Consider the following 115343-nt stretch of genomic DNA (forward strand, 5'->3'; position numbering starts at 1 on the left):
AAATCCTCGCTTAATGTAGCCAAAATTTTAGCCGTAGTTGCGTAGTTTTCATTTGAGGCAAATATGCAAAGAGTATCAAATTTAGAGCATAAGTTTTCTATGATAAATGGCAACTCTTTGTCGCTTTTATCGGCGAAATTAAACTCCCCAAGCTCTTTAAAATGAGCCTTATAAAAGCTAAAAATGTATCCCAAAAAAGCGCCATTTATGCTTAAATCTTTCCCGATTATTAAAAGTGCATTTTTCATAAAAACCTCCTTAATTTTTGAAATTATATCACAAAAAAATCCACTAAATTTTTAGCTTAAAGCTCTATTTTCAGTAGCCTTTAATCACTGCTTAGATAAAATTTGTAAATTTAAAACAAGGTAAAAGTATGGATTATAAAGATACGCTCCTGCTTCCAAGCACGGAGTTTCCTATGCGCGGCAACCTGCCGCAAAATGAGCCTGAACGGCTGGAAAAATGGTATGGCGAGCGAGATATCTACTCCAAGATGAAAGCTAAACGCCAAAAGGCTAAAAAGAGTTTCAACCTTCACGACGGACCCCCTTACGCTAACGGAAATTTGCACATCGGACACGCGCTTAATAAAACACTCAAAGACATCATCACTAAGACTCACTATTTCTTTGGCGAAGAGATTCGATATACTCCGGGCTGGGATTGCCACGGCTTGCCGATAGAGCAACAGGTCGAAGTAAAGCTCGGCGAGAAGAAAAAGGAGATGAGCACAACTCAGATCAGAGAGTTTTGTAGAGAGCATGCAAGAGAGTTTATAGGGATCCAAAAAGAGGGATTTAAGCAACTTGGCATAGTCGGCGACTGGGATGATCCTTATCTTACGATGAAATTTAAATTTGAAGCTGAAATTTACAAAACGCTTTGTAAAGTAGCTAAGCGCGGACTTTTGATAGAGCGAAGCAAGCCTGTTTATTGGAGTTGGGCGGCGAAATCGGCCCTTGCAGAGGCTGAGGTAGAGTATGAAGACAAAGAGGACTATAGCATCTACGTAGCCTTTAAACTCGGCGAAGAGGCGCTTAAAAAACTCGGCATAAAAGAAGCGCGAGCGGTTATCTGGACTACGACTCCTTGGACGCTTCCTGCAAACCAAGCCATAAGCTTAAACCCAAATGAAATTTACGTAATCACAAGCGAAAATTTAATATTTGCCAAAGAGATGATCGAAGAACTTGTTAAAGAAGGGCTTACTAAAGGCGAGATCGTTAAGGAATTTAAAGCCGCAGAGCTTGAAAATCTACATGCGATAAATCCCCTAAACGACCGCGAGTCTAAATTTATCCTCGGAGAGCACGTTACTATGGACGGAGGAACGGGTCTTGTGCATACGGCTCCCGGACACGGTGAAGATGACTATCACATAAGCTTAAAATACGGCATCGAGGTTATCATGCCGGTAGATGAGGGCGGACTTTACGACTCTACACTTAGGACTAAGAAGCTTTTTCGCGCAGATGTAGTAGATGAGCTTGTCGGTATGCATATATTTAAGGCTAACGAGAGAATTTTAGAAATTTTAGGCAAAGATCTGCTTAAAGTTAGTAAATTTACCCACTCTTATCCGTTTTGCTGGAGAACTCATAAGCCTGTTATCTACCGCGCCACAAAGCAGTGGTTTATCGCTATGGACGAGCCAAAGATAGACGGAAAAACTCTAAGAGAGGTTGCTTTAAGCGAGATAGAAAAGGTGAAATTTTATCCTGCAAGCGGCGCAAGAAGGATAGGACTCATGGTTGCCAATCGCCCTGACTGGTGTATCTCTCGCCAAAGGGATTGGGGTGTACCGATCGCGTTTTTTAGGCATAAAGAGACGAAAGAGCCGATATTTGATGATGAGGTTTTGGAATTTGTAGCCAAAATTTTTGAAGAAAAGGGAGCTGACGCTTGGTGGGATATGGAAATTAAAGAGCTTCTACCGCCAAATTCCAAATACGACGCTAAAAATTTAGAAAAGGCAACCGACATCCTTGACGTGTGGTTTGATAGCGGCAGCACTTGGTCTGCTGTTTTAAAGAGCGGAGATTACGACGCGGGAAGCTATCAGGCCGATATGTATTTAGAGGGTAGCGATCAGCACAGAGGTTGGTTTCAAAGCTCACTTCTTTTAAGCTGCGCGGCAGAAGGACAAGCGCCTTATAAAAGCGTCTTAACTCACGGCTTTACCGTCGATGAAAACGGTCAAAAGATGAGTAAGAGTAAAGGTAACGTCGTAGCTCCGCAAGATGTGATCAAAACTTACGGCGTTGAAATTTTGCGCCTTTGGGTTGCACTAAGTGACTATTCAAGCGATTTAAAGATAAGCGATAACATCTTAAAGCAAGTTAGCGAGCAATACCGCAAGATAAGAAACACGATAAGATTTTTGCTTGCAAACGTAAGTGATTTGGATGATCTGGATACTTCAAATTTCAACATCCTTGATAAGTGGATACTAAGCCGTGCTAGACGCGCTTTTGGCGAGGTTGAGGCGGCGTTTAGAAATTACGATTTCTCAAAAGGCTTTAGCGTGCTTATGAATTTCTTGAGTGCCGATCTTTCGGGTATCTATCTTGATATTTGTAAAGACAGGTTATATTGTGACGAGATGGACGGCGATCGCAGAAGATCGGCTCAAAGTGCGATGGCTATCATCACAAGAGCGCTCTTACCGCTTATAGCACCGACACTTACGTATACGGTCGATGAGGTTATGGACTATGCGCCTGAGATCATCAAAAACGGAGCCAAAGACGCGTTTGATCTTGAGTATGCCCCGATAGAGTTTGAATTTGAAGTGGATGACGAGCTTTTGGTTCAAAGCAGAGAGAAATTCTTTGAGCTTATAGATGTGCTTAAAAAAGATAAAAAGATAAAATCAACCCTTGAGCTAGTGCTTCAAACCAGCTCGAATTCTATCTTAAGCGAAGATTTAGACGAGATAACTGACTGGTACATGGTAAGCGAGATCGAGAGCCTTGATGATAAGGATAGTTTGGCTGAATTTGAGATAGGACATGACAAATTTAAGCTTGTAATGTCAAGCAAATTTAAGTGCCCAAGATGCTGGAAATTTAGCGCTAAACATGACGGCGAAACCTGCCCGAGATGTGAAAGAGTGCTTAAAAATGCTCTCTGAGCCGATACATTTTAGCGTCATCGTAGCCACTATAGCAACGATAATTTGCGTAGTAGGCATCGGTATAGTTTTAGTAAATAAATTTAAGGAAAACAGATGATAACTTTAAAAGAGGCTTTAAAGCTCTCAAACGAGGAGATAAGATCACTAAGAAGCGAGCTTGAGGCAAAAATCATAGCCGAGAAAAAGCTTGGAGCTTATGTGGAGCAGCTTGAGAATTTACCCATATCAAAGCTTGGCGAAGGCATTCCTATAGCGATCAAGGACAATATCCAAGTAAAAGACTGGAGCATAACATCATGCTCTAAAATTTTGCAAGGCTACGTAGCGCCTTATAACGCAACTGTCATAGAAAAGCTTTTAGAGGCGAATTTAGCACCATTTGGTAGAACAAATATGGACGAATTTGCGATGGGTAACACTACCGAGAGTTCAATTTATGGAAAAACTTTAAATCCTTTAAATAACGCTCACATCCCTGGCGGTAGTAGTGGCGGTTCGGCGGCGGCAGTTGGCGGCGGTATAGCCATAGCCGCACTTGGAAGTGATACAGGCGGTAGTATTCGTCAGCCTGCTGCATTTTGCGGATGTGTGGGCTTTAAGCCGACTTACGGACGCGTAAGTAGATATGGTCTTGGAGCTTACTCAAGCAGTTTGGATCAAATAGGACCTATAGCTCAAAACGTCGAAGACGCCGCGATACTTTATGATATCATCGCAGGACATGATGAAAGAGATAGCACAAGCGTAAATAAGAAATTCGAAACTACTGCAGATAAGCTTAACGCCGATAGAAAACTAACAATATGTGTGATAGAAAACTACATAAACGAGGCTAGCGAAGAGACTAAAAACGCACTTTTAAAAGCGGTTGATGTATTAAAATCAAATGGACATAAGATAGTTTATAAAAATTTAGACACTTCAAAATATGATATAGCAACCTATTATATAATAGGAACTGCTGAAGCGAGTGCAAATTTAAGCCGTTTTGACGGAGTTAGATATGGACGCAGAGCAGAGGCTAAAAATTTAAAAGAGTTATATATCAACTCTCGCTCGGAAGGCTTTGGTGATGAGGTAAAAAGAAGAATTTTACTAGGAACCTTTGTGTTAAGTAGCGGATATTACGATGCTTATTATATAAAAGCGCAAAAAGCAAGAGCGTATACAAAAGCAAAATATGAGCAAATTTTAAGCGAATGCGATCTCATGTTAATGCCTGTAGCACCTACTACGGCTCCTAAATTCGGTGATATTACAGATCCGCTTCAATCATATTTAGCTGATATATATACTATAGGTGTCAATTTGGCCGGACTTCCTGCGATATCTGTTCCTGTGGCTAAGGATAAAAACGGCTTAAATGTCTCGGCTCACCTTGTGGCTAAGGCATGGGATGAGCAGACTCTGCTTGATGGCGCATTTGGCTTGGAAAATTTAATAAAAGGATAAAGATGAAGATAGTTAAAAGAGCTCTCACCTTTGAGGACGTACTTTTAGTTCCGCAGTATTCTGAAATTTTACCCAAAGAAGTTAGTATAAAGAGTGTATTTTCTAAAAACATTACTTTAAATATCCCTATTGTATCGGCTGCTATGGATACGGTTACCGAACACAGGACAGCCATTATGATGGCTCGTTTAGGTGGTATAGGGGTAATACATAAAAATATGGACATAGCCTCTCAAGTTCACGAAGTAAGACGAGTAAAAAAGAGCGAAAGCGGGGTCATAATAGATCCCATATCTATATCTCCAGATGCGACGGTTGGTGATGCACTTGATATGATGGCAGATCTTCATATCTCAGGAGTTCCTGTTGTGGATAGCGAAAATAAACTGATTGGAATTTTAACAAACCGTGATTTGAGGTTTGAAAACGATAGAAGAGTGCTTGTAAAAGATCGTATGACAAAGGCTCCTTTGATAACCGCTCCAAAGGGCTGCACTCTTGATGATGCTGAGAAAATTTTTAGTCAAAATAGAGTAGAAAAGCTCCCTATAGTCGATAAAGATGGACATCTTGAAGGACTTATAACGATAAAAGATCTTAAAAAACGTAAAGAGTATCCAAATGCCAATAAAGATAGATATGGCAGGCTTCGTGTTGCTGCTGCTATTGGCGTAGGACAGTTTGATAGGGCTAAAGCTCTTGTGGAAGCTGGCGTGGATGTTATAGTTATGGACTCTGCGCATGGACACTCAAAAGGTATCATAGATACTCTAAAACAGGTAAAAGCAAATTTTAACGTAGATGTAGTTGTTGGAAATATTGCAAATCCAGCTGCAGTTAAAGACTTGGCAGAGGCAGGAGCAGACGGCATAAAAGTAGGAATCGGTCCCGGATCGATTTGTACTACAAGAATTATAGCGGGAGTAGGAGTGCCGCAAATTTCAGCCATAGATGACTGTGCAAACGAGGCTAAAAAATATGGCATTCCTGTTATAGCAGACGGTGGAATTAAGTATTCAGGAGATATAGCTAAGGCTCTTGCCGCAGGCGCTAGTTGCGTTATGGCCGGAAGCTTGCTTGCAGGATGCGAGGAGAGTCCAGGAGAAGTTATAACTTTCCAAGGAAGACAATATAAAGTATATAGGGGTATGGGCTCTATCGGAGCTATGACCAAAGGAAGTTCTGATAGATATTTTCAGGAAGGCACAGCTCAAGATAAGCTTGTACCGGAAGGCGTAGAGGGTCGTGTGCCATATGTGGGAAGTGTAAAAGATGTTGTGCATCAACTTTTAGGCGGACTTAGAAGCGCAATGGGCTATATGGGCTCAAAAGATATACCAACCCTTCAAGAAAGGGCCGAATTTGTTGAGATTACCAGTGCGGGACTTAAAGAAAGTCACGTTCATGACGTCGTTATAACACAAGAAGCACCGAACTATAAAGTTAATTAGTGTTAAATTTAAAAACCAAAAGAGAGAAATTTGACGAACCACTTTACCTTGAGAGCGGTCGAATTCTCTCAAATTTTGAGCTTGTTTATGAAACTTACGGAAATTTAAATCAGGATAAAAGCAACGTTATTGTCATCTGCCACGCACTTACCGGCTCACACCATGCCGCAGGCAGGTATGAAAACGATACGAAATCAGGCTGGTGGGATAACTTCATAGGTGATGGCAAAGCGGTTGATACGAATAAGTTTTTTGTCATTTGCGTAAATATTTTAGGCTCAAATTTTGGATCCACAAATCCGCTTAGTATAGAAAAAAGCACGGGTAAACAGTATCGCTTAAGGTTTCCAGTCCTTACGATAAGCGATGTGGTAAAAGCTCAGATGAAGCTCTTTAAAAGACTTGGCATAAAGCAGGCTCACGCAGTTATCGGCGGTAGCCTTGGCGGTATGCAGGCACTTTGCTTTGCGATTGAATTTCCTGATTTTGCAAAAAATGTAATTATCATGGCGAGCACTTACCAAACCAAACCTTGGGCGATCGCATTTAATAAAATCGCAATCGAAGGTATCTTGCGCGACAAGGAATTTAAAGACGGCGAATACGATCCAAATGATATCGCAGAAAGCGGACTTGTCGGCATGGCGCTTGGCAGGATGGTAGGACACATTAGCTTTTTAAGTCCTGATTCGATGGACGTGAAATTTGGCAGAAACTATGTCGAAACTGACGGACTTTACGAGCTTACGGGGCGCTTTCAAGTAGATAGATATATGGAGTATAACGGGCATAATTTCCCAAAGCGCTTTGATCCGCTGAGCTATCTTTATATCGTTAAGATGATGAATATCTTTGACTGCACGAGGCATTATGATAGCCTTGGTGACGCACTTTCGCAAATCAAAGCAAGGCTTACTCTCATATCATTTAGCGGCGATATACTCTTTCCGCCAAGTTGTATGAAGGAGATGGCGGACGAGCTTGCTAAGCTTGAAAAAGCCTGCGAGTGCGAATATATCGAGATAAATAGCAGCTACGGACATGATGCGTTTTTAGTTGAGATTGATAAATTTGAAGATCATGTAAAAAAGGTTTTAAAATGAGTGAAGAGATAAGACAGGATCAGTTTGAAGATAAGCTTATAAAGGCAAATGAAATTTTAGAGCGATTAAGCGATGAGAATATTAGTCTAGAGGATAGTGTAAAGCTTCACAAAGAGGGCAAGAAACTTCTTGATGAGGCGGCTAAAATTTTACAAAACGCCAAGCTTGTCATAAACGAAATAGAGGATAAAAAAGATGAGTAAAATTTGTGCATTGCAGCTTGCAACTCAACCTATGAGCGATTCTAGACTTGATTATTATTTTAAGATGTGTGCCGATGAGGATGCTCGTCTTGTAGTGCTTGGAGAGTATGTTCTAAATAGCTTTTTTAAAGAGCTCGAGACCATGCCTAAAAGCATTATAAAAGAGCAGAGCGAGAGAAAAAAAGAGTCGCTTTTAAATCTTGCCAGTAAATATGATTTGACTATAGTTGCGCCTTTTGTTTTAAGCAGGGGAAAAGAATTTATAAAAGTTGTTGCAAAATTTACTAATAGCGGAGTCAGATTTCATGAGCAGCAAATTTTAATGCCGTATTCGCACTGGAATGAGGCGAAATTCTTTAATAACGCTCAAGAGGACAAGATAAATTTTATGACCTTTATGCATGAAAAATTTAAAATCGGTGTGATGTTTGGTTACGAATCTCACTTTGACCCTGTCTGGGCGTATATGATGAATAAAAAAGTAGATATCATAGTAATGCCGACTGCGAGCACTTTTTTTAGTGAAAATCGCTGGGAAGAGCTTTTAAAGACTAGAGCTTTTACGAATAATACATATATTTTACGGGTAAATCGCGTGGGAAATCATAAGATAACCGCCGGTCAGTGGAATTTTTACGGAGATACGATGCTTATTGATCCTTTAGGTGAAGTTGAAGCTAGTCTTGGAAACGGTGAAGAGATGCTGCTGGCAAAGGTTAGTAAGCAAAAGATTGGTAATGCAAGAAATTTGTGGGAATTTAGAAAGATACTTCACAAGAGAGGACTTGTTTAATTGTCTAATTTCTTATTTTAAATAGCTAAAAGTATCTAAGTCTCTTTTGGATATAATCGATATAAATTTTAAATTCAAGGTCAAATTTTGAAAAAAGTCCATTTTATAGGTATAGGCGGCATAGGAATTTCGGCAATCGCTAGGTTTTTAAATGAAAAAGGTTTTGAGATAAGCGGTAGCGATATCAAAGAGAGTCCAACTACCATAGAGCTACAAAACCAAGGCATTAAAGTCATCACTCCTCACTGCAAAGAGGCTATCAAAGATCAAGATTTCGTCATATATTCAGCAGCTATAAAGAGCGATAATATCGAGCTTGTCGAGGCTAAAAATAAAGGCATAAAGTGCCTGTCTCGCAAAGAGGCATTGCCTATGGTTTTGGAGGGCAAGCGTGTATTTGCTGTAGCTGGAGCTCACGGCAAAAGCACTACTTCTGCGATGCTATCCGGTCTTCTTGAAGGCTCTGTAATCATAGGGGCGATCTCCAAGCAGTTTAACTCCAATATGAAATATGAAGCGCATGAAAATGTGATATTTGAAGCCGACGAGAGTGATTCTAGCTTTTTAAACTCAAACCCGTATCTTGCTGTCGTAACCAATGCAGAGCCCGAGCATATGGAACACTACGAGCATGATTTGGAGAAATTTCACGCCGCATATCGCGGATTTTTAGAGCGTGCTAAAGTTAGGGTGATAAATGCCGAAGATGAGTTTTTAAGTACTTTAAAAATAGAGGCGGTTAGGCTAAATCCAAGCGTTGATATTACCGATATGAAGATGGTTGTAAGAGATTTTGTCCCTTATACTACATTTAATCTTAAAAATTTGGGCAAATTTGAGGTGCTTGGAATGGGTGAATATATAGCAATCGATGCTAGTTTGGCCATTTTAGCCGCAATTAACGAGGTATCGTTAAGCTCAATTAGAGAAAATTTGCTAAATTTTAAAGGGATAAAAAAGCGCTTTGATATACTGACTGCAAGTCGTAATTTTGTACTTATAGATGACTATGGACACCATCCTACGGAGATTAAAGCTACTTTAAAATCCGCATTTGAATATGCTAAACTACTTGGAATTTCAAAGGTTACAGCCATATTTCAGCCACATAGATATACTAGACTTAGTGCGAATTTGGATGCTTTCAAAGAGAGTTTTAAAGGTATAGACGAGCTTGTGATTTTACCTGTTTATGCGGCTGGCGAGACACCTATAGATATAGATCTAAAAGAGGAATTTAAAGAGTATAATCCAGTAATGACTAAAAAAGTTGAGCGAGAAGGCGATGCTATCGGATTTATAGATGAATTTGGAGTAAAAAATTTGCTTGATGACGGGCTTGTAATAGGCTTTGGAGCAGGAGATATCACATATCAGTTGAGAGGAAATTTATGAGAATTTTATTTATTTTAGCGGCTCTTTTACTGGTTGTTTTACTATTTAGCATAAAACATGAAAGCCTTAGTCTAAAGGCTAAGGTAATACTGACGATAGTCATATCTATTGTTTGCGCAGCCGCTTGTTTTTATCAATTTGAGTTTGAAAATAGACAGGCTAAATCTCAAGAAATTTTAACACTTTTTAATCAGGGAAAAATTTTAAAATGTGGAGATATTGAAGTAAGTAATTCAAAATTTAATTACGAATTTGGCACCTCCTCTTTTGTCGCAAAACGCGCAATTACAGAGCTTCGTAGCGTAAAAGTAGATATTAAAAATTGCGAGGCGAAGTAAGTGGATAGGCTTATTCAAACCCTTGATTTGACTGAATATATCGCTAAATTTAGCTCATTTTTAGCCCGTAAAAAGCCTCTTTTTATGCCCGGAGACACAAGGCTTCACTATGAAAAGATTATCGAACTCTCGTTAATGGAGTTTAAGGAGCCAGAGGATACCGCAAATTTAGACGATGCACTTATGCGCCTTAGTAAACAAGCAATACTTCATATAAGTGAAATTTACGAATTTGCCAAAATTATCAGATATTTTACCTATTTAAAAACTCTAAAATTTGAGAAAAAACTTGGAGAGTGGCTTGCTAAGATAGAGATCCCAGAAGCTGTTTTGAAGGTTTCAAACTATTTTGATAAAAACGGCGAGTTAAAAGATGAAATAGATGAGAGATTGATCGGTATAAGGGCTGCTTTTAATACAAAAAAAGCGCAAATTGATGCAGATATGAAAAGGCTTATATATTCTAAGTCAATAACCCCTTATCTTGTCGATCCTCAGGTGCATTTTATAAATAAGCAAGAGGCGTTGCTTGTTAGAGGAGGATTTAATCACGCTTTAAAGGGCACCGTTATAGGACGTAGCGCTAGCGGCTATTTTTACGTAATGCCAGCAAATATCGAAAAGCTAAAAAAAGAGCAGAGTGAGCTAATAGATAAAAAAGAGCAGATAGTTTACGAGTATGCAAAGCAAATTAGCGGAGTTTTTCATAAGAATCTACTCTTTTTAAAATTTATAAATACAGCCTTTGACCTTTTTGATGCCTATAGTGCTAGGGTTTTAACAGCTAGAAGCTTGGATTACGAGTTTGTTTTAAGTGATAACTCAGATAAGATAATTCTTAAAAATTTCGCCCATCCTGCGCTTAAAAATCCAAAGAGCGTAAGTGTAGATTTTAGTAAAAAGGTGCTTTTGATAACCGGTGTAAACGCCGGCGGAAAGTCGATGCTACTAAAATCAATAATAGCTGCTGCCTTTATGGCTAAGTATCTTTTGCCTATGAGAATAGATCCTGCCAGCTCTCGCATAGGTGGATTTAAGGAGTTTGATACCATCATCGAAGATCCGCAAAACGTGAAGAACGATATCTCAACTTTTGCTGGCAGGATGATGCATTTTGCTAAACTTTTTACAAAGAAAAATTTGCTAATCGGTATCGATGAGATAGAGCTTGGAACGGATTTTGAAGAGGCTGCAAGCTTATATGGGGTAATGATAGAAAAGCTTATATCTCAAGATATTAAGATGATAATTACAACCCACCACAAACGTTTAGCAATGATACTTGCCAAAAATAGCGAGGTCGAGCTTGTGGCGGCACTTTATGACGAAGCAAATTCTCGTCCGAAATTTGAGTTTTTAAAAGGGACTATTGGTAAATCATATGCCTTTGAAACAGCGGCTAGATACGGAATCTCTCAAAATTTGGTAAGCGAGGCTAAGAGACTTTACGGAGAAGATAAAGAAAATTTAAATGAAATAATCTCAAAGACTCTAAATTTAGAGGTTGAGCTAAAAGAAAGGCTTGAAAATACACTCAAAAAAGAACAAAAATTAGATAGTCTAATAGACAGCCTAAGAGATCAAAAAGAGCGTTTTGAAATTGAGCAGCAAGAGATTGTAAATAGGCTTGAAAGAGAGTATTTTAAGGCTATAAGTGAGGCCAAAAGAGCTATAAATTTAGATGATACCAAAGAGAAACAGCGCGCTTTAAACAGGGCTAATGAAGCTAAAAAAACGATAGTAAAACCAGAAGTTGCTACTGCACTTGAGCTAAATGTGGGAGATTATGTAAAATATGGCAAAATAAAGGGGGTGGTGATAAATTTAAGCAAAAGCGATGCTACTATACAAACCGATGCCGTAAGCTTGAGGGTACCTATAAAGATGCTAAAAAAGAGTGGAAATCCGCCATCTGCACCACAAAAATCAGAAGTAAATTTGAAAATACAAAAGCCAAGAAGTGCAAATGTAGTGCTTGATCTGCACGGAATGCGTGCTGATGAGGCGATAGATAAATTGGATAAATTTATAAGCGATAGCCTTGTGATGGGTTTTGATGAGGTAAGCGTATTTCACGGTATAGGTACTGGCAAACTGGCTTATGCGGTCAAGAATTTTTTAAGAGAGCATCCTAGTGTAAAGGAATTTTTTGATGCACCGCCAAATCAGGGTGGTTTTGGAGCAAAGATTATTCGTCTTTAGTAGTCCAAATCTATCAATTTATACTACTTAATATGAAATTTTAAAGGATTGATTTGACGGCATTTTTGCAAGGGTTGTTTTTTGGTTTTGGTGCGGCGGTCCCAATAGGCCCTATAAATATAATGATAATGACAGCTGCTCTAAAATCGTTTTGGATAGCTTTTGCTATAGGGCTTGGAGCCATGAGTGCTGATATATTTTATCTTGCGCTTTTGGTCTTTGGTCTGCTTGAATATTTAAATGGCGATACTGTCTCAAAAATTTTAGGGGCTTTTGGTATCTGTTATCTTTTTTATATATCATATCTTATACTTAAAAATTCCAATAAACCTATAAGAGTAGATGAGCAGATTGGAGTAATCAAAGGAAATTTTCTTAGAAACTATTTTAAAGGTTTCTTGGTAACTCTTACAAATCCTTATACGGTAGGCTTTTGGCTTAGTGTGACAAGCTATGCTAAAAGCTTTGAGAATGTATATTTAGTTATGGTCGGGGTTGTTGTCGCTATTTTTATATGGATAGTGTCCATGCCTTTTGGAATCTATAAAAGTGCTAAATTTATCTCTCATAATTTAGTAAAATGGATGAATATTGTATGTGCAATTATATTAGTAGGATTTGCGTTAAATATGCTTTATAAGTTGTTTTTATAGATAGATATTTTATTGATGGTTGTTAATAGCTTTTTAAAACAAAAGATGATAAAATACAAGGTAGTTTGTCTTATAAAAAAGAGGCTTAAGAAGTTCTAATGCAAAATTTCGATTTAAAGAAATCAACTAGACTATTTGTAATACTACCTGTAACAATATTATTTATATGTTATATTGCTATCATTTTTTATATTTTCAGTATTAAATATAAAGGATCTATTGAACATCCTGTGGATATATCCATAAATCAGAAAGTAGAGTCTTTTATGAATGTTGTAGAGATGATTTATAAAGATATCGCCAGAGAAAATATAGCAAAATTTCAAGAATACACAAAAGAGACTAAGGCAATTCCTACTTGGATATTAAAGGGTTCTGAAACTAAAAAAGAATTTATTGTTTTAGCCAGTTCAGAATATCCCGACCTTATTAATAAACCTATGCCCCATGAGATTTGTGATATGGACGCAAGAAGATATCAAAATCTAATTAATAGCGACCACTATAAAAATATTAAACTAGTGCCTGATAATAAAATCTTAGTTTGTTATTTTAAAAAATATAAAGATATAATTATCGGCTATCGTATGCTTCATAATGCTAAAATTTCAGGTTTTGGCGACCCTTACTTTAAAGAGTGGGTTATCGTAAATATGAAAACTACAATAGTTGTAACGACTTTAATACTCGTAATAGCTCTATTTCAATATCTTTTATTTTTTAGAAACTTAAAAACAAGCCATTATATAATGACTAAAATTAATTCAGAGCTTACTAAAAAAAATTCTGAAATAGAGTATAGGCTTTATTTTGACATATTGACAGGACTGCCAAATAAAGAGTCTTTACAAAGAGATATAGAGTCTATGAAAAATCCTAAAATAGTTATTATGGATATAGATAATTTTAGAAAAATGAATAACTATTTTGGCTATAACATATGCAATCAGGTTTTAGTGTACCTTGCCGAACTTACAAGAAGAATAGCCGACAAAGAAGGAATGACGGTATATAGGACGGGGGCGGATCAATTTACTTTTGTAGAAGATAAAAATTTCTTCATAGATAGATATGAGGAGCTTGCTGCAAAATTATTGGATACATTAAAGGGTCTTATCATAGATGTTGAGAGAGAGGATGAAGATAAGCAAGATCTAATAGAGGTGCATTGCACTGTAGGATTTTCTCTTGATGAGTTTGATACCTTTAAAAAGGCTATGCTAGCTTTGGAGCATGCAAAAAGTAATGGTAAAGATTATTTTTGTTACCTCAAAAGCATCGATGATACAACGCAATATGTTGAGCAGATTAAGCGTTCAAATTTAATTAGAAATGCAATTATAAATGATAGGATTATCCCTTTCTATCAGCCTATATTTAATGCAAAAAAACAGGTTGTTAAGTATGAGATGTTGGCTCGTATACAAAATAGCAGGGAGATAATATCACCCAATGTTTTTTTAGATGTATCAAAACGCATTAAGAGGTATGTTGATATAGAAAAAATGCTTTTGGAAAAGAGCTTTAAGCTTATAGCTGATAAGCCAGAAGCGGTAATATCGGTAAATTTATCAGGTAGAGATATGACAGATGGCGATATGAGCGTATTTATAATAGATAGAATCAATAGATATAAGATCGCAAATCGTGTAGTTTTTGAAATACTGGAGGATGAGAACCTTGAGAATTTGGAGAGGGTTATTAAATTTATAGAGCGCGTTAAAAATATGGGAGTTAAGATAGCTATAGATGATTTTGGCTCAGGATATAGCAATTTTTCATATTTATTAAGGATAAAACCTGATTATATTAAATTAGACGGCTCTATAATAAAAAATGTAGATATTGATGATGATTCACGCTCTGTAGCCGGAGCTATAATAGCATTCGCCAAAAAGCTTAATATCACTATAGTTGCCGAATTTGTGCATTCAAAGAGTGTTTTTGAAGCTTGCGTAGATCTTGGAGTAGATGAATTCCAAGGATTTTATCTAGGCGAGCCTTCGGATTCACTGCTTTAAAATTTAAAATATTGGAAATAGTATGCAAGTCATAAATTTTCTTACTGAACTTCTTAAGTTTAAGTCTATAACACCCAAAGACGATGGAACTTTAGATTTTATAAGTTCTTTTTGTAATGAATTCAAGCCCATTTTTGTAAATAAAAATGGTGTTAAAAATCTGATTTTGACTAAAAAATTTGGCGATGGGCCACATCTGGCTTTTGCCGGTCATGTTGATGTTGTGCCTCCTGGAAATGGTTGGGATAGTGATCCGTTTGAGCCTATTTTGAAAGATGGCTTTATATATGCTAGGGGCTCTCAGGATATGAAAGGGGGAGTTGCGGCGTTTGTTTGCGCTTGTAAAGAAGCTAAAAATTTTAAAGGAACTCTGTCTATTATATTGACCAGTGATGAAGAGGGAGATGCGATTTACGGTACTAAAGAGGCGCTTAAATTTATGGAAGAAAATCATATGTTGCCCGATTTTGCTGTAGTAGCTGAGCCAACTTGCGATAAAATACTTGGAGATACCATTAAAGTCGGGCGTAGAGGATCTATAAATGGAAAACTTATAATCAAAGGAGTTCAAGGACACGCCGCATATCCTGCTAAGTGCATAAATCCAGTTCATCAACTAGCAAGCGTGTTTTATAAATTTGCAGGGTATGACATGGATAACGGAAGCGAATTTTTTGATCCTAGTAAAATCGTGATAACTGATATAAGAGGAGGTATGGAAGTCTGTAATGTCACGCCTGGTGAAGTAAAAGTAATGTTTAATGTTAGAAATTCTATTCAAACTAATGCAGAAAATTTAAAAGATTATATTAAAGAGCTATTTGGCGAATTTGAATATGAACTTGAAATCAACCAAAATGCAAAACCATTTTTAACCGATAAAGATAGTAAAATAGTAAAATCTATACAAAATTCCGTTATAAAAATTTGTGGAGTAATACCTGAGCTAAATACTAAGGGCGGCACAAGTGATGCTAGGTATTTAGCTGAATTTGGTGTCAAAGTAGTAGAATTTGGAGTAATAAACGATAGAATTCACGCTATTAACGAGAGAGTTAGTGTTAATGAGATCGAAAAGCTATATGAGGTTTTTGCTGATTTGATAGAAAATTTCAACTCTTAATAAGCAATTAATCTTCAATCTCTTTTTTTATCTTGTCGTAAAGCGACAAGATCTCATCTTTTTTTATTATAAAGCTATTTTTATTTGCTATTAGATGGGCCGATGAGTGCATTATTGTTTCGGCTACTTTAAGCCCGTTTTGCTTCATTGTAGTCCCAGTTTCGACCACATCTACTATTGCATTGCTAAGCCCTACAATCGGAGCAAGCTCAATGGAACCATATAGCTTGATGATTTTTAGTGCGGTTGCCTTTGTTGAAAAGTAATTTCTGGATATGTTTGGCATCTTAGTGGCCACTCTAAGCTCCGGCGCACTATAGTCCAGATTATCGCTTTCTTTTATCCCTACGCATACGCGGCATTTTCCTATTTTTAGATCGAGCAGTCTAAGTACGTCCGGCTTATGCTCTTCTAAAACATCAAGCCCAACCACTCCAATATCTGCAGCACCGTTTACTACATATACGGGTATGTCTTGGTTTCTGACCATTAAGAATTTAAAACCACGTTCGCTCATTACGAGTTTTCTATCTTCAAATAAAAAAGGTGTCTTAAAAATTTTCCTAAAAATCATTAGAGTTTCTTCGGCTATTCGACCCTTTGGAAGAGCGATTGTTATCATAAAATTTCCTTTTCTTCTATAAGCTTTTGCATTCCTCTAAAGATGAGTATTCTATCGTATATTCCGTTTTTGAAAAATCTGGATAAGAACTCCCCATCTCCGCCTGTAAAATAAATTTTAGAGTTGTTTGAGATATTTTCTATTAGTAAAACTATAGGCTTTACTATACCGTAGCTTATGGCATCGGCAGTCTTTTGAGGTAGCGCATCAAGCTGTATCTGCGAATTTAGAGCTATTTTTAATCGAGAAGATATGTTTTCATAAGTCTTTAGGCTTTGAGAAATACCCGGCACTATACATCCTCCAAGATGCATTTTGTTTGCCATGACATCAATTGTTATAGCGCTTCCGGCGTCTACTATTACTCCCTCGTCTATACTGTAGCAGTTGGCTACCCTGTCTATTCCAAGAGTTTTATATATAGTATCTATTTCAAAAAATGGCTCTAAATTTACAAAGTTTTTATCATTTTGAAGCTTTTGGTTTATGCTGTCATTTACACTTATATAATATATTTTCTCATTACGCTTGAAATTTTGGAATTTATCTATACTTATTTTTGAGATCTTTCCGTCTTCAAATATAGTTGCATTTGTGTTTCCTATATCACACAAAATCATAATTAAATCCGTTTTCTTTCATTAAATTTTGTGCTTTAGAGCAAATTGGCGAGCTATAAAATATAGTTTTTTTCTTGAAATTTATCTCTAAGTCAGCTTGGATTTTAGAGTAAATTTCAAGAATTTCATCAAATTCTTTTTTTAAAAATCTACTTTTAGCTTCTCTTATAAATACAAGAGTATAAAAACCTTTTAAATCTACGCCACTAGCACAATTAAGAGTTCTTTTGTTTGTAAATTTACTAAGGTCAATCTCTTTTAGGTCTTTTAAAACAATCTTTTTGTCTTCAAAAATTTTATAGATTCGGGTTCTCATCTTATTTTAACTTAAGATATTTATTGTCGTAGTAAAATTCCTTAGAACCTATGAAGCTCTTGTCGTCTATCTCGTCATTTAATCTAAAAATTTGGTGCTTTTTAAGATCTAAATCCGCCTTTATCAGATAGCCCTTTTTCTCGATTATGTATAAATGGTCATCTAGCGTGATCGCATTTGAAAAGATTGCAAATTTAAAATTTATGGAATTTAATTTCTGCAAATTTAGATCCGTTAGTAAAATTTCCCCATCTTTTTTCAAGATGTATAGTCTGTCTTTATGCGAAACTATATTTTTTATCTCACCATTATAGTAAAGTGTTCTTTCCGGATTGATAACCACTATCCTTTTTCCTGTCGCCGCTATCATTGTGTCATTTATAACGTCTAAAAATATTATATTATTAAAGAATTCATCACTGCTTACAACAACATCTCTTAAAATTTTGCCCTGATTTTTATCCACTATCATGATCTTACCATCGAGAGTCGGGAATATCACTAAAGAGCTCATAAAATAAGGCGCTGCAGCTCTTGAGTCCTGGGTGTATATAGCAGATGATTCAAACTCTAATAAATTTATATTTTTTATTGTGTCTATTAGATATATTATGTTTGAAGCAGTTACTAGAGCCAGTTTATCGCCATCTATTGCAGCAGATACTATTGCCTCATTAAAACTTCTTTGAAACAGCACCTCTTTTGTCTTGCCTGTAACTATCAAATTTCCATCTAAAGAAGAGGTAATAATCTTGTCTTCATAGGCGTTTAAAAGTATTGTGTCTTTTGTAAAGCCGATATCATTTGATAATACTCCGTCTTTTGTTACAACCATACCGTTTTTAAGTATAGCCCCATTAACGCTAGTTGTTAAAATATGAGAAGGAAGGGTATAGTCAAAATTCACTCTTAAATCTACATTTTCAGGCTCAAAATATTGTCTTTTGGTTCCGCATCCTCCTAGTAAAAATAGTGCAGACAGTATCGATACAATAGTGTAAATTTTTTTCATTTGCTATTTCCTTGATAGTGTTCAAAATTTTTAACAACAGATTGAAGTTGTGAATTGAGAGGTATCTTTTTTAACTCGTTTTTAGCTTCGCCTATTTTGTTCTCTCTTATTAGGATATATCCTTTTATTAGGGTTTTGTATGAATTTAAAATTTGCCCACTAGGCTCATTCAGTTGAGCTTTTATTATATCTTTTAAGAGTTCGTCTATCGGCTCGTTAAGCAGAGATTTTAAAGTTGCGCTATCATTGTTTTCCATAGAGTTTTTAAATTGATATAGGGCATATAAGGAGATGTCTTTTGATTTTAGATCCGCCTTTGCCTCTGCATCATTAGGATTTGTTATAAGTCTTGCATAGGCCTCGTTTGCAGCTTTGAAATTTTGCTCTTTTATAAATTTGTTAGTATAGTATCCGCCTATACCCAAGACTCCTAAAGCTAAAGCGATAATTATCATTTTTTTATATTTTTTTATGAATCTTTCACTTTTTATTATATTTTCTAAAAACTTTTCTTCAGTATTTAGCTCTTCTTGTATAGATTTTATATCGTCTTTAATAGCCAATTTGTTTCCTTAAATTTAGTAATTAAAAGATTGTAATTGTAGCATAATAAATCTGAAATCTCGCGAAGTTAAAGCTAAAATGTGTTATAATGCATCAAATTTTGAAAATTTAAGAGGTCTTTATGAATATAGATGATAGTTTGCTTACTAAGCTTGAAAAGCTTAGTTCTCTAAAAATTGGAGATGATAAGCGTGAAGAGATCAAGAATCAACTTAGTGAGATTTTGAATTTTGTAGATATTTTAAATGAGCTTGATTTGGATGATTTAAAGGCTGTTGTAAGCTCTATAGAAGGCGGAACTCCTTTTAGGGATGATATTAGCATAAAGTCTGAAGTTGTGGATTTTATTTTGAAGAATGCGCCTGCAAGAAATGATCATTTTTTTGTTGTTCCTAAGATTATAGAGTAGTAAAGATGCAAAAGTATAGCGATAGCAATATAAGCCTTGAAGCTCTGCTTAGGACTGTTGTTCACAATAAAGCAAGCGACCTTCATCTTGTATCAAGAAGTGAACCTCAAATAAGAATAGATGGCACTTTGCGTCCTCTTGAGCTCGGAATTTTAAGCGGTCATGACATACAAGATATATGCTATGCCCTTGTTACCGATGCACAAAAGAGTGAGCTTGAAGAGAATAGAGAGCTTGACTTTGCGATAGAACTTCCGAATATAGGTCGCTTTAGAGGTAACTACTACTATACTATGAATGGTGATTTAGCTGCGGCATTTCGTATAATACCTACCGAAATCCCATCTCTTGATGATCTAAAGACTCCTGGTATTTTTAAGGAGATTGTAAAACGCGAAAAGGGAATGATACTTGTTACAGGACCTACGGGAAGTGGTAAATCAACTACTCTCGCTGCTATGCTAAATGAGATAAATTTAAATGAAAGAAAACATGTTATTACGATTGAAGATCCGGTAGAATTCGTTCATCAGAATAAAAAATCTCTATTTTCCCATAGAAATATAGGCACGGATACCCACTCTTATGCAAGAGCTCTTAAATATTCGTTACGTGAAGACCCAGATATTATACTTGTTGGTGAGATGAGAGATAGAGAGACCATATCTACTGCTATTACTGCAGCAGAAACTGGACACCTTGTCTTTGCTACACTTCATACAAATTCGGCTCTTCAGACTATTAACCGTATTATAGATAGCTTTGAGGGTGGAGAACAGCTGCAGGTTAGAAATATGCTCTCAGTATCTCTTACTGCAGTAATTTCACAAAGCCTGCTTCCAAAAAATGGTGGAGGTCGTTTGGCTGTTCATGAAATTTTAATAAACAATCCTGCTATCGCGAACCTTATAAGAGAGAATAAAGTTCATCAAATTTACTCTCAAATGCAATTAAATCAGCAAATGACCGGTATGACTACACAAACGCAATCTTTAATGAAGGCTATACAAAATAAGCTTGTGACAAAAGAGATGGCCATGAGATACTCAACAGCTCAGCAGGAGCTTGGAAATTTAATAGGAATGTAAAATGGATTTCGTAACAATTTTTGATATTGGCATATTAGCTGCGGTCTTGATTTTAGGCATTAAAGGCATAATAAATGGACTAATAAGAGAGGTCTTTGGACTATTAGGACTAATAGGCGGAATAGTTGTAGCTAGTAGATTTGCTAGCGATGCAGGTAAAATCATAAGTGACAATGTCTATAAAATAGAAGGTGATTCTATACTATTTTTCGCAGGTTTTTTATCAATCCTTATCGTCTTTTGGATTACTTGTGTCGGTATTGGAATGTTTTTAGCAAAACTTGCGGGATTAAGTGGTCTTGGTTTTTTAGATAGAGTAGGCGGATTTTTAATGGGAAGTTTAAAAATTTTCCTTATTTTTTCTGTTTTAGTGGTAACCGTCTCAAACATCCATGCTTTAAATAGTAAAATCGAGCCATACTTTAAAGATAGTAAGCTATATCCTATTCTTTTAACTGCTGGAAAATGGATAATGAATATAGATGTAAATAGTGTAAAAAAAAGTATAGAAGAGAGAATCCAAACGCCTATTGATAAAATGAAAAATAATATGATTCAAATTGAGGATAATACAACCACGCAAGATAATAGTATCAAATTCGAAGATAATAAAACCATGCAAAGTGCTATTATTATCGAAGATCAAAATAATACAAGGAAGGAGTAGTAACAATGATTGAAAATTTAGAATACGATGCTCTTCTTGAGAAATTTAAGAAAGTTTTGAAAGATAATGGGCTTAAATATACACAACAGCGAGAAATTTTGTTAAAGACCCTTTACAATAACGACGAGCATTTTACTCCTGAGAAGCTGTATTTGTTTATAAAAGAGGCTCATCCTGAACTAAACATAGGAATAGCTACAGTTTATAGAACCTTAAATTTACTAGAAGAATCAGAAATGGTAACATCTATAAGTTTTGGTTCTCAGGGTAAAAAATTTGAGCTTGCCACCAAGCCTCATCACGACCATATGATATGTAGACGTTGCGGCATAATCATAGAATTTGAAGATCCTATGATAGAAAAAAGGCAATCCAATATAGCAAAAGAGCATGGGTTTAAATTAACAGGTCATATGATGCAACTTTATGGAATCTGTAAGGAATGTAATAAAAAAGCTTAAATACTAAGGAATAATAAAGTGATATTTGAAAACCAATTGGAAATTCAAAGGCTGCAAACTGCCGACGAACTAAGGCAAATAGGGATAAACCCGTATCCTCATTTTTTAAGACGTGATATGGATATCTCAAAATTTAGATTAAAATTTTCTCATATAAAAGATACTGAAAGCAAGAATGCTGAGGGTCAATTTGTTAGCTTGGCCGGACGCATAAAGCTGATACGAGACGCTGGTAAGGCTGTATTTGCCAATATTGAAGATGAAGATGGAAATTTACAAATTTATTTTAGCAATAAAACTCTTGACGAAGAGTGGTTTAAGGTAGTTAAAAAAAAGATAGAGGTCGGAGATATAATCTTTGTAAGAGGATATGCGTTTATAACTAGAACCGGTGAGTTCTCTATGCATGTAAGTGAGCTAAAGCTAGCATCTAAAGCAATCTGTCCTCTTCCTGAAAAGTATCACGGATTAGTTGATATAGAGACTAGATATCGCCAAAGATACCTTGATATGATTATGAATCCCGATGTTAGAAATGATTTTAAAAAGCGTTCCATAATTATCAGCACCATTAGAAGATTTTTTGAAGATAAAGGGTTTTTGGAGGTCGAAACTCCTATGATGCACCCGATTCCAGGCGGTGCTAATGCAAAGCCTTTCGTGACCTTTCATAACTCTTTAGGTGTAGATAGATATCTTAGAATTGCACCAGAACTTTATTTAAAACGTCTGATAGTAGGTGGTTTTGAAGCTGTATATGAGATGAACAGAAACTTTAGAAACGAAGGCATGGATCTTACGCACAATCCTGAGTTTACAAGTATTGAATTTTACTGGGCATATCATACATATCATGATTTAATAGGACTAACAGAAGAGCTTTTCGGTGTTCTTTTTGATAAGCTTGATATGGAAAAAATTGTAGAGTATGATGGGTTAAAAATTGATTTTTCAAGACCTTTTACGAGAATAAATTACAAAAAGGCTATTATTGAGATAGGTAGGATTTCTCCTGATATTGTAGAAGATAAGTATAAAATTTTGGCTAAATTAAGAGAGGATGGATTTGAGGCTAATGAAAAGCTTAGCTTAGGGCATCTTCAAGCTGAGCTTTTTGACAACTATGTAGAAGCAAGACTGATAAATCCTACTTTTGTTATGGATTTTCCTATAGAAATAAGCCCTCTATCAAGAAGAAGCGATAGTAATCCAAATGTCGCGGAGAGATTTGAGCTATTTATAGCAGGACGTGAGATAGCTAATGGATTTAACGAGTTAAATGATCCTATAGATCAATACAATCGCTTTGCTTCTCAAATTGAAGCAAAAGATGCCGGAGACGACGAGGCTCACGAGATGGATGAGGATTATGTAAAGGCTCTTGGATATGCTATGCCTCCAACAGCCGGACAGGGTATCGGTATAGATAGGCTTGTGATGCTTCTTACTAATAAAAAATCGATTAGAGATGTAGTATTATTCCCTGCTATGAGGCCACTTAAAACAGAAATTAAGGAGAATTAAAATGAGTTTAAAAGATTTTGATAAAGTTATATTTGACCTGACCGAGCTTGAGCTTAAAAGACAGTGCGATCACCTTGAGATGATCGCTAGTGAGAATTTTACTTATCCTGAAGTAATGGAAGTAATGGGATCTATTCTTACAAACAAATATGCAGAAGGATATCCCGGCAAGCGCTACTACGGTGGTTGTGAATTTGTCGATCGGATCGAGCAAATCGCAATAGATAGATGCAAAGAGCTTTTTGGTTGCGAGTTTGCAAACGTTCAGCCTAATTCCGGCTCACAGGCGAATCAGGGGGTATACGGTGCACTTTTAAATCCCGGAGATAAAATTTTAGGCATGGATCTAAGTCATGGAGGACACTTAACTCATGGCTCTAAGGTAAGTAGCTCAGGCAAGATGTATGAGAGCTTTTTTTATGGTGTTGAACTTGATGGGCGTATAAACTATGATAGGGTTTTAGATATTGCTAAAATAGTGAAGCCAAAATTGATAGTATGCGGTGCTAGTGCTTATACAAGAGAGATTGAGTTTAAAAGATTTAGAGATATAGCCGATGAGGTTGGTGCGATACTGTTCGCAGATGTAGCTCATATCGCAGGTCTTGTGGTTGCCGGCGAGCATCAAAATCCATTCCCGCATTGTGATGTCGTAAGTTCTACTACGCACAAGACTCTTCGTGGCCCAAGAGGTGGAATTATTATGACAAATAATGAGGAGTATGCCAAGAAAATAAACTCTTCTATATTCCCAGGAATTCAAGGCGGTCCATTGGTTCATGTGATAGCTGGTAAGGCTGTTGGCTTTAAACATAATCTATCGCCAGAATGGAAAGTTTATGCAAAACAGGTTAAGGTTAATGCCAAAAAACTAGCAGAAGTATTGCTCTCTAGAGGATATGACCTAGTAAGTGGCGGAACTGATAATCACCTTATTTTAATGAGCTTTTTGAATAAGGAATTTAGTGGAAAAGACGCAGATATAGCTCTTGGAAATGCTGGAATTACAGTAAATAAAAATACTGTTCCTGGCGAGACAAGGAGTCCTTTTGTAACAAGCGGTATACGCGTAGGAAGCCCTGCGTTAACAGCGCGCGGTATGAAAGAGGCCGAATTTGAGATAATTGCTAATAAAATCGCGGATGTACTGGATGATATTAATAATGCATCCGTTCAAGCTAAAATAAAAGCCGAGTTAAAAGAATTTGCGAGCAAATTTATAATTTATGATAGAGCGACATTTTAATGCAAAGCATTGACACCGCTCTTATTAAGATGATTACTAATCATTACTATATAAAGCGCGATAGTATAGTAAATAAGATTGAGTATAAAGGCAGAGTGTTTTTCAATAAATTTGAAAGAGTTGATGAGTCTTTAAACTATAAAGTTATAAAAGATCATGCCGAAGGCAAGATAGTGGTCGCTCACTCTTTAATAAGTGCAACTGATAAAGTTGAAAATATTGTATTTGATTATAATGGCAGGATGCCAGATAGGTTTTGGCATAGGGCACAATTATTGCTTAGGGAAGAGGGATATATAAATTTTACAGCTTATGAGACTAAGACGCCAGGGCATCTGCATCTTTATATTCATAAAGGGCATACGACATTAAATGAGGGATACCAGCTGGCCAATAAACTCTCTTTGTTACTCTCTCAGCGTTTGGTTAAGGAGTGGAGAGTGTTTCCTACTCTTGATCTTCCAAGAGAGTTTAATATACTTACTTTGCCTTATAAGGTCTATCAAAAAGAGCGCGGGGCATCGTGGTCAAAGCATATGTAAGGAGTGAAAATGGAATACAATGAATTAAGAGATATCATGCTGGAAAAAGAAGAGGATAAAAAAGGTAGAAGTTTTAAGAAAATTCTTATACTAATTGCCGCATTTACTATTTTGTTTTTAACTGTTTTGATAGTTATGAAAATTTTAAATACTAGTGATAGTGGAAATCAAATTTCTCAACCTGACTCCAGACTTATTCTTCCGCCTGAGCCAGATACAACCAAACAAACTATTCCTCAGACGATCGCCAAAGATGAGGCGCAAAATACCGCCGAGAAAGATATTCAACCAAATACTCAGTCAAATTCCGTCTCGGATAGCCAGAAGAATGATAGCCTATTTCAGCAGGTGCCTATAATACCTGAAAACAAAGGGCAAGAGAGCTTTGAGGATATGGTAAAAACACTCAAGGAAAAAGAGGTAAAAAAACAAGAACAAGCTATGACTCAAAATAAATCAGTTACTCCTACTACTCCAGCAGAAAATGTAGCTACTCCAAAGGATGGAGAGAAGACAAAAGTAGAAACTAAGCAGATAGAGTCAAAGAAGAATGAGCAAAAAGTAATAGTAGTAAAACCAAAAGAAGATAAGAAAACTTCCCAGCCTCCTAAAGAGAGCATAAAAAAGGATACCCAAGTCTCTAATGTAAAATCTCAAGGCCTTGCAAGAGGAAGCTATGTGCAAGTTTTTGCGGTGAAAAAATTCAATGAAAATGTATCTGAAATTAAAAAAATAAGGGCAAATGGATATACGTATAAGCTCTATGAGGCAGATATTAAAGGTGGAAAGGTTGTAAAGGTTCTAATAGGGCCATTTAGTGGCTCACAGCTATCAACAGAGCTTGCTAATATAAGAAAAAATATCGCAAGCGGTGCGTTTATAGTCAATATTAAATAATGCAATTTTTTGCAGTTTTTGGAAATCCGATAAAGCACTCAATCTCTCCAAGGCTTCACAATTTAGCCTTGCAGAGAATGGGTCTTAACGGATTTTATACTAGGGTTTTGCTTGAAGACGGCAATAGTTTGGTTGCTAAATTTAAAAGTCTTAAATTAAGTGGCGCAAACATCACGATTCCGCATAAAGAGATAGTTTTAAATCAATGCGATGCGGTAGAAGAAAATGCTCTAAAAATAGGCTCCATTAATACCATTGTGCTTAAAAACGATCAAATTTATGGCTACAATACCGATGCTTCTGGATTTATGCGCTCTATTGAAAAATTTGGTAGCATTAAAACCGCTCTTGTCTTGGGTGCAGGAGGAACAGCAAGAGCCATAGCTCATGCACTTAAAAATTCTGGAGCCAATGTTACTATCCTAAATAGAAGTAAGTCAAGGCTTGAAAATTTCAGCGAATTTAAAAATTTTACATGGGATACATTTGCGGGCAGTGAATTTCAGCTGGTTGTAAACACAACTCCTGCGGGCTTAAATGATGATAGTTTACCTGCTCCGATTGAAATTTTAGAGCCTTTATTAAAGAGGGCGAAATTTGCTTTTGATGTAATATATAATAAGCCTACCTCATTTTTAAATTTGGCTATTGCAAATGGAATTATTTGCAAAAACGGTTCTGATATGTTGCTTCATCAGGCTGTTTTGGCTCTAAATTTATTTTATTCCAACTCCCTTGATGAAAAAGTTATAGAAAATCACATGAGAGAGGCTTTTAGTCTTTAATTTATCCTCTCTTTGCCAACTTCACATTAGCAAAGAGAAATTTATTTAGCTATTATCGTCGGCTATATTTAGATAGTAGTCTATCTGGTCGCGCTTCAAGATACGTATCATATTTGTGCTACCCTCTATTCCGGCAGGGTATCCGGCAGTCATTATATAGGTTTTATCGTGATCTATATATCCTAGTTTGTGAGCTTTTTTTGTCGTATTTGCGATTATCATGTTTAGCATCTCAAGCTTAACCGTAAAGGCCGGCATTACCCCCCATGCAAGAGTGAGTGAGTGTGCAGTCTCTTCATCGTGAGTAATTGCTATAATATCAATGTTTGGTCTATATCTTGCCATTTTTATAGCCGATTTTCCAGATCCGGTTACGGATAATATCGCATCAACTTTTAATTGCGAAGCAAGGCGAGTGGTGCTTGAAGCCACCATATCTGTCTCGTCGAAGTAGCCAAATTGATCAAATTTGTTAAAAGGATAAATTTGCTGAACCTGCACTATCGTATTTCTCATCGCCTCTACGACCGCGACAGGATTTTTGCCTATAGCGCTCTCTTCACTTAACATTACAGCATCTGTTCCATCTAAGACGGCATTTGCTACGTCGCTTATCTCAGCTCTTGTTGCAGTTTCGTGTTCTGCCATACTTAGCATCATTTGTGTTGCCGTTATGACCGGCTTTGAAGCTTCATTCGCTTTTTTTATAATTAGCTTTTGAATTGTAGGAACTCTGTAATAAGGCACTTCTATGCCCAAGTCCCCTCGAGCTACCATTATACCGTCGCTTACTCTTATAATCTCATCAATGTTTTCAACAGCATCAAATTTCTCTATCTTGGCATAAATTTTAGCTTTTGAGCCGAATGATTTTAAAATTTCTCTCGCCTTTAAAATATCATTGGCGTTTTGCACAAATGAGATTGCTACGAAATTTACTCCGTTTTTGGCTCCAAATTCCATATCTTTTAGGTCTTTTTCTGTGATTACATCAATATTGATCTTTGTATTTGGGAAATTTACTCCCTTGTTTGAGTTTAAAAAACCATCATTTTCAACAACCGCTTCAACCGCATCATTTCCGCTTTTAATAACCTTTGTACGTATCGATCCGTCATATAGATAGATATATTCACCCTCTTTTAGCATAGGCAGAATTTGAGGCTGATTTATGCTAAGTTTGTAGCGATTTGGTGAAATTTGCCCACCTATTATTTCGCCGGAGTGAACCTCTATAATATCTCCTGATTTAAGCTCAAAGGGTTTATCTAGCTTGCCTATTCTTATTTTTGGACCACAGATATCCTGAAAAATGCCTACCCTGTAGTTTAGCTTCTCTTCGACTCTTCTTATTTTTTCTATGTTTGCCTTATGATAATCGTGTGTGCCGTGGCTAAAATTTAGTCTAAAGGCATTTACGCCAGCTTTAACTAGATTTTCGATTATCTCTTCACCTTCGCTTGCAGGACCTATAGTGGCTAAAATTTTTGTCTTTTTTATCATAATATTCCTTATTAAATTTCTCGTATTCTATCAAAAATTGGATACAAATAGGATACATTTCAAACTCAAATGTAGTATTTATATACATCTTATATCTTTGGTGTTTTTTAAATTTGTAATTTTAAAGCCACTTTAAATTTCTAAAAGTATAATGCAAAAAATTTAATTTCAAGGAGAGTGGATGAGAAAAATTTTGGCTATTTTAATGGCTATGTTGGTTTCTACATTTGCGTTTGCTAATGATGGCAAGAAGCACAAACTAAAGCTTGCAAGCACATGGGAGGGCACAACACCTGTTTTAGGTGATGCCGTAAAGAATTTTAAAACATATGTTGAGGATATGTCAGGTGGCAGGATAGAGATTAGAATTGACTATCCGTCTAAACATAAGTCATCTTTTGGTATTCTTGATTTTGTAAAAAGCGGTCAATATGATCTTGGCTATACGGCATCTTATTACTATAAGGGAAAAGATCCTAAGACTATGTTTTTTACGGCTCTACCTTTTGGTATGACTCCTGCAGAACTTCATGCTTGGTATGAATTTGGCGGCGGTAAAGAGCTTGAGGCAAAAGTTTACGATAAGCACAATATTAAAGTATTTAGTGCAGGCGACACTGGTACTCAAATGGGCGGTTGGTTTAAAAAAGAGATAAAAAGCGTAGATGACCTAAAAGGTCTTAAGGTCAGAATTCCCGGCTTTGGCGGTGAGGTAATGGCTAAAATCGGCTCTATTATCAATACTATTCCTACAGGCGAGTTATATATGGCTCTTGAGATGGGGACTATAGATGCTGTAGAGTGGGTAAGTCCTGCGTTTGATATGGGTCTTGGATTTCACAAAGTGGCTAAATATTACTATACAGGCTGGCAAGAGCCAAGTGCGCAAACTCAATTTTTTGTAAATAAAAAAGTTTACGAGAAACTTCCTAACGATCTAAAAGCTATTATCGAAACTGCTTCTAGCAGAGTCGCAAGCGAGCTTTATGCAAAAGCTTATTTTGATAATATCAACTTTTGGAGCAAGATGAAATCAGAATTTCCTGGAATAGAGATTAAATCCTTCCCGGATGATGTTATGGCTGCTCTTAAAAATGCCGCAAATGAAATTTTGGATCAAGAGGCTGCTAAAGATCCGTTATTTAAAGAGATTTTAGACTCTCAAAGATCGTTTTTAGCAAAAGCTAGAGAGTGGACTAAGATATCTGAATTTGCCTATATTCAAAAGGCTTCTAAATAATTAATTTTAGGCGATAAGCTTTAAGGTTATATTTTCGTTCTACTCTCAATAGCTTTCATAAGCGAGAGTAGATCGATATTTTCTAAACTTACTCCGGTAGGGACTCCTTGAGCGATCTTGCTAAATTTTAGGTCTAAATTTTTAAGTTGATCCTCTATGAAAATTATCAACGCATCGCTGTTTATATTTGGAGTTAATGCGAATATAATCTCTTCTGTGCCGTTTTTAATAATGCAGTTTTTTAAATCTTCTATGATTTTTGGAGTAAGCTCTTCAAGCACGAAGTAAAGCCCTGAATAGATTCCATTTTGTTCAAGTATTAAGATGTCTTTTGGATTTTCTACCACTGCTAGTAACGCTCTATCTCTCGTTTCGTCGCTGCAAATATCACAAATTTCATCTTCGCTAAGTCCGCCACAAATTTGACATTTCTTAGTAAATCTAACCGCATCTTCTATGCTTTGAGCCAGTTTAAGTCCTCCTAAACTATCGCCCAAGCAGACATGATATGCAAATCTTTGGGCTGATTTTTTGCCAACTCCTGGAAGCTTTTCAAAGGCTGCTATAAGCTCGTTAAATTTCTCAAGTCCTTTTCTCAAGCGGCTACCTTGGGTTTTGTATTGATGCAAAATATATGATATCCATCTTCATAAGAATAAGATAAGTTAAATTTGTGCATTTGACATATATGATCTATGATATAAAGTCCAAGCCCCATCCCTGCACTCTTGCTATTTTTCTCTCTTATAAAGGCCTGCATATAGTATTCTATAGGTTTTTCAAGAGGCTTGCCTAAATTTTTAATATAAATTTCATTTTTAGTGCAGATTACCTGGGCTTTTTTATCATCAGCATATTTTAGGGCGTTATCTACCAAATTTTTAACCGCCAAAGCAAATAGCTGAAAATCAACTCTCAAAAGCATATCGTCATTAAAGTCACAAATAACTCTCTCTTCAAATTTATCAAGCATAAGCATATCTCTAACTTGTTCCATTATTATGGAAAAGAAGCACTCTTGATAGTTTAAGGCATAGCTTTTTGATAGTAGTTGCTCTATCTTTGCAAATTCGTTTATTAGCATGTCAAGCTTTTCAAAGATAGTTATAAGACGATTTTTTTGAGTTTCGTTTTGCACCATTTCGGCCACTATTCTACCTTTGCCTATAGGAGTTTTTAGTTCGTGCATTATTGTTCGTAAAAATAATTGCCTAGATTTTATAAGCTCTCTTATCTTGGCTGCTGCATTATCAAATTCAATTGCTACACGAGAAATTTCATCATCAGACTGCGCAGTCTTTGCTGATATTTCGACCTCCATATTTCCGCTAGCAAATTTACGTATATCTTTACTTAGCTTTTTAAGCGGAGCAAGAGAGTTTATAACAGAGATATAGAGTGATACAAGCAATGTCACCGTAATAAAAAATCCTATCCAAAGCGGATCGTTTATGTTTTTTGCATCGTTGCTTTCAAGCAAAATTTGAAATGCCGGATTTTTTATCTGTAAAAATAGATTATCTCTGTAGTGAATTGACTGTATAAGCCCTAAAGGAGTTTGTTTAGCAAATACCGGATGTCCGTTATTTACTATCTCTGTGACTAAATTTTTATTATCTATGTAAGATAGTCCAAAATTTTTAAAATAGTGCGATAAATCGCTTGGTGGATTTGATTTTTCATATAGCGTAATAAGGTAATTTATTGCGCTTACTTGCTTGTCTTTGACCTTTTCTAGCATATTATTAAGCTGTATGTTGCCAAATGTAAATAGCAACATACAAACAAGCGAAAACGCGATCGCAAATACTACGGTTATCTTAGTGGTGATAGAGTATCTTATCATCCTATTAGCTTATAGCCTATACCGCGAACCGAGAATATGTGCCTTGGATTTTTTGAGTTATCTCCTATTTTGGTTCTAAGTCTTCCTATTATTACATCTAAGCTCTTTGAATCCTTGTCTTTTAAGCTTTTGCAATTATAGACAAGTTGCTCTCTTGATACCGAGAAGCTATGTTGCTTGATGAGATAGGTTAAAATTTCATATTCGGCAGGAGTTAGTGTTAATGCCTCGTTATTGTAATAAATTTCATGTCTTTTTTCATCTATTCTAAAGGCCGAATCCACAACCTCTTCTACGTTTTCGTGAGATTTTTTATATCTTCTAATTAGACTCATTATTCTGGCGTGCATCTCTTTTGGATCGTAAGGCTTTGGAAGATAGTCGTCAGCCCCTATTTGAAGTCCTACGACCTTATCGCTTATATCGCTTCTGGCCGATGAAATAATAATAGGTATATCGTATTTTTCGCGAATCTCTTTGCATACCTCAAGTCCGTCTATGCCAGGTAGCGTAAGATCTAAAATTAGTAAATCATAATTTTTAATGCCTGCGCTTAGTCCAAGGTAAGGATCTTCGTAGTTGGTGACTTTTATATTAAAATTATCTAAGTATTCTGATAGAATTTGAGCAAATTCTGGATCGTCTTCGATCATCAAAACGTTAATCATTATGAACCTTTCTGTGTTGATTTGGTGCTTATTATAACTAAAAATTGTTAAATTATATGACAAATAGCTTTTAGCGCCTAGTTTTGCTATTTGTAAATTAAAATTTAAATTTTAGCTTCAATAGGATAAAATCTATTTTTAAAATTAAAAAAATTAGGAGAATTTTTGGAGATTAATTATTATGAAATTCTAGAGATCAGTAGAACAAGCGACTCCGAAACAATAAAAAAAGCATTTAGAAAACTTGCGCTTAAATATCACCCGGATAGAAATCAGGGAGATAAAGAGGCCGAAGAGAAATTTAAGCTAGTAAATGAGGCTTATCAGGTATTAGGTGATGAAGAAAAGCGTAGAATTTATGATAGATACGGCAAGGCAGGACTTGAGGGTAGTGCCGGAGGATTTGGCGGAGGCTTTAGTGCTGATTTTGATCTAGGAGATATATTTAGCTCGTTTTTTGGCGGTGATTTTGGAGGTGATCGCAGGAGAAAAAGAAGCCCTGATAAGTATCCTCTTGATTTTGAAATCCCTGTAAATATAGAGTTTAACGAGGCTGTTTTTGGAGTAGAAAGGGAAGTAAAATTTAGTATTAAAAAACCTTGTCAAAGTTGCAAAGGCACAGGCTCAAAAGACGGTGCGTATAAGCCTTGTCCTCATTGTGGAGGAAAAGGGCGAATAAGCCAGCAAAGAGGCTTTATGAGCTTTGTTCAAGAGTGTCCATATTGTAGCGGGACCGGCGAAATCGTAAAGGATATTTGCGGTAAATGTGAAGGCAGAGGGTATGATGAGGAGAAGCAAAGCGTCACCATAAATATCCCAGCAGGCGTAGATAACGGTATGAGAATGAGAGTGGCAGGCAAGGGAAACCTCTCTGTGGATGGAAGTAGGGGTGATCTATATGTGAGCATATCGGTTGAGCCTGATGAACATTTTGTCAGAAACGGAAACGATGTCTATATAGAAATTCCTGTATTTTTCACTCAGGCGATTCTTGGAGAAACTATAAAGATACCGACGCTTAACGGATCAACTGAGCTAAAACTGCCAATAGGCACCAAAGATAAGCAACAATTTGTATTTGAAAATGAGGGTATAAAGAGCGTAAATAGTAGAAAAGTAGGGCGATTGATAGCTCAAATTTCGATAAAGTCGCCTAGTAAGCTAACCGATGAGCAAATAGAGATGCTTAAAAAACTTCAAGAAGGCTTTGGTATAGAAAACGGCAAAAGCAGTGCCGATGAGAGCGTATTTGACAAGGTTATAAATTGGTTTAAAGGCGATAGTCCTCAAGATAAAAACGCTAAAAAATAAATTTCTATAAATTTAGCCTTTGCGGTTTAATTTCCTCAAAGGCTAAAATCCTAATCTTTAATACTATTTTTTATTAACTCTATTTTTTCCGCAACGCTTTTGTTTGTTATTTTAGTTATCTCATCAAAATTTGCGTTTAGTATATTTTCAAAATTTCCATAAAATTTAACGAGCTTGGCTATGCTTCCTTGAGAAACTCCGGCTTGTATCAGCCTTGAGGCCTCCATATCTTCTCTTTTTTTAGTCTTTTGATGAAACGTTATGGCAAATCTGTGTGCCTCATCGCGAAGTCTTTGAAAAAACTGCAATTTTTTATCATTTGTAGCAAGCAAAAATGAGCCTAAATTCGTATAAATTTTATCCTTTGCAGCCCCCTTGGCGCGGTGGGCTTTGGAGTCTATTTTCTCTTTTGAAATTGTTATGACATCTACGTTTGCTCCGCTACTTTTTAAAATTTCATTAGCCAGATTTAGTAAGGCCTGCCCTCCGTCTATTATCCAAAGATCGGGAGCGGAAATTTTATCAAACCTAAGAGCCCTTTCTATGAGCATCTCTCGCATCTGATCGTAGTCGTTTTTGCTTTGTAGATGAACGTGGCGGTATTTGTCTTTGATGAAATTTCCATGCTCAAACCTTGTCATAGCGCCGACACAGGCTTTGCCAAACATATGCGAGTTATCAAAGGTTTCGACAGCATATGGAGTATGAGTAAGCGAAAAATACTCTTTTATCTCTTTTAAAAGCTCGTTATTATGGGTTTTTAGATAGTTTTGTATAGAAATTTCCGCATTTTTTCCTGCCATATCGCAAATTCGTTTTTTTTCGCCTATTTTTGGTGTAGATATGCTAAATTTTTTACTATGCCTAGCGGTTAAAATTTCCTCTACCAAGCCCGAGTCTTCAAATTTATCAAGTGTGTAAATTTTAGAACTAATTACCGGCATATCGATAGGAAAGCTCTCTAGGATTATTTGCTTGTAGGCATCGTTTGTATCGTTATCAAGATTCATTTTTAAATTTGTAATATTTTGATTTACTCCGCTTATTTTGCCGTTTTGAATACTAAATCTAACCGCACAGATCATATTTTGGCAAGAATTTATTGCAAACACTTCAAAATCCTCAAGTTTGGCCAGATCGACTTCTATTTTGGTATCCAGATCTTTTATGGCATTTATCTTGTCTCTGATTTTTGCCGCCTGCTCGTAGTTTTCGTTTTGGGCGTATTTTGTCATTAGATTTGTTAAATTTGCTATTAAGGAATTTGGATTTTGTAGTGCTAATATTGCAGCATTTACGACTTTTGAATATTCATTTGGAGAAATTTTGCTTATAAGCGGAGCCTCTGAATATCCTATCTGATATGGCAAGTATGAGCCTTTTGCCTTAAGCGCGGCCTTGCTTTGAACCAGTTTAAAGCTCATTTGCAAAGCCTCCAAAAGCTCCCTCCCTCCTCTAAAATATGGTCCAAAATATTTGATATTTTTGCCTTTTACGATCTTTCTTGTGATATCAAATCTTGGAAATTCATCGTCTAAATTTACGTAGATATAAGGGTAGGTCTTATCGTCTCTTAACAAGATATTGTATTTTGGCTTAAGCTGCTTTATAAATGAGTTTTCAAGGATTAGGGCGTCAGCTTCGCTTGGAGTTATTATATACTCAAGATGGGCGGTTTCGCTTATCATCTTATGGATTCTAGGACCCGCTTTTAATGAAGGCGCAAGAGTTGGCGTGAAGCTAAAATAGCTTTTGACTCGGTTTTTTAAATTTTTTGCTTTGCCCACATAAAGAAGCTTGCCAAATTTGTCAAAATATTGGTAGATCCCTGGACTATTTGGAAGTGAGCGAATTTCATCTATTAGCATCTAAATTCGCTTTTATTTTCTCTCTTATAGCTTCAAATTTGGCATGAATTTGGGGATTTTTAGCTAAATTTATAAACTCCCCTTTGGACTTTTCAAAATTTACAATTTTAAGTAAAATTTTTGATTCTTGTTTGAAGCGTAAATTTTTAGTTACGAAAAATTTTATATCCGAAATTTGAGCCAATTTACTATCTTTATTAACGCTGCAATAAATTTTTAATAAGCCTTTTATCATACTTATATTATTATCTCGTTTTAGCTCCTGAAGTCCTAGCGGATGAAGTAGGGCAAAAAATAAAATGTTATTTCTAACATAGCAAAAAGCTATTAGTCGTTGATGGTTTAAGCTAAGTAGCTTGGTGAATTCCAGGCACTCGCTACGGCTTTTAAGCTCTTTATACGAAGGATTATTTAAAATATGACCTATAATAAATTTAGCATCTTTCATAAATGGATTTTAGCATCTTTTTTATTAATCTTTTTATTGAGCGGTTGCGGATATAAGGCTAATCCATTTTATGATACTGGCGAAAGCCAAGAAAGCGCAAGAAAGACAGATAGGATTAATCAATTTTAGGTATTTGCGCTTTAGCTATGTTTTGATTTTACGACAAAAGAGTTTATGTCGCCCATTTTTATGGTCGATTAAATAAAATTTTAGGATTTTTTATGACTACATCAGATATTATCGTTTTAGACTTCGGTTCTCAATACACTCAGCTGATAGCTCGCAGATTGCGTGAGCAAGGTGTATATACGGAAATTTTGCCATTTAATGCCAAGCTTGAAGATATCAAGGCAAAAAAGCCAAAAGGTATCATTTTAAGCGGTGGTCCCGCAAGTGTATATGCAAGCGATGCTTACTTTTGCGACGAGGGTGTTTTTAAGCTAAAAGTGCCTATTCTTGGCATCTGCTACGGTATGCAGCTGATTGCTCATGTAAATAAGGCGGAGGTTGCTTTAGCTAGTCAAAAGGAGTATGGCAAGGCAGAGCTTAGCGTGATCAAAGAACACGCTTTATTTACCGGAACTCCTGAAAAACAGATAGTATGGATGAGTCATGCTGATTATGTGAAAAATATTCCAAATGGCTTTGAGGCACTTGCTATTAGCGAAAATTCGCCTTATTGCGTATTTGGAGACGATAAACGCAAAATTTATGCACTTCAATTTCATCCAGAGGTGCAACATAGCGAATTTGGCTCACAAATTTTAAAGAATTTCGCTAAATATATCTGCGGTTGTGAAAGTACTTGGAATATGGGAAGTTTTGCTAAAATACAAATCGCAAAGATAAAAGAGCAGGTAGGAAATAAAAAGGTTCTTTGTGCTGTAAGCGGTGGCGTGGATAGCTCTGTAACCGCAGCACTTTTAGCTAATGCGATACCTGAAAATGTAATACTTGTCTTTGTCGATAACGGACTTTTAAGAACTGGCGAAAGAGAGCAAGTGGAAGCCACTTTTAGGACAAGGCTTGGCGTAGAGCTCGTAAGTATCGATGCTAGCAAGACTTTCCTCGAGCGACTCGCAGGTGTCACCGATCCTGAGAGAAAACGCAAAATAATAGGCGAAACTTTCATAGAAATTTTTGAAAAAGAGGCCAAAAAACACGATAATGTAAAATTCTTAGCCCAAGGCACCCTGTATACTGATATTATTGAAAGTTCTGTCGTTGGTGCCGGTAAAACTATAAAAAGTCATCATAATGTGGGAGGCTTGCCTGATTGGATGAGCTTTGAGCTAATTGAGCCTTTAAAAGAAATTTTTAAAGATGAGGTGCGCCAACTTGGGCTTGAACTTGGTTTATCTCGTGATCTTGTCTTCCGTCATCCATTCCCTGGTCCTGGACTTGCCATACGTATAATGGGAGAGGTAAATACGCCTAGCCTTGAGCTTCTTCGCAAGGCTGACGTAATACTTCGTGACGAGCTTAAATCAACAGGTTGGTATAACAAGACTTGGCAAGCGTTCTGCGTACTTCTAAATGTAAATTCAGTCGGCGTAATGGGTGACAACCGCACCTATGAAAATGCTGTTTGTATCCGCGTGGTAGATGCAAGTGACGGCATGACGGCTAGCTTTTCAAGACTTCCTTATGATCTGCTTGAAAATATCTCTCGCCGCATTATTAACGAAGTTAACGGTATAAACCGCGTAGTTTATGATATCAGCTCTAAACCGCCTGCAACGATTGAATGGGAGTAGAAGAAATAATTTAAAATCAAGTCTTGTTAATGATTTATAGGTTAAAAAATTCTAATAGTATTAAAATATAAAAGTCTGTCAAAAATAATAATTAAAACAATAGCCTCTATCGACTTTCCACGATAAGATATGGAATAAACTATCTGTCCTTTTGCAAAAGTTGTAAAAAGACAGATAGTTTAATTAATATATTAAGTTAGGTTTTTATGTGAGAATTGTTATTTTAATATTGATAGGGAAAATAGCGAATAGCATATAGAGTGTTTGATATTAAAATCAGGAGAGCGCGATCAATGGATAGTAGATTGAAAACAAAATATGTACAACACTTTTCGACAAGAATTCCTTGGAAGGACAATGATTATACTGGAAGAATTGACGATAATCCCAAGTTTAATGTGACTGCCCAAGTAATACCTAATATTGCGGAATCAAGAGATTTAGAGTTTGAAGATGACAATAAAGGTAAAAAATATGAAAAAGTAGGCTCATTGAAAATGCAGAGTTGGATTACGGAAAATGCGGCTTTCATGAGTGATACTAAACTTTGCCTTGAAATGAACCATCCATATAAAGAAGAGAACGAAAGGTTTAAGCATTTTACTAAAACTGATTTTGAGTTAAAACCATATTCTTTTTTGCTGCGTCCATTTTCTTGGGCTTCAAAGGAAAATGCTACAGAAAAGCAAAAATATTATAATTTTTATTTTGATTTAGAAAAGACAGAGCAAATGCTTAATTGGTCGAGTGCATGGGTATCACATGGCGAGTCTCAAAAAGGGATTTTTGAATATTTTTTTTCAGGGATTAGTCCAAATAATTCGCTGATTTTTCCTTACTACAAACAAGTACCATTTATTGAAGACAATAGGCGTGTGATTGCCGGAATAGGGAATATCGTATCGAATATAGAACTTCAGGAATATTCATCGGATGGAAGCAGCGAAGAAAAGAACTATATTTGGGAAACAAATGTGGCTCACTCTATAAGAAATGATGGTAAAGAAGGCTTTTTAATGCCTTATCATGAAATATTAGACTATACTCAAAGTCATCCTGATTTTGATATGGAAAGCATTACATTATTTGAACCGGCAGGTTTTAGAGAAGAGTTTTCATATACAGCAGAATGGGTTAGCTATGATGCGGCAATTGATATTCTAAATCAAGCAAAAACTGTATTAAAAAATATAGCCGAACTTAATCTCAAAAAAGCTAATCATAAATGGGTTAATATGCAACTTAAATATATTGATATTCAATTAGAAAGAATTTGGAATCAGCGTGGAATATTTCCGGGACTTGGCTCTATGCTCTCAGCTTTTGGCTTAAGATACGGATTTGATATTGCAAAATATATCGATACATCTACTAATGATTTGATTTCAGAATTGAAATTGTATTTTATGGGAGATAAGATAACGGAGGATGAAGAATTAGATGAAAGCTTGGCTGAAAATGAAGATGAATTTTACGGCTTGTTAAAAGATGAAGTAAGAGTACAATATTTCGAACTGTTGTCTCGATTAAATCTTTCGGTTGAACAGTCTATTTATGCATGGAACAAGTTAAAGTGTAAATCTGAAGAAATTTTGAACAATCCCTATCTCCTATATGAATTGACAAGAAAAGAAGAAGAGAGTATTCAGATTGCTATTTCTCAAATCGACAATGCAATGTTTGTTAATCCACTGGTAATAAATAAGTATCCGCTTGAGAACCCGATTAAAATGAGAACAGAAGGTGATAAACGCCGATTTAGAGCAATGGTGATATATGTTTTGGAAAAAGCTGCGGCTACTGGACATACTTTACTTAGTTATGATCAAACGGTTGAAGAAATCAATAAACTTCCATTAGATAATAAAACTGATTTTAAAACAGAGAAAATTGAAGGTGTTGTTAACTTTTTAAACAAAGGTGAATTGTATGTTGATGAGGAAAATACATATATTAAATTGAAAGAATATCAAATTTATAAGGAATTAGTGGTTAACGTAGTCAAAAATCGTTTGAAAGACGGTTTGTCAAAGAAACAGAACTGGCGGAAGATTATTGATGACCAATTTGGAGAGCTGGAGAAAAATAATGAAGAAAATGATAAACTAGCTCGTGAGGAGAAGGCGACGGCATTAGGAATTCTTGAAGCATCTAGGATATCTGTCTTATTAGGAAGAGCCGGAACGGGCAAAACATCGGCATTGGGTATTTTTGCTTCTTCTGAAGAGATTAAAACCGGTGGAGTATTAGCGCTGACTCCTACAGGTAAAGCGAGAGTACAGCTTGAGAACTCATTTAAGAAAAATGGAGTGAATGCTGAATTTATGACTGTGGCACAATTTCTTACTCGTTCAAAGGGTTTCAATTGGAATACGATGACGTATAAAATGCCAACAGAACCAAGTTCCAGTATTGCTAAGACGGTAATTATTGATGAAAGTTCAATGTTGACGGAGAATATGTTTGCCGGTATATTAAAATTGGTTGGTACGCATGCAGTCAGAATTATTTTTATAGGGGATCCTAATCAATTGCCTCCCATAGGAGCGGGACGTCCATTTGTAGATTTAATCCATTATTTGGAAGGCTACTATCCTAAAAATGTTGCAAAATTAAAAACGGAGATGAGGCAGGGAGCGGGTGGAGATGACTTGATATTTGCTCAAATATTTTCCAACGCAGATTCTATCGATAAGGATCTAATTTATCGTATTCAAAATAATGAAATAGATAGTCGTTTTCAATTTGTTCAATATACTGATTTAGAAGATCTGAAAAAAGTTTTATTTGAAAAAATACCACAAATTGCAAATATGGATGATGAAGATGATATTGATGGATTTAACATTAGTTTAGGTGCTACAATAGATAAGTATACCAATTATCCGACCGGCAAATATATAGAAAATTGGCAGATTTTATCTGCAACTAAATTTATTGGGGTAGGGAGTTGTTTTTTAAATAGTCTGATTCACGAAAAATATCGCAAACATATTGTTGATGAATGGAATAAATATTGGTATTCAAAATATAGCCCTCAATCGATTCAAAACATAGTATATGGAGACAAAATCATATCAAATGTAAATGGCGAACGCTGCTATTGGGATGGTTCATCTGGAAAGGCATATGTAGCAAACGGTGAAATTGGAATCATGTCAAATTATCCAGGACATTACGGTAAGAATGATAAGAATACGAAGTGGTATAAATTCCGCTTTGCTTCCTTTGAGGGAAAAGAATTTTCCTATTTGAAAGATGATTTTGGTGGAGATAATAGTGATTCCGAGCTAGAACTTGCATATGCTCTAACTGTCCATAAATCACAGGGTTCCGGTTTTGGAAAAACCATAGTAATTATAAACGGAAAAAGTTTATTTATCACAAAGGAACTATTATATACCGCATTTTCCCGTCAAAAGGAAAAATTAGTGATCATAAGTGATCTACCCGTCGAAGAATTAATTCGGTATGCCAATGATTGGTATTCCGATACCAAACAAAGATATACAGATTTATTCGAAACTCCAAATATTACGGAGATAAATATCGGAAAGCAGAAACGATACTTTGCAGAAAATCTGATTCATAAAACAAGTCGAGGTGAAATGGTTAGATCAAAGTCTGAGGTAATAGTTGCTAATATTTTAAATAAAATTAAAGTTGATTATTTATACGAGGAGCCATTAAATGTTAATGGCAAAATTTATGTCCCTGATTTTACTCTAAATTATGAAGGAAAAACTGCTTATCTTGAACATCTTGGAATGTTAAGTGATTTATCATACAGAAAGCGTTGGGAAGAGAAAAAAGTAAATTATGAAAGCGAAGGTATATCAGAAATTAAAGGGAATTTAATAATTACTAAAGATGGATTAGACGGGAGCATAGACGCAGAATTAATAGAGAATAAAATTAGAACATGGATGGCGGACATTTGACTCTTTCTGCGTTACTAAAATTTTATATTGATGCTGTTTTTACAAAATATTCTGAGTAGTAACATAAAGTTATGAAGGCTGTTTATGAGATAGAAGTGCCATCTTAGACATTACTTTGGATGAATTATAAATGATAAAAAATATCAAAAAATGATATGGAGTACAAGCTAAATAGGCAATTTTATTTTTTAGGCTAATCTACACTATTTGAAATTATGAATTCCAAAAAAAATATAAAAAAGAACTTAAACTAGATGGATTTGTCGGTATTCGGTAAGCACAAGACTTTAACTTTAAACTGGTTTATGTATTGAATAGTAGAAGAGTAGGAGTAATTTATATAATTTACTAAATTTTAAAATCCAGCTTCTTTTATAAAATGTAAATAAATATCAATTCATTGATCTAAATCTACAAAAATATTTTTAAATCACACTATAATTGTCCGAAATTACCAAAGGGATAAAAATGCCAAAAATATACAATATTAAAGATGAAATTTATTTCCAAAGCGGCGGCATAGTAAGCCAAAGGCTATTTTCAAGCAAAAATTTAGATATAGATTTGTTTGCTCTTGACAAGGATGAAGAGCTTGATAAGGAGAAGAGGTTTGGTGATTCGCTGGCTTGGGTTTTAGAAGGAGAAATTTCACTTTTTTACAAAGATGAAAAATTTGATCTAAAGCAAAACGGCGGCTTTCTTATAGCCAAAAATTATTGGCGTAAATTTGAGACTAAAGAGAAAACTAAGATGATCTTAATAAATTTAAAGGAGAACGTGATGATAAATCATTTACCAAAGGCTGAAATTTTTAGTTTGGCAGATGCGATAGAGTATCAAGAGGGCAAGGTCGTAAGTAAAACTCTTGTAAAAAACGAAAACGGCACTATGACTCTGATGAGTTTTGACGGTGCGCAAGGACTTTCAACGCATGCTGCACCTGGTGATGCTCTTTTGGTGGCTCTTGATGGCGAGTTGGAGCTTACTATAGCTGATGAAAAATTTGATATAAAATCAGGCGATAGTATCGTAATGCCAGGAAAGATACCGCATGCTTTAAAAATAAAAGATAAATTTAAGATGTTGTTAATAGTTACTAGAGATTAATTCTACGCCGCAATTGATTTTGGTATAATCCATTCAAAAAATTGAAAGCGGCAGATGGGCGGTAGAAATTTAAAAGATAAGATAGTGTCGTATATCGAGGACAAATTTAATATCGCCCCTGAATTTATATTCCAAAGAAGCCCTAAAATAGCCATTTTTAGACATCCGAAAAATAAAAAATGGTTTGCCGCTCTCCTGCCCGTAGATGCCAAAAAACTAAATGAGAAAATTGCTAAGAAATATAGCGCCGAATTGAATATATTAAACTTAAAATGCGATCCGTCTCTTGCCTATATTCTTTGTGATAATGAGCGCATAATGCCCGCTTATCATATGAATAAAAAGCACTGGATAAGTATAAATTTAGATAGCGAAATTTCAGCAGAGCAAATTTTTGATCTCATAGATCAAAGTTTCGAGCTAACAAGATGAATAGTTTGCTCACGCATCCATTTAAGCCGATTTTTGACAAAAACTCTAAAATTCTAATCTTAGGCTCATTTCCTTCGGTTGCTTCAAGAGAGCAGGGATTTTACTATGCCAATCCTCAAAATCGTTTTTGGAGAGTGCTTGCGGCAGTTTTAGATTGTCAGCTTCCAAAAAATACCGATGAGAAAATAGAATTGTTAATAAAGCATAAGATTGCAATTTATGACGCGGCTCTTGTTTGTGAAATAACTGGTTCAAGTGATGCCAAAATGACTAAGATAGGCCCGTCAAATTTAGAGCCTATATTTGAAGTTGCGAGCATTTCTCAAGTGTTTACAAATGGCAATAAGGCTTATGAAATTTCTAAAAAATTTCAAAATGAGCAGATTTTAAAAGCCACTAAAAAAGAGATCATAAAACTTCCTTCAACAAGTCCTGCAAATGCAAAATTTAGCCTTGAGAGGTTACTTATAAGCTGGAGCGAGATAGGTAAAATTTTGATATAATCAAACAAAGTTAAAAGGTCTGCAATGCCTAGAATTTTCTTAGTTTCTAACACAAAGAGTAGCGATAAAGAGATAATAAATCTAAATCTTAGCGAGATTGAATTTTTAGAATTTAATCTGAATTTAGCTGTTTTTGAGGTGCTTGTAGTTACATCTAAAAATTCAATAAGCGCTTTAAAATTTAACGATATAAATATTGAAAAAAATATTGCAGTTTATGCCATCGGAGAGCCTTGCGCGAAAGCCGCCAAAGAGGTTGGATTTGAGAAAATTTATACAGCACAAAACTCTCACGGAAACGAATTTGCTTACGAGATTGCACCTTTAATACAAGGCAAAAAAGCCCTATTTTTAAGAGCTAAAAAGACCGCCTCAAGAGTGGGTGAAATTTTAAGAGAAAATGGATGTGATATAACCCAGGTAATAGCTTATCAAAATGCGTGTAAAAGGGTAGGAGTAGAGCATAAACCAGAATCAAACTCCATCTTGATATTTACCGCTCCTTCAGCTGTGAATAATTTCATATTAAATTTTGGCTGGGACGATAGCTATAAAGCCGTCAGTATAGGCAAAACCACAAGCGGTGAGCTCATGAAATTCACAAAGCCCATAACTAGCGAAATTCAAAGCGTGGATTACTGCATAGAGCTTGCTAAAACATTACTTTAAGCAAAATCACTATATAATTTAATTGCCTGAGTGATTCGGCAGTGTATTTTTTTGGGTCCAACACATTAGTATTGGCGAAGATGTGCGGTATCTGTGTGATGTGGCTTTGCCTGAACGCCCAAAAAGCGCGAGAAGTTGCAACCTAAAGGAGATCGCCTATTTGCAAGGTTGGCTTTAGTTTTAGGGCCACTTACTTACACACCGCTCACTTGGGTATTAAAATTTGGAGCTACTATGAATATCCTTATAATCGGAAACGGCGGACGAGAGTATGCAATCGCACTTAAGCTAAAAAGCGAAAAAAACGTATCAAATTTATATTTTGCACCTGGAAACGGTGCCACTTCAAAACTCGGAAAAAACTTAAAAGTCAAAGATTATCACGAACTGGCGAATTTTGCTAAAGAAAATAATATTACTTTAACTATTGTAGGCCCGGAAGCTCCGCTTAGTGAAGGAGTGGTGGATATTTTTAAAGAGCATGGACTTTTGATATTTGGACCTAGCAAAAGTGCCGCTAGACTTGAAGGCTCAAAGGCCTTTATGAAGGACTTTTTAGCAAGAAACGGTATAAAGACGGCAAGATATCTAAATACTAATGATTTTAATGAGGCAAGCCAGTTTATAGACTCACTAAACGCTCCTATCGTAGTAAAGGCTGATGGGTTATGTGCAGGAAAGGGCGTAATAATCGCAAAAACCAAAGAAGAGGCAAAATCCAGTGCAAAAGAGATGCTTAGTGGAGAGAGTTTTGGAGATGCCGGCAAATGCGTAGTAGTAGAGGAATTTTTAGACGGATTTGAATTAAGTTTCTTTGCGATCTGTGATGGAGAAAATTTTGTAAGCTTGCCTGTGGCTCAAGATCATAAAAGATTGCTTGATAATGATGAGGGGCCGAATACAGGCGGGATGGGCGCATACGCTCCAAGTCCATTAGCGACAACTAAACTCATAAAACAAGTAGAAGAAGAGGTCGTAAAGCCTACTTTAAAAGGCATGAAATCAGAAGGCAATCCTTTTTGTGGAGTGCTTTTTGTAGGGCTTATGGTGGTAAATAATGAGCCTTACGTGCTAGAATTTAACGTGCGCTTTGGAGACCCAGAGTGTGAAGTATTGATGCCATTGATAGATGGAAATTTAAGTGAAATTTTACTAAATGCCGCAAAAGGTGAACTAAAAGAGGTAAAGCTAAAGAATGAATTTGCGGTCGGAGTTGTAATGGCTAGTAAAAACTATCCATATTCAAGCACGCCAAAAGCCAAGATAGAAGTTTTAAAAGTGCCTCAAAACTCTCATATCGCATATGCTGGAGTTAGTGAAGAAAATGGTGAAATTTATGCAGACGGAGGCAGAGTACTAGTGTGTGTAGGTGTTGCTAAAAGCATAAAAGAGGCCAGAGATAGAGCTTATGAGCTTTGCGAAAATGTCAAATTTCAAGGCTCTCAATACCGAAAAGATATAGCTTGGCAGATGCTTGGTAAAGATAAAAAATGAGCCAAAATATCATAGATAAACTACAGCGTGAAAATATAACTTTAGCTCCGTTTAAAAAGCGTGCACTTGCTTACGCCATAGACGAGCTTTTGCTTTCGATGCTATTTTTGATTATATATTGGGATATATTTGAAGGTGTAAAAAACTACGAAGAAACTGTTATGATGACTTCAAATTTATTGGTTCAAATTTTTGCTCTTAAAGTCGTATATCAGGCATTTTTTACTTGGTATTATGGTGCCAGCATAGGTAAAATAGTGATGAAAATTGTATGTGTAGATATAGATTTGCTTGATAAGCCTAATTTTAAAATTTCTATCATCAGGGCGCTCATGAGGGTTGTAAGTGAAAATGTATTTTTCCTAGGATGTATCTGGGCGCTCTCTAATCCGCTTCTTCAAACTTGGCATGACAAATTTGCAAAAACAGTGGTGATTGATGTCTATTAGACTATTTTTTGTCTTAGTTGTTTCGTTTGTGAGTGTTTTTGCAAATATTCAAGACTTTGAACTGCTGGCAGATGACGTAAAACGCGAGGCAAATATAGTAACCGCAAATAAAAACGTGCTGGTTTATTCCAAAGAGTACATAATGAGTGCGGATAAGGCCGTATACAATCAAGATAGTAGAATTTTAGAGCTTTTTGGAAATGTAAATTTGATGCGTAGTAAAGAGGAGGTATCTCGTTGTAATTACGCAAAGATAGACCTAAACAGTAAAGATAGTAGCTACGAGGCCTTATTTCTCATGAATAAAGACATGGAAGTATGGATGCAAAACGACGAAAGCAAGAGCAACTCTAAATACTATGAAACTAGAGGTTCTATCGTATCTAGTTGCAACGTACAAAATCCGGACTGGAAGATAAAATTTAGTAGCGGAAAGTTGAATAAAGAGAGTAAATATCTACATCTTTATAATCCGGTCTTGTATATACACGATACTCCTATGTTTTACCTGCCTTACTTTGGATTTTCCACTGATACTAGGCGAAGAACAGGACTTTTATCTCCGGATTTGGGATACAATAAAAACGGTGGATTTTTTTACAGACAGCCAATATACATAGCCGAATACAACTCTTGGGATCTACAGCTTGATCCTCAGATTAGGACTCTTAGAGGATCCGGGCTTTATACGGTATTTAGATTCGCAGATTCTCATTATTCTGGCGGCTCTATCGGATTTGGATTCTTTGATGATAAAGATAGTTATAGGCAAAAACAGATATCTCAAAACTCTAATAGACTTCCTTTAAAAAACAAAACACATAAGGGCGTAGAAGTCAAATACGAACGTAGTAGGCTAGTAAAGCATCTTATAGACGGTAACTTGCAAGAGGGGTTGTGGCTGGATGCTACCAAGCTTAATGATATAGATTTTATTAATTTAAAAAGCAGAAGCGGTGATAATAATGAGGAGAATTCGCTTATAACCTCTAAATTTAACTATTTTATAAGCAGCGATAAACATTATTTTGGTAGTTATGCAAGATATTATATAGATACCGCAAAAGTTGGTAATATAAATGAGAACAAAGATACTTTGCAAGAGTATCCAAGTTTTCAATATCATAAATATACAGATAGTATGATGCTGCCGAATATTCTTTATTCGGTTGATTTTTACTCTCGTAACTATACAAGAAAAATCGGCGTAGAGGCTACGCAGCATGAATTTAGCTTGCCGGTCTCAGTTCATATTCCGTTTTTACAAGATTATCTAACGTTTTCATATCATAACCATTTGTATGCAACTCAGATAAATTACTCAAATAAGATGTATAGACCTACTGGAGACGAAGACAATAGCGCAAGCTATATAGAAATTTCTCATAAATTTTCACTTCACACAGATATTGCTAAGGCTTATGAAAGCTTTTATCATAGTCTAAATTTAGGAATAGACTATATAACTAGAGGCTACAGTAATGGAGAGCTTCCGGATGACTATGAGACTATAGAGTATGATCAAAATACTTATGTCTATGATATGTATGGTAATAAATATCAAAGCTTTATAAACTTTCCATACACTAAAGATGAAGTGGCTGCTAGGCTAACTCAGTATTTTTTCAATCAAGACGGCAGAAAGCTTTTAAGACACACTATCTCGCAAGGATACTATACTAAAGAGAGTAGATACTCTAATCTAAAAAATATCATAGGCTTTTATCCTATGACAAATTTATCATTTTATAATAAACTTGAGTATTCGCACAAGCATAAATATATTGAAAAGATACAATCAGGAGCCAATCACGATAATAGATATTTTGACCTAGGATTATGGCACACATACGAAAAAAAGAGCGACCAAGAGGTGCAAAATTTTATAAGCGGGACAGGCTCTATAAATTTACCGCACAATTATAAGCTTCTTGGCAGACTTCAATATGATATACAAAGAGCATATACAAAAGATTGGAGGCTAGGTATTGCTCATAAGAGAAAGTGCTGGAATTACTCTATTCTTTATGAAGAAAAGATTGAGCCTACAAGCACAAGTGGCGGTTCAGCCTCTAAAAAATCAAAGGGCGTATATCTTATGGTTAATTTCTATCCTATGGGTGGCATTCATTATGACTTTTCACTTGGTGAAAGTTACGAAGAAGGCAGGTAGGTAGCGTGGTCAATCTAGATGATCTTATGTTTGAAAATCAGCTTGATGCCGCAAAAAAGTTACTTGAAATTTTACCTAAAAAAGAGCTTGTTCAAAATGAATATCTACTCATCTGCTCCTCTATTGATTCGGTAATTTTGGTAGATGTTATCGCAAGGGAGCTAAAGCTAAGCTATGAGATGCTTTTTACCGAGAGGGTTTTTGCTCCAAATAATCCTGAATGTGAAATTGCCATGGTTAGTGAAGCTGATGATATAGTTCTTCATGATGAGCTCATAAAATCATTTAATATAAGCTATGATTTTATATACGGAGAGGCTCAGAGAAAATATGAAGAAAAAATTTTAAAAAATGTTTATAAATACAGAAAGGGAAATTTAATTAAGAATTTAAAAGATAGAAATATTTTGCTTATTGATGAGGGTTGCGAGACAGGTTTTACGGCGCTTACATGTCTTAAAACTCTGATTAAAGAGAGAGTAAAATCAGTTACTTACGCTACTCCTTCTATAGCAGTAGATGTTGCAAATGCACTTGCGCCGCTTGTGGATAATATTTTTGCAGTTCACAAAATAGTAAATTTTATAGATGTGGATTTTTATTATAAAAATAAGATCGAGCCAAAACCAGAGGTAATCCTCTCTATACTTGAGGAGAGCCCGTTTTATATACCATTACAAAAACAAGGAGATATCAAATAGATGCAGTATTCAATAGAAGTAAATAATCAAGTTGAAATTTATGATATAAATAAGGTTGCAAAACAGGCCAGTGGAGCCGTTTTGCTAAGAGTTAAAAACACTGTCGTTTTGGCCACTGTCGCTCGTGAAGATTCACAAGTGGAGGAGGACTTTTTGCCTCTAACGGTTCAGTATATAGAAAAGACCTATGCTGCAGGGAAAATTCCCGGCGGATATGTTAAAAGAGAGACAAAACCTGGTGATTTTGAGACTCTAACGGCACGTATTATAGATCGCTCTTTAAGGCCGCTGTTTCCAAAGGGCTATGCGTATCCTACGCAAATTGTGGTAATGGTATTATCTGCCGATCCGGAGGTGGATTTGCAAGTGGTCTCCTTAAATGCAGCCTCAGTAGCGCTATATCTTAGTGATATTCCTGTAAGTCAACCGGTTTGTGGCGTAAGAGTGGGATATATAGATAATAAATTTGTTATAAATCCTAGTAATAGCGAACTAAAAACAAGTGCGCTTGATCTTTATGTGGCCGGTGTTAAAGATGAGCTTTTGATGATAGAGATGAGAAGTATCGCTCAAGCAAAGAGTGAAGCGGTACCTATGATGGCGATTGATCCTATGATGGATCCAAATATAAATGACGGAATAATATTGCAGCAAGATATGAACGAGTTTAGCGAAGATTTGATGCTAGAGGCAATAGCTGAAGCAGGTAAGGCCATACTTAGAGCATCTAACGCATACGAAGAGGCGTTTTTGGCCCATAAAAAAGAGGACGCACAGCTTGAGCTAAAACCTGAAATCGAGAATGAAAGCATTGCTATTTATCTTGATGAGTTTTATAAAAAAGAGGTAAAATTTGCGATCAATCAAATGGCAAAAAGCGAAAGAGCTAGTGAGCTTGGAAAGATAGCTAAGCAAATTTTTGCCGATGATGTGGCTCAAAAAGAGGGCTGGAGTGAGGATGTGATAATGAATGTCCTTGGCAAATTTAAGAAAAAGATAGTTAGAGAGCAGATTATCAACGAGAAAACAAGGGCTGACGGCAGAGGGCTTAAAGACGTGCGTCCAATCTCTATTGAGACAAATATATTGCCAAATGCTCACGGAAGTTGTCTGTTTACAAGAGGTCAGACCCAAGCTCTTGTGGTGGCGACTCTTGGAACTGATAGTGATGCGCAAATGTATGATATGCTAACTGAAAAATCGGCTGTTGTTGATAAATTTATGTTTAACTATAACTTCCCTGGATTTAGCGTCGGTGAAGCCAGTCCTCTAAAAGCGCCTGGTAGACGCGAACTAGGGCACGGAAATTTAGCTAAACGTGCTTTATCTCCTAGTATAGATATCAATTCCCCTTATACTATTCGCTTAGTTTCTGAGATTTTAGAATCCAATGGCTCAAGTTCTATGGCTAGCGTTTGCGGTGGTTCATTAGCACTTCGCGCCGCAGGTGTAAATAGTGCAAAACTTGTTGCCGGCGTGGCTATGGGACTTATATTTGAAGGTGATAAACATGCCGTTTTGACCGATATAATGGGTCTTGAGGATCATGACGGAGATATGGACTTTAAGGTTGCGGGTAGCAAAGATGGCATAACCGCACTTCAGATGGACATAAAGCTTGGCGGAATTAGTCTGGAAGTGCTAAAAGAAGCTCTTGAGCAAGCTAAAGAAGGCAGGCTTCATATCTTAAATTTGATGGAGAAAGCAGATGAAGAGATTGCTGTAAATGAAGAAATTTTACCTAAGCTTGAGTTATTTAGCGTAGATCCTGGCAAGATAGTTGATATTATCGGTCAGGCTGGAAAAACTATAAAAGAGATTATAGAGAAGTTTGAGGTATCAATAGATCTTGATAGAGAAAAGGGTGAGGTAAAAATCGCAGGAGCTCAAAAGACAAAGGTTGATGCGGCAAAAGATTATATTATCCAAATAGTCTCAAAAGATGGCTCTAAAAATGGCTTTGGTGGTGGAAAGAGAAGAGATAACAGAGATAAAGAGAGGTCAAAACCTACATTTAATATTGGCGATGAATTTGAAGGAGAAGTCAAAAAAGTAGTCGATTTTGGCGCCTTTGTGGGATTAAAGGATGGAGTTGATGGACTGCTTCATATTTCTAAAATCTCTACACCTCTAAAAGAGGGCGATGTGGTGAAGGTAAGGGTAAGTGAGCAAAAAGGGCATAAAATTTCCCTTGTTTTAGCTGAGTAAAATTTAAAAGGAGAGTATCGTGCAGTGCAAGAAGTTATTTTTCCCAATAGGTGCAGGAGATGATGTAAAAGAACGTATGTATGGTGCTTTGCTTATAGCCAAGCATTTTGATACTTATGTAGAAATTTTGGCTTCTCAGCTTGATCCAAGTGTTGTATATAATATGAAAATGGCTCTTAGGGGCGGCGTTTTATATGAGGAGTTTTTAAAAGCTGCTCATAATGAGCTTAAGATGGAACATAATCAAAATGAAGAGATCTTTAAAAAGCTTTGCGTGGAGCTTGATATTGAAATAAGCGATAAGCCAACCGGCAGAGCGAGTGCAAATTTTATTACAAAGAGCGGAAAAAGAAGCGTTTTAGTAGAGCAAGAGTCTAAATTTTGCGATATGGTTATAGCCGCTGTACCGCTTGATGGTAAGATAACCGGTACGTTTGAAGCAGCCGTACTAAAGAGTGGAAAAACAGCGATCACAATACCAAGAAATTTAAAGAAATTTAGCACGGATAATATTTTAGTTAGCTGGAATGGCTCTATCCAAAATTCTCGTGCTCTCTCAAGCTCGATAGAGCTTTTAAAGAAGGCTAAGAGGGTTCATTGTATCACTTGCAGAACAAGTCTTAGCGATGAGTCTGTTGAAGAGAGTCTAAAAAAGCTTGAAAAGTATCTAAGCATCCATGAAATCAAAGCTACCTTTGAGATAGTAACCACTACGGCAGTGCCTGGAGAGGCTCTTTTAAAGAGTGCAAAGGATGGAAATTTCGATCTTATAGTAGCCGGAAGACATGGTGAAAACGGATTTTTGGAGATATTCTTAGGCGGTACATCCAGATACTTTCTTAAAAACACTACAATTCCTGTATTTATGTAAGAGTATAAAGGGGCTCCTTGCTCCTTTTGCCTTATATCTTTCTAAGTTATTTATGAAATTTTTGAGAGTTTTTAATGGTGCGATCAGCGAGATTTGAACTCGCACACCTACCGGCACTACCCCCTCAAGATAGCGTGTCTACCAATTCCACCATGATCGCAACAGAGATAAAATAAAGAAGAGTCAGCCCTTAATCGGGCTGAGTTATTATAACATTGGGTTTGCGTAAAGAAGGATCAAACAAATAACAAGAGCATAGATAACTTGTGCTTCGATCATCGCAAGAGCAACGAACATTGTTGTCATAAGTTTGCTTCCGATGCTAGGGTTTCTAGCTGTTCCTGTAATTGTTGCAGAAGCTGTATTTCCCATAGCTATAGCGCCACCAAAAGCTGCTATACCTAGAACTATAGCCGCAGCAAGAACTGTGTAAGATTTTAGCATTTCGCCACCATCTGCCGCAAATGCGAAAGAAGCAAATGCCGCCATTAGAAAAAGAAACTTTTTCATGAATTCTCCTTAGAAATTTAAAGCCATTTCGGATTTATCCCCTACTTTGAAACTTTTTGAACTCGTATTTTATATAAATTAAGCTTTGAATTACTTAAAAATTTAAAAAATAGGAAATATAATGAAAGTGTTACAAATTTACAAAATATTTTTATATTGTTTCGTTTTTTACTATTCTATTAATCAAATTTAAAAAATTGAAAGTTTTTTTATGATAATGTAAAATCCAAATTTTATGAATCTCAAGGTTAATCCGTGCAAGATAAATTCTCAAAAATAGGCTTTGTATTAGCGATGGCAGGATCTGCCGTAGGTCTTGGAAATGCTTGGAAATTTCCTACAATGGTTGGCAATAACGGCGGTTCAGCCTTTATAGTCCTTTATCTGGTTTTGACTTTTGGTATAGCCTTTGTTGCATTTTTGGCAGAGCTTAGCATAGGAAAGCTTGGCGAAACCGATCCTGTGCACTCTTTTGAAAAGCTTGCCCCTAAATATAAAAAACAGTGGTCTATGGCTGGATTTTTTATGATAGGCGGAGTGCTTATAGCGTCTTTTTATCTGCTTGTCATAGGGTGGATTTTAAAATATATATTTTTGAGCTTTTCAAGTCTTCCATCTACTACCGATGAGGCTGGTGCGGCATTTGGAAATCTTATAACCAATGATTTTGTAAGCTCGGCCCTGTGCTTTAGCGTAGTATTTTTTATCGTATTTTATGTGGTCTCAAAAGGTATAAAAAGCGGCATAGAGAAGCTAAACGTATGGATGATGCCATCGCTTTTTATTTTGCTTTTAATCATGCTTGCCTACTCTCTTACTATGGGCGATGGATTTTTTAAGGCTGCTGAGTTTTTATTTGTGCCGGATTTTAGTAAAATCACTCCAGATATTGTTCTTCAGGCATTAGGACTTGCATTTTTCTCCCTTTCTATGGGTGTTTGTACTGTGCCTACATATGCTGCTAGCTTGCCAGATGGAACAAATTTGGTCAAGTCAACACTATCTATCATTTTTATTAATATCTTAGTCGGTATCATGATGGGCCTTGTAGTATTTACTTTTGTTTTTGCATATAGCGGTGATACTACTCAAGGAGGACCAGGACTAATATTTGTCTCTCTTGCCACGCTTTTTGCTAAACTTGGAGTTGTAGGCAATATTCTTGCTGTCGCATTTTTTACATCGCTTCTTTTTGCAGGTATTACAAGTGCGGTTTCCATGATAGAGCCTTTTACATTTTATCTTATAAATAAGCTTAAAATTTCTCGTAAAAGAGCCTTGGTATATATAGCCATCTTTGTATATAGCTTAGGAATTATTTGCATACTTTCATTTTATGAGCCGACATCATTTAAGCTGCTTGGAAAACCATTTTTTGATATATTAGATTATTTAACTTCAAATATTATAATGCCAGTAGGTGCAATTACATTTAGTATATTTGTGGGTTTTGTGCTCAAAAAAGAGGGTATATACATATTATTTAGCGGTTTTATGAGTAAAACCATGTTTGAGATATGGTATTTCTTGCTACGATTTGTAATACCTGTTGCTGTTTTGGCCATTATGATATATCAAATTCTAAAATAAAATGAGTGATAAATTTTCTAAAATAGGTTTTATCCTATCTATAGTAGGTGCTGCTATAGGGCTTGGTAATGCTTGGAAATTTCCGTATATGGTAGGAAGCAACGGAGGCTCCGCCTTTGTGCTTTTGTATCTTGTTTTTGCCGTTATAGTGGGGCTTAGCATATTTTTTGCAGAGATGGCTATGGGTAAAATTTCAAATTCGGATCCAGCAAATGCATTTAAAAATTTAGCCTCGTCAAATTCCAAATTTTGGGGATTTGCCGGAATAATGATGATAACTGGTGTATTTATAGCTTCGTTTTATACACTCATTATAGGTTGGGTTATGAGATATGCCGTTTTGTCTTTAGGTTCTTTGCCTTCTCAGATAAGTGACTCAGCTCAAAATTTTACTAAATTTATATCAAGCGATATTGTAGGTCAAATTTTATATTTTACTATAGCGCTTTTTGCATATTTTATAATCCTTGCAAAGGGTGTAAAAAGAGGGATAGAGCGTATAAATTTATGGTTGTTACCTGCCTTTTCTATTCTTTTAATATTGATGCTAATTTACTCAATGCAGATGAGCGGATTTGGCGAAGCTGCTAAATTTTTATTAGTGCCTGATTTTTCAAAGATTACTGGTGAAGCCGTATTTATGGCGCTTGGACTTGCATTTTTTACAATGTGCGTGGGAATTGGCGCGATAATTACCTATTCAATCAGCCTTGATGATAAGACAAATTTGTTTACATCATCACTATATGTAGTTATTCTAAACATTGTATTTAGCGTTGTTATAGGACTTATCGTATTTACATTTGTATTTGAGTTTAACGAGCAGCCAAGTCAAGGTGTTGGACTTGCTTTTATCTCGCTTCCTACGCTTTTTGCTAAGCTTGGAGCCATCGGAAATTTACTAAGCTTTGCGTTTTTTACAGCCCTTGTTTTTGCGGGACTTACATCTGCTATCTCTATGGTGGAGCCTTTGATATTTTATATAACAAAAGAGTTTAAAATTTCTCGTTCTAAAGCCATTTTTATAGTGGGGGCGAGCGTATATATTTTAGGAGTTCTTTGCGCTTTATCAAATATAGAAAATTTTAAAGATCATCTAACTTTCTTTGGCAAAGGGTTTTTTGACATATTAGACTATATAAGCTCAAATATTATGCTGCCACTTGGAGGTATAGTTATAGCGATTTTTGTTGGATTTTTTATGAAAAAAGAGAGCTTGAGTGCGCTATTTGTACCATATATGGGAGTTGCTATTTTTGAAATTTGGTATTTTTTACTTAGATTTGTTGCGCCAAGTTGTGTTGTGGCGATTATGATTAAGCAGATTGTGGGGTAGGGTTGTGGAAGAAAAACTTTTAAAAGCGGAGATGTTTTTTAATAAATTAGCTAATATCATCGGGTATATTTGTATGTTTGTTATGCTATTAATGATAGTTGATGTGTTTTTCAATGTCGTTGCAAGATATTTTTTTAAATACGGAAACGTTGGACTTCAAGAGCTTGAGTGGCACTTTTTTGCGATTATTATTATGCTTGGCATGAGCTATGCTCTAAAAGAGGATGTACATGTAAGAGTTGATGTTTTTTATGAGGGATTTAGTCCTAAAACAAAGGCCTTAATCAATATGCTAGGTGTTATATTTTTTATACTTCCTATTGCGCTTTTGGTTTCTTGGCTCTCATTTGATTATGTTGTAGAGGCTTATGAGTCTGGCGAAGGAAGTAGCGATCCCGGTGGGCTTCCTTATAGATGGATTATTAAGGCGTTTATTCCTTTATCATTCTATCTTTTGATATTTTTTAGTATAGGATATTTTATAAAACATCTAAATTTATATATAGCAGCTAAGAAAAGAGGGTAAAATGACCGGTATAGTTATGTTTGTAGCTGCTCTTTTGATGCTTGGTATAGGCTTTTCTGTCGCTTTTACATTTGGAGCTGTTGCGGTTCTTTTTGGTCTTATTGGTGGCATGGTTGAGAGCTTTGGAGATGGTGGCGGCTTTATTGGCGGACTTGAAGTTTTTAAAGAGATGTTTGCTTTTATGCCATATAGAATTTTCTCAATCATGGAGAATAAAATTCTCATCGCCGTTCCACTATTTGTGTTTATGGGTATTGTTTTACAAAAGACAAAGCTTGCTGAGCGTTTGCTTGAATCAATGGCGTTTTTGTTTGGTGAAATTCGCGGTGGTGTGGCTATAAGCACTGTTTTAGTAGGAGCTTTGCTTGCCGCATCAACCGGTGTTGTAGGAGCAAGCGTGGTTGCTATGGGTGTAATGAGCCTTCCTGTAATGCTTAAATATAAATACAATAAATCTTTAGCCTGTGGAATCATATGCGCATCAGGAACTCTTGGGCAAATCATTCCTCCGTCTATAGTGCTTATAATTTTAGGCGATGTGTTTTCCGTGCCTGTGGGCGATCTTTTTAAAGGCGCAGTAGCCCCGGGACTAGCTCTTGTAGGTATTTATGTAGCTTATATTCTTATAGTCTCTTATTTGCATAGAGATTACGCTCCAGCAGTTGTCGCAGAGAGTGAAATTCCTAAAAGTAGGCAAATTTTAAACGCACTTAAAGCCATTTTGCCTCCACTTGTGCTTGTTTTGCTTGTTTTAGGCTCCATATTTAACGGCGTTGCGACACCTACTGAAAGCTCAGCGTTTGGTTGTGTAGGAGCTGTGGTATTGTCTATTTTTTACAAGACATTTTCATTTAAGATGTTAAAAGAAACTCTTGAAGAGACTGTGAAAACTACGGCTATAGTATTTACCATTCTTGTAGGTGCGACCGCTTTTTCAATGGTCTTTAGCTATACAGGAGGAGATGAGATAGTAGAAGAGGTGATGTCAAATTTACCTGGTGAAAAATGGGGCTTTATACTACTAACTATGATTGTAATTTTTGCTCTTGGATTTTTTATAGATTTCGTTGAGATATCATATATAGTTTTGCCTATTTTAGTGCCGATAGTTGCAAATTTGGGTATCAATCCTCTATATTTTGCCATTATTGTGGCTATGAATTTACAGACTTCGTTTTTGACTCCGCCATTTGGATTTAGCCTATTTTATCTAAAGGGAGTGGCGCCATCGTCTATAAAAACTACAGATATTTATAGGGGGGTTATACCGTTTATAATTTTGCAGATTTTGGTTTTGGCGGCATTTGTAGTCATACTTTTATAAATTATACAAAATATTATTGATAAAGAGTTTTTAAATTCAAATATTAATCCTGAAAGAGTATAATTAACTCAAATTCTAAAACAGGGGGTTGGTATGAAAGAAATTGCTCTTACCTCAGCGCTTATGATTTGCGCAATGGCTGATGAAAGCTTGCTTGAAGTATATAAAAATCAAAGCTTCTTACATCAAAATTTTACAAATCAAAAAAGCTCTTTTAGTGTAAATTTACCGGAAAATATCAACGCAAACGATGTTGATATCTCTGCTTCGTGCGAGCTAAGAAGCATTATCTTAAAAGAGCCCAAACTCATTAAAAATAAGATTTACGAGCAGTATGAGGCAGATGTTAAAAAGCTTTCTTTGCTTAATAATAAGCTTGTTGCGCTTGATGAGAAATTTAAATTTATCACTATTACAAATCCTATCAAGGTGTCAAATGTCGAGAATGTAAAATCAGATAGCGATAAATTTTATGATGCGGTTTTGCAAAATTTAAACGAACAAACATCTCTAAAAGAGGAGATTAAAGAGCTAAATAAGAAGATAAATGCTTATAATCTAAAAAAAATTAAAAAGGCCGATCTTGACTTTGAGTGTGACCCTAAGTTTGTTAAAATTTCATATCCTGTAAAGCTTAGCATTAATACACAAAACAAAGTTTTAGCGGATACTACAAAATCAAAAATTTATATAGAGCAAAATTTGGTGGTCAAAAATCCTTTAAGTATCGATATAAACAATCTAACCATCGTTCTTTATCCATTTTATTACTCTTCAAACTTGACTCCGCCTAGATTTAATCCTTGGTATGAGGGCAAGCCTGAACCCGAAAGAAGCTCTGCTAGGATGATGCAAGAATCCGTTGCCATGATGCCTTTGGATTCAAGTAGTAAGCGCGCATACAGTAGTGATATAGAGAGTCAAAATATACAAAACACTCTTGCCAATGTTTGGAAAATTTCAAGAGTAAATTTAAAGGCTGACGAGGAGAGTGTATTTAACTACGATAAGCAAAATCTAGACGCTAAATTTGAGATTATTATAGATGGATATAGCGGCTCAAATGCCTATATAAAAGCAAATTTTATTCCGTTGAAAAATATAGAATATGCTCTTACTGCATTTAAGATAGACGGCGTAAGTGTTGGCAAGGCTTCAAATTTTAAGGCTGAACCAAATAGCGAGAGTCATCTCTACTTTGGCAAGAATGATCTAATAAATGTGAAAAAAGAGAAAAATAAAGATTTTACTAAAGAGTCGTTTTTTGGAGCGAAGAGTAAAATTTTAGAGGTCTATAATTACGAGATTAAAAATAACTCAAATTCTGCATGGAACGTAACTTTGATAGATAGACTTCCTGTGTCTACACATGAAAGTGTAAGCGTATCAACCAAAAACAATCCAAAAGAGAGTGAGATATCAAAAAAAGGTGAGATAAGCTGGAAATTTTACCTAAATCCAAGTGAGAGTAAGAATATAGAATTTTCATATGAACTAACTAAGCCTAGCAAGTAATCAGTCGAAAATTGATAAAGAGGATAGGATTATAATTTTTAATTAAAGCAAATAAAGATAGAATTATCAGCGATATATTTTTATATTACCAGTCTATTTTAAGACCAAATTTATAAAGTGAAAAAGGTAGCCTATGCCAAAGAAGTTTATAGATATTATGGATACCACCTTTAGGGACGGATTTCAGTCCGTATTTGGTGCAAGAGTTCTTATGGATGACTTTTTGCCTGCGGTTAGCGCAGCGAAAGAAGCCGGTATCACACACTTTGAATTTGGCGGTGGAGCGCGCTTTCAGAGCCTTTATTTTTATCTGAACGAAGACGCTTTTACTATGATGGATAAATTTAGAGAAGTCGTAGGACCCGAGGCAAACCTGCAAACTCTAAGCAGAGGCGTTAATACCGTAACTCTTGATACTGGAAGCCGTGAGCTTGTCGATCTTCACGCTAAACTTTTTAAAAAGCACGGCACGACTACGATTAGAAATTTTGACGCACTGAATGATGTAGAAAATTTAAAATACTCAGGCGAGAGGATAGTTCATCACGGGCTTAAGCATGAAGTTGTAGTAACTATGATGGATCTGCCTCCAAGATGCGTGGGCGCTCATGATGTGGCGTTTTACGAGCGAATTTTAAGGGAAATTTTAGATGCAGGCATCCCTTATCATAGCGTTTGCTTTAAAGATGCAAGCGGTACAAGCAGCCCGCAAAAAGTCTATGAAACTATCAAAATGGCTCGCAAGCTACTTCCTGAAAAAACTCACATAAGACTTCACACTCACGAAACCGCAGGCGTTAGCGTGGCGTGCTATCTAGCCGCACTTGAAGCGGGAGCCGACGGCATTGACCTAGCGGCAAGTCCTGTAAGTGGCGGTACAAGTCAGCCTGATATACTTACTATGCTGCACGCTTTAAAAGGCAAGGAATTTGATCTTGGCGGACTTGATGTGGAAAGAGTGCTAAAATACGAAAGAGTGCTAAAAGAGTGCCTAAAAGACTACTTCATCCCACCTGAAGCGACGGAAGTAAGCCCACTGATACCGTTTTCTCCTATGCCGGGCGGCGCACTAACTGCAAATACTCAAATGATGAGAGATAATAATATCTTAGATAAATTTCCTGATGTGATAGACGCTATGCGCGAAGTCGTAGAAAAGGGCGGTTACGGCACATCAGTAACTCCTGTAAGTCAGTTTTATTTCCAACAAGCTTTTAATAACGTACTCTTTGGCAAATGGAAGAAAATCGCCGACGGATACGGCAAAATGGTGCTTGGATACTTCGGCAAAACTCCATCAAAGCCTGATAAAGAGGTTGTAAAACTTGCAAGCGAGCAGCTAGGGCTTAAGCCTACTAAAGAAAATGCCATAGATATAGCTGATCGCGACGAGACAAAGTCGGTAAAATTCACAAAAGAGCTTCTGGAAAAAGAGGGCATTAAAACAAGTGAAGAAAACATATTTATCGTAGCAGCCTGTAAGGAAAAGGGAATTGCATTCTTAAAAGGCGATGGCAAAGTAAATGTGCGCAAAATTTCGCAAACTGCCGGCGAGCAAATTTGTACTGCTAAAGAGAGCAGAGAGCCAATAAATGAAAAATATAACGTCGTAGTAAATGGCAAAAAATTTGAAGTTGAAATTTACGATAGCACAAGCGGAGCGGTTGAGGTTAAGAGTGTAAAATCTGCAAGTGATGCTATGCTTTTGCCGCCTGAAATTTCACCTACGGGAAGAAAGTCTACAAACGAAAACGGCAGCGGCGAAGCGGTGTTAAGCACGCTACCTGGAAATGTCTTTAAAATTTTAGTTAAAGTCGGTGAAAAGGTGACAAAGGGTCAAAAGATGTTTATCCTAGAGGCCATGAAAATGGAGATAGAGGTAGTAGCTCCAAAGGACGGCGTAGTAAATTCAATCGAAGTGGAGGTTGGGCAAACGATAAAGAACGGACAAATTTTGGCGAGGATTTAGGTGGTTTTGGCTGATATTTTGCTAGAAATTTGAGCTAAAATCAACGATAAAATTTAAAAAGGAAAAACAATGGTAAATGAGATTGAAAAACTAGGCTTGAGAGACGTTAAAAACGTCTATTATAACCTAAGCTACGACGAGCTTTTCGAGCACGAGAAGAAAAATAACGAAGGCAAGGTAAGTAGCAACGGAACATTTATGGTTGATACGGGAATTTTTACCGGAAGAAGCCCTAAAGATAAGTATTTCGTAAAGCAAGATCCAAGCGGCAAATACATCGCTTGGGGCAAGGTAAATAAGCCGATATCAAAAGAGCTTTTTGACAAGCTTTTAAAAAAGGCTAAAGAGCAGCTAAGCGGTAAAGAAATTTACGTGCAAGACGCGTTTTGTGGTTCAAGCGATAAGAGTAAAAAATCGGTTAGATTTGTAACCGAAGTTGCTTGGCAAGCGCATTTCGTAAAAAATATGTTCATAAGACCAAATGAGGTCGAACTGGCTAAATTTAAGCCTGATTTTGTAGTTTATAACGCTTGCAAATGCTCAAACGAAAACTACAAAGAAGACGGACTAAATTCAGAAGTTTTCGTTATCTTTAACGTGGAAGAAAACGTCGCGGTAATCGGTGGAACGTGGTATGGCGGAGAGATGAAAAAAGGAATTTTTTCGATGATGAACTACTGGCTTCCGCTTGAAGGCAAGCTAAGTATGCACTGCTCGGCAAATGTAGGCAAAGAAGGCGACACGGCGCTTTTCTTTGGTCTTAGCGGAACGGGCAAAACCACTCTTTCAACAGATCCACACCGCAAACTAATAGGCGATGACGAGCATGGTTGGGATGATGACGGCGTGTTTAACTTCGAAGGTGGTTGCTACGCAAAATGTATAAATCTTGATCCAGAGAGCGAGCCTGAAATTTACGGAGCTATCAAACGCAACGCTCTTCTTGAAAACGTGGTAGCAGACGCAAACGGAGTGGTTGATTATAAAGATGGAAGCAAGACCGAAAATACTCGCGTAAGTTATCCTATCGAGCATATTGAAAATCACGAGCCAAGCCTGAGTGCCGGCCATCCTGAAAATATAATCTTCCTAACGGCGGATGCCTTTGGAGTGCTTCCTCCTGTTTCAAAGCTTACAAAAGAGCAGGCGATGTATTATTTCCTAAGTGGATATACGGCTAAGGTTGCAGGAACTGAGCGCGGTATCACCGAGCCTGTGGCGACATTTTCAGCTTGCTTTGGCGAGCCATTTATGCCGCTTCATCCAACCATGTATGCTAAGCTTTTGGGCGAAAAGATCGATAAGCACAACGTAAACGTATATCTTGTAAATACTGGCTGGAGTGGCGGTGCTTACGGAGTTGGCAAAAGAATGAGCATAAAAGCAACTCGCGCTTGCATAAACGCCATACTTGACGGAAGCATCAGGGAGTGTGAGTTTGAGAATTTTGAGAAATTTAACCTTGCTATCCCAAAAGAGCTAGCAGGCGTGGAAACAAGACTTCTAAATCCGATAAATACGTGGGAAAATAAAGACGAATACATCGCGATGAGAGATAAGCTTGCCGCTATGTTTGAAGCAAATTTCAAGCGATATGAAGATGTGAAAGAGGGCGTTGAATACGCAAAAGCCGGCCCTAAAGCTTAAATTTGGGCTGATTGGAGTCTGGCTTGTTTTGCTTGCGGGTTGTGACAGTAGTTACGACCCCACAAGGCTTAAAGAGGCAAGCCAGCCTGAATTTTCTTACATAAGCGACAGCGACGCGCTTAGCTACTTAAACGACTACCGAAGAGGCTCAGGACTATTTGCACTTAAATTTAACGAAAACCTAAGCCTAGCTTCAAAAAATCACGCCGAATACAGCCTAGCTCACAATCATATGGGGCATGATGAAAGCTCAGGTCTTGCTAAATTTACGGGCGCTACTCCAGCCGAGAGAGCTAAAGCGGCAGGGTATAACTCCTCCCATGTACTTGAAAATATAGCTTATAAGGCCGATTTTGCTACATCTATAGACGGGCTTTTTTCGGCGATTTATCATAGGTTTGCATTTTTAAATTTAAGCGTAAATGAAGTAGGTTTTGATGCGGCAAGAGGCGATAAATTTAGTGCTTATGTTTTTTTGATGGGTAATTCTGAAGTCGATAAATTTTGTAAAAGAAGCGTGAGCGATAACGGCTCAGGTAAATTTTACACAAATGCCTGCACAAATAAGGATATAAAAGTTAAAGACAGTAGGCTTGAAGGGTTTTTAAAATCAACAAAACAGCATGTAAAATTTCCCGATAAAGTGCCTGTGATGCCTTATTTTAGTGGAGAAATTCCTGATCCTTTTCCTGAGTGCAAGATCACCGCAAACCCTGTTAGTATAGAGTTTAATGAGAGTTTAAAAGATATAAAATTTGTAAATTTTGAGATTTATAAAGGTGAAGAAAAGCTTAGAAATTTAAAAATTTTAGATCAAAAAAGCGATATAAACCGCAAATTTTCATCTCATCAGTTTGCGGCGTTTTCAAGAGAGGTATTTAGCTTTAACACCGATTACACCGCAGTTTTTAGCTATACACAGGAAAATGAACCTAAACAGATAAAGTGGAATTTTAAGACTAAAACGCTTAAATTTCCTTATTTTGACGCAAAAGATGGCGATGTTTTGAGTGTAAAACCAGACAATATATATGAAATTTTCTTTCGTCCAAAGGATTGTAACGACTTGCTTACAAGTTACTCTTACAACTCTTATGCTTTGTTAAAATCAGAAGTAAAACAAAGCGGTACAAACACCCTAAGTGTGAAGTTAAGCGGTATGGAGGGTGATATACTAACCATAAAAACAAGTGGTGGCGATGAGATTAAGGTAAGGCTTAGTGAAAGTTCGCCAAAAGCTCAGAAAGAGCGTAAAGAATATATCATAAAATCCGCTCTCATGGTGCTTGGCGTGATAATCGTGTTTATTATAATAGGTAGAACATTAAGGAGGTAGGCAGTGAAAAAGATGTGGTCGGGAAGGTTTAGCGAGGCTAGCTCAAGGCTTCTTGAGGAGTTTAACGCCTCTATCGGCTTTGATAAGAATTTGTATCGCGAAGATATCGCAGGCAGCAAGACTCACGCTAAGATGCTTGGAGCTTGCGGGATTTTAAAGCCTGATGAAGCAGAGGCCATCATAAAGGGGCTTGACGCGGTTTTAGCCGAGATAGGAGAGGGCAAATTTGAGTTTAAAATCGAAGATGAAGATATTCATATGAGCGTGGAAAAGCGCCTAAGCGATATCATCGGAAGCGAGCTTGGCGGTAGGCTTCATACGGCACGCAGTAGAAACGATCAGGTCGCGCTTGATTTTCGCCTTTATGTGCAGCGCAGTTCGCTTGAGATCATGAATGAAATTTACTCTCTCATCTCTACTCTAAACTCTCTTGCGAGCAGTCATCTTGATACACTAATGCCTGGCTTTACGCACCTTCAGCACGCTCAGCCGATCAGTCTTGCTTATCATCTGCTTGCGTATGCTTTTATGTTTAAGCGTGATCATGAGCGATTTTCAAGCTCATATGGGCGAAACAACTTCTGTCCGCTTGGATCAGCCGCACTTGCGGGCACGCCTCATCCTATAGATAGAGAGCTTGTGGCACGTGAGCTTAAATTTAGCGGTATTACGCAAAATGCGATGGATAGCGTTAGCGACCGAGACTTCGCGCTTGAAATTTTATTTAACATAAGCGTGCTGATGACGCATGCTTCAAGGCTTTGTGAGGAGCTGATACTTTGGAGTTCTCAAGAATTTGGCTTTGTTACGATTAGCGATACGTATTCGACCGGAAGCTCGATCATGCCTCAGAAGAAAAATCCCGATGTAGCCGAACTTATCCGCGGAAAGACAGGGCGCGTAAATGGAAATTTGATAGCGCTTCTAACTACCATGAAAGGGCTGCCGTTAGCTTATAACAAAGACATGCAAGAGGATAAGGAAGGTGTCTTTGATAGTGTTCACACCGCGTTTACTTCGGTGCATATCTTAAATGAGATGATGAAAGAGGCTAAATTTAATGAAAAAAATATGCTTGAGGCGACTAAAAAAGGGCATTTAAGCGCAACCGATCTGGCTGATTTTTTAGTGCGCGAAAAAAATGTACCGTTTAGAACCGCTCACTTTATCACAGGCAAGGCCGTAGCAAAGGCTGAAAATTTAGGCATTGATCTAAGCGAGCTTAATGCTAAGCAGCTAAAAGAAGTGGATGAAAATTTGGACGAAAATGCGGTTAAATTTTTAGATCTGCATGCTTCCAAAGAGGCTAGAACTTCGCTTGGCGGAACGTCAAATTTAAGCGTACAAAAGCAGATAAATTCGCTTAATGAGTGGCTTAAAGATTTAAGATAGAGTTAAAACAGATAGGGCGAGCATGATAGCACGGCTCGCCTTTAAAATATAATTAAAAAGTTGATTGCGGATCGGTAGCTGCATCAACCCAGCCGAGTTTTGCGCCTCCAAGCATATGAAAATGCAGGTGCATAACCTCTTGACCGCCGTTTTCGCCGTTGTTTGTAACTAGGCGATATCCGCTCTTATCAAGCCCCATAAGAGTTGCAACTTCTTGGATAAATTTAGTCATCTCGCCCATGAGCGTAGTGTCCATCTCTTGAAAATTTTTAAAGTGTTTTTTTGGAATTATTAAAATATGAATCGGCGCCTTTGGATTTATGTCGTTAAATGCCAGAAATTTCTCGCTTTCAAGAACCTTGTTGCAAGGGATTTCGCCTGCTACTATCTTTTCAAAAATTGTCATGATTATCTCCTGTTTAAAATTTTCAAATTATAACAAAATATAGTATAAAATTGAGCCTTGTTCCTGTAAGCAAAAATTAATATATATATACTTCTAAATAGATAAAAAATATTTTTAAAATAAAGGATTAATAATGGTTTGCATCCTTTCTATTGAGACTCAGTATTATCAAGCTATTGAAAGGCTTCTAGGGGGTAAGCAGGAAAGCTATACAGATGTAATCGTATTGCTTACTAAGCATCTTGTGGAATCTAAAATGCGCAAAATGCAAGATATATTAGGAACCGAAGATATATGGTCTGTATTGTCATCAGAAGGATTTTCTGTGCCTAACGATGAGATTGATAGCGCTAGACAGCTTGTAGATTTAGTTAGTAATTTTGAGGTGCCAGATAATCCGGCTTATACCTCTAGGGATGTAGATTTAGAGTTTCTTAAAAGCTCGCTAGATAAGCTTTTGATGATTTCTTCTTTTATTGAGCAACTTCAATAAAATATATTTTTTAGTTGCTATTAATGAATTATTGCTAGGAGTTGTTAAGATGATAGAAAATCAAGAATTAATTATTGTTATGCTTATTGTTGCTATTTTTGTTGGCTGGATTAATAATAAAACCAATGATAAGAAAGTGCATACAGAATATAATAATGTGCTTGCAAAAGCAATAAAAAAAGCTCATAGTAAAATTAACAATATAGATGAAGCTAGAAAATTTGTATATGAACAGCTTAATTTTATGTATTTTTTTTATGATAGTGATATTTTATGTAAAAGTTTTATAGATATGTCGGGCATTCCAAAATATGAGTTTTATAATGCAGATTTATTTAGTTGCGATACTGAAGCTAGCGATGTAATTTATGATCTTTTTGAGGAAGGATTAGCTCCGTCAATAGACGGCAAGATTGCTATGCAGATTATTACGCTTAGTGTTATGTTGAAATACAACATAGGAAATTCAGAAAAAATAAAAGAGTGTATTCTCTCAAATTATGGGAGGATATAATGTTTGGTGATAAATATACATTTTCTGAACTTAGAGAGGAAATATCTCAGCAGTCAAGAGAAAGAACATATTAAAGTTTTAATATCAAATATTGTTTATAAAATTACAAACCAGAACAAAGCAAAAATATTTATATATGAGCAACTAAATTTTATATATCAGTTCTATGAATTTGATAGTATGTGCAAAGAGTTTATTGATAGAATAGGTATTTCAGTCGATGAATTTTGTCATATCGATTCAAAAGAATACGAATCAGAAACTAATAGTATATTAAGCTGTAAAGGAAATTTTTATAACTTTCTGGATGTCATGTTTATTGTTATAATATCTATTATGAAAAAATATAATATCGGAAATCCTGAACGTGCGAATATATTTTATAGAAAAAGCACAACGAGATTTTTGGAGCCTATAACTATACAAATAAATAAGCATCCTGCTGAAACTTATTTTTATGGAGAAGATTTTATAGATATAAATTGGTGTCCGTTACCAGGATATTCTAAAATCAATACTGCAATGAAGCAAAGTTTTTTGAATGAAAATGATTTTTATATATCCAAATACGGATTAACTAATATTTCGGCAATGAATAATCTTGATAATATGGTTAATCTTGTTACCGGTCGTGTGAGTGAGGCGGGTTGTTGTAGAAATGAAACAATGACAGCTAAAGAATTGGTGGTTTTAAGCAAAATATCTGAATATTTTTTGAATCTTGGTTTTGAGGATAAAATGAAAATTTTAACAGAGTGCATTGGATTTACTAAAATGCCTTTTGCTATCAAAAATAATAAAAGCGGTGTAAATATTCATTTTTTTATCTATCACTTTATGACAGAACCATCGTTATTTGAATTTTTTATAACAGATGATGAACATGGAAGTGTTGCTAAAATATGTAAATTTCATCATGGCAAGCGATATGATATGCTAATTCCTGTCAATAAAACATTAGATAATGTTTTATTTGCAAGCATGAATTATATACTTCAACATGTTTACACTGATATTCAAAATTTAAATTTTAATACAGATAATAATTTAATAATAAAAGAGATGCAAAGATTAAAAGGATTTAAATTTCGTTCTATAGACGAGATTCCTGTTTTTAATAAAAGAATTTAATCTATAAATTTTTATAATTAATTTTAATAATCGGATTGGTATTAAATACTTTATAGATTTGTCGCATTGTCTCTTTTATCAACACTTCAAAAACTTTTAGCTAAAATAGTTCAAAATTTTAATACAAGGTAAGAAATTGCAAGAGTATAAAGAAAATATAAGTAAATGCAAGAATTTAGCCGATCTCGACAAAATTCGCGTAGATTTGCTTGGTAAAAAAGGCATCATAACCTCTGAATTTGCCAAACTTAAAAATATGGGCGAAGATGAGAAGAAGGCTTTCGCTGCAAATTTAAATAAGATGCGTGATGAATTTGAGACGCTTTTAGCCGCTAAAAAAACTGAGCTTGAAAGCGGTGAGATAAAAGCTAAGATGAAAGCAAGCGCCATAGACGTAACACTCTTTAACGAGCCAAGCAGCACCGGCGCTCTTCATCCGGTTATGGCTACGATGGACCGCATTATAGAGTATTTTATGATGCAAAATTTCTCGCTTGAAACAGGACCTCTAATCGAGGATGATTTTCATAACTTTGAGGCGCTAAATTTGCCTAAATATCACCCTGCGCGCGACATGCAAGATACGTTTTATTTTAAAGATTTTAAACTGCTTCGCACGCACACAAGTCCGGTGCAGGTTCGAACCATGATGAGCACAAAGCCTCCTATTCGCATGATAGCGCCCGGTGCTGTGTTTCGCCGCGATATGGACTTAACGCATACTCCGATGTTTCATCAGGTTGAAGGACTTGTCGTCGAGGATGAAGGCGTAGTTAGCTTTGCAAATTTAAAAAGCATGCTTGAAAATTTCTTAAGGTATATGTTTGGTGATGTTCAGGTACGCTTTCGCCCAAGCTTTTTCCCGTTTACGGAGCCATCGGCTGAAGTTGATATAAGCTGTATCTTCTGCAAAGGCGAAGGGTGTAGAGTGTGCAAGCAGACGGGCTGGCTTGAAGTGCTTGGATGCGGCGTGGTTGATTCAAATGTATTTAAGGCGGTTGGCTACAAAAATGTAAGCGGATATGCCTTTGGTCTTGGTGTGGAGCGCTTTGCGATGCTGCTTCATCAAATTCCTGATTTGCGCTCGCTTTTTGAGGGAGATTTAAGATTATTGGAGCAGTTTAAATGATGATTTCAAGAAATTGGCTAAATGAGTGGGTGGATATAGCAAATGTGGATAGCGAGAGGATTTTAAAGACTTTAAATTCCATCGGTCTTGAAGTTGATAGCTTTAATTCGGTAAGAATCCCTAAAAATATTGTTGTTGGATATGTAAAGAGTAGAGATAAGCATCCTGATGCGGATAAATTAAGCGTATGCCAGGTAGATGTCGGAAGCGAAACATTACAGATAGTTTGTGGAGCTAAAAACGTAGAAGCCGGACAGTTTGTTCCGGTAGCTCTAATTGGTGCCGTTATGCCAAGTGGACTTGAAATAAAAAAGACCAAACTTCGAGGAGTTGAGTCAAGTGGTATGATCTGCTCTTCTACAGAGCTAGGCTTAGTTAAAGTAAATGATGGAATTTTGCCTCTTGATGAGAGTATCGGAGAGCTAAAGCTTGGACGAGAACTTTGTGAATACTCTTTACTAAATGATGATATTATAGAGATTGATCTTACACCAAATAGAGGCGACTGCCTAAGCGTATATGGTATCGCAAGAGATCTTTCTGCCGCTCTTGATTTGCCATTAAGAGATGTAAGCAAGTATGAAGAGGCTGAAAATTTACTAGGAATTGGTAGAATTTTGACTCTTCGTACAGAAGAGAATATACAAAGTAATCTTCAATATAGGGCTTTTGAACTAAAAGAGAAATTTAGCGAAAATTTGCTTATGAAGATGCGTTTGGCAATCATTGAGTGTAGCAAGCAAAACTGCGTAGAAAGATTACTAGAATACGTTACTTACTCTACAGGAGTCATATTTAACGCATATGATTATGACAAGCTTAAAAAAGATGATGGCAGAGTTGTTTTTGATATAGATAAGGACGCACACTCTGCAAGCAAGATTATGGTAGGCGGCGAAAATTTAGGAGTGGCTGGAATTTATCAAAGCGATGCGGCTAAAATAGATGATAATAGTAAAATTATCGTTATAGAGGCAAGCTACACAAATCCTGAAATAATCGCTACTACGATATACGAAGATAAAAAAATGCCGCGCTTCGATTATGTTTATAGAAGCTTAAGAGGGAGCGAGCCTAACATAAATTTTGGAGCAGATTATCTCTTTAAAATGCTTGCAGGATCAAAGAGCGCTTTGATATATGCAGGCTCTCAACAGAGTATTTTGCAAAAAGAGCCACGAGTGGTTAGCTTTACTATGAGCGAAATGAATAGGATGATAGGGCAAGAAGTTTTGAAAAATGATGTCGTAAAAATCCTTAAAAAGCTTGGATTTGAAGTAAATTTCAATGTGGAAAAAGATAGTGCGAATGTCAAAGTTCCTCATTTTCGCCACGATATCATAAACGCTCAAGATGTATGCGAAGAGATCGTTAGAATCATAGGGATTGATAATATTGCTTCAAAACCGTTGAAATTTAGCGAACAAAATCGTATAAATGATACCTTTGTAGATTATAAAAATGCGTTAAATTTAAGACGCAAAGCGGCCAGTAGCGGCTTTTTTGAGTCTGTTCATTATGTATTTGATGATTTGAATGAGCTAAACGAGCTTGGCTTTAAACCTTGCAAAGTAGAGATCGCAAATCCTATAAGCAATGAGCTTAACACTCTTCGTCCGACTCTTGTAAATCATCTTTTGAAATCTGCAGAAAGAAATATTAAAAATTCAAAAAAATCGGTCAAAATTTTTGAATTCGGAAGTGTTTTTGATGAGAATGGAAGCCAAAGCGAGAGATTTGGGTTTGTAGCTAGTGGACTTGTGAGGGAGCCAAGTTTACTAAATTCAGCCAAGCCTTCTGAAATAGGCTTTTTAAGCTTTGCTTCTGCAGTTAGGAATGCGATCGGAGAATTTGAATTAAAGCCTAGTAAAGATATAAATTATCTAAGCGAATTTGAGCAGGCTGAAATTTATCGAAATGGTGTTAAAGTAGGCTATATAGGTAGAGTTAATGTGGTGGTTGAGAATAGATTTGATCTACCTAAAACCTATCTTTGCGAAGTTGATTTTGGTAAGCTTAAATTTAGTAGCGTTGCCGTAAAGACCTACTCTAAATTCCCGGCAATAAGCAGAGATTTGAGCCTGATTGTACCTGATGATATGAAATTTGAAGTCATAAAAGAGTGTATTAATGCTCTTAAAATAAGATGTTTGAAGGAATTTTTACCTGTTGATATATATAGAGATAAAAATTTAGGTTCAAATTCTAGTTTGACTGTGAAATTTGTTTTCCAAGATATAGAAAAAACGCTTGAAGATGAAGAGATAGCACTGATAATGGATAAAATTTTAGACAGTTTGAAGAAAAATTTAAATATCGGAGTAAGATGAAAATTTTTGCTTTAAAAGATAGGATTGAAGCTAAATTAGAGGTTATAGCGGCGGATAAATCGATATCTCATAGATGTGCTATATTTTCGCTACTAAGTGACAAGCCATCCATAATAAGAAACTATCTAAAGGCTGAAGATGCATTAAATACTTTAAATATAATTAAGCTTTTAGGTGCCAAAGTATCAGAAGAAAATGGAGTTATGACCATAATTCCACCTCAAAAACTGCAGGAGCCACACTCCGTGCTTGAGTGTGGAAATTCTGGAACCGCAATGAGGCTTCTTATGGGGTTTTTGGCCGCGACTGACGGATTTTTTGTGCTAAGTGGAGATCAATATCTAAATCGCCGTCCGATGGCAAGAGTAGGAAAGCCGTTAATAAGTGTCGGAGCTAAAATAGATGGTGTGAATAATGGAGATATGGCTCCTCTTTGTATCCGAGGAGGCAAACTTGAGTATTTTAAATTTGAGAGTAAAATCGCTTCCGCTCAAGTTAAATCCGCACTTATTTTAGCAGGACTTAAATCAAATGGATGCGTTATAAGCGAGCCTGAACTAAGCCGTGATCATACAGAAAGAATGCTAAAGGGTATGGGAGCAGAGCTTGTAAGAAATAATCTTGAAGTTAAAGTATCTCCTATGCAATCGCCTCTTAAACCGCTTGAAATTTTTGTGCCAAACGATCCTAGCTCAGCTTTCTTTTTCGCTGTTGCCGCAGCAATAATTCCAAATTCGCATTTAATTTTAAAAAATATTCTTTTAAATAAAACTCGTATAGAAGCCTATAAAATTTTAGAAAAAATGGGCGCTGATATTAAATTTAAAGAGACTTCAAGCGAATATGAAAGTATCGGAGATATAGAGATTAAATATTCTCAACTTAGAGCCGTGGAGGTAGATGAAAATATCTCTTGGCTTATTGATGAGATTCCTGCTTTAGCAATAGCTTTTGCAAATGCCAAAGGAAAGAGCGTAATAAGAAATGCAAAAGAGCTTCGTGTAAAAGAGAGCGATAGGATATCTGTTGTCGTAGAGGGTCTTAGAAAATGCGGTCTTGAAGTAAGTGAATTTGACGATGGGTTTAGCGTGACAGGAGGAGAGCTAAATAGCGCTATAATAGATAGTCACGGTGACCATAGGATAGCTATGAGCTTTGCGATTTTAGGATTAAAATGCGGCATGGTAATAGAAAAGAGCGAATTTATCTCTACTTCTTTCCCGAATTTTAGCAATATTTTAAGAGAGCTTGGAGCTAGCGTTGAAGATTGAGCTTGCAAGTAGTTATGGATTTTGTTTTGGAGTAAAGCGTGCGATAAAAATCGCTGAAAATGCAAAAGATGCTGCTACTATCGGACCTCTTATTCATAATAATGAAGAGATTAATAGATTAAAGATAAACTTTAATGTAAAAACCCTAGAAGGAATAAGCGAGATAACCGAGGAAAAAAAGGCAATTATACGTACTCACGGTATTACCAAAAACGATCTGTCTAAACTAAAAAATAGTGATATTAAAATTATTGACGCGACATGTCCGTTTGTGACCAAGCCACAGCAAATTTGCGAAAAAATGAGCAAAGAGGGGTATGATATAGTTATCTTTGGCGATGAAAATCACCCTGAGGTAAAAGGGGTAAAGTCTTATGCAGAGGGCAAGGTTTATGTGGTACTAGACGAGAGTGAGCTAGATAATATAAAGCTTTCTCAAAAGGTTGCCGTAGTTAGCCAGACTACGCGTAAGGTAGAGAAATTTATGCAGATAGTAAACTACTTAATGCTTAAAACAAAAGAGGTTAGAGTCTTTAACACTATTTGCAATGCGACCTTGGAAAACCAAGAGGCTGTTAAAGAGCTTGCCGAAAGAGCCGATGTGATGATAATAATAGGCGGAAAAAATTCATCCAATACAAAGCAGCTATATCTGATATCTAAAAATTTTTGCAACGATAGCTATCTGATAGAAAATGAGAGTGAGCTCAATGAGGAGTGGTTTAGGAATAAAAATCACTGCGGAGTAAGTGCTGGAGCTAGCACGCCTGATTGGATCATACAAAACGTTATAAAAAAGATAGAAGAATTTAAAAACTAGCAGATATATTATGCTTAATTGAATAATTTTAAATTTATAAAAATTGAGTTTAAAATTACTCAAGGATATCTATTTTAGTCCCCAATTCTCGTAAGTTAATCTACAAATAAGTTATTTTTAAGTATAATCTGGCTAATTGTAACTAAAAATAGTGCAAGCAAAATATACTCAAAAGGATCACGATGGCTGCGGTGAACAAAAATGTTCAAATCAATAAAGCAAAGGATGAACTTATAGAAGAAGAAGACTTTGCAGCGATGTTGGAGGAGTCTTTTAAAAAGACTGAAGAAGATAGCGACGGTACCATTGTCGATATCAAAGGTGATGAGGTTTTCGTCAATGTAGGTAAAAAATCGGAAGGAATTTTAAATATATCCGAGATTAGTGATGAAAACGGAAATTTAAAATTTAATATCAATGATACTATCAAGGTTGTTATAACCGGATCTCGTGGCGGAAGACCGATAGTTTCTCATAAAAAAGCCTTAAGAAAAGAGAAGGTTAAGGCCTATATCGAATCTTACAATGAAGATAATCAAGATGTGTTTGATGTTAAAATAATAGGTAAAAATAAAGGTGGTTTCGTAGCTCAAAATAATGACGGAATCGAGTTTTTCTTACCAAAATCTCAAAGTGGATTTAAAGATGCGAATTCCGTAATGGGAAAAACTTATAAAGTTAAAGTTATCAAGGTTGATAAAGAGGAACAAAGTATAGTTGTTTCCAGAAAAAGACTGCTAGATGAAGATCGCAAGAAGAAAAAAGAGGCTATTTCGTCAATAATCGCGAATGAAAACGCTATCGAAGGCACCGTAAAGAAGATCACAACTTATGGAATGTTTGTAGATGTTGGCGGAGTAGACGGGCTTGTTCACTATAGTGAAATTAGTTACAAAGGCCCTGTAAATCCTGGATCTATTTATAAAGAAGGCGATAAGGTTTTAGTTAAGGTTATTAAATACGATAATGAGAAAAAACACCTTTCACTATCTATAAAAGCTGCTATGCCGGATCCTTGGGATGAGATTAAAGATAGTTTGGAAGTTGGCGATACCATAAAAGTAATAGTCAGCAATATTGAGCCTTATGGCGCTTTTGTAGATCTTGGAAATGACATAGAAGGATTTTTGCACATATCTGAAATTTCTTGGGATAAAAATATAAAAAATCCTAAAGATCATATAAGCGAAGGCGAAGAGCTTGATGTAGAGGTAATAGAGATAGACGCTAACGATCGTCGTTTAAGAGTTAGCCTTAAAAATCTACTTCCAAAACCGTTTGACGAGTTTAACTCTAAATTTAAAGAAGGCGACGTGGTAAAAGGAGCTGTTACTACAGTTACTAATTTTGGTGCCTTTGTTAAAATTGGTGGAGTAGAGGGATTGTTGCACAACGAAGACGCTTCTTGGGATAGAAACGATAAGTGCAAAGATATGTTTAAAATAGGCGATGAAGTTGAAGTCAAGATTATAAAGATAGATAATAACGAACAAAAGATATCTCTAAGTCTAAAAGATTTAAAACAAAGCCCTGTTCAAGCCTATGCTAAAAAGTTCAATGTGGGTGATATAGTAACCGGTAAAATTCGCGATATTAAAGAGTTTGGTATATTTGTAGAGCTTGGTGACAACGTTGATGCCTTAATCCGTAAAGAGGATATGGGGAGTGTAAAAGCCGAGGATCTGAATATTAATGATAATATCGAAGCCGCAATAGCTTTTATAGACGAGAAAAAGAATAGAATTCGCCTAAGTATAAGACGCTTGGCTAAACAAAAAGAACGTGAAGTTCTAAATGAAATAAATAGTAATGACAAGGTTACATTGGGCGATATTATAAAAGAGCAGCTGTCTTAATTTAGAAATTAAATGAAACGACATCTGCTTGCTTCTGTGATCGTTTGCTTACTGGCGTTTGTATGTCTCTGTGGGTTTTTTCTATGGAGATATGCAAACGCAAATTTAGCTCAAGGAATACCACAAAAGCAAGATATTATAAAAGAAGTTGAGTCAAATGGAAGCAAAAATGAAGTTTCCTGGGTTAATAAACTTGCAAATTTGACTCCTAAAGAGTATATTTTAGCTGCAAATGAGATATTTATAGAGTTTAAAAATAGCGAAAAAGATAATTTTGAAAAAAGAGTCTATCAATTAATAATAGATAAAAATGATATATATTCTATGTTTTGTCTAAGTCAAACTCTTAAAAATATCTCTGTCGATTTTAGTGTAATAAAAGAAAATTCTAAAAATCTAATATATATCAATACGCAAGATGTCAGTATATTAAATCGTGTTATAGATGATCTTAAAACGTATGATATACACTCGCAAATTATGGAGGTTAAGCTGTGAAAACGATAATTGTATGTGATGCGATTCATCAGGTTGGTTTTGAAATTTTAAACCGTGAAGAAAATATAAAGGTAGTTGACGCTACTTCTGTACCAAAAGATAAGCTTTTGGAGATTATAGGCGAAGCGGATGTAGCGATAACCAGGAGCTCTACAGAAGTAGACGAGAGGTTTTTAAATGCGGCTAAAAATTTAAAAGCTCTTGTTAGAGCAGGCGTTGGTGTGGACAACGTAGATATAGATGGATGCTCCAAGCGAGGAATTATCGCTATGAACGTTCCTACGGCAAATACGATTGCAGCGGTTGAACTAACTATGGCTCATATGTTGGCGGCTGCTAGAAGTTTTCCTTATGCTCATAATGCCCTAAAAATCGATAGAATATGGAAGCGCGAAAAATGGTACGGAGTTGAACTGTTTAACAAAACTTTAGGTGTTATAGGTTTTGGCAACATAGGCTCAAGGGTTGCTACTAGAGCTGCTGCCTTTGGTATGCAAATAATAGCCTATGATCCATATATAGATCCATCTAAGGTAACTGATATGGGCGGAACTTATACTAGGGATTTTGATGATATTTTGGCTTGCGATTTTATCACCATCCATACTCCTAAGACAAAAGAGACTACCAATATAATAGGTGAAAATGAAATTTTAAAGATGAAAGATGGCGTAAGACTCATAAACTGCGCACGTGGCGGGCTTTATAACGAAGAGGCTCTTGAAAAAGCCTTAAAAAGTGGCAAGATAGCCTTTGCGGGTATTGATGTATTTTCCAAAGAGCCTGCGACAGATCACCCTCTGCTTGATCTTGATAATATTAGCGTTACTCCTCATCTTGGTGCAAATACTCTTGAGTCTCAAAGCAATATCGCTATCGCAGCAGCGGAACAGGCTATCAGTGCAGCTCGTGGCATAAGCTATCCGAATGCTTTAAATTTGCCTATCAAGACAGAGGATCTACCTCCTTTTTTAGAGCCTTATATAGAGCTAATTTCCAAGATGTCTTTTTTAGCGGCACAAATGACTCACGCGCCTGTAAAGGCTATTAAGGTTGAGGCGGAAGGATATATAGGAAACTACATAAAATCTATGCTTACATTCGCTCTTGTAGGCGTTTTAAAAGAGAGTTTAGGGGATGGTATTAACTATGTAAATGCTAAATTTCTAGCCGATGAAAAAGGAATTTTAACAGATGCTATTTGTGTGCCAGAGAGTGGATATAAAAACAGAGTGACAGTAAAAGTTACTACAGATAGCGGTATAACATCAGTGAGCGGAACTGTGTTTGATGAATCGGATCAACGCATAGTGGGTATCAACGGATTTAAAACCGACTTTAAGCCAAAAGGCAAGATGATAATATTTAAAAACTCCGATGTGCCTGGAGTAATTGCAAAAATTAGTGCTATTTTGGCAGATGAAAAAATCAATATTGCAGACTTTAGATTGGGTCGAGATCAGCATGGATTTGCGCTTGCGGTTGTTCTTGTTGATGAAAAAATATCAAAAGAAACTCTTGGTAAATTAAATAGCCTTGATGTTTGTGTTTGGGCGAAATATGCTGTATTATAGATATTTTAAGCCTCTTCTTTAGGAGGCTTAAAATATTTACGGAGTGGTGAATTTATATGAATTATTTTCAAATTTTGATTTTTTGTTTGACTTTGTTTTTTATTATAGGATGTGAGAGTGAGGCACAAAGACGAAGCACTCAGAGTTTCGAGAGAATTTTAACCGAAAAGAAAAAATTTCAAAAGATAAAAGAAGATAATCCAAGTGTAAGCGAACAGCTTATGAGAGAGATATATTCTCAATCAGATGGAAGTGAAAAGAAAAAAGGGACTTTTAAATTCGGTGAAAAATAAGCCTTTTAGCTACACAATTTTTTAAAATAATAAATCTATAATTGTAATTTTGATATAATCGGCGATTATTTAATAAGGAGAATTTATGGCAACATACTCAATGGGAGATTTAAAAAAAGGCTTAAAGATCGAATTAGACGGCGTTCCTTACAAGGTAGTTGAATATCAACACGTAAAACCGGGCAAAGGAGCGGCTTTTGTAAGAGCTAAGATTAAGTCGTTTATAGACGGTAAAGTACTTGAAAAGACATTTCACGCGGGCGATAAAGCCGATCAGCCAAATTTGGAAGAAAAGCAGATGCAGTATCTTTACGATGACGGTGAGTATTGCCAGTTTATGGATACGGCGACTTACGAGCAAGTAGCGATCAGTGACGATGATGTGGGTGAAGTTAAAAAATGGATGATAGACGGTATGATGGTTGATATACTTTTCCACAACGGCAAGGCTATCGGTGTCGAGGTGCCTCAAGTGGTTGAACTAAAGATAGTAGAAACTCCGCCAAATTTCAAGGGCGACACGCAAGGCGGTAAAAAGCCTGCTACGCTTGAAAGCGGTGCTGTTGTGCAAATACCTTTTCACGTGCTTGAAGGCGAAGTTATCCGCGTAGATACCGTTAGAGGCGAGTATATCGAGAGAGCTAATAAATAAGTTTTGAAAGCAACTTGAGTCTTAAAATTTAAGTTCAAGCTTTGCAAATTTAGTTGATAAAGCCAAAGCCGAATTTAGCTTTGGCTCTTTAGAATTTAAGCGGATTTTAGGCTTTGTACCAAAGCTTCGATCTCTTCGTTATTTGGTAGAGCATTTACGGTAGTGCCTATCAGATCTTTTTTGGAAAATACAACTTTTCCATCAACTTCAACTATGAAGTTTCCGCCACTTCCGACGACCTTGCTAACCCTAGCACCTTTGATTTCTGAAAGTATTTTTTCTTCTACACGAGAAGCTGTCGGTTTGTAATTTCAAGAATTACAATAAGTAATCTTTACTTCCATTTATGTCCTTTCTTGTCAAGAAGTTTTGAATTCTAACACAAATTCAGTTAATCTAACGTATAATCAAGAAACAACTTTAAAGGAGCAGATATGAAAAAAGTAGCTGTAATGCTTGCAAACGGCTTTGAAGAGATTGAAGCGATAACCATTATCGATGTATTAAAAAGAGCGGGAGCTGAGGCGAAATTTGTAGGGCTTGATGCGGATATTCTTACAGGAGCTCATGGCGTAAAAGTTCATGCCGACACTACGCTTGAAAAAATTTGCGAAAGCGAGTTTGACATGATAGTGCTTCCAGGAGGCTTGCCGGGAGCGGAACACCTAGCAAACAGCGCTAAACTTCAAGCGCTTTTAAAAGAATTTGATAGCAAAGGCAAATTTATAGGCGCCATTTGCGCAGCTCCTATGGCTTTAGCAAAGGCCGGCGTGATAAAAGAGAGCTACACTTGCTATCCAAGCTTTGAAGCTCACGTTAAAGATAGCGGATATATAAGCTCTCAAAATGTCGTAAAAGACGGCAACATCATTACTTCTCGAGGTCCTGCTACGGCTATGGAATTTGCGCTTGAGCTGGTTAAAAATCTCTGCGGAGAGAAAATTTACAAAGAGGTAAAAGAGGGTCTTTTATTTACTGTGTAAAATTGAGTTAAATTTGCTTACAAATGCCAAATTTACTAGCTATTTTTTGTAAATTCAGGTATCATCAAGCAACCGATTTTATCGGAAATTTGATTTTAAGGAAACGTTACTGTGAATATTTACGTCGGTAACTTGTCATATCGCATGACTGAGGCAGAGCTTAAGGATACTTTTTCGCCATTTGGTGAAGTAAAACGTGCAAGAATCGTTAAAGATCGAGACACAAATCGCTCAAAAGGGTTTGGATTTGTTGAAATGGATGATGCCGAAGCAGTCAAGGCGATAGAAGCGTTAAATGACAAAGAGGTAGGCGGAAGGGCTTTAAGAGTAAATGAAGCTCGCCCAAAAGAGTAAAATTTAGCCGCTCGCTTGGGCGGCTTTTTAAAATTTATGCGATTTAAATTTCTGTTTTTAAACTCTCTAGTTTTTAAATTTTTTAAGCCTTTATTGCCAAATTTTAGGTTTGGTTTGAAGCTGTTTTTATGAACCAGCAGATCATCTCTCGTATAGCTCCTACTCCAAGTGGATTTCTTCACGCCGGAAATGTATATAATTTTCTTTTAACTTATCTTTTTACACGTGCTTTTGATGGAATTTTGCACCTTCGTATTGATGATTACGATCTTGTGAGATACAAAAGCCAATATACCGAAAACATCTTTCGCGTGCTTGATATGCTTGGTATTGATTTTGACGGCGGAGCTAGTTCGGTGGCTGAATTTGAGGCAAATTTTAGCTCCAAATTTAGAGCTTCAAACTACGAAGCCGCGCTTAAGAGACTTGAAAATTTAGGAGTTTGCTATACTTGCGAGTGCTCTCATTCGATGAAAAATTCCTTTATAAACGGCATCTATAAACAAATTTGCCTAAACAAAAATCTAAAATTTATTCCGGGTAAAACCTGCGTCAGACTTCACGTAAATAGCGATGAGATGATAGAAGTTGGTTGTGACGGCACAAAATTTGGGCTTGCAAATCTAAACCAAAGCAAAAGTATAAATTTGGCTAAAGACATGGGTGATTTTATGATATATAAAAAAGACGGCACCGCCGCTTATAACCTTGCAAGTCTCATTGATGACGAGCAGCTTGGAGTAAATTTGCTCGTGCGCGGAGAGGATCTGCTTGAGTGTTCGGCAGCTCAAAAATATACGGCAAATTTGCTTGGATTAAATTTCAAAAACTCAAATTTCATCCATCACAGCCTGCTTAAAAGCGGAGATAAAAAGCTATCAAAAACTTCAAATGCGCCTGCCGTAAATTTAAAAGACGGTGCAAAAATTCACTATAAATTTCTAGCTAAAAAACTCGGTTTAAACGAAGCAAAATGCGACACTTTATCAAATTTACTTGAAGCCTTTAAAGAAAATATAAGCCATATAAAAGCGCTCTAAAAGCTACTATTTTGTAAAATCAAGCCTAATAAAGGAATGATTATGAGCGATTTTACACATTTACATCTGCACACCGAATACTCCTTGCTTGACGGAGCCAACAAGATAAAAGAGCTTGCCAAAACGCTTAAAAAACAAGGCGTAAGCTCAGTAGCAATAACAGATCATGGAAATATGTTTGGCGCAATTGATTTTTACAAGACGATGAAGGGCGAGGGCATAAAGCCTATAATCGGCATAGAAGCTTATATACACAACAGCGAAGATGTCGGAGATAAGAGCTCTAAGCAACGCTTTCACCTGTGTCTTTTTGCTAAAAACGAGATTGGTTATAAAAATTTGATGTATCTAAGCTCGATGAGCTATATAGAGGGCTTTTACTACTATCCGCGTATCAATAAAAAACTATTAAGAGAGCATAGCGAGGGCGTGATATGTAGCTCCGCATGCCTTCAAGGCGAAGTGAATTGGCATCTAAACGAAAGCGAACGAAATTTGCGCTACGGAGCGGGCGGATATGAAAAAGCGCTTGAAGTGGCGCGCGAGTATAAGGAAATTTTCGGTGAGGATTTTTATCTTGAGATCATGCGCCACGGTATCGGTGATCAGCGCAGGATTGATGATCAAATTTTGCGTATAGCAAAAGAGCTTGACATCAAGATAATCGCTACTAACGACACGCACTATACGTTTCAGCAAAGAGCCGACGCGCACGAAGTTTTTATGTGTATCGCGATGAACAAACTGCTTGATGATCCAAACCGCTTGCGCCATAGCGTGCATGAGTTTTACGTTAAGACTCCGGCTCAGATGAGCGAGCTTTTTGCCGATATCCCTGAAGCTATAGCAAACACGCAAGAGATTGCAGAAAAATGCAATCTTGAGATAAAGCTTGGCGACGCGACACCGCCAAATTTTAAATTTACCCTTGAATGCGCAGCCGAGCGAGGACTAAGTCTGCCGGAGCCTGATAATCGCTACAGCTTTGCAAACGACTCGGTGTTTTTTGAATATGAGTGCAGAAACGGTCTTGCCGAGCGGCTTAAATTTGTGCCTGAAGAAAAGCACGAAGAGTATAAAAAGCGCCTTGAAGTTGAGATAGATATCATAAATAAGATGAATTTTCCGGGCTACATGATGATCGTTTGGGATTTTATAAGGGAGGCTAAGAAGCGTGGCGTGCCGGTGGGTCCGGGACGTGGTTCGGCTGCCGGAAGCTTGGTGGCGTATAGTCTTAGGATAACTGATATCGATCCCATACCTTACAACCTGCTTTTTGAGAGGTTTTTAAATCCAGAGCGCGTAAGCATGCCCGATATTGACGTGGATTTTTGTCAGGATAGAAGAGGCGAAATAATTGATTATGTGATCGAAAAATACGGTAAATTTAACGTAGCTCAGGTTATAACGTTTGGTAAATTGCTTGCAAAAGGCGTTATCCGCGATGTGGCAAGGGTTTGTAATATGCCTTATGCCGAGGCTGACGCTATGGCTAAGCTCATACCTGATGAGCTTAATATAACTCTTGAAAAAGCCTTTGAAAAAGAGCCAAAGATAAAAGAGCTCATCGATAAAAATGCAAATGCGGCTAGAATTTGGAAATTTGCACTTGATTTAGAGGGCCTAAACCGCAACGCAGGCATGCACGCGGCAGGAGTGGTTATCTCAAACGAAGAACTTTGGAACAAAGCCCCGCTGTTTCGACAGCCAAATAGTGCTGAAGATCACTACGTAACGCAATATAGTCTAAAATATCTTGAGGACGTCGATCTTATCAAATTTGACTTCCTTGGACTTAAAACCCTAACGGTTATTAATAATGCGATAAAACTTATCAAAAATCGCTTTGGTAAGGATATTATCTGGGAGACGATTGATATAAACGATAAAAAAACTTATGAGATTATTCAAAGCGGACAAGCGATAGGACTCTTTCAAGTGGAGGGTGAAGGTATGCGCAAGCTTGGCTTTAGCCTAAAGCCTGACTGTTTTGATGATATTATCGCGATGGTTGCACTTTATCGTCCTGGGCCTATGGATCTTATTCCTGATTTTGTTGCAAGGAAGCATAAAGAAGCCGAGATAACATATATTTTCCCGGAACTTGAGCCTATTTTAGCTCCTACTTACGGCGTTATCGTATATCAGGAGCAGGTTATGCAGATAGTTCAAACCATAGGCGGATTTAGTCTTGGAGGTGCGGACTTGGTGCGCCGTGCAATGGGTAAAAAGATAAAAGAGGAGATGGATAGGCTTAAAGGGCAGTTCGTAGAAGGTGCGATTACAAAGGGACTAAACGGAACAAAGGCTGACGAGCTCTTTGAGATGATTTTGAAATTTGCTTCTTACGGATTTAACAAATCGCATGCCGCAGCTTATGCGATGATAATCTTTCAAACTGCATATCTAAAGACCTATTATCCTGCCGAATTTATGGCGGCGTTGCTAACAAGCGAGGAGGATAACGCGGATAAAATCGCAAAATACATCGACGAAACAAAGCGTATGAACATATCCATACTTCCGCCTTGTATAAATCGCTCTATGCAAGAATTTAGCGTTGTTAGCGAAAATGGAAGCGACGCTATTATTTACGGTCTTGGAGCGATTAAAGGCGTTGGCGGTGCAGCGATAGAAAATATCATTGAGGAGCGTAAAAATGGAGAATTTAAAGAGCTTGACGATTTTGTTTCGCGTATAGACAGCTTTAGAGTAAATAGAAGAGTTGTTGAAAGCCTCATAAAATCAGGCGCTTTTGATACTTTTGGCTTTACTAGAAAGATGATGTTTAATAACCTTGATAATATAATGGAAGCTTGCAAAAGCGCTGCACAGATTAAGAAAAATAGCGCAGAAAGCCTCTTTGGCGAAGATGAGAGCATGAATAACGTGAAGGTAAATTTGCTGGCGGACGATACGGAATTTGAGCTAAAAGAGAGGCTTTTATACGAAAGAGATAGCGTGGGAATTTATCTTTCGGGTCATCCTTTGCAGGACTTTAAGGCGCAAATTGACGAGATAAGCTACACTTTAAGCTCGGAATTTGAAAGCATGGGCGAGAGTGCGGAGCTGCTTGTAGTGGGAAAGATCGAAGATATCAGCACGAGGATAGCTAAAAATAGCGGCAAGAAAATCGGCACCTTAAACGTGCTTGATTTTCACGGAAATATCGAAATAACGCTATTTGATCGCGAACTTGCCGAGCTTGAAAAGCTTGGAAATGCAGTTTATGAGACTCCTTACGCCTTTAAGATAAATTTTTCTCGAGACGGACAGTTTAACCGCATAAGGCTTATAGAGATGGTTAGTCTTGAGGATGCTAAAGATATGAATTTCAAGGCGCGAACCTTTAAGAAGCGAAATTTTAACGGCAACGGAAGTTATCAAAACGTCTCAAATGGCGGCTCAAGCTATGGTGAAAAGCCTAGAAATTTAACTCCGCTTGAGCTAAATTTGGACATGGTAAGCCTTAGCAAGGATATGATAACTAATATCTACCGCCTAGCTCAGCAAGATCATCGCAATGGGATTGAAAAGAACAATAAAAGCCTAATCATAAAGATAGCCAACCCCGAGCAAAATCAAATTTTAGTTTATAGCACGGAATTTGTAGTAAGCGATAATTTTGAAGAAAAGGTAAATAACTTAGCAGGATAAACAATGACTATACAAAATAGCTCAAAAGATGATGTGGGCGAAATTTTATATCTTTATGACGAGGCGGTTAAGCTTCAAAAGATAAAAGGTGCTGCTCCTTGGCCGAAATTTAGTCGCGAGTTTATAGAGACCGAGATCAAAGAAAATAGGCAGTTTAATATAAAAATAGAGGGCACAATAGCTTGCGTTTGGGCGATAGCCTTTGATGACGCTCAAATTTGGCAAGAAAGAAACGCCGATGCCGCCATATATATACATCGTATAGCGGTAAATCCTAGCTTTAGAGGGCAAAATTTAGTTTTGCATATAGTCAATTGGGCTAAAGAGTATGCTCTAAAAAGTAGTAAAAATTTTATCAGGCTTGATACGGTAGGTGAAAATTTAGGGCTTATTAAGCATTATCAAAAGTGCGGATTTTGCTTCCTTGGACTTACCGAGATAAAGGATACTAAAGGCTTACCGGCTCATTATCAAAATGCTAAAGTAAGCCTTTTTGAAATTCGTCTTTAAGACCAGAATAAGCGGCTTGCGGGTCGGTTTTGTTTAGATTCACCTAAATTTATTCAAGAGATTTGATAACTTTTATATTTGCCGCTATTTGCATATGTCGTAAAAACACCAGATGATAAAAGTCCCCGTTATGCCAAGGCGCGTCGTAGGTTTGCACCAGATCGCTTACTACGATAACTTCGCGTTTTATGTTTTTTTCGTTTGCGCTTAGCTTGATGTGAAGGGCGAGGTTGTAAACGCAAAGATCGGTGCAGTCGCCAAAGATGACAAAGGTATTCACATTTGGATTTTGCTCTAAAAAGCGGTTAAATCCGTCGCAATACGCCGAGCTTATCGAGTTTTTATAATAAATTTTCATCTCATCAAAAAAGCTTAAATTTTTAAGCTCATCTATCGTCTCAGCCTCGCTCGTTCCTGCTATCGCATGTGGCGGGAAAGCGTCAAATTCGCTTGCTTCTTCGCCATGATTATCTTGGATTAAGATGAAATTTTTAAAGCCAAACTCATCGTGCGCTCTTTTAAATGTATCTGCCAAATTTTTAGCTATAGCGCCCACTCTTGGACTAGATAACGCGCCCTCACAGCAAAAGCCGTTTATCATATCTACGCTTACGAAGACGATATTTTTGCCACCGTTTTTAAAAAGCTCGCTCATCTTAAGTGGCTTTAGCTCTTCGTGCCAAATTTCTAATTCGTCTAAAATTTTTCTATCAAGTTTCATTTTTGCCTTTCAAATTTTATAAATTTACTCGCTTTTTGCCTTGTAAATAGGCAAATTTATGCAAAATCGCTTCGGATTTAGCATGATTTCGATACTTCCTTTGTGTGCGTTTATGATCTGCAAGCACAGGTGCAACCCAAGCCCGTTTCCTTTAAGCTTGCTCGTCTTAAACGGCTCAAAGACGATTTGCGCATTTGCTATATCTACTCCGCTATCAAATATGACGAAGCGATGCTCCTGGGATGTTTTTTCATATTCAAGCCTTATTTCCCCGCTTTCATCATCACTTTGCTCGATAGCGTCAATCGCGTTAAAAAGCATGTTTTGAAAGACTATCGCAAGCAGGTCTTTGTCGCCATTATAGTAAGCGTTTGGAAAATTTAGCTCGAAATTTATCTCTTTTGAGTAGGCGTAGTAGGCTATTGCTTCCTCGCATTCGCTTTTTAATTCGTTAAAATTAAACACGCTAGGATTTATGCTAAGCCCCTTTGTAAAGAGCAGGGTTGCTTTAATGATACGCTCTACTCGCCAAATAGCCCTTTGAATCTCGCTTACTACGGGCTTTGTTTTTTCATCGGCTCGCTTTAAAAGGGTTGAAGTTAGAAGCGAGATCGAACCTATGGGATTTCTTATCTCGTGAGCTAAGTGGGCGGCAACCTGTCCCATAGAGGCTAGTCGCTCTGTTCGCTTTTCTTTTGTTATGTCTGTTGCAGAGATGATTTTCTTACCGTTTTTTTGAGTTGTTTTTATGAGATAAATTTGACCGTGTAGTTCTATCTCTTCGCTATTTTCATCGATTAAATTTAAAAGTTTTGGAATTTTAAGCGCTTCTGAGTTTTGCAAGAAAATTTCGCCCTTTTCATCTATGACCCAGATGGCGGTGGGTAAAATTTCCACGATCTCTTTTATGAAATTTTGCAAATTTGAGTATGAATTCGTGAGGTTTTTATACTCTTGCTCGATTAGATAAGTCTGCTCTATCAGGCTTTTTAACCCATCTTGTATGCTTGTTTTTTCATCCATTTATCAGCTCCTCAAAATCTTTCATATCAAAAAGCATTACTCGCTCGTCTTTTAATCTCTCAAGCTCTTTGCTAAAGCCGCTCTTTGAAAAAAGCGCAAATTTATATGGTTCAAGCTGCAATCTGCCACATTTTTTAGCAAGCAAATTTAGCACATTTTTGCATATCTTATGCTCTTTAAATTTCGCCTCTCCGACTATGATCTGTTCATTAATTTTTAAAAACAGATCGATCTCAACCTCTCTTGTCCACAGGCTGCTTACTCTATCAAATTCTACGCCAAATTTGTGCGCTAAAAGCTCCCTGCAAATAAGCTCAAATCCAAAGCTCGCATAATCATCGAAATTCGCCCTTATATCTCGCATAACGTTATCAAAATTAGCCTCTTCAAGCAGACTTAAATTTGGCTCTATAAATCTAAACCAAAATCTAGTGAAATTATCGCTAAAACGTATTTTATCCTCTACCTGATATCTTCTTAAATGCTTTTTTAAGAGCTGTCCTTTTGGCGCTTTTATAGGCTTTTCAAGGCTCTTTTCAACACTTATGAGCTCTCTTTCAAAAAGCTCTTTATAAACTCGTTTGGCGACTTGTTGGGAGAAAATTTTATGGATATTAAACCTCTTTCTATCGCTCTTTGCAAGACGCATTAGTGCAAGGCTAAGTTCGTTTTTAAGCGGAGTGTTAAAGCTAAATTTTGGTTTTAAATTTTGAAATTCTCTTACTATACAAACCTCAATCGCCTCAAAAATATCGTAAAAATTTGCACTTGTATCATGAGCGTCAAAAACGCAGTGGAAATTTATAAGCTCGTGTATATCAAGGTGTTTGAAGCGTTTATAAGAGGATTTTAACGTATGGATTTGTTCTCCTTTTTAGCCCATTTTAGCACACTTTTGGTTATAATCACTTTTAAAAACTAAGGCGAGAATGTGCTGAATTTGGATGAAGTTAGAAAAAATATCATTTTAAAAGACGGAATTTATTATTTTGATTATACCGCTTCGGGGCTTGCTTATGAGCCTATCGAAAAAGAAGTTTTAAAATTTCTAAAAACTTACGCCAATACACATTCTGATAGCTCCTCAAACGCTATTTTAACCCAGCGCAGATACGAAAACGCAAGAAGCGAGCTTAAAAATTTACTCGCTCTTAACGATGAGTTTTATCTCATTGGTTGCGGAAGCGGAGCAAGTGCTGCGATAAAGAAATTTCAAGAGATCATGGGGCTTTATATACCGCCAAATACTCGCAAAAGATACAATATAAAAGCGATTTCAAATTTGCCTTTAGTTATCGTGGGGCCTTACGAACACCACTCAAACGAAGTTAGCTTTCGCGAAGGGATGTGCGATGTCCTTAGAATAGGGCTTGATGAAGACGGCGGAGTTGATTTTAAAATGCTTGAGCGTGTGCTTGAGATGAATAAAAACCGCGAGATCATCGCCTCTTTTAGCGCAGCTTCAAACGTTACGGGCGTTATTAGCGATTATAAAAGAATTTATGAGATGATTAAATCTCATGGTGGAGTGCTTGCGCTTGATGCGTCAAGTATTAGCGCTTATGCAAATGTGGATTGCAATTACTTTGACGCGCTGTTTCTAGCACCTCATAAGCTGCTTGGCGGGGTTGGAAGTTGTGGGCTTTTAGCGATTAGAAAATCGCTTATAGATAACTTTGAGCCTACTTTTGCAGCAGGCGGAACGGTGGCTTACGTAAGCAGGACGAGCCATCAGTTTGTAAAGAATTTCGAGCAGCTAGAAGAGGGCGGCACTCCGGGCATAATCCAAATGATAAGGGCAAATTTAGCCTACAAGCTTAGAAACGAGATCGGATTTGAGCGCATTAAAGAGCGTGAAGATGAATTAAACGAGCTGTTTGCAAACGAACTTGCAAATATCGATGACGTGATATGCTACTCGCCTAAAAATTTGGCTCGCGTGCCGATATTTGCATTTAATGTTAAAGGCATTTCGCCTTATGATTTTGCAGCAACTCTTAGCAATGACTACGGCATACAAACCCGAGCAGGATGTGCTTGTGCAGGACCTTACGGGCATGATTTGCTAAATTTAAAAGACAATCAAACCTTTGACAAAAAGCCCGGCTGGGTTAGAGTGAGCTTGCACTATACGCATACTAAAGACGATGTGCTTTATCTTATAAGCGCTATTAAAAAAAGTATTGAGAAACATAAAAACGTTTGGGGGGAGGAGCTTGCGCTTCACTCGATATTTGCGGGTAAAATTTGATAATTTACAAAAATCTGCTTAAGTTTTTGTAGTTTTCGCTTATGCTCTCAGGTCTATAAAGAGCCGAGATAACCGCGATAAGATCAACTTCCAGAGATAAAATTTGATCTATGTTTTGAGCGTTTATGCCGCCGATTACGCAGATGGGTATGTCTAAAATTTCTTTAGCCTGCAGTATGGTTTCAAAAGAGCACCTTATCGCGGCAGGCTTTGTAGGGCTTGAAAAAACGCTGCCAAATGCAACATAGCTTGCTCCTGCGTCTTGTGCTTTAATGGCTAAATTTATGTCGTTATAGCAGCTTGCACCGATAAACGCATCTTTGCCTAGAATTTCTCGCACAGCTTTTATATCGCCGTCATCTTTACCGATATGAACGTATTTAGCTCCTATTTTTTTAGCAAAAACAATATCATCGTTTATGATAAATTTTGCTCCAAAATCATCGCAAAGTTCTAAAAGCTTACGTACTAAAGCTTCGTTTTTAAAAGTTTTTTTGCTTCTGTATTGAAAATATTTGATGCCACACTCTAAAATTTCACGAGTTTGTCCTAAAATAGTTTCATCAGGTGTTAAAATATCATCGCTGATTGCGTAAATTTGAGCCAAATATCACCTCCTTGTTTATGTTACGGTTCATTCTCCAAAATCCCTTCCGAAATCCTCTCCAAACTGCTTGCGAAACTCTATTATGATCTTTGGCTTTTCTTCTTCTAGTGTTTTTGTAGAGTTTATCTCTTTTGGCTTTTCCGGTTCTTTTGCTTCAGACTTTTTACCGCTTAGGCACTCAAAAATTTTAGGGAATTTCTTCTCGATTTCACTCTTTTTTTTATCAGGTTTTATCTTTTTATACTCTTTTGTTTTTGGTATTGCAAGTGAATATTTTACGAGAGTCTTGTTTAAAATTTTACTCTCATTGCTCACTTCGCAGAGCCATCTATCTCTTAAGCTTTTATCGGACGATATATAGAAATTTTGTCCCGGTTTGATAAATTTATAGATTTGATCTTTGTAAAAGATATTAAATTCTTCAATTAACTTTTTATCTTTTGTGCATTTTTGAACATCGTAAAGCTTAATTCCATATAGCTTGCAAGGGGCTGTTTTAAGGATATTTATTCTAAAAATAAAGGTGTCTTCAATCTTTTCCGTAAAAAGAGCCACCACTCTTTCTTTGGCAAAAATTTGTACTTGAAATATAAAAAATAGAGATAGAAGAGTCGCGCAACCTTTAAAGTTCGATTTAAAAATCGCGCGAAAATTCATTATTTAAGATCGTATTTTTCTAAAAGCTTGTCGTAAGTTCCATCTTTTTTGATCTCGTCAAGAGCGACATTTATCTTCTCTATAAGCTCTTTATGTTTATCTTTATCAAATGCCATAGAAAAGCCTTCGCTTCCGTCAGATTCTTTAAAAAACTCCACTAGATCAGGATTTTGTTTTAGGTATCCGTATCCTATGGAGCTATCAAGTATTACAGCATCCATCTTTCCGGCTTTTAGACCAAGGATTAGTGGTACAGTCTCTTCTGCAGGCACAACCTTCGCTCCGTCTATATCTTTTGCTGCGATTTCTTGCACGGTTCCTAGTTGAGCGCCTATTTTTTTGCCTTTAAGGCTTTTTTTATCTGTTATCTTATTGTTACTTTTTTTCTTCAGATATATATTTTCTGTAGAATAGTAAGATTTTGTAAAATCTATAGATTTTCTTCTCTCGTCGGTAGCGCTCATGGCACTCGCAACACCATCTATTTTGCCTGCTTTAAGAGCCGGTATTATACCATCAAAACTCATATTAACGAATTTATACTCAAATCCTGCTCTTTTTGATAGTTCTTGAACCAAGTCTATATCAAAACCAGTGATTTTATTTTGATCGTTTATAAATTCAAATGGTGGATAGTTGGCAGCTGTACCTATTTTAAGCTCGGCAGCTCCAAGCCAAACAAAAGACGCTAAAAACAAAGCAAACAATTTTTTCATGCATACTCCTTTTAAAATTTTCTAATTATAATACAATAAATTTAATGATTTAGAACTTTACTTAAAAATTCTTTTAAACGTTGATTTTGTGGGTTTTCAAAGACATTTTTAGGCTTATCGTCCACAGTGATTCTGCCTCCATCCATGAAAAATATTCTATTTGCAACATTTCTTGCAAAGCCCATCTCATGCGTAACTACAAGCATTGTGATGCCTTTTGAGGCCACATCTCTCATTATATCAAGCACCTCTCCTATCATCTCCGGGTCAAGCGCTGATGTAGGTTCGTCAAACAGTATCACCTCGGGATTCATCGCCAAGGCTCTAGCTATTGCTATACGCTGCTTTTGACCACCTGAGAGCTTATGAGGAAAAGCCTCTTTTTTATCACTTAACCCTACGCTTTTAAGTAGCTCAAGCGCTTTTTTCTCCGCATCCTCTTGGCTCATTAGACCTGTTTTAATAGGTGCTAGAGTCAAATTTTCTAAAACATTTTTATTTGCAAATAGGTTAAAGTGCTGAAAGACCATGCTTACTTTTTGGCGAATTTTATTAATATCTGCTTTTTTGCTTAGTATATCTTCACCGTTTATCTTGATGTGTCCACTTGTTGGCTCTTCAAGACGGTTTATGCAACGTAAAAAGGTACTTTTACCTCCACCACTAGGACCTATTATGGCTATTACTTCGCCTTGTTTGATATCTACATTTATATCTTTTAAAACTTGCAGATCGCCGTAATTTTTATTTAAATTTCTAATCTCAATCATGTCTATTTAGCCTCTCTTCAAGCTTTTTGGCTAGGAATGAAAGTGTTTTAATGCTCACGTAATAGACCACTCCTGTGAAAATTATCGGCTTTGGATTATAAAATACTGCTTGTAGGCTTTTGCTCTGCATTGTAATATCAACTACGCTAATAAATCCAACTACCGATGTCTCTTTAAAAAGTGAGATAAATTCATTCGCAAGAGCCGGCAGGATATTTTTGGTTGCCTGAGGGAAAACCACCTCTCTCATTGATATGCCGTAGTTTAGCCCCATTGCGCGAGCCGCTTCCATTTGACCTTTATCTACGCTATTTACTCCGCCTCTTACTATTTCGGCTACATATGCGGAGCTGTTTAGTCCAAGAGCTATTATGGCTACGTAAAAGTTATCGCTCCACGTAGCGAAAATCACTACGGAAAATATTAAGAGCTGTAATAGTATAGGTGTTCCACGCAATATATCTATATATTCATCGATTATAAAATTTAAAATTTTGATATTTAAAAATTTTAAAAACGCTAGAGTAAAACCTAACGCTATTCCTATTAAAATTCCGCCTGATGCAAGACCTAGAGTTACACCGTAGCTTTTAAGATAAGCCATACGTTGAATTTCGTTCATTTCGGTAGGGTAAAAGTAGTATGTGCCAAATCCTACTATAAAAATAAAGAATAAAAATTTAAAAAATCTCTCGTTCAATTTTTTACCTTTTTAAAGTGAAACATAAAACGTAGAATATACAAAAAAAATAATATTTTTTTGCTTAAGTTGGGTTACTTTTTCGTAGAGAAGATGCTGAAATTTTTAAATAAATACTCCATATTTTTTAAATTTTAATAAATTAAATGCTACTATACTATTTTTAAATTTTATTACAGGGGCTTGATTTATGGAGTTTAGCGCTTATATTGCGATTGCTATATATTTTGGATTTTTGCTTGTAGTGGGCAAATATGCTTATGACAAAAACGCCAGCATGAACGAATATTTGCTGGATAATCGCCGCTTAGGTCCCGTTGTGACTGCTCTTAGCGCAGGAGCTAGCGATATGAGCGGTTGGATGTTGCTAGGGCTTCCAGGAGCGCTTTATGCTACAGGGCTTGCCAATGCGTGGATAGCCATAGGGCTTACTATCGGAGCTTATTGTAATTATCGCTTTTTAGCAAAAAGACTTCGCGTATATACCGAGGTTGCTAGCGATAGTATCACTATTCCTGACTTTTTAGAAAATCGTTTTAAAGACAACACAAAGATACTTAGGATAGTTTCCGGACTGATTATTCTTGTATTCTTTACGTTATATGTTAGTAGTGGAATAATCGCGGGCGGAAAGAGCTTTGAGAGTTTTTTCGGGCTTGATTTCAAGATAGGCGCTATATTTACACTTTTTATAGTTGTTTTTTATACTTTTTTTGGAGGATTTAAGGCTGTTTGCATAACAGACGCATTTCAGGGCACGCTAATGTTTTTAGTTTTGGTTTTGGTGCCTACTGTTGCATTTTTTAATCTGAATTTACCAGATGGTGCCAGTTTGTGGAGCGAGATTAGCAAGTATAGTAAAGATCATCTCGATATATTTTATAATCAGAATTTTTTAAGCGTTTTGGGTCTTATGGCTTGGGGGCTTGGATACTTCGGACAACCTCACATCATAGTGCGCTTTATGGCGATAAGAAGTTCAGCAGAGCTTGCTCAAGCACGCAGGATAGGTATCGGCTGGATGGCTTTGGGATTAATAGGAGCCATGATGAGCGGACTTATAGGCTTTGTATACTATAGTCAATTAGGAGCTCCGCTAAAAGATCCAGAAACTGTATTTTTAAAGCTTGGAGAGACGCTTTTTCACCCATTTATAGTAGGAGTTATTATCTCTGCCGTACTTTCGGCTATCATGAGTACCATTTCAAGCCAGCTGCTAGTAAGCGCAAGCTCTGTAACAAAGGATTTTGTGTTCGCATTTTATAAAAAAGAGTTGGATGAAAAAGTTCAAGTAGCCTTTGGTAGATATGCCGTAGTTGCTGTAGCTCTTACTGCAACATTTATTGCATTTTTTTCAGACGATAGTGTTTTAAGCGTGGTTGGAAATGCATGGGCTGGATTTGGCGCTAGCTTTGGTCCCGTTATATTATTTAGTCTTTACTGGAAGAGAATGAGCGCGCTAGCCGCACTTGCGGGCATGATAGTAGGTGGAGCGACTGTAATAATATGGATAATGCTTGGATTAAGCTCCGAAATTTATGAAATTTTACCAGGTTTTATCGCATCAAGTATAGCTATAGTAATTATTAGCTTATGGGGCGATGCGATAGATAAGATGACTAATGAGCCAAATAGTAAAATCGTGCAAGATGAATTTGAAAAGATGAAAACAAGGCTTTAACTTTGAAAAATAGCATAAAATGCGCCAATTGCGGTCATGAAATTGATGTAAATTTAGCCCTCAAAAGAGAACTTGAGCTTGAATTTAACCAAAAAATGGCTCTTAAGCAGCGTGATTTTGAAAAAGAGCTAGAAGTAAAGCGAAGTGAGTATAAAACGCATTTTGAGGCTTTAAAACAAAAGGAGAAAGAGTTTGAAAAGAACTTGCAAGATGCTTTAAATTTAAAAAAAGCAGAGCTTGAAAATGAACTAAAAAGCAAATTTGAAAGTGAAAATTTAACTCTTATAAACTCTCTTAAAGCCGAGCTTGAGACAAAATCTAGGCAAGTTAGCGAGCTAAATTTAAAAACTGTTGAGATAGAAAAACTAAAACGAGAAAAAGATGAGCTAGAATCTAGTATAAAAGCTAAGGCTGAGCTTGAATTTAGTGCTAAACTATCACAGGAAAAAGAGAAAATTCAAAAGCTAATCGAATCTCAAAATGAGCTTAAATTTCGCCAAAAAGATGAGCAGATGGAGGCTTTGAAAAAGCAGCTAAATGATGCTCAGCGCAAGATAGAGCAGGGCAGTCAGCAGCTTCAAGGCGAAGTGCAAGAGCTTGCGATAGAAGAGTGGCTTAGGCTTAAATTCCCACTTGACGTGATAGAAGAGGTTAAAAAGGGTGCAAACGGCGCTGACTGCATGCAGATAGTAAACACAAGAGATATGCAAAACTGCGGTAAAATCTACTATGAGAGCAAGCGAACGAAGAATTTTTCAAACGAATGGACAGAGAAATTTAAAGCCGATATGCGTTCAAGCGGTGCTGATGTGGGAATTTTAGTAAGTGAAGCTAGACCAAAAGATATGGAGCGACTGGGGCTGGTTGATGGTGTGTGGGTGTGTTCGTATGAAGAGTTTAAGGCGCTTAGCTTTGTGCTTAGAAATGGTTTGGTTGAGCTAAAATTTGCTAAAAATTTGAGTCAAAATCAAGGTAGTAAAATCGAACTTTTATACAGTTATCTAACTAGCAATGAGTTTAAAATGCGAATTGAAGCCATTGTAGAGGGCTTTACTTCAATGCAAGATGATCTCATAAAAGAGCAAAATGCGATGAAGCGAATTTGGAAGAGTCGCGAAAAACAGATAGAAAAAGTTCGCGATAATGCCATAGAGATGTTTGGATCTATTAAAGGGATTGCTGGAAATGCTATCGGCGAGATAAAGAGGCTTGAGCTTGGATTTGATGATGGCGATGAAATGCAGAGTGAGTGAAATTTGAGATCAAATTTCACAAATTTGCTTAATTGTTTCGCAATTTAATATTAGATTATACGAGAATGCGTCTATAACGATACCAGCATATTTTTCTTTTGAGGCTTCTAGCATAGCAAGATAGTTTTTAATCTGTAAATTTAACACTTCTTGTTCGCTATCACTTCTCCATTTCATCATTTCTTCTTTGCTTGTAAAAGCTGGAAAATAGCTGAGAGTACTTTCTTCATCTTCAAGCAGAATAAATTTGATATTTGAACCTTCTTCCTCATAGACAGCTTTTCCGTCAGGCTTTGCTAAGGCTTGATTTATAATAACAGGCGCTATAAATTCTGCCTTCTTGAGTTCTTTTATAAGCTCATTTTCGTTTTTATTACTTGGATTATCTAAAAATTGTTTCATTGATTTAACTAAAACTTCGGACATTTTTACCTCTATTTTTAAAATTTTGAGAAATTATACATTTTTTAAAATTTTAAATCAAAATTTAGCGATAAATAAGTTTCGAGGTGATATAATCACAACTTCAATTTAGCTAATGGGTTCATAGCTCAGTTGGTTAGAGCATCCGGCTCATAACCGGATGGTCCCAGGTTCGAGTCCTGGTGAACCCACCATTACCTATTTTTTAAGCAATCTTTAAACTTCAAATTATTTCACAAAATTACTATAAATACGAGCTTTAATTATTTAAAACCACTATCAATTCATATAAACAGATTATGCTTTTGTGTGTAAGCTTAGAAAGCAATATAAGATTAGTGTAAAAGGAAATTTTCGGGCCTGTAGGCGTTATCATCAAATTTAAGAATGAAAAAGAGCTTATTAAGATGGTAAATGATAGCGAATATGGCCTTGGCGGCGGGGTCTTTACTAAAGATATCACAAAAGCTCTAAGAACAGCGCGCGCGATGGAAACAGGTCGCGTCTGGGTAAACTGCTATAACCAAATTCCTGCCGGAAGTCCGTTTGGCGGATATAAGAACTCAGGTATAGGCAGAGAGACTCATAAAATCATACTTGAGCACTGTACTCAGATGAAAAATATCATGATTGATCTAACGGGAAAACCAAGCGGCTTTTACTGATATTTAAACGTCCCCTAAATTTAGGGGACGTTTGATTTTGTTTCGTATGAATTTTTAAAATTTGCACACAAATATCACTTTATCTTGAAAGTAAACGAAGCGATCAGTATCTCCTCATCGCATCTTTTACTCTCACCAAAGGCTCTTTTGTGCATGACTTTTAGTATCCATTTGCCGGGTGCTAAAGCCATAACTTCGGTTATACCTTCTAAATCAGTAGTTGCCGAAAATGCAAATTTATCTTTTAAAAATTTATCAAATGTTCCGTCTATTCTAGCCGTTTTAAGCGGCTTTCCTTCAAGCAGAATTTGAATTTTAAAAGGCTTATTTATATCAAAATTTACAGGATTTTCAAGCGGCACTATCTCCAGCTTTTGCCCTATGGTTTTAGTTACAAACTCATCTTGTTCGCTGTCAATATTTACAACCTCTTTTGCATACATTGAAGCTTGCATGCAGTAAGCGGAATCTGCTATCTGATCTTTTGTCTTATCCATATACCATTTGCCGTTTGCGTCTTTTGACCAAAACGTGCTTTTATACTCGCCTGCTAGGATATAACTTCCTTTTTTAAGCTTTTCTCCTTCGTAGTGGTAGCTTTCGCCTGTTTGGATTAGCTCTGTTTTGCCTCCGTCTTTTGAGATGATTGTAAGCGGAATAAAGGATTTAGTCTCATCTTTGGGTATCATCTCTTGATGAGGGAAGTTGTGTCCGTAGCCTATATCGGCTCTAAATTTATCCGAATTTTCTCCAAACACCCAAAAGTCATGAGCGTACGCTGCGTTTAGTATTGCGAGAGTAAATAGCGTAGCTAAAATTTTATTTATCATGATTATTCCTTAGATTAAAGAAATTTGGCATCAAATTTAACGCCAAATTTTAAAAGCTATATTTAACTCCAAGCCCAAAAGTTCTGCCCTTATCATACTCTACAAGCACGCCGTAAGATCTATCAAAGACATTCATCGGATACTCTTTGTCGGCTATGTTTTTAGCGTATAGATATACGTCGAAATTTTTCTTCATATAGCCTATCTTGGCGTCAGCCGTGAAGTAGCTTGCCCTAGCGACTGAGTTTTGAGGATCAAAGTATGTTTTTCCGATGAGGTTACCGTCTATCCTTGCATATAGTCCAAACGGCGCATAATACGAAGCTCCAAGTGAGAATTTATATTCCGGATTGTATTCGATTTTGTTGCCTTTGTTGTTTTTGCCGTTAGGGCTAATATAATTGCCGTATTTTGTTCTAAGTAAGCTTGCAGCCATGTTTATAGCAAGCTCTTTTGTAGCTCTTGCTACACCTTCTAGCTCAATGCCCATTGAGGTTGCCTTATCGGCGTTTCCTGTTATGAAATTTGCTGGGTTTTTAGGATCTATCATGTAGATATGGGTATCTTTTATATCCATATAAAAGGCAGCCGCTGAAAATCTAAAACTATCATAGGCCCCTTTTATGCCGATTTCGTAGTTGTCGCTGGTTTGTGACTCAAATTTATTCTCATCTTTTGTTCCTCCCATAGGAAATGAGTTAAATCCTCCCGCTAGATAGCCTTTAGCATACATCGCGTAAATGCTAAGTTCATCTTGTAAGGCGTATTCAAGAGCTATCTTTGGCAGGAATTTGTTCCAGCTTGCATCGTTTTCAAACGAGTAAAACGGTGCAGTTTTGCTTGAGCCGACAGGATACATATAGGTATCTACCTTGATATCTTTTTTGATCTTTTGGTATCTTCCGCCAAGCGTTAGATCAAGCTTTGAGGTAATAGGATATATGGCTTGAGCGAAGATTGAAGCTGTTTTGCTGTTCATCTTTGCAGGTGCGTCCATTTCCGTAGGCGTTCCCATCATCATAAACTGCATGCCCATTTTTCTTATATCTATCTTTTCGTTTTCAAAGAAAAGCCCGGCAATCCATCTTAAATTTTGCTCTTCATTGCTTGAGAGCCTAAATTCTTGAGATAAATTTTTAATTCTCATATCAGAAAACATGATTAGATTGTTGTTGTGCGGAAAATACTTGCTTCCCGCATCTAAGTCGTAGTTGCTTGACTGATCTATCTTTTTATATGTGGTGATAGAGCTTAGATCTACACTGTCAAAATTATAAGTGGCGTTTAGGGCGATGGAATTTGACTTTTCAAGTGAGTGTGTTTCACTTTCAAGCCTTGTTGTTTTGACATCGTCTCTTTTGAAGCTTTTAAATTTGTCATAAGGGATTACTATGCCGTCCGTGCCGTTAAATTTCTTGTAGTATCTATCCGCAAAAAGCTTTAAAGATAGCCTATCCGTAGGTATAAATTTCAAATTTAGTCCGAAGTTGTTAAGCTCTTTGCCGTTTGATTTTTTGCCTGTTATCTCGTCAGTGATCCAGCCTTGATCTTTGGATGCTGAGCCGTTTAGCCCAAGATATAGCACGTCATCTACAAGTGCGCCGTTTGCCTCAAAGGTGCCGACTCTGTATTTATATGAGCCATACTCTGCGCCGACACTTCCCGACCACTCGTTGCTAGGCTCTTTTAAGACCACGTTGATAACGCCGCCGATAGAGTCTTTACCGTAGATCGCACTTGACGGACCTTTTAGGATTTCGATTCTCTCCACGTTTGTGATAGGCACGTATGCTCCAAATTGATTACCGTGCGCTACACCATTTATGAAGATCGTTACAGGATTTGTTCTGGTAAATATCGAGCCGTTAAGCCCTCTTGTAAAAATTCCTCCGTGAAGCCCCGTTGTGGTCGATATACTTGGCACGCTTTTTAGCAGGTCTTCTATGGTTTTTATACCCTTTTCCTCTACTTCTATACTGTCAATCACACTGATACTTTGTGGGATATCTTTTAGTTTTTCCTCTATTTTGTTTGCTGTTACTTTAACCTCGCCAAGAGATACGCTCTCTGTTGCAAAGATATACGGGCATGCCGCTAAAGAGATAACGGCTGCAACTTTTAAGTATTTAGCTTTCACTTTAACTCCTGATTGTAAAAATATTTAAGTTTCATTTTACTATAATGGGATAATTATTATCAATACAAAAATATCGCTAAAAGGATTAAAAGATAGCGTTAGTTGGATTATTTTCAAATTTGTGGAGAGACTATGAGTGAAAGCAGAAAGCTTGATAAATTTTTTGATGAATTTGAGTGTAGAGTCGAATTTGGCGAAGAGAAAAAATATAAAGAAATTTCATTTAAAGATGAAAATTTAAACTGCGAACTTGAGTATTACGAGACGGGAAGCGGGCTTGGTTACTGCTCTTACGATATAAGATATAGCGAAAATTTAAGGTATCTCTCAAAGAAGAGCCCGCACTCCTTTTTATGCTTTAATGTGGGGCAGAGTGCAAACAGCTTAAGCTGGTCAAAAGATAGCCTTGTTTTAAAGCCGGGACAGCTGTGTATGGGCAGTATAAACGATAGCTTTATGGCGACAAGCAAACATCAGGGTAAAAGCTACAAGAGCCAGTCGATAATAATTGAAAATTCGCTCATCCAAGAGCTTGGAATTTTTAAAATTTTAAGTAGCGATGATGAGTTTTGCGCTAGGATAATAGATACAAATTTGACTCAAAATTTGATACTAAAAGAGCTCGCAAACTCTAAAATTTATAGCGGAAAGATGAGAGAAATTTTTATAGAGTCTAAAATTTTAGAGATGGTTTATAAAAGCTTTGCGGAAGTAAAAGCCCAAGATAGCGACAAATTTAGATATAGTGAAGATGATTTGAAACTGATACATAAAGCAAGAGAAATTTTGCTTAAAGATATACAAAATCCACCAACCATAAAAGAGCTTGCAACTCTTTGTGCTACGAACGAATTTAAGCTTAAAAATGGGTTTAAACACTGCTTTAACACGACGATTCATAGAGCTTTGCAAGATGAGCGCCTAAAGATAGCTAAAAGCCTTCTTGAACAAAACGATATAAACGTAAAAGAGGCTGCAAAGATAGTGGGATATAGCAGTTTCGCGCATTTTACTAAGATATTTAAAGAGAAATTTGGCGTATTGCCTATGGAAATTTTAAGAGGCGGTAAATTTTAGCTTTTTAAGCTAAGTTTTTGAGCTTAGGAAATTACCTGCTATAATGGCTGAAATTTTACAAGGAGAAAATATGCCAAAAGATGCAAACGGAACAGAACTAAACGCCGGAGATAACGTAACTTTGATAAAAGATTTAAAGGTAAAAGGCGCAGGCGCTACTCTTAAAAGAGGAACGATAGCAAGAAATATAAAGCTAACCGGCAATGATAAAGAGGTTGAGTGTAGGATAGATAAGATGGGTGTTATCGTACTTAAAACCGAGTTTTTAAAGAAGGCGTAAGTTAAAATTTAATCTTTACAAAGCGATATGTCGGATCAAATCTAAAGGTAAGCAGATTTTGTAAAATCCCAAATAGGCTTAAAAATGTAACAAAACTGCTTCCTCCGTAGCTGTAAAACGGAAGCGGAATACCTACAACCGGAGCAAATCCAATAGTCATCATAATGTTTACACTTACATAGATAAATATCAAAATTCCAATTCCAGTCGTCACCACTTGCGTGAAATAATCATCTTTAAGACCGTAGTTTAGGCTAAGCAGATGGGTGATTAAAAATCCGTAAAACATCATCAGCGTAAATGCCCCCAAAAAACCAAATCTTTCAATGGTATATGAAAAGATAAAATCACTAGTTGCAATTGGCAAAAATTTAAAGTGCGTTTGAGTGGCTTCATCTTTTGGTTTGCCCGTGAGACCACCGCTTCCTATGGCGACTATGCTTTGGCGAACGTGATAGCTTGATTCTTCGCTTAAAAAATCATTGATTCTTTTTTTCTGATAGTCGTGCAAATTTTCATATATTAAAGGAGCCAATATGACTATACCGGCGGCTATGCTAAGCCATATTTTTTTATTTACCCCTATGATGAATAAAATCGCATATCCCATAATTATAAGGATCAAAGCAGTGCCAAGATCAGGCTCTTTCATAATTAAAAATGCAGGTAGGATTATGTATATACTAAGTCTTAAAAAATCCTTGAGCCCATAACCGTTAATTCCCGGAGGGCGATGCTTTACTAGGTATGCCATCATAAGTAAAAATGATGGCTTGATTATCTCTGATGGCTGAATAGTAAAATGCACAAAAGGGATTTCAAGCCAGCGTTTTGCTCCGAGTTTTGTTACTCCAAATAGATCAACACTTATTAAAAGCGCTATACATAGCCAGTAAAATGCCGGTATGAGCCATTCAAGCCTCCTTATGGGAAGCAGGAAAAAAAATGTAAAAGCGAGTAGTCCTATGCTGAAATATATAAGCTGTTTATTTGATAGAATAGAATTTGCTTCCGAAACTAAAATATATGATAAAATTATAATAGGTAGTATCAAGATTGGTTGAACAAAGTCAAAATGAGTTAGAATTCGCCTATCAAGTCTTATCAAAATTTCGCCTTTTTTAGCGGAATTATAACACCAAAAAGGAAACGGTTGAATCAAATATCTGTAAAAGAGAGTAAAGATATAGGCAAAAGATTAGATCTATTTTTGTCTGAAGAGCTTAAAATCTCAAGAAATCAAATTTTAAATTTAATTAAAAATGGCTGTGTAAGTCTAAATTCAAAGCCCATATTAAAGGGCTCGGCTAAGCTTAGTCTAGATGACGTTATAGATGTAAAAATTTTAGAATCAAATGATGAAAATTTAAATTTTAGTGCGGAATTTGAAGTGTCTATTTTGTATGAAGATGATGATTTGATAGTACTTAATAAGCCGCCAAATTTAGTTGTTCATCCAGCTCCGAGCGTTAAAGAGGCTACGCTTGTAGACTGGCTTGGAAAGAAAGGCTTTTTACTATCTACTTTAAGCGGAGAGAGTAGAGCGGGCATTGTTCATAGGCTTGATAAGGGCACTAGCGGAGCTATAGTCGTGGCTAAAAACAACCGTTCACACGTAGCGCTTTCGGCTCAGTTAAGCGATAAGACAATGGGCAGAATTTATCTTGCGATTACTGATTTGCCACTTAAAGAGGAGTGTGTGATAGAGCGAAAAATAGGGAGAAATCCGAATAATCGTTTAAAAAAAGCTATTACAATTGACGGAAGAAGCGCTAAGAGTGCCTTTGTAAATTTGATTCAAGAGAGCGGAGTAAATTTAATAGCAGCTAAGCTTTTTACCGGCAGAACTCATCAGATCAGAGTTCATTTAGCCAGCATTAACCGCCATATTTTGGGCGATACTTTATATGGGTTTAAGAGCGAAAACGATAAAATAAAAAGAGTTATGCTCCACGCCTACGGGCTTTACTTCACTCATCCCAATACAGGTAAAAGGATGGAATTTGTAGCTCCGCTTTGGGATGACTTTAATGAAATTTTATTTAATAAATTTAATAAGGAGATAGTTTATGAAAAGATCGATTTTAAAAGGCTTGATGCTATCTTTGGCAGTTGTAATCACTGGCTGTGTCTCGCCTAGTACACCTACACAAATCAATTCAAATTTGCCCACTGTTACTAGTTTAAAAACTATTAGCGATATGACTGAAATAGGCTTTGAATGGACTCCTACTACTACAACAGATGTAGCAGGATACTATCTTTACAGATCAAATTCTAACGAAAACAGCAGTAAAATGAAGGTTGTGGCCGATATAAAAGATCGCTTTGCAAGTCATTATGTGGATTCAAATTTGGCTCCAGAGACTACATATTCATATGAGATGAGAACTTATAACGCAAACAAGCAAATTTCAAATCCAGGTGTAGTTATAAGTGCAAGCACTAGACCTCTTATAGAGTCGGTGCCTTTTTTAAGAGCTCTTACTAATTTGCCGGAACGTGTGAAGTTAATATGGCGTCCGCATCCTGATTTAAGAGTGGCGTCTTATATAGTGGAAAAAGCAGATATTGGTAAAGATAATTGGAGACAGATAGCAGAAATTAAAGGAAGGCTTCATGCCGAATATATCGATGATAGCGTAAAATCAGGCAGAGGGTATAAATATAGAGTTTTTGTAAAAACAAGCACGGGAGTTATATCTAAACCAAGCGAGATAGTTGATTCTACTACAAAACCCCTTCCAAACAAAGTTGTAAATATACAAGCTACTACAAATGCTCCAAAAAAGATTATTATCACATGGGATAGCGTGGCGAGCGAAGACTTTGGATACTACAAAATTTATAGCACTTCAAATAAATTTTTGCCATATACATATCTTGCTAAAACCAAAACAAATAGCTACGAGGATTTAATTAACGAAAATGGCGCTACAAGGCTATATAAGATTACTATTGTAGATAAAGACGGACTTGAGTCTAAAAAGCCCGATGAAGCCGTTACAGGATCAACTCTGGCGGCCATAGACGCTCCTATAATATCATCCATAGTAGCTGATAGTTCAGCTGTAAAAGTTCAGTGGAGCGGACCAAAAGAGGCTAGAAGCTATACTGTAATCAGGGAAGGCGGAGAAGGAGAGAGAAGATTTACAAATATAACTAGTAATGAATTTATAGATACTGATGTCAATTATAGTCTAAAATATACATATAAAGTTATAGCTATAGACGAGTATGGCATAAGTTCTGATGAATCCCATAAAGCTATGGTAATTATAGAATAATGCCAAATTTTATAACTAAAAATTTAAAATCTTTAGCCTATCCGATTATTCAGGATGAGGTGGTTTTTGCATGGGAAGCAAGAGGCAGAAACTCTACTATTATCTATACTCAAAGTGGAATTGAAGAGTTTTTTGTGACTTTGAAAGAGCATAAAAATGGCTTTTTAGTAAAAGGCGATAAGATCACGAGACCTGCTCAAGTAGGGCTGCTGCAAAAGGCTTTGGTTAAATTTAAAGAGCTAAATTGCCAAGAAGTTTTAAGTGAGGCAATAGCTGTAAAAAAAACTCATTTAACGCAAAAAACTACTTATATTTCAGATACTAAAGAGCTTTTAAAAATTTTAAAAGAGCCAAGGCTATCTAAAATTTTTATAGAGATAGGATTTGGTTCCGGTAGACATCTACTCTGGCAAGCAGAAAAAAACCCCGATGCTTTGGTCATAGGCATAGAGGTCTATAAGCCATCTATCGAGCAGGTCGCAAAGCTTGCAAAGAGTAAAAATTTAAACAATGTAGTTCTTATCAATAGCGATGCTAGGTTGCTTTTGTCCTTGATCGATTCAAATTTCATAGATAAAATTTTTCTTCACTTTCCTGTGCCCTGGGATGACGCTCCTCATAGGCGAGTAGTTTCTGAAAAATTTATAAAAGAGTGCGAAAGAACTCTTAAAATAGGCGGTAGATTCGAGCTTAGAAGTGATAGCAGAAATTATACAGAGTACACTATATCTCAGCTTTTAAATTTGCATAGCTCAAAACTTATTGTGGATAAAAATAAATATCTTAATGTTTCAAGTAAATATGAGGATAGATGGAAAAAACAGCTTAAAGACATATATGATGTAACTTTTGAGTGCGAAATAAAAAGCGAGCCCTTAAAAACACTTAGCGAGATGAAATTTGAAGGCGGTTACGATATCAAGGCTATATCTAAAAATTTTAAAAATATAATTATTAAAAAAGATGACTGTTTTTTGCATATTGAAGAGAAATTTGAAAAAAGCGAGGATGAAATTTTGCTTCGCATATCTTTTGGCGCATTTTCTCAGCCAGAGCAGTGTTATCTACTGCTCACTCCTAAAAGGTGTGAATACTTTATCAAAAAGCCGCTTTTAACGAGAGAAAATTTAGAGGCACATTTTGCACTAAAGGAGTATTTGGCTAATGCAAAAGATTATTAGTTCCAGAGGTCTTTCGCTAGGTTATAATCAAAATGAGCTTATAGTTCAAAATGTGGATTTGGATATTAGCGCTAGCGATTTTGTAATAATAACGGGTAAAAGTGGTAGCGGAAAATCTACTATAATTAAGTCGCTTTACGGAGAGATTAAGCCATACTCCGGCTCTCTTGAAGTTTGCCTTGCCAATATGAACGGGATAAGTCAAAAAAAGCTTAGTGAGGTTAGGCAAAAAATCGGAATCATATTTCAAAACTACCGCTTGATAAATGAGTGGAGTGTCGAGAGAAATGTGATGCTACCGCTTATGATAAAGGGGCTTGCGCATAATGTATGTAAAAATCAAGCACATAAGCTGCTAAAGCATGTAAATTTACTACACAAGGCTCATAAATTTCCACTTGAACTAAGTGGAGGGGAGCAGCAGCGTGTGGCTATGGCTAGAGCTTTGGCTCATAATCCAAATCTGCTCTTATGCGATGAACCTACCGGAAATTTGGATGATTATTCAAGCGATGTTATATGGTCGCTTTTGCGTTCTGCAAGGGAATTTTTAGGCACTTGCGTGGTAGTAGTAACTCATAAAATCCCATCTACCTTAAGGGTGCATTATCGTCACTTCGTGATAGAAAACGGAGGTGTGCATGAGATCTCTTAAGAATCATTTTGGAGTTATCTTTCCTCTTGTTGCTCTTCTTTTTTGTATCCAGTTTATAACTCTTGTGGGTAATGTCATAAAAGATTATGAAAAACTGATGAGTGAGGATTATAACATCATAGTAGTTAGCTCAAAAGATCTGAATAGCTCTAATATAAAGCCTTTGGTAAGTGATTTTGAATCCATCGAGAGATTGGGTACAAAATCGGTTTTAGATAGACTTTCTAAAGATATTTCAGCCAAAAATTTAAATATTTTACAGAACTCTTTGCCTAAATTTTACTCCATTAAACTGCAAATTTTTCCAAGTGTTGAATATATGGAGGAGATTAAAGCAAAGCTTCTGAAAGTAAATGGCGTTAGTAGAGTGGAGACATTTTCAAAGACTCATAATAAGATTTATAAAATTTTAAATCTAATTAAAAAAATATCTGAAATTTTTTCTATTTTAATTGTTATTTTAGGACTTATGCTAGTGCTAAAACAGATGAGAATTTGGCTATACGAGCATAAGGAACGAATAGACATCATGACTCTTTTTGGCGCATCTTTTTGGCTAAAATCAGGAGTGCTATATAAGATGGCTGTAGTTGATTCTATTATTGCTGCTATTATTGTTACCGTATTTTACTATTTGCTGCCTGATTTTAATGTTGTAATTTTTATGATGGATGAGGTTAGTTTAAAAATTCCTAATGTGGACATAATATATGAAGGAGGTAGGCTACTTGCCATATCTTTGGCGCTTAGCATAATAGCAGTTTCTTTGGTTATGAGAGAGGCTAAAAAGAACAGCATATGAAAATTTTACTATTTTTATTATTTTTTTTAGGAGCATCATTTTGTGCTAGTACTGATGATAAAATTAAAGTGCAGACGTCATCTTTGCAACTTTCAAATCAAATAGCAAGTAAGCTAAATAAAAAATTAGATGACTTAGCTAAAGACATCAAGGATGGAGAGTCGGAACTAGAGAAAATAGATTCTAAAATGAAAGAGTTATTAGCTCAGATTGCTGAGCTTGAAAATAGAGCAAGCAGTGCAAATAGCGAGCTTAAAAAGCTAAATGAACAAAATAGCGAACTCTTGCAAAATCAAAGACTTATAGAGCAAAATATGATACGTATAATATCAGATCATTTTGCGTTTGATCTTATTGCACCAAAAGAGTATGAGGACAGCAACGAAAGCATAATCGCAACTGAAATTTTGGTTAATTTAAATAGCGTGATAAAAGATGATTTCAAAAATTTAGTTAAGGATTATGAAAAGACCACAAATTCAATCAAAGATCAAAATGATAAGATACAAAATATACAGGCTGATTTAAAAACTTATAAACAAAAGCGAACGGAGCTTGCGTTGCTTCAAAGTGAACAGTCTAAGACCGTGGCTAATTTAAAGCAAGATAGGCAGAGCTATTCTAAAAAATTATCTATGATTCAAGAGCAGCAAAAAGAGATAAGAAAGACTCTAGAGGAGCTTAAAATAGTCGCAAGACAAGAGGTTGAAGAGGCAAAGAGGCTAGCGGAGCAAAAAGAAGCCGAAAAAACAAAAAAAGATAAAAAGCATAAAAAAGATAAAGATACTAAAGATGAAAAAAACAATGGTTCTGTTAAGCAAGTGGGCTCAAGCTATCAGGCAAGTTTAGTGAAAAAATATAGCGGAGAAAAGACGATAGCCCCTCTTGATAGCTTTACTGTTAAGCAAAAATTCGGAAACTATATCGATCCTATATATAATATTAAAATTTTTAATGAGTCCGTAGTGCTAAGCTCTCAAACCGCTGATGCAAAGGTAAAAAGCGTATTAAATGGCAAAGTTGTATTCGCAAAGGATACGGCTATGCTGGATAAGGTTGTAATTATAGAAAATGCAAACGGAATTCATACTATCTATGCACATCTTAGCCAAATAGCGCCTACTGTAAAAGTTGGCAAAAAGGTTCAAAAAGGCTATGTCATAGGACGAGTATCAAAAGATCTAACATTTGAAGTAACTCAAAAAAATTACCATATAGATCCGCTTGAAATGATAACCCTTAAATAGATATTTGAGATAAAAGATTAGCAGAATTTAAACACTTTTTTGCTAAAATGCTTGAATTTTAAGGAGAATTTATGGAGCGTAAAAAGCGAATTTTAGTCAAATTTTCGGGTGAGGCATTAGCTGGAGAGAGTGGGTTTGGTATAGATAATTTAGTTTTAAAATTTATCGCCAAGCAGATAAAAGAGCTTGTGGAAAACGGCGTTGAAGTAGGCATAGTTATAGGCGGCGGAAATATTATAAGAGGTGTGAGTGCCGCAAAAGACGGTATCATCAAACGCACAAGCGGCGATCATATGGGTATGCTTGCAACCGTTATAAACTCAATTGCCATGAGAGAGGCGCTTGAAAAATCGGGTCTAAGCGTTCGCGTTCAAAGCGCCATCAAGATGGAGGCGATTTGCGAAACATTTATCGTGGGACGTGCACAAAGACACCTTGAAAAAGGACGCGTGGTAATCTTTGCCGCAGGAACGGGAAATCCGTTTTTTACAACTGATACGGCGGCAACTTTAAGGGCTATCGAGATCGATTCGGATATGATTATCAAAGCCACGAAAGTTGATGGAGTTTATGATAAGGATCCGAAGAAATTTGACGATGCAAAACTGCTAAGAGAGCTTACTTACGAACTGGCAATGAACGACAACATCAAGGTTATGGACGATACAGCCATAGCGCTTGCTAAGGATAACAAACTGCCGATTTTAGTATGCAATATGTTTAAGGACGGAAATTTATTAAGCATTATTAAAGGTGATGAAAACGCACTTTGTTCGGTAGTAAAAAATTAAAATAAAGATTAAGGAGAAATAATGAGAATAGAAGAGGTAGCCGCGAAAGCATTAAAAACGGTTGAAGGTGATAGATATAAGCTATCTTTAGTAGTGGCAAAACGCGCAGAAGCTTTGGCTGCAGGAGCTAAAAGTTTGCTTGATAAAGATGTAAGCAAGATGAAATTTGCAGATATTGCACTTTGCGAAATTGCCGAAGGAAAAATTAGTCTAGAGGCTATCATTGAAACAGCAAAATAGCGGGATTTTTTTAGAACAACTCATTGAAGATATAGTTGTTTGTAAGGATGTAGCCGGCGCTAGAGATATTTTAGCCTCTCTTTGTAATATTACCCCAAACATAGAAAAGGCTATTAGCTGCTGTATAACATCTCATGCTGGGCAATTTAGAAAGAGCGGAGAGCCTTACGCGATACACCCTATATTGGTATCTTCTATCGTGGCTCATATGGGTGGTGATGAGAGTATGATAATATCTGCTATCTTGCACGACGTAGTGGAGGATACGGATTGCTCTACTGAGACTGTCAGAGAGGAATTTGGAGAAGAGGTAGCAAAGCTGGTAGAGGGACTTACTAAAATTGTAGCCATTAGGGAGGATAAGCTGGCCAGTTCTGAGTCAAACGAGCGTCTAGCAGCCTCTGCTATGACATTTCGTAAGATGCTTTTAGTGTCTATTGAAGATGTTCGTGTGCTTGTAGTAAAGCTTTGCGATAGACTTCATAATATGATAACCCTAGATGCTTTAAGACCCGAAAAGCAAAAGCGAATCGCAGAAGAGACCCTTATGGTTTATGCTCCTATTGCTCACAGACTAGGAATCTCTTCCATAAAAAATATACTTGAGGATATAAGTTTTAAATATGCACTTCCTGAAGAGTATAAAAAAATAGACAAATATGTAGATGAGCATAAGCAAGAGCTTCAGTTAAAGCTAAATTCGTTTATAGAAAAGATTAGTCAAATTTTACTTCAAAACGGTTTTAATGAAAGCAGTTTTGATATACAAAAGCGTGTAAAGCATCACTATTCCATCTATCTTAAGATGCAAAGAAAGGGAATATCCATAGAGGAGGTTTTAGATCTTCTTGCAGCTAGAATTTTGGTCAGAGAGCCTCAGGATTGTTATTTGGCACTCGGGCTTTTGCATATAAATTTTAATCCTCTTATATCAAGATTTAAGGACTATATCGCACTTCCTAAGCAAAATGGATACCAAACTATTCATACTACAATTTTTGATAATAAAAGTATTTTTGAAGTCCAAATTCGCACCTTTGATATGCACAAAACCGCAGAATACGGAGTTGCAGCCCACTGGAAGTATAAAAGCGGAGGTTTTTTAAATCCTAAGCTTGATTGGCTAAGTGATATCGGTATGCAAAACGAGGGTGAAAATAATCCTGAAGAGCTATATGAGTATGCAAAAGATAGCCTATACGTAGAAGATATTGCCGTTTATTCGCCAAAGGGAGATATTTTTACTCTGCCGCGCGGAGCTACTGCACTTGATTACGCTTATGAGATTCATACAGAGATAGGACTGCATGCCAAAGAGGCTTATGTAAACCGCATTAGAGTTTCGCTTCTAACCGAGCTAAAAAATGGAGATATAGTAAATATTGTCACAGGAGACGAGCCAAAATACCGCTGCTCTTGGCTTGGAAGCGTAAAAACAGGCAAGGCAAAGGCTACCATAAGATCGCTTTGTAAGCAGAAAATCAGGGATATAAATAATATCATCGCACTTGAAATTTTAAGTGGAATTTTTGGGGTATCTACTAATAGAATCCTTGTTTGGTTAGAGAGTGAAAAGATGACAAAAAGAGTATTTAGAGCCGCCTATGACTCCGTATACCTTCAAGATGTCGTAAATGCTCTTAAAAAATATATAAAAAAAGATCGTCCATTTGCTCTTGCTTTAACAGATAAATATCTTGTTAGAAAGCAGAAATTTGATCATATAGTTATCTATTCAAACCATAAAATAAGTAGTGTAGAGTTTGATTACTGTTGCAATCCAAAAAGAGGCGATGATATTATGGGCTTTAGAAATGATCATCATGTAACCGTTCACCATAAGCTATGTGAGCGTGCTATGAAGTTAGCCGAAGATAAGAATGAGATGATTTTTGTAAAATGGACTAGAAATGCCCCTCATAGATATAAAATCATCCTAAGTCTTGAAAATCGCCGTGGTTCTTTGGCTGAGTTTTTAACATATATAGCTAGGTTGCAAGTAGATCTCGTTACTATAACGCTTTCTGAAGCAAACGACATTGCTGCGGATGTATTTAATCTAACTATAGAGCTTAATGAAAATTTGGATGTGAACGAAATTAAAGATAGACTAAGAGATCGTTATAAGATAATGGAATTCGTATCTCTTGATGATGCGTATAATTAAAATTTAAGGAGAAGAAGTGGCTGATATTGCAAAAATTATAGACGAGATAAAAAAGGGTGTTGCAGAGATAATTGGCGAAGAGCAGGTTATAGAGCTTGTAAAAAGATATTATGAAAAAGGCGAAAATTTTTATGTAAAAGCAGGCTTTGATCCTACTGCGCCAGATCTTCACCTAGGTCACTCCGTAGTGCTTACTAAAATGGCATTTCTTCAAAAGCATGGGGCTATAGTGCAGTTTTTAATAGGAGATTTTACTGGTCAAATAGGCGATCCAAGCGGTAAATCAGCCACTAGAAAGAAACTTGATAAAGAGACTGTGGCTAAAAACGCCAAGACTTATGAAGAGCAGGTTTTTAAAATTTTAGATCCTAAAAAAACTGTCATAATGTTTAACTCAAAGTGGTGTAACGAGCTTGGAGCGGCAGGTATTGTTGAATTAACAAGTACTTTTCCCGTGGCTAGAATGCTTGAGCGTGATGATTTTGAGAAGAGATTTAAGGCCGGCAGCTCCATATCCATAAGTGAGTTTTTATACCCTCTTTTACAAGGCTATGATAGTGTGGCGATGAAATGCGATATAGAGATGGGGGGAACAGACCAGAAATTTAACCTTTTAATGGGCAGAACCCTGCAAAGAATTTATAATATCGGAAAAGAGCAAGCGGTTATAATGATGCCACTTCTCGAGGGGCTTGACGGCGTAAATAAGATGAGTAAAAGCTTGGGTAATTATATAGGAGTAACGGATAATGCAAATGATATGTTTGGTAAAATTTTAAGCATTAGCGATGATCTTATGTGGAGATACTATGAGCTTTTGAGTGATAAAAGTGTGGATGAGATAAAGAGTCTAAAAGATGATGTTGATAGTGGCAAAGCACATCCAAAGGCTGTAAAAGAGGCTCTTGCATTAGAAATAACGGCACGCTATCATGGCGAATCGGTTGCCAACGAGGCTAAGGCTGAATTTGACCGAGTTCATACTCAAAATCAAATTCCGGCAGAGCTTGAAGAATTTAATCTTAAGGCTCCAGTTTGGATAGTCGAGGCTTTGGTTCATTGTAAATTAAGCTCTACAAATTCTCAAGCAAGACGAGATATAAGTGCAAATGCGGTTAGTATAGATCAAAAGAAAATTTCCGATGAACAGTTAAAACTTGGCGTTGGAGAGTATATTTTACAAGTAGGCAAGAGAAAATTTGCAAAACTAAAGGTAGTAGATGGAGTTTAAATCGATAAAAATTGGAAAATATGAGATAAAGTACCCGATAATTCAAGGCGGAATGGGGCTTGGTATAAGTTGGGACAAGCTGGCTGGCAACGTAAGCTTGGAAGGAGGACTAGGAGTAATAAGTTCTGTTGGTACCGGATATTATGAAAATAGAGCACATATAACCAAAGAGCTAAATTCAAAACCGCTTGGAAGTGAAAATTTCTATTCACGTGAGGGTCTTAAGGCTGTCATTGATAATGCTAGAAAAATTTGCGGAGATCTGCCTCTTGGAGTAAATATACTATATGCCAGCAACGATTATGCTAGAACTGTAAAAGATGCCTGCGAACACGGTATAAACATAATAATAAGTGGAGCCGGACTTCCTACAAACCTACCTGAATTTACACAAAATTTCAAAGATGTAGCACTAGTACCGATAGTCTCTTCTGCTAAAGCTTTAAAGATAATATGTAAACGTTGGACAATGAGATATAACCGTCTCCCTGATGCTGTGATTTTAGAAGGACCTCTTAGCGGAGGACATCAAGGCTTTACATACGAGCAATGCCTAGATCCAGAGTATCAACTTGAAAATCTAATAAAACCTGTTAAAGATGAGATAAAAGAGTGGGGCGATTTTCCGCTTTTTGCGGCGGGCGGCATCTGGGATAAAGATGATATAAAAAGAGTCTGTGATCTCGGTGCTGACGGAGTGCAGATGGGAACGAGATTTATAGGTACTCACGAGTGCGATGCGAGCAAAGATTTTAAGGATGCGATATTGAATGCGAAAAAAGAGGATATCGAGCTTATTAAAAGTCCGGTTGGATATCCTGCACGCGGAGTAAGGACTAATTTATTAGACTTAGTGGATAAAAAGGCTGGTCCAAAGATAAGTTGTATCAGTAATTGTGTGGCGCCTTGTCAACGCGGCAAAGAGGCTAAAGAGGTCGGGTATTGTATAGCCGATAGGCTTTTTGACGCATTTTCAGGAGTTAAAGAAACCGGACTATTTTTTACTGGTGCAAATGGGTATAAGCTAAACGAGATAATCAGTGTAAAAGAGCTTTTTAAAAAACTAATACATGGCGAAAATAATTAGGGTTATTTTATTTTTTTTGTTTATTGCTACAGTGGGAATTTGCTCTACTTTTGATGCTAGGATAAAGAATTTTGACGATAAATTTCTAAAGGCAAATAAAACTATCAAGCTTGAACTCCATCAGGATATGAAGGGATTATATATAAAGTCGGTCGTAGATAATGATGATAAAATCAGAGTCGAGATATTAAAAAGACTGATTGAAAGCTCAAAAGCATTAGGATTAGGCTCTAATCCGTATGAAAGAGAGCTGGAGTCATTAGTACAAGCGGCCCAAAAAGATAGTAAAAATAATAAAAAGTTACAAAAAGAGTCAAAGGGATCAAATCAGCCATTAATAACAGCTAAAGAAAATTACTCAAATAAATCAATTCAAATTCTAAAAGTTATCGAACATCCAAATGGCTTGGAGATAAAATTTAGTAGTCCTATTTTTGAAAGTAGTATAAAACATTTTAAACTGAATTCAAAAAACCATTTTAGAAATGTGTATGACTTAAACAGAGTCTGGATAAGTAAGCCTCAAGCTTTTAAAAATATAATATCTGATGAGATCAAAGTAAGCCAGTTTGATAAAAATACTATCAGAGTCTTATTTTCTCACAAAAAAGAGCAAAAAATAAATTTCAAAATAAAACAAAATTCTATATTTTTCGCGCTTGATAAAGTAGAATTGGAAAATTTAGCATCAAATTCAAAAAGTCAGCAAAAAACTGAACTTAAAGACGATAAGAGTAAAAAACAAAATTCTAATCTATCTAAAAAAATAGTTAAAACTAAGATTAGTACATCAAACAAGATCATAGTCCTTGACGCAGGACACGGTGGCGATGATCCTGGCGCGATAGGCGGCGCAAAACTTAAAGAGAAAAATATCGTCTTAAGCATAGCTCTTAAGGCGGGAGATGAGCTTAAAAAGCGCGGATACAAGGTGTATTACACCCGCACGAAAGATAAATTTATCAACCTTAGAAGCAGAACAAAGCTTGCAAACGATAAACTCGCCGATCTTTTCATATCCGTTCATGCAAATGCCGCACCAAATAAAGAAAAAGGCGCTGTTATGCAGGGTATCGAGACGTTTTTCCTCTCTCCTGCAAGAAGTGAGCGCAGCAAAAACGTAGCCGCACTTGAAAACAAATCAGACATAGATGAGATGAATTTCTTCTCCAAGCAGACCTTTTTAAACTTTTTAAACAGAGAAAAGATCATCGCTTCAAATAAGCTTGCCATAGACATTCAGAGAGAAGTGCTCGCACGCACCAAAAAGATAAACTCAAAAGTCGTCGACGGCGGAGTGAGAGAAGCGCCGTTTTGGGTGCTGGTAGGCGCGCTTATGCCTGCCGTTTTGATTGAGGTGGGGTACATCTCGCACCCTGATGAGGGCAAACTCATAGGCAAATCAAACTACCAAGATGCGATCGCTAAAGGTATCGCTGACGGCGTTGATGTCTATTTTGCAAATCAGCAATGAAAACAGCCAAAATTTCTTTTAAAGAGGGCATCGCATATAGCGAGAATTTTGGCGACATATACTTTAACAGCGACGATCCTGCAGGCGAGAGTAGATATGTATTTGCCAGTGCGATTGATGAAATTTGGGATAGTAAGCAGAAATTTATCATCGCCGAAGCGGGCTTTGGAGCAGGGCTTAATTTTTTAACAACACTAAACAAATTCAAAAACTCAAACAAATTTTTGCATTACGTCAGCATTGAAGCAAATCCTATAAGCAAGGAAGATCTTGCTAAAATTTATGAAAATTTAGGCGTTTTTAACGAGCTTTCAAGTGAGCTTATAAGCAACTATCCGCCTCTTATACGAGGATTTCATCGGCTAAATTTTGCAAATTCACGTATCACTCTTGATCTGTGCTTTGGCAAGATAGATCAAATTTTGCCCGAGCTTGATTTTAAGGCCGATATCTGGTTTATGGATGGGTTTGCACCCAGCAAGAATTCCGATATGTGGAGTGACGAGGTCTTTAAAGAGGTTACAAATTTAAGTAAATCTGGAGCGATTTTACGAACCTACTCTAGTGCTAAAGCCGTGCAAAATGCACTTGCTAAAAACGGCTTTAAAGTAAGCTTGCAAAAAGGTTTTGGCAAAAAGCGCAAGATGATAAGCGCCATACTTGAAGCCGCAAGCAACAACGTTAAAAATCCATGGTTTAGTAGATTTGATATCCAAAGTAGCGACAAAACTCCAAAGAACGCACTTATCATAGGTGGCGGAGTGGCAGGATGTGTGAGCGCTTATAAGCTAGCCCAGCTTGGCGTAAAAGTTACCATAGCTGAAAAATGCGAAGACATCGCTACAAACGGCTCCGGTAATCACTGCGGAATTTTGATGCCGCTTATCACAAAGCCTGAAGTAGAGCTTGGCAGGATGCA

Annotated in this window: 106 protein-coding genes, 2 tRNA genes and 1 pseudogene (2 of these 109 cut by a window edge); 81 read left to right on the forward strand and 28 right to left on the reverse strand. The window is 36.6% G+C overall.

What is annotated here, in order from left to right; translation table 11 throughout:
* Positions 1–248: the 5' end (the start) of a CinA family protein gene (locus tag CDOM16189_RS02480; RefSeq protein ID WP_170000712.1), read on the reverse strand. 847 nt of this gene lie to the left of the window's left edge; only the first 248 of its 1095 coding nucleotides appear in the window; its start codon is at positions 246–248; its stop codon lies beyond the left edge, outside the window.
* 128 nt (positions 249–376) lie between these two features.
* Here CDOM16189_RS02480 and ileS point away from each other — a divergent pair, with 128 nt between their 5' ends.
* From ileS to dapE, 12 genes are all read left to right on the forward strand, one after another.
* Complete coding sequence (ileS, locus tag CDOM16189_RS02485) at positions 377–3136, forward strand: isoleucine--tRNA ligase (RefSeq protein WP_170000713.1); 2760 nt, start codon at positions 377–379, stop codon at positions 3134–3136.
* Between the two features lie 96 nt (positions 3137–3232).
* Positions 3233–4591, forward strand: a complete 1359-nt coding sequence (gene gatA / locus CDOM16189_RS02490) for an Asp-tRNA(Asn)/Glu-tRNA(Gln) amidotransferase subunit GatA (protein WP_169974372.1) — start codon at positions 3233–3235, stop codon at positions 4589–4591.
* Positions 4592–4593: 2 nt separating this feature from the next.
* Entirely contained in the window at positions 4594–6042 is a 1449-nt protein-coding gene (gene guaB, locus CDOM16189_RS02495; protein ID WP_169974371.1) for an IMP dehydrogenase, read from the forward strand.
* Positions 6042–7145: a homoserine O-acetyltransferase MetX gene (metX, locus tag CDOM16189_RS02500; RefSeq protein WP_169974369.1), complete on the forward strand. Its 1104-nt coding sequence runs from the start codon at positions 6042–6044 to the stop codon at positions 7143–7145. The genes guaB and metX overlap by 1 nt, the downstream gene beginning before the upstream one ends.
* The gene (gene xseB, locus CDOM16189_RS02505) at positions 7142–7348 is read left to right on the forward strand and encodes an exodeoxyribonuclease VII small subunit (protein ID WP_169974367.1); all 207 of its coding nucleotides are present in this window, start codon (positions 7142–7144) and stop codon (positions 7346–7348) included. The genes metX and xseB overlap by 4 nt, the downstream gene beginning before the upstream one ends.
* Entirely contained in the window at positions 7341–8141 is an 801-nt protein-coding gene (locus CDOM16189_RS02510; RefSeq protein WP_169974365.1) for a carbon-nitrogen hydrolase family protein, read from the forward strand. The genes xseB and CDOM16189_RS02510 overlap by 8 nt, the downstream gene beginning before the upstream one ends.
* A gap of 87 nt (positions 8142–8228) precedes the next feature.
* Positions 8229–9536: a UDP-N-acetylmuramate--L-alanine ligase gene (murC, locus tag CDOM16189_RS02515; protein ID WP_169974363.1), complete on the forward strand. Its 1308-nt coding sequence runs from the start codon at positions 8229–8231 to the stop codon at positions 9534–9536.
* Complete coding sequence (locus CDOM16189_RS02520; RefSeq protein ID WP_169974361.1) at positions 9533–9874, forward strand: hypothetical protein; 342 nt, start codon at positions 9533–9535, stop codon at positions 9872–9874. The genes murC and CDOM16189_RS02520 overlap by 4 nt, the downstream gene beginning before the upstream one ends.
* Positions 9875–12076 carry an endonuclease MutS2 gene (locus CDOM16189_RS02525; protein WP_169974360.1) on the forward strand — a complete coding sequence of 734 codons (2202 nt, stop codon included), beginning with the start codon at positions 9875–9877 and terminating at the stop codon, positions 12074–12076.
* A 53-nt stretch (positions 12077–12129) separates the two neighbouring features.
* Positions 12130–12729, forward strand: a complete 600-nt coding sequence (locus CDOM16189_RS02530; RefSeq protein WP_169974358.1) for a LysE family translocator — start codon at positions 12130–12132, stop codon at positions 12727–12729.
* A gap of 230 nt (positions 12730–12959) precedes the next feature.
* On the forward strand, positions 12960–14750 hold the full coding sequence (locus tag CDOM16189_RS02535; RefSeq protein WP_349304319.1) for an EAL domain-containing protein: 1791 nt from the start codon (positions 12960–12962) through the stop codon (positions 14748–14750).
* Positions 14751–14772: 22 nt separating this feature from the next.
* Positions 14773–15873 carry a succinyl-diaminopimelate desuccinylase gene (dapE, locus tag CDOM16189_RS02540; protein WP_169974354.1) on the forward strand — a complete coding sequence of 367 codons (1101 nt, stop codon included), beginning with the start codon at positions 14773–14775 and terminating at the stop codon, positions 15871–15873.
* A 7-nt stretch (positions 15874–15880) separates the two neighbouring features.
* On the opposite strand, the gene hisG is transcribed toward dapE, so the two are convergent.
* The 5 genes from hisG to CDOM16189_RS02565 are packed head-to-tail and all read right to left on the reverse strand — an operon-like array spanning position 15881 to position 19006.
* Positions 15881–16495, reverse strand: coding sequence for an ATP phosphoribosyltransferase (gene hisG / locus CDOM16189_RS02545; RefSeq protein ID WP_169974352.1), 615 nt, complete (start codon positions 16493–16495; stop codon positions 15881–15883).
* Entirely contained in the window at positions 16492–17115 is a 624-nt protein-coding gene (locus CDOM16189_RS02550) for a type III pantothenate kinase (protein ID WP_169974350.1), read from the reverse strand. Before CDOM16189_RS02550 ends, hisG begins: the two co-directional genes overlap by 4 nt.
* The gene (locus CDOM16189_RS02555; RefSeq protein WP_169974348.1) at positions 17102–17431 is read right to left on the reverse strand and encodes a hypothetical protein; all 330 of its coding nucleotides are present in this window, start codon (positions 17429–17431) and stop codon (positions 17102–17104) included. The genes CDOM16189_RS02550 and CDOM16189_RS02555 overlap by 14 nt, the downstream gene beginning before the upstream one ends.
* A 1-nt stretch (position 17432) precedes the next feature.
* On the reverse strand, positions 17433–18443 hold the full coding sequence (locus CDOM16189_RS02560; RefSeq protein ID WP_169974346.1) for an L-seryl-tRNA selenium transferase: 1011 nt from the start codon (positions 18441–18443) through the stop codon (positions 17433–17435).
* On the reverse strand, positions 18440–19006 hold the full coding sequence (locus CDOM16189_RS02565; RefSeq protein WP_169974344.1) for a hypothetical protein: 567 nt from the start codon (positions 19004–19006) through the stop codon (positions 18440–18442). The genes CDOM16189_RS02560 and CDOM16189_RS02565 overlap by 4 nt, the downstream gene beginning before the upstream one ends.
* 122 nt (positions 19007–19128) lie before the next feature.
* On the opposite strand from CDOM16189_RS02565, the gene gatC reads away from it, so the two are divergent.
* The 9 genes from gatC to CDOM16189_RS02610 are packed head-to-tail and all read left to right on the forward strand — an operon-like array spanning position 19129 to position 26626.
* Positions 19129–19416 (forward strand): Asp-tRNA(Asn)/Glu-tRNA(Gln) amidotransferase subunit GatC, encoded by a 288-nt coding sequence (gene gatC / locus CDOM16189_RS02570; protein ID WP_169974343.1) that lies wholly within the window; start codon positions 19129–19131, stop codon positions 19414–19416.
* A gap of 5 nt (positions 19417–19421) precedes the next feature.
* Positions 19422–20504, forward strand: a complete 1083-nt coding sequence (locus tag CDOM16189_RS02575; RefSeq protein WP_169974341.1) for a type IV pilus twitching motility protein PilT — start codon at positions 19422–19424, stop codon at positions 20502–20504.
* A 1-nt stretch (position 20505) separates the two neighbouring features.
* The gene (locus CDOM16189_RS02580; protein ID WP_169974339.1) at positions 20506–21171 is read left to right on the forward strand and encodes a CvpA family protein; all 666 of its coding nucleotides are present in this window, start codon (positions 20506–20508) and stop codon (positions 21169–21171) included.
* Between the two features lie 5 nt (positions 21172–21176).
* Positions 21177–21632, forward strand: coding sequence for a Fur family transcriptional regulator (locus CDOM16189_RS02585; RefSeq protein WP_169974337.1), 456 nt, complete (start codon positions 21177–21179; stop codon positions 21630–21632).
* Between the two features lie 21 nt (positions 21633–21653).
* The gene (gene lysS, locus CDOM16189_RS02590) at positions 21654–23156 is read left to right on the forward strand and encodes a lysine--tRNA ligase (RefSeq protein WP_349304322.1); all 1503 of its coding nucleotides are present in this window, start codon (positions 21654–21656) and stop codon (positions 23154–23156) included.
* Between the two features lies 1 nt (position 23157).
* The gene (locus CDOM16189_RS02595; RefSeq protein WP_169974333.1) at positions 23158–24402 is read left to right on the forward strand and encodes a serine hydroxymethyltransferase; all 1245 of its coding nucleotides are present in this window, start codon (positions 23158–23160) and stop codon (positions 24400–24402) included.
* Entirely contained in the window at positions 24402–24944 is a 543-nt protein-coding gene (locus CDOM16189_RS02600) for a DUF1882 domain-containing protein (RefSeq protein WP_169974331.1), read from the forward strand. The genes CDOM16189_RS02595 and CDOM16189_RS02600 overlap by 1 nt, the downstream gene beginning before the upstream one ends.
* A 9-nt stretch (positions 24945–24953) precedes the next feature.
* Positions 24954–25841 (forward strand): SPOR domain-containing protein, encoded by an 888-nt coding sequence (locus tag CDOM16189_RS02605; RefSeq protein ID WP_169974329.1) that lies wholly within the window; start codon positions 24954–24956, stop codon positions 25839–25841.
* Positions 25841–26626 carry a shikimate dehydrogenase gene (locus CDOM16189_RS02610; protein ID WP_169974327.1) on the forward strand — a complete coding sequence of 262 codons (786 nt, stop codon included), beginning with the start codon at positions 25841–25843 and terminating at the stop codon, positions 26624–26626. The genes CDOM16189_RS02605 and CDOM16189_RS02610 overlap by 1 nt, the downstream gene beginning before the upstream one ends.
* Positions 26627–26671: 45 nt before the next feature.
* Here the strand turns inward: CDOM16189_RS02610 and pyk are convergent, their stop codons facing one another.
* Complete coding sequence (gene pyk, locus CDOM16189_RS02615) at positions 26672–28129, reverse strand: pyruvate kinase (protein ID WP_169974325.1); 1458 nt, start codon at positions 28127–28129, stop codon at positions 26672–26674.
* Between the two features lie 181 nt (positions 28130–28310).
* On the opposite strand from pyk, the gene CDOM16189_RS02620 reads away from it, so the two are divergent.
* Positions 28311–29369, forward strand: coding sequence for a TRAP transporter substrate-binding protein (locus CDOM16189_RS02620; protein WP_169974323.1), 1059 nt, complete (start codon positions 28311–28313; stop codon positions 29367–29369).
* A 26-nt stretch (positions 29370–29395) separates the two neighbouring features.
* Here CDOM16189_RS02620 and recR read toward each other — a convergent pair whose 3' ends face one another.
* The 3 genes from recR to CDOM16189_RS02635 are packed head-to-tail and all read right to left on the reverse strand — an operon-like array spanning position 29396 to position 31883.
* Positions 29396–29968, reverse strand: a complete 573-nt coding sequence (recR, locus tag CDOM16189_RS02625) for a recombination mediator RecR (RefSeq protein ID WP_169974320.1) — start codon at positions 29966–29968, stop codon at positions 29396–29398.
* Positions 29965–31212 (reverse strand): ArsS family sensor histidine kinase, encoded by a 1248-nt coding sequence (locus tag CDOM16189_RS02630; protein ID WP_169974495.1) that lies wholly within the window; start codon positions 31210–31212, stop codon positions 29965–29967. The genes recR and CDOM16189_RS02630 overlap by 4 nt, the downstream gene beginning before the upstream one ends.
* Positions 31212–31883, reverse strand: coding sequence for a response regulator transcription factor (locus CDOM16189_RS02635; RefSeq protein WP_169974319.1), 672 nt, complete (start codon positions 31881–31883; stop codon positions 31212–31214). The genes CDOM16189_RS02630 and CDOM16189_RS02635 overlap by 1 nt, the downstream gene beginning before the upstream one ends.
* Positions 31884–32048: 165 nt before the next feature.
* Here CDOM16189_RS02635 and dnaJ point away from each other — a divergent pair, with 165 nt between their 5' ends.
* Positions 32049–33194: a molecular chaperone DnaJ gene (gene dnaJ / locus CDOM16189_RS02640; RefSeq protein ID WP_169974317.1), complete on the forward strand. Its 1146-nt coding sequence runs from the start codon at positions 32049–32051 to the stop codon at positions 33192–33194.
* Between the two features lie 50 nt (positions 33195–33244).
* On the opposite strand, the gene uvrC is transcribed toward dnaJ, so the two are convergent.
* Complete coding sequence (gene uvrC / locus CDOM16189_RS02645; RefSeq protein WP_169974315.1) at positions 33245–35062, reverse strand: excinuclease ABC subunit UvrC; 1818 nt, start codon at positions 35060–35062, stop codon at positions 33245–33247.
* Positions 35049–35510: a hypothetical protein gene (locus tag CDOM16189_RS02650; RefSeq protein WP_169974313.1), complete on the reverse strand. Its 462-nt coding sequence runs from the start codon at positions 35508–35510 to the stop codon at positions 35049–35051. Before CDOM16189_RS02650 ends, uvrC begins: the two co-directional genes overlap by 14 nt.
* Before the next feature lie 221 nt (positions 35511–35731).
* Between CDOM16189_RS02650 and guaA the strand changes: the two genes are divergently transcribed.
* From guaA to CDOM16189_RS02710, 12 genes are all read left to right on the forward strand, one after another.
* Positions 35732–37267: a glutamine-hydrolyzing GMP synthase gene (gene guaA, locus CDOM16189_RS02655; protein ID WP_169974311.1), complete on the forward strand. Its 1536-nt coding sequence runs from the start codon at positions 35732–35734 to the stop codon at positions 37265–37267.
* A gap of 293 nt (positions 37268–37560) precedes the next feature.
* A complete protein-coding gene (locus CDOM16189_RS02660; protein ID WP_169974309.1) occupies positions 37561–41208 on the forward strand; it encodes an ATP-dependent DNA helicase in 3648 nt (1215 codons plus the stop codon).
* A gap of 468 nt (positions 41209–41676) precedes the next feature.
* Entirely contained in the window at positions 41677–42315 is a 639-nt protein-coding gene (locus CDOM16189_RS02665) for a cupin domain-containing protein (protein ID WP_169974307.1), read from the forward strand.
* Between the two features lie 54 nt (positions 42316–42369).
* Positions 42370–42747: an MmcQ/YjbR family DNA-binding protein gene (locus tag CDOM16189_RS02670; RefSeq protein WP_169974305.1), complete on the forward strand. Its 378-nt coding sequence runs from the start codon at positions 42370–42372 to the stop codon at positions 42745–42747.
* The gene (locus CDOM16189_RS02675; RefSeq protein ID WP_169974303.1) at positions 42744–43250 is read left to right on the forward strand and encodes a DNA-deoxyinosine glycosylase; all 507 of its coding nucleotides are present in this window, start codon (positions 42744–42746) and stop codon (positions 43248–43250) included. Before CDOM16189_RS02670 ends, CDOM16189_RS02675 begins: the two co-directional genes overlap by 4 nt.
* A 24-nt stretch (positions 43251–43274) precedes the next feature.
* A complete protein-coding gene (locus tag CDOM16189_RS02680; RefSeq protein ID WP_169974301.1) occupies positions 43275–43919 on the forward strand; it encodes a uroporphyrinogen-III synthase in 645 nt (214 codons plus the stop codon).
* Positions 43920–44153: 234 nt separating this feature from the next.
* Positions 44154–45413, forward strand: a complete 1260-nt coding sequence (purD, locus tag CDOM16189_RS02685; RefSeq protein ID WP_169974299.1) for a phosphoribosylamine--glycine ligase — start codon at positions 44154–44156, stop codon at positions 45411–45413.
* Positions 45410–45862: an RDD family protein gene (locus CDOM16189_RS02690; protein ID WP_169974297.1), complete on the forward strand. Its 453-nt coding sequence runs from the start codon at positions 45410–45412 to the stop codon at positions 45860–45862. The genes purD and CDOM16189_RS02690 overlap by 4 nt, the downstream gene beginning before the upstream one ends.
* Positions 45852–48035 (forward strand): LPS-assembly protein LptD, encoded by a 2184-nt coding sequence (locus CDOM16189_RS02695; RefSeq protein WP_169974295.1) that lies wholly within the window; start codon positions 45852–45854, stop codon positions 48033–48035. The genes CDOM16189_RS02690 and CDOM16189_RS02695 overlap by 11 nt, the downstream gene beginning before the upstream one ends.
* A 26-nt stretch (positions 48036–48061) precedes the next feature.
* On the forward strand, positions 48062–48736 hold the full coding sequence (locus CDOM16189_RS02700; RefSeq protein ID WP_169974493.1) for a phosphoribosyltransferase family protein: 675 nt from the start codon (positions 48062–48064) through the stop codon (positions 48734–48736).
* The gene (locus tag CDOM16189_RS02705; protein WP_169974293.1) at positions 48737–50944 is read left to right on the forward strand and encodes a polyribonucleotide nucleotidyltransferase; all 2208 of its coding nucleotides are present in this window, start codon (positions 48737–48739) and stop codon (positions 50942–50944) included.
* A 19-nt stretch (positions 50945–50963) separates the two neighbouring features.
* Positions 50964–51815: a universal stress protein gene (locus tag CDOM16189_RS02710; protein ID WP_169974291.1), complete on the forward strand. Its 852-nt coding sequence runs from the start codon at positions 50964–50966 to the stop codon at positions 51813–51815.
* Positions 51816–51890: 75 nt separating this feature from the next.
* On the opposite strand, the gene CDOM16189_RS02715 is transcribed toward CDOM16189_RS02710, so the two are convergent.
* A tRNA-Leu gene (locus tag CDOM16189_RS02715) sits at positions 51891–51975 on the reverse strand.
* A 47-nt stretch (positions 51976–52022) separates the two neighbouring features.
* Positions 52023–52325, reverse strand: a complete 303-nt coding sequence (locus CDOM16189_RS02720) for a F0F1 ATP synthase subunit C (RefSeq protein ID WP_169974289.1) — start codon at positions 52323–52325, stop codon at positions 52023–52025.
* Between the two features lie 255 nt (positions 52326–52580).
* On the opposite strand from CDOM16189_RS02720, the gene CDOM16189_RS02725 reads away from it, so the two are divergent.
* The 9 genes from CDOM16189_RS02725 (at position 52581) to argH (ending at position 64960) form a co-directional block, all read left to right on the forward strand.
* The gene (locus CDOM16189_RS02725) at positions 52581–53915 is read left to right on the forward strand and encodes a sodium-dependent transporter (RefSeq protein ID WP_169974287.1); all 1335 of its coding nucleotides are present in this window, start codon (positions 52581–52583) and stop codon (positions 53913–53915) included.
* Between the two features lies 1 nt (position 53916).
* On the forward strand, positions 53917–55251 hold the full coding sequence (locus CDOM16189_RS02730) for a sodium-dependent transporter (protein WP_169974285.1): 1335 nt from the start codon (positions 53917–53919) through the stop codon (positions 55249–55251).
* Between the two features lie 31 nt (positions 55252–55282).
* Positions 55283–55777, forward strand: a complete 495-nt coding sequence (locus CDOM16189_RS02735) for a TRAP transporter small permease subunit (protein WP_169974492.1) — start codon at positions 55283–55285, stop codon at positions 55775–55777.
* A gap of 1 nt (position 55778) precedes the next feature.
* Positions 55779–57101: a TRAP transporter large permease gene (locus CDOM16189_RS02740; RefSeq protein WP_169974283.1), complete on the forward strand. Its 1323-nt coding sequence runs from the start codon at positions 55779–55781 to the stop codon at positions 57099–57101.
* A 93-nt stretch (positions 57102–57194) separates the two neighbouring features.
* Positions 57195–58616 carry a DUF4139 domain-containing protein gene (locus CDOM16189_RS02745; RefSeq protein WP_169974281.1) on the forward strand — a complete coding sequence of 474 codons (1422 nt, stop codon included), beginning with the start codon at positions 57195–57197 and terminating at the stop codon, positions 58614–58616.
* Positions 58617–58749: 133 nt separating this feature from the next.
* On the forward strand, positions 58750–60585 hold the full coding sequence (locus tag CDOM16189_RS02750) for a biotin/lipoyl-containing protein (protein WP_169974279.1): 1836 nt from the start codon (positions 58750–58752) through the stop codon (positions 60583–60585).
* A gap of 69 nt (positions 60586–60654) precedes the next feature.
* Complete coding sequence (gene pckA / locus CDOM16189_RS02755; protein WP_169974277.1) at positions 60655–62232, forward strand: phosphoenolpyruvate carboxykinase (ATP); 1578 nt, start codon at positions 60655–60657, stop codon at positions 62230–62232.
* Entirely contained in the window at positions 62201–63568 is a 1368-nt protein-coding gene (locus CDOM16189_RS02760) for a CAP domain-containing protein (protein WP_169974275.1), read from the forward strand. The genes pckA and CDOM16189_RS02760 overlap by 32 nt, the downstream gene beginning before the upstream one ends.
* Positions 63569–63580: 12 nt before the next feature.
* Positions 63581–64960 carry an argininosuccinate lyase gene (gene argH / locus CDOM16189_RS02765; protein WP_169974491.1) on the forward strand — a complete coding sequence of 460 codons (1380 nt, stop codon included), beginning with the start codon at positions 63581–63583 and terminating at the stop codon, positions 64958–64960.
* A gap of 52 nt (positions 64961–65012) precedes the next feature.
* On the opposite strand, the gene CDOM16189_RS02770 is transcribed toward argH, so the two are convergent.
* Positions 65013–65366: a histidine triad nucleotide-binding protein gene (locus tag CDOM16189_RS02770; RefSeq protein ID WP_169974273.1), complete on the reverse strand. Its 354-nt coding sequence runs from the start codon at positions 65364–65366 to the stop codon at positions 65013–65015.
* A 133-nt stretch (positions 65367–65499) separates the two neighbouring features.
* On the opposite strand from CDOM16189_RS02770, the gene CDOM16189_RS02775 reads away from it, so the two are divergent.
* The 12 genes from CDOM16189_RS02775 (at position 65500) to efp (ending at position 77927) form a co-directional block, all read left to right on the forward strand.
* Entirely contained in the window at positions 65500–65859 is a 360-nt protein-coding gene (locus tag CDOM16189_RS02775) for a hypothetical protein (RefSeq protein ID WP_169974271.1), read from the forward strand.
* A gap of 49 nt (positions 65860–65908) precedes the next feature.
* On the forward strand, positions 65909–66373 hold the full coding sequence (locus CDOM16189_RS02780; protein WP_169974269.1) for a hypothetical protein: 465 nt from the start codon (positions 65909–65911) through the stop codon (positions 66371–66373).
* Positions 66374–66379: 6 nt separating this feature from the next.
* Complete coding sequence (locus tag CDOM16189_RS02785; protein ID WP_169974267.1) at positions 66380–67504, forward strand: hypothetical protein; 1125 nt, start codon at positions 66380–66382, stop codon at positions 67502–67504.
* A 136-nt stretch (positions 67505–67640) separates the two neighbouring features.
* Positions 67641–68633: a phenylalanine--tRNA ligase subunit alpha gene (gene pheS, locus CDOM16189_RS02790; RefSeq protein ID WP_169974265.1), complete on the forward strand. Its 993-nt coding sequence runs from the start codon at positions 67641–67643 to the stop codon at positions 68631–68633.
* Complete coding sequence (gene pheT, locus CDOM16189_RS02795; protein WP_169974263.1) at positions 68630–70963, forward strand: phenylalanine--tRNA ligase subunit beta; 2334 nt, start codon at positions 68630–68632, stop codon at positions 70961–70963. Before pheS ends, pheT begins: the two co-directional genes overlap by 4 nt.
* Complete coding sequence (gene aroA, locus CDOM16189_RS02800) at positions 70960–72234, forward strand: 3-phosphoshikimate 1-carboxyvinyltransferase (protein ID WP_169974261.1); 1275 nt, start codon at positions 70960–70962, stop codon at positions 72232–72234. The genes pheT and aroA overlap by 4 nt, the downstream gene beginning before the upstream one ends.
* The gene (locus CDOM16189_RS02805) at positions 72224–73054 is read left to right on the forward strand and encodes a 4-hydroxy-3-methylbut-2-enyl diphosphate reductase (protein WP_169974258.1); all 831 of its coding nucleotides are present in this window, start codon (positions 72224–72226) and stop codon (positions 73052–73054) included. Before aroA ends, CDOM16189_RS02805 begins: the two co-directional genes overlap by 11 nt.
* Positions 73055–73236: 182 nt before the next feature.
* A complete protein-coding gene (locus CDOM16189_RS02810) occupies positions 73237–74910 on the forward strand; it encodes a 30S ribosomal protein S1 (protein WP_169974237.1) in 1674 nt (557 codons plus the stop codon).
* 12 nt (positions 74911–74922) lie between these two features.
* Positions 74923–75408, forward strand: coding sequence for a hypothetical protein (locus tag CDOM16189_RS02815; RefSeq protein WP_169974235.1), 486 nt, complete (start codon positions 74923–74925; stop codon positions 75406–75408).
* Positions 75405–76982 carry a phosphoglycerate dehydrogenase gene (gene serA, locus CDOM16189_RS02820; RefSeq protein ID WP_169974233.1) on the forward strand — a complete coding sequence of 526 codons (1578 nt, stop codon included), beginning with the start codon at positions 75405–75407 and terminating at the stop codon, positions 76980–76982. The genes CDOM16189_RS02815 and serA overlap by 4 nt, the downstream gene beginning before the upstream one ends.
* Positions 76983–77038: 56 nt before the next feature.
* Positions 77039–77275 carry a hypothetical protein gene (locus CDOM16189_RS02825; RefSeq protein WP_169974231.1) on the forward strand — a complete coding sequence of 79 codons (237 nt, stop codon included), beginning with the start codon at positions 77039–77041 and terminating at the stop codon, positions 77273–77275.
* An 85-nt stretch (positions 77276–77360) separates the two neighbouring features.
* Positions 77361–77927: an elongation factor P gene (gene efp / locus CDOM16189_RS02830; protein ID WP_169974229.1), complete on the forward strand. Its 567-nt coding sequence runs from the start codon at positions 77361–77363 to the stop codon at positions 77925–77927.
* Positions 77928–78022: 95 nt separating this feature from the next.
* Here efp and CDOM16189_RS09955 read toward each other — a convergent pair whose 3' ends face one another.
* Positions 78023–78271, reverse strand: a complete 249-nt coding sequence (locus tag CDOM16189_RS09955) for a SelT/SelW/SelH family (seleno)protein (protein ID WP_260952424.1) — start codon at positions 78269–78271, stop codon at positions 78023–78025.
* Positions 78272–78361: 90 nt separating this feature from the next.
* On the opposite strand from CDOM16189_RS09955, the gene CDOM16189_RS02840 reads away from it, so the two are divergent.
* The 5 genes from CDOM16189_RS02840 (at position 78362) to CDOM16189_RS02860 (ending at position 84471) form a co-directional block, all read left to right on the forward strand.
* Complete coding sequence (locus CDOM16189_RS02840; RefSeq protein ID WP_169974227.1) at positions 78362–78910, forward strand: DJ-1 family glyoxalase III; 549 nt, start codon at positions 78362–78364, stop codon at positions 78908–78910.
* Positions 78911–79021: 111 nt separating this feature from the next.
* Positions 79022–79264: an RNA-binding regulator gene (gene rbp / locus CDOM16189_RS02845; protein ID WP_169974225.1), complete on the forward strand. Its 243-nt coding sequence runs from the start codon at positions 79022–79024 to the stop codon at positions 79262–79264.
* A 128-nt stretch (positions 79265–79392) separates the two neighbouring features.
* On the forward strand, positions 79393–80304 hold the full coding sequence (locus CDOM16189_RS02850) for a glutamate--tRNA ligase family protein (protein ID WP_170000714.1): 912 nt from the start codon (positions 79393–79395) through the stop codon (positions 80302–80304).
* 42 nt (positions 80305–80346) lie between these two features.
* Positions 80347–83961 carry a DNA polymerase III subunit alpha gene (gene dnaE, locus CDOM16189_RS02855; RefSeq protein WP_170000715.1) on the forward strand — a complete coding sequence of 1205 codons (3615 nt, stop codon included), beginning with the start codon at positions 80347–80349 and terminating at the stop codon, positions 83959–83961.
* Between the two features lie 3 nt (positions 83962–83964).
* The gene (locus CDOM16189_RS02860; RefSeq protein WP_169974219.1) at positions 83965–84471 is read left to right on the forward strand and encodes a GNAT family N-acetyltransferase; all 507 of its coding nucleotides are present in this window, start codon (positions 83965–83967) and stop codon (positions 84469–84471) included.
* A 49-nt stretch (positions 84472–84520) separates the two neighbouring features.
* Here the strand turns inward: CDOM16189_RS02860 and CDOM16189_RS02865 are convergent, their stop codons facing one another.
* Genes CDOM16189_RS02865 through CDOM16189_RS02875 form a run of 3 tightly spaced genes read right to left on the reverse strand, consistent with a single transcriptional unit; the run spans position 84521 to position 86864 of the window.
* Entirely contained in the window at positions 84521–85192 is a 672-nt protein-coding gene (locus CDOM16189_RS02865) for a cysteine hydrolase family protein (RefSeq protein ID WP_169974217.1), read from the reverse strand.
* 24 nt (positions 85193–85216) lie between these two features.
* Positions 85217–86215, reverse strand: coding sequence for a sensor histidine kinase (locus tag CDOM16189_RS02870; RefSeq protein ID WP_169974215.1), 999 nt, complete (start codon positions 86213–86215; stop codon positions 85217–85219).
* Complete coding sequence (locus tag CDOM16189_RS02875) at positions 86208–86864, reverse strand: DUF234 domain-containing protein (protein WP_249321485.1); 657 nt, start codon at positions 86862–86864, stop codon at positions 86208–86210. Before CDOM16189_RS02875 ends, CDOM16189_RS02870 begins: the two co-directional genes overlap by 8 nt.
* A gap of 282 nt (positions 86865–87146) precedes the next feature.
* On the opposite strand from CDOM16189_RS02875, the gene CDOM16189_RS02880 reads away from it, so the two are divergent.
* On the forward strand, positions 87147–88466 hold the full coding sequence (locus CDOM16189_RS02880; protein ID WP_169974213.1) for an aminotransferase class V-fold PLP-dependent enzyme: 1320 nt from the start codon (positions 87147–87149) through the stop codon (positions 88464–88466).
* 4 nt (positions 88467–88470) lie between these two features.
* Here the strand turns inward: CDOM16189_RS02880 and thiE are convergent, their stop codons facing one another.
* From thiE to CDOM16189_RS02905, 5 genes are all read right to left on the reverse strand, one after another.
* Positions 88471–89073, reverse strand: coding sequence for a thiamine phosphate synthase (gene thiE / locus CDOM16189_RS02885; protein WP_169974211.1), 603 nt, complete (start codon positions 89071–89073; stop codon positions 88471–88473).
* Positions 89074–89100: 27 nt separating this feature from the next.
* A complete protein-coding gene (locus CDOM16189_RS02890) occupies positions 89101–89628 on the reverse strand; it encodes a hypothetical protein (RefSeq protein WP_169974209.1) in 528 nt (175 codons plus the stop codon).
* A 101-nt stretch (positions 89629–89729) separates the two neighbouring features.
* Positions 89730–90446 carry a basic amino acid ABC transporter substrate-binding protein gene (locus CDOM16189_RS02895; RefSeq protein ID WP_170000716.1) on the reverse strand — a complete coding sequence of 239 codons (717 nt, stop codon included), beginning with the start codon at positions 90444–90446 and terminating at the stop codon, positions 89730–89732.
* Between the two features lie 41 nt (positions 90447–90487).
* Positions 90488–91216, reverse strand: a complete 729-nt coding sequence (locus CDOM16189_RS02900) for an amino acid ABC transporter ATP-binding protein (RefSeq protein WP_170000717.1) — start codon at positions 91214–91216, stop codon at positions 90488–90490.
* The gene (locus CDOM16189_RS02905; RefSeq protein WP_170000718.1) at positions 91209–91916 is read right to left on the reverse strand and encodes an amino acid ABC transporter permease; all 708 of its coding nucleotides are present in this window, start codon (positions 91914–91916) and stop codon (positions 91209–91211) included. The genes CDOM16189_RS02900 and CDOM16189_RS02905 overlap by 8 nt, the downstream gene beginning before the upstream one ends.
* 190 nt (positions 91917–92106) lie before the next feature.
* Between CDOM16189_RS02905 and putP the strand changes: the two genes are divergently transcribed.
* Both putP and CDOM16189_RS02915 read left to right on the forward strand, forming a co-directional pair.
* Positions 92107–93597 (forward strand): sodium/proline symporter PutP, encoded by a 1491-nt coding sequence (gene putP, locus CDOM16189_RS02910; protein WP_169974201.1) that lies wholly within the window; start codon positions 92107–92109, stop codon positions 93595–93597.
* A gap of 2 nt (positions 93598–93599) precedes the next feature.
* Positions 93600–94850 (forward strand): DUF2130 domain-containing protein, encoded by a 1251-nt coding sequence (locus CDOM16189_RS02915; RefSeq protein ID WP_249321489.1) that lies wholly within the window; start codon positions 93600–93602, stop codon positions 94848–94850.
* Positions 94851–94859: 9 nt separating this feature from the next.
* Here CDOM16189_RS02915 and CDOM16189_RS02920 read toward each other — a convergent pair whose 3' ends face one another.
* Complete coding sequence (locus tag CDOM16189_RS02920; RefSeq protein WP_169974199.1) at positions 94860–95276, reverse strand: SseB family protein; 417 nt, start codon at positions 95274–95276, stop codon at positions 94860–94862.
* 114 nt (positions 95277–95390) lie between these two features.
* Between CDOM16189_RS02920 and CDOM16189_RS02925 the strand changes: the two genes are divergently transcribed.
* Positions 95391–95467 (forward strand) — tRNA-Ile (locus CDOM16189_RS02925).
* A 150-nt stretch (positions 95468–95617) separates the two neighbouring features.
* Positions 95618–95938: pseudogene (locus CDOM16189_RS02930) on the forward strand (aldehyde dehydrogenase family protein); the annotation flags it as partial.
* Positions 95939–96012: 74 nt separating this feature from the next.
* On the opposite strand, the gene CDOM16189_RS02935 reads toward CDOM16189_RS02930, so the two are convergent.
* Both CDOM16189_RS02935 and CDOM16189_RS02940 read right to left on the reverse strand, forming a co-directional pair.
* Positions 96013–96768 (reverse strand): DUF4198 domain-containing protein, encoded by a 756-nt coding sequence (locus CDOM16189_RS02935; RefSeq protein ID WP_211436560.1) that lies wholly within the window; start codon positions 96766–96768, stop codon positions 96013–96015.
* 49 nt (positions 96769–96817) lie between these two features.
* Positions 96818–98905 carry a TonB-dependent receptor domain-containing protein gene (locus tag CDOM16189_RS02940; RefSeq protein ID WP_169974197.1) on the reverse strand — a complete coding sequence of 696 codons (2088 nt, stop codon included), beginning with the start codon at positions 98903–98905 and terminating at the stop codon, positions 96818–96820.
* 132 nt (positions 98906–99037) lie between these two features.
* Between CDOM16189_RS02940 and CDOM16189_RS02945 the strand changes: the two genes are divergently transcribed.
* Positions 99038–99982 (forward strand): helix-turn-helix domain-containing protein, encoded by a 945-nt coding sequence (locus CDOM16189_RS02945; protein ID WP_169974195.1) that lies wholly within the window; start codon positions 99038–99040, stop codon positions 99980–99982.
* A gap of 70 nt (positions 99983–100052) precedes the next feature.
* Positions 100053–100262 (forward strand): alkylphosphonate utilization protein, encoded by a 210-nt coding sequence (locus CDOM16189_RS02950; RefSeq protein WP_169974193.1) that lies wholly within the window; start codon positions 100053–100055, stop codon positions 100260–100262.
* Between the two features lies 1 nt (position 100263).
* Here CDOM16189_RS02950 and CDOM16189_RS02955 read toward each other — a convergent pair whose 3' ends face one another.
* Positions 100264–101370, reverse strand: a complete 1107-nt coding sequence (locus tag CDOM16189_RS02955; RefSeq protein ID WP_169974191.1) for an FtsW/RodA/SpoVE family cell cycle protein — start codon at positions 101368–101370, stop codon at positions 100264–100266.
* Positions 101371–101415: 45 nt separating this feature from the next.
* On the opposite strand from CDOM16189_RS02955, the gene CDOM16189_RS02960 reads away from it, so the two are divergent.
* The 13 genes from CDOM16189_RS02960 to mnmC form a co-directional block, all read left to right on the forward strand.
* A complete protein-coding gene (locus CDOM16189_RS02960; RefSeq protein ID WP_211436561.1) occupies positions 101416–102402 on the forward strand; it encodes an RluA family pseudouridine synthase in 987 nt (328 codons plus the stop codon).
* Complete coding sequence (locus CDOM16189_RS02965; protein WP_169974189.1) at positions 102332–103549, forward strand: fibronectin type III domain-containing protein; 1218 nt, start codon at positions 102332–102334, stop codon at positions 103547–103549. The genes CDOM16189_RS02960 and CDOM16189_RS02965 overlap by 71 nt, the downstream gene beginning before the upstream one ends.
* Positions 103549–104730, forward strand: a complete 1182-nt coding sequence (gene trmB, locus CDOM16189_RS02970; protein ID WP_169974187.1) for a tRNA (guanosine(46)-N7)-methyltransferase TrmB — start codon at positions 103549–103551, stop codon at positions 104728–104730. The genes CDOM16189_RS02965 and trmB overlap by 1 nt, the downstream gene beginning before the upstream one ends.
* On the forward strand, positions 104714–105385 hold the full coding sequence (locus CDOM16189_RS02975) for a cell division ATP-binding protein FtsE (protein ID WP_169974185.1): 672 nt from the start codon (positions 104714–104716) through the stop codon (positions 105383–105385). Before trmB ends, CDOM16189_RS02975 begins: the two co-directional genes overlap by 17 nt.
* On the forward strand, positions 105372–106187 hold the full coding sequence (locus CDOM16189_RS02980) for an FtsX-like permease family protein (protein ID WP_169974183.1): 816 nt from the start codon (positions 105372–105374) through the stop codon (positions 106185–106187). Before CDOM16189_RS02975 ends, CDOM16189_RS02980 begins: the two co-directional genes overlap by 14 nt.
* Positions 106184–107434, forward strand: a complete 1251-nt coding sequence (locus tag CDOM16189_RS02985) for a murein hydrolase activator EnvC family protein (RefSeq protein WP_169974181.1) — start codon at positions 106184–106186, stop codon at positions 107432–107434. Before CDOM16189_RS02980 ends, CDOM16189_RS02985 begins: the two co-directional genes overlap by 4 nt.
* Before the next feature lie 71 nt (positions 107435–107505).
* Entirely contained in the window at positions 107506–108225 is a 720-nt protein-coding gene (gene pyrH / locus CDOM16189_RS02990) for a UMP kinase (protein ID WP_169974179.1), read from the forward strand.
* A 21-nt stretch (positions 108226–108246) separates the two neighbouring features.
* Entirely contained in the window at positions 108247–108465 is a 219-nt protein-coding gene (locus tag CDOM16189_RS02995) for a DNA-directed RNA polymerase subunit omega (RefSeq protein ID WP_169974177.1), read from the forward strand.
* The gene (locus CDOM16189_RS03000; RefSeq protein ID WP_169974175.1) at positions 108449–110632 is read left to right on the forward strand and encodes a RelA/SpoT family protein; all 2184 of its coding nucleotides are present in this window, start codon (positions 108449–108451) and stop codon (positions 110630–110632) included. The genes CDOM16189_RS02995 and CDOM16189_RS03000 overlap by 17 nt, the downstream gene beginning before the upstream one ends.
* A 16-nt stretch (positions 110633–110648) precedes the next feature.
* Positions 110649–111863, forward strand: a complete 1215-nt coding sequence (gene tyrS / locus CDOM16189_RS03005; protein WP_169974173.1) for a tyrosine--tRNA ligase — start codon at positions 110649–110651, stop codon at positions 111861–111863.
* Positions 111853–112950, forward strand: a complete 1098-nt coding sequence (locus tag CDOM16189_RS03010; protein ID WP_169974171.1) for a nitronate monooxygenase — start codon at positions 111853–111855, stop codon at positions 112948–112950. Before tyrS ends, CDOM16189_RS03010 begins: the two co-directional genes overlap by 11 nt.
* Before the next feature lie 16 nt (positions 112951–112966).
* Positions 112967–114424 (forward strand): N-acetylmuramoyl-L-alanine amidase family protein, encoded by a 1458-nt coding sequence (locus CDOM16189_RS03015; protein ID WP_249321495.1) that lies wholly within the window; start codon positions 112967–112969, stop codon positions 114422–114424.
* On the forward strand, positions 114421–115343 hold the start of the coding sequence (gene mnmC, locus CDOM16189_RS03020) for a bifunctional tRNA (5-methylaminomethyl-2-thiouridine)(34)-methyltransferase MnmC2/FAD-dependent 5-carboxymethylaminomethyl-2-thiouridine(34) oxidoreductase MnmC1 (protein WP_169974167.1). The gene runs 952 nt beyond the window's last position; the window shows 923 of its 1875 coding nt (coding positions 1–923); it begins with the start codon at positions 114421–114423; its stop codon lies beyond the right edge, outside the window. Before CDOM16189_RS03015 ends, mnmC begins: the two co-directional genes overlap by 4 nt.

This window comes from Campylobacter sp. RM16189 (assembly GCF_012978815.1).
Lineage (GTDB): Bacteria > Campylobacterota > Campylobacteria > Campylobacterales > Campylobacteraceae > Campylobacter_A.

Bases quoted from the DNA above. Each gene is read 5' to 3' on its own strand.
- ileS (WP_170000713.1), top strand. From the start codon at position 377: ATGGATTATAAAGATACGCTCCTGCTTCCAAGCACGGAGTTTCCTATG.
- gatA (WP_169974372.1), top strand. From the start codon at position 3,233: ATGATAACTTTAAAAGAGGCTTTAAAGCTCTCAAACGAGGAGATAAGA.
- guaB (WP_169974371.1), top strand. From the start codon at position 4,594: ATGAAGATAGTTAAAAGAGCTCTCACCTTTGAGGACGTACTTTTAGTT.
- xseB (WP_169974367.1), top strand. From the start codon at position 7,142: ATGAGTGAAGAGATAAGACAGGATCAGTTTGAAGATAAGCTTATAAAG.
- CDOM16189_RS02510 (WP_169974365.1), top strand. From the start codon at position 7,341: ATGAGTAAAATTTGTGCATTGCAGCTTGCAACTCAACCTATGAGCGAT.
- CDOM16189_RS02520 (WP_169974361.1), top strand. From the start codon at position 9,533: ATGAGAATTTTATTTATTTTAGCGGCTCTTTTACTGGTTGTTTTACTA.
- dapE (WP_169974354.1), top strand. From the start codon at position 14,773: ATGCAAGTCATAAATTTTCTTACTGAACTTCTTAAGTTTAAGTCTATA.
- hisG (WP_169974352.1), bottom strand. From the start codon at position 16,495: ATGATAACAATCGCTCTTCCAAAGGGTCGAATAGCCGAAGAAACTCTA.
- CDOM16189_RS02550 (WP_169974350.1), bottom strand. From the start codon at position 17,115: ATGATTTTGTGTGATATAGGAAACACAAATGCAACTATATTTGAAGAC.
- CDOM16189_RS02555 (WP_169974348.1), bottom strand. From the start codon at position 17,431: ATGAGAACCCGAATCTATAAAATTTTTGAAGACAAAAAGATTGTTTTA.
- CDOM16189_RS02560 (WP_169974346.1), bottom strand. From the start codon at position 18,443: ATGAAAAAAATTTACACTATTGTATCGATACTGTCTGCACTATTTTTA.
- gatC (WP_169974343.1), top strand. From the start codon at position 19,129: ATGAATATAGATGATAGTTTGCTTACTAAGCTTGAAAAGCTTAGTTCT.
- CDOM16189_RS02575 (WP_169974341.1), top strand. From the start codon at position 19,422: ATGCAAAAGTATAGCGATAGCAATATAAGCCTTGAAGCTCTGCTTAGG.
- CDOM16189_RS02580 (WP_169974339.1), top strand. From the start codon at position 20,506: ATGGATTTCGTAACAATTTTTGATATTGGCATATTAGCTGCGGTCTTG.
- CDOM16189_RS02585 (WP_169974337.1), top strand. From the start codon at position 21,177: ATGATTGAAAATTTAGAATACGATGCTCTTCTTGAGAAATTTAAGAAA.
- CDOM16189_RS02595 (WP_169974333.1), top strand. From the start codon at position 23,158: ATGAGTTTAAAAGATTTTGATAAAGTTATATTTGACCTGACCGAGCTT.
- CDOM16189_RS02600 (WP_169974331.1), top strand. From the start codon at position 24,402: ATGCAAAGCATTGACACCGCTCTTATTAAGATGATTACTAATCATTAC.
- CDOM16189_RS02605 (WP_169974329.1), top strand. From the start codon at position 24,954: ATGGAATACAATGAATTAAGAGATATCATGCTGGAAAAAGAAGAGGAT.
- CDOM16189_RS02610 (WP_169974327.1), top strand. From the start codon at position 25,841: ATGCAATTTTTTGCAGTTTTTGGAAATCCGATAAAGCACTCAATCTCT.
- pyk (WP_169974325.1), bottom strand. From the start codon at position 28,129: ATGATAAAAAAGACAAAAATTTTAGCCACTATAGGTCCTGCAAGCGAA.
- CDOM16189_RS02620 (WP_169974323.1), top strand. From the start codon at position 28,311: ATGAGAAAAATTTTGGCTATTTTAATGGCTATGTTGGTTTCTACATTT.
- CDOM16189_RS02635 (WP_169974319.1), bottom strand. From the start codon at position 31,883: ATGATTAACGTTTTGATGATCGAAGACGATCCAGAATTTGCTCAAATT.
- uvrC (WP_169974315.1), bottom strand. From the start codon at position 35,062: ATGCTAATAGATGAAATTCGCTCACTTCCAAATAGTCCAGGGATCTAC.
- CDOM16189_RS02650 (WP_169974313.1), bottom strand. From the start codon at position 35,510: ATGAAAGATGCTAAATTTATTATAGGTCATATTTTAAATAATCCTTCG.
- guaA (WP_169974311.1), top strand. From the start codon at position 35,732: ATGACTACATCAGATATTATCGTTTTAGACTTCGGTTCTCAATACACT.
- CDOM16189_RS02660 (WP_169974309.1), top strand. From the start codon at position 37,561: ATGGATAGTAGATTGAAAACAAAATATGTACAACACTTTTCGACAAGA.
- CDOM16189_RS02665 (WP_169974307.1), top strand. From the start codon at position 41,677: ATGCCAAAAATATACAATATTAAAGATGAAATTTATTTCCAAAGCGGC.
- CDOM16189_RS02670 (WP_169974305.1), top strand. From the start codon at position 42,370: ATGGGCGGTAGAAATTTAAAAGATAAGATAGTGTCGTATATCGAGGAC.
- CDOM16189_RS02675 (WP_169974303.1), top strand. From the start codon at position 42,744: ATGAATAGTTTGCTCACGCATCCATTTAAGCCGATTTTTGACAAAAAC.
- CDOM16189_RS02680 (WP_169974301.1), top strand. From the start codon at position 43,275: ATGCCTAGAATTTTCTTAGTTTCTAACACAAAGAGTAGCGATAAAGAG.
- purD (WP_169974299.1), top strand. From the start codon at position 44,154: ATGAATATCCTTATAATCGGAAACGGCGGACGAGAGTATGCAATCGCA.
- CDOM16189_RS02690 (WP_169974297.1), top strand. From the start codon at position 45,410: ATGAGCCAAAATATCATAGATAAACTACAGCGTGAAAATATAACTTTA.
- CDOM16189_RS02695 (WP_169974295.1), top strand. From the start codon at position 45,852: ATGTCTATTAGACTATTTTTTGTCTTAGTTGTTTCGTTTGTGAGTGTT.
- CDOM16189_RS02700 (WP_169974493.1), top strand. From the start codon at position 48,062: ATGTTTGAAAATCAGCTTGATGCCGCAAAAAAGTTACTTGAAATTTTA.
- CDOM16189_RS02705 (WP_169974293.1), top strand. From the start codon at position 48,737: ATGCAGTATTCAATAGAAGTAAATAATCAAGTTGAAATTTATGATATA.
- CDOM16189_RS02720 (WP_169974289.1), bottom strand. From the start codon at position 52,325: ATGAAAAAGTTTCTTTTTCTAATGGCGGCATTTGCTTCTTTCGCATTT.
- CDOM16189_RS02730 (WP_169974285.1), top strand. From the start codon at position 53,917: ATGAGTGATAAATTTTCTAAAATAGGTTTTATCCTATCTATAGTAGGT.
- CDOM16189_RS02735 (WP_169974492.1), top strand. From the start codon at position 55,283: ATGTTTTTTAATAAATTAGCTAATATCATCGGGTATATTTGTATGTTT.
- CDOM16189_RS02740 (WP_169974283.1), top strand. From the start codon at position 55,779: ATGACCGGTATAGTTATGTTTGTAGCTGCTCTTTTGATGCTTGGTATA.
- CDOM16189_RS02745 (WP_169974281.1), top strand. From the start codon at position 57,195: ATGAAAGAAATTGCTCTTACCTCAGCGCTTATGATTTGCGCAATGGCT.
- CDOM16189_RS02750 (WP_169974279.1), top strand. From the start codon at position 58,750: ATGCCAAAGAAGTTTATAGATATTATGGATACCACCTTTAGGGACGGA.
- pckA (WP_169974277.1), top strand. From the start codon at position 60,655: ATGGTAAATGAGATTGAAAAACTAGGCTTGAGAGACGTTAAAAACGTC.
- argH (WP_169974491.1), top strand. From the start codon at position 63,581: ATGTGGTCGGGAAGGTTTAGCGAGGCTAGCTCAAGGCTTCTTGAGGAG.
- CDOM16189_RS02770 (WP_169974273.1), bottom strand. From the start codon at position 65,366: ATGACAATTTTTGAAAAGATAGTAGCAGGCGAAATCCCTTGCAACAAG.
- CDOM16189_RS02775 (WP_169974271.1), top strand. From the start codon at position 65,500: ATGGTTTGCATCCTTTCTATTGAGACTCAGTATTATCAAGCTATTGAA.
- CDOM16189_RS02780 (WP_169974269.1), top strand. From the start codon at position 65,909: ATGATAGAAAATCAAGAATTAATTATTGTTATGCTTATTGTTGCTATT.
- pheT (WP_169974263.1), top strand. From the start codon at position 68,630: ATGATGATTTCAAGAAATTGGCTAAATGAGTGGGTGGATATAGCAAAT.
- aroA (WP_169974261.1), top strand. From the start codon at position 70,960: ATGAAAATTTTTGCTTTAAAAGATAGGATTGAAGCTAAATTAGAGGTT.
- CDOM16189_RS02810 (WP_169974237.1), top strand. From the start codon at position 73,237: ATGGCTGCGGTGAACAAAAATGTTCAAATCAATAAAGCAAAGGATGAA.
- CDOM16189_RS02815 (WP_169974235.1), top strand. From the start codon at position 74,923: ATGAAACGACATCTGCTTGCTTCTGTGATCGTTTGCTTACTGGCGTTT.
- CDOM16189_RS02825 (WP_169974231.1), top strand. From the start codon at position 77,039: ATGAATTATTTTCAAATTTTGATTTTTTGTTTGACTTTGTTTTTTATT.
- efp (WP_169974229.1), top strand. From the start codon at position 77,361: ATGGCAACATACTCAATGGGAGATTTAAAAAAAGGCTTAAAGATCGAA.
- CDOM16189_RS02840 (WP_169974227.1), top strand. From the start codon at position 78,362: ATGAAAAAAGTAGCTGTAATGCTTGCAAACGGCTTTGAAGAGATTGAA.
- CDOM16189_RS02850 (WP_170000714.1), top strand. From the start codon at position 79,393: ATGAACCAGCAGATCATCTCTCGTATAGCTCCTACTCCAAGTGGATTT.
- dnaE (WP_170000715.1), top strand. From the start codon at position 80,347: ATGAGCGATTTTACACATTTACATCTGCACACCGAATACTCCTTGCTT.
- CDOM16189_RS02860 (WP_169974219.1), top strand. From the start codon at position 83,965: ATGACTATACAAAATAGCTCAAAAGATGATGTGGGCGAAATTTTATAT.
- CDOM16189_RS02865 (WP_169974217.1), bottom strand. From the start codon at position 85,192: ATGAAACTTGATAGAAAAATTTTAGACGAATTAGAAATTTGGCACGAA.
- CDOM16189_RS02870 (WP_169974215.1), bottom strand. From the start codon at position 86,215: ATGGATGAAAAAACAAGCATACAAGATGGGTTAAAAAGCCTGATAGAG.
- CDOM16189_RS02875 (WP_249321485.1), bottom strand. From the start codon at position 86,864: ATGCGTCTTGCAAAGAGCGATAGAAAGAGGTTTAATATCCATAAAATT.
- CDOM16189_RS02895 (WP_170000716.1), bottom strand. From the start codon at position 90,446: ATGAAAAAATTGTTTGCTTTGTTTTTAGCGTCTTTTGTTTGGCTTGGA.
- CDOM16189_RS02900 (WP_170000717.1), bottom strand. From the start codon at position 91,216: ATGATTGAGATTAGAAATTTAAATAAAAATTACGGCGATCTGCAAGTT.
- putP (WP_169974201.1), top strand. From the start codon at position 92,107: ATGGAGTTTAGCGCTTATATTGCGATTGCTATATATTTTGGATTTTTG.
- CDOM16189_RS02920 (WP_169974199.1), bottom strand. From the start codon at position 95,276: ATGTCCGAAGTTTTAGTTAAATCAATGAAACAATTTTTAGATAATCCA.
- CDOM16189_RS02935 (WP_211436560.1), bottom strand. From the start codon at position 96,768: ATGATAAATAAAATTTTAGCTACGCTATTTACTCTCGCAATACTAAAC.
- CDOM16189_RS02945 (WP_169974195.1), top strand. From the start codon at position 99,038: ATGAGTGAAAGCAGAAAGCTTGATAAATTTTTTGATGAATTTGAGTGT.
- CDOM16189_RS02950 (WP_169974193.1), top strand. From the start codon at position 100,053: ATGCCAAAAGATGCAAACGGAACAGAACTAAACGCCGGAGATAACGTA.
- CDOM16189_RS02965 (WP_169974189.1), top strand. From the start codon at position 102,332: ATGAAAAGATCGATTTTAAAAGGCTTGATGCTATCTTTGGCAGTTGTA.
- trmB (WP_169974187.1), top strand. From the start codon at position 103,549: ATGCCAAATTTTATAACTAAAAATTTAAAATCTTTAGCCTATCCGATT.
- CDOM16189_RS02975 (WP_169974185.1), top strand. From the start codon at position 104,714: ATGCAAAAGATTATTAGTTCCAGAGGTCTTTCGCTAGGTTATAATCAA.
- CDOM16189_RS02980 (WP_169974183.1), top strand. From the start codon at position 105,372: ATGAGATCTCTTAAGAATCATTTTGGAGTTATCTTTCCTCTTGTTGCT.
- CDOM16189_RS02985 (WP_169974181.1), top strand. From the start codon at position 106,184: ATGAAAATTTTACTATTTTTATTATTTTTTTTAGGAGCATCATTTTGT.
- pyrH (WP_169974179.1), top strand. From the start codon at position 107,506: ATGGAGCGTAAAAAGCGAATTTTAGTCAAATTTTCGGGTGAGGCATTA.
- CDOM16189_RS02995 (WP_169974177.1), top strand. From the start codon at position 108,247: ATGAGAATAGAAGAGGTAGCCGCGAAAGCATTAAAAACGGTTGAAGGT.
- CDOM16189_RS03010 (WP_169974171.1), top strand. From the start codon at position 111,853: ATGGAGTTTAAATCGATAAAAATTGGAAAATATGAGATAAAGTACCCG.